This is a genomic window from Pseudomonas sp. AM4(2022), from assembly GCF_036346515.1.
GTDB classification, from domain to species: domain Bacteria; phylum Pseudomonadota; class Gammaproteobacteria; order Pseudomonadales; family Pseudomonadaceae; genus Aquipseudomonas; species Aquipseudomonas paracarnis.
This window is the reverse complement of the sequence record NZ_JAOTNW010000010.1, coordinates 1-113617: the sequence shown is the minus strand read 5'-3', so window position 1 is coordinate 113617 and position 113617 is coordinate 1. Positions and strand designations below refer to the sequence as shown.

The following is a 113617-nucleotide window of genomic DNA, read 5'->3' as shown; positions in this document are numbered from 1 at the left end:
GTCAGGTCGGCCGGTGAACACCCCAGGAATGCACAGGCGTTGGCGAAGCGTGCGCCGTCCATGTGCAGGTTCAGGCCCAATTCCTTGCAGGTGGCGCTGATGGCGCGGATCTCTTGCGGGGTGTACACGCTGCCGACTTCGGTGGCTTGGGTCAGGGTCACGACGCGGGGTTTGGGATAATGAATATCCTGGCGCTTGAGGGCGATTTCGCGGATCGACTCCGGGGTCAGCTTGCCGTTTTCGGTACGGGCAACCAGCAGTTTGGAGCCGTTGGAGAAAAACTCCGGCGCGCCGCATTCATCGGTTTCGACGTGGGCGGTTTCCGAGCAAATCACGCTATGGTAGCTCTGGCACAGCGAGGACAGCGCCAGGGAGTTGGCGGCTGTACCGTTGAAGGCGAAGAACACCTCGCAGTCGGTCTCGAACAGATTGCGGAAACCGTCGGCGGCGCGGTGGGTCCATTCATCATCGCCGTAGGCACGTTGATGGCCCTGGTTGGCTTGTTCCATGGCGGCCCAGGCTTCCGGGCAGATGCCGGAATAGTTGTCGCTGGCAAATTGTTGGCTCTTGTCGGTCATGGCCCGTTCCTGTGGTCGATGTTGGTGCGCACTTTACCCAAGATTGCCGGGCGCGCGCACGCACTGTAAATGCAAAGTCGTTGGGGAATTATGCACGGTACTCACACCTTGCCTGTCGGACCTGTCCGAGATGGCGCTTTGGATCTGCTCAAGTGGCTGGCGCTGCTGAGTATGGTGCTCGATCACCTGCGCTATGTGGGGCTGAGCCTGGATGAGCTATACGTGCCGGGGCGCCTGGCGTTTCCGTGGTTTTGCCTGGCGATTGCGGCTAATTTGCATCGCGTTCGCGACGCTCCAGTGAAGGGCCATTGGCGCTACCTGGGTTGGTTGCTGCTGTTCAGCGTGATCAGCGAAGTGCCGTATCGGATGTTCATCGAAGATGCCGATACCTTGAACGTGTTGCCGACCCTGGCGCTGGGGCTGCTGATTGCCCGAGGTTGGCAGCAAAAGGCGTTGGTTGATCGAGGCTTGGCGCTGATCGCCGTCACAATGGCGGCCGTGTTTTCACACCAGTTGATGTTCGGTTTCTTTGGTGTATTGCTGCCACTGGCGATATTGCTGGTGTTTCGCCGGCCCTGGTATTTCAGCGTGCTGCCGGGTTTGGTCTGCGTCGCCGCCAATCAGTGGCAGATTCTGCTCAATAGCGGCACGCTTGTGGCGCTGTTGGGGTTGGCTGCATGTCTGATTGCGCCGCTGGCAGGATTGGTCTTATTGCGACATGGCAAAAACGCCAAGCCACCCGCCATGCGGCGCTGGGCCTACGCCCTGTATCCCATGCATTTTCTTCTGTTGCTACTCGTTCGCAAGCTCATCGCCTAACCCACCTGTAGGAGCGAGCTTGCTCGCGAAAGACGTCAACGATAACGCGGGCTGCCTGATTGAACGCGGCGCCCTCAGGTTTTTCGCGAGCAAGCTCGCTCCTACAGTTTGTAGGCACCCAGTTAGCATTCGCTCAGCCCATGTCGTAAACGCACCTTTGCGTGGCGTGCGCAGGCATTTGGCCCGCACGCGCCAGCCCTACCATCGCATCAAAGGGCCCTGCGAGGGCCTCAACAATACGAAAGGCTGGGAGAGACGCGATGTTCAGCAAGAAAGACCAGATCCAGGGTTATGACGATGCACTGCTGGCGGCGATGAATGCCGAGGAGCAACGTCAGGAAGATCATATCGAGCTGATCGCGTCGGAGAACTACACCAGCAAGCGCGTGATGGAAGCCCAAGGCAGCGGCCTCACCAACAAATACGCCGAAGGCTACCCGGGCAAGCGCTACTACGGTGGCTGCGAGCATGTGGACAAGGTCGAAGCCCTGGCCATCGAACGCGCCAAGCAGCTGTTCGGCGCCGATTACGCCAACGTGCAACCGCACTCCGGTTCCTCGGCCAACAGCGCCGTGTACCTGGCGCTGATCAATGCCGGCGACACCATTCTGGGCATGAGCCTGGCCCACGGCGGTCACCTGACCCACGGCGCCAAAGTGTCGTCCTCGGGCAAGCTGTACAACGCGGTGCAATACGGCATCAACACCGACACCGGCCTGATCGACTACGACGAAGTCGAGCGCCTGGCGGTCGAGCACAAGCCGAAGATGGTTGTGGCGGGTTTCTCGGCCTACTCCAAGACCCTGGATTTCCCACGCTTCCGTCAGATTGCCGACAAGGTTGGCGCGCTGCTGTTCGTCGACATGGCCCACGTCGCCGGCCTGGTTGCCGCTGGCCTGTACCCGAACCCGCTGCCTTACGCTGATGTTGTCACTACCACCACCCACAAAACCCTGCGCGGTCCACGGGGCGGCCTGATCCTGGCCAAGGCCAACGAAGAAATCGAAAAGAAACTCAACGCTGCGGTATTCCCCGGCGCCCAGGGCGGCCCGCTGATGCACGTGATCGCCGGCAAGGCCGTGTGCTTCAAGGAAGCGCTGGAGCCCGGCTTCAAGGCTTACCAGCAGCAAGTGATTGATAACGCCCAGGCCATGGCCGAAGTGTTCATCAAGCGTGGCTACGATGTGGTCTCCGGCGGCACCGACAACCACCTGTTCCTGGTCAGCCTGATCCGCCAGGGCCTCACCGGCAAAGAGGCGGACGCCGCCCTGGGTCGCGCCCACATCACCGTCAACAAGAACGCGGTGCCGAATGACCCGCAGTCGCCGTTCGTAACCTCGGGCCTGCGCATCGGTACCCCGGCGGTGACCACCCGTGGCTTCAAAGTGCCGCAGTGCGTCGAGCTGGCCGGCTGGATCTGCGACATCCTCGACAACCTCGGCGACGCCGATGTCGAGGCCAACGTGGCCAAGCACGTGTCTGCCCTGTGCGCTGATTTCCCGGTTTATCGCTGAGCGCGGTTTTGGAGTAATGACTATGCAACGCTACTCAGGCTTCGGCCTCTTCAAGCACTCCCTCAGCCATCACGAAAACTGGCAGAAGATGTGGCGCACGCCGACCCCCAAAAAGGTCTACGACGTGGTCATTGTCGGCGGCGGCGGGCATGGTCTGGCGACCGCCTACTACCTGGCCAAGGAACACGGCATCACCAACGTGGCGGTGGTCGAGAAAGGCTGGCTGGGCGGCGGTAACACCGCGCGCAACACCACCATCGTGCGTTCCAACTACCTGTGGGACGAGTCGGCTCACCTGTACGAACATGCAATGAAACTCTGGGAAGGTTTGTCCCAGGACCTGAACTACAACGTGATGTTCTCCCAGCGTGGCGTGTACAACCTGTGCCACACCCTGCAGGACATCCGTGATTCCGAGCGCCGCGTGAGCGCCAACCGCCTCAACGGCGTGGACGGCGAATTGCTTAACGCCCAACAGGTAGCTGACGAGATTCCATACCTGGACTGCTCGAAAAACACCCGCTACCCGGTGCTGGGCGCCACCGTGCAACGTCGCGGCGGCGTGGCCCGTCACGATGCCGTGGCCTGGGGCTTTGCCCGTGCTGCCGATGCCTTGGGCGTGGACCTGATCCAGCAGACCGAAGTGATCGGGTTCCGCAAGGAAAATGGCGTGTGCATCGGTGTGGAAACCAACAAAGGCTTTATCGGCGCCAAGCGCGTCGGTGTGGTGACTGCCGGTAACTCCGGGCACATGGCTTCGCTTGCGGGCTTCCGCCTGCCGATCGAATCCCACCCGCTGCAAGCCCTGGTGTCGGAGCCGATCAAGCCGATTATCGACAGCGTGATCATGTCCAACGCCGTGCACGGTTACATCAGCCAGTCCGACAAGGGCGACCTGGTGATCGGCGCCGGTATCGACGGCTACAACGGCTACGGCCAGCGCGGCTCGTACCCGGTGATTGAGCACACCATCCAGGCCATCGTCGAGATGTTCCCGGTGCTGTCGCGGGTGCGCATGAACCGCCAGTGGGGCGGCATCGTCGACACCACGCCGGATGCCTGCCCGATCATCTCCAAGACGCCGGTACCGAACATGTTCTTCAACTGCGGTTGGGGTACGGGCGGCTTCAAGGCCACCCCAGGCTCAGGCAACGTGTTTGCCGCCAGCCTGGCCAAGGGTGAAATGCACCCACTGGCCGCACCTTTTTCCATCGACCGTTTCCACAACGGTGCGCTGATCGACGAACACGGCGCTGCGGCCGTCGCCCACTAACAGGAGAAATTCCCTATGTTGCATATCTTCTGTCCTCACTGTGGCGAACTGCGCTCCGAAGAGGAATTCCACGCGTCCGGCCAAGCGCACATCCCGCGCCCGCTGGACCCGAATGCCTGCACCGACGAGCAGTGGGGCGACTACATGTTCTTTCGCGATAACCCGCGCGGCCTGCACCACGAACTGTGGATCCACGCCGCCGGTTGCCGCCAGTATTTCAACGCCACCCGCGACACTGTGACCTACGAAATTCTTGAAACCTACAAGATCGGTGAGAAGCCTCAGTTCACCGCCAAGGCCTCTGGAGAGAAGGTATGAGCCAGATCAATCGCCTGTCCAACGGTGGCCGCATCGACCGTAATAAAGTCCTGACGTTTACGTTCAACGGTCAGAGCTACAAAGGCTTTGAAGGCGACACCCTGGCCGCAGCCCTGCTGGCCAACGGCGTCGACATCATTGGTCGCAGCTTCAAGTACTCGCGCCCTCGGGGCATCTTTGCCGCGGGCGCCGAAGAGCCGAACGCGGTGCTGCAGATCGGCGCCACCGAAGCCACACAAATCCCCAACGTGCGCGCCACCCAACAGGCGCTGTACCAAGGCTTGGTTGCTACCAGCACCAACGGCTGGCCGAGCGTGAACAACGACATGATGGGGATTCTCGGCAAGGTCGGCGGCAAGTTGATGCCGCCGGGTTTCTACTACAAAACCTTCATGTACCCGCAATCGTTCTGGATGACCTACGAGAAGTACATCCGCAAGGCGGCGGGCCTTGGCCGTTCCCCTACCGAGAACGACCCGGACACCTACGATAACTTCAACCGTCATTGCGACGTGTTGGTCGTGGGCGCAGGTCCTGCCGGCCTCGCCGCGGCATTGGCCGCTGCGCGCAGCGGTGCCCGTGTGATCATCGCCGACGAGCAGGAAGAGTTCGGTGGGTCGCTGCTCGATTCCCGTGAAAGCCTCGATGGCAAGCCGGCCACTGAATGGGTTGCCAGCGTCATTACCGAATTGAAAGCTCTGCCGGACGTGGTGCTGCTGCCCCGCGCCACCGTCAACGGTTACCACGACCATAACTTCCTGACCATTCACGAGCGTCTCACCGACCATCTCGGTGACCGGGCGCCGATTGGCGTGGTGCGTCAGCGTATCCACCGTGTACGTGCCAAGCGCGTGGTGCTGGCCACCGGTGCGTGCGAGCGTCCGCTGGTGTACGGCAACAACGATGTGCCGGGCAATATGCTCGCGGGTGCGGTGTCTACCTATGTGCGTCGTTACGGGGTGGCACCGGGTAAGAAGCTGCTGCTGTCGACCAACAACGATCATGCTTACCGCGTTGCGCTGGATTGGTTCGATGCGGGCCTCACCGTCGTCGCGGTGGCTGATGCGCGTCACAACCCACGCGGTGCACTGGTTGAAGAAGCCCGCGCCAAAGGTATTCGCATCCTCACCGGCAGCGCCGTGATCGAAGCCCGTGGCAGTAAGCACGTGACCGGCGCCCGCGTGGCAGCCATCGATGTCAAGGCGCATAAAGTGACCAGCCCCGGCGAGTGGCTGGACTGCGACCTGGTCGCCAGCTCCGGCGGTTACAGCCCGGTGGTGCATTTGGCCTCGCACCTGGGCGGCAAGCCGACCTGGCGTGAAGATATCCTCGGCTTCGTACCGGGCGAAGCGCCGCAAAAACGCGTGTGCGTGGGTGGCATCAACGGTGTCTACGGCCTTGGCGATTCCCTCGCCGATGGCTTTGAAGGCGGCGTGCGTGCGGCCAGCGAAGCCGGTTTTGCCCCGGTTGAGGGCACGCTGCCAAAAGCCTTGAGCCGTCTTGAAGAACCAACCCTGGCGCTGTTCCAGGTGCCCCACGAAAAAGCCACCGCACGGGCGCCAAAGCAATTTGTCGACCTGCAAAACGACGTGACCGCCGCCGCCATCGAACTGGCCACTCGCGAAGGTTTCGAGTCGGTGGAACACGTCAAGCGCTACACCGCGTTGGGCTTCGGCACCGACCAAGGCAAGCTGGGTAACGTCAACGGCCTGGCCATCGCGGCCCGTTCGTTGAACGTGACTATCCCGCAGATGGGCACCACCATGTTCCGTCCCAACTACACGCCGGTCACCTTCGGTGCGGTCGCGGGCCGTCACTGTGGGCATATCTTCGAGCCGGTACGCTATACCGCGCTGCAAGCCTGGCACGTGAAGAACGGCGCCGAGTTTGAAGACGTCGGCCAGTGGAAACGCCCTTGGTATTTCCCGCGCAACGGTGAAGACCTGCATGCCGCGGTCAAACGCGAATGCCTGGCCGTGCGTGACAGCGTCGGCCTGCTGGACGCGTCCACCCTCGGCAAGATCGACATTCAGGGCCCGGATGCGCGCGAGTTCCTCAACCGCATCTACACCAACGCCTGGACCAAGCTCGACGTGGGCAAGGCGCGCTACGGCCTGATGTGCAAGGAAGACGGCATGGTCTTCGACGACGGCGTGACGGCCTGTCTGGCCGACAACCACTTCCTGATGACCACCACCACTGGCGGCGCCGCCCGCGTGCTGCAGTGGCTGGAAATCTACCAGCAGACCGAATGGCCGGACCTCAAGGTGTACTTCACCTCGGTTACCGACCATTGGGCGACCATGACCCTGTCGGGCCCCAACAGCCGCAAGCTGCTCAGTGAAGTCACCGACATCGACCTGGACAAGGACGGCTTCCCGTTCATGACCTGGAAGGAAGGCCTGGTGGGCGGTGTTCCGGCGCGGGTGTTCCGTATCTCGTTTACCGGTGAGCTGTCATATGAAGTCAACGTGCAGGCCGACTACGCCATGGGCGTACTGGAAAAGATCGTCGAGGCCGGCAAAAAGTACAACCTGACCCCGTACGGCACCGAGACCATGCACGTCCTGCGCGCCGAGAAGGGCTTCATCATCGTCGGGCAAGACACCGACGGCTCGATGACCCCGGACGACCTGAACATGGGCTGGTGCGTTGGCCGTACCAAACCGTTCTCGTGGATCGGCTGGCGCGGGATGAACCGTGAAGACTGCGTGCGTGAAGAGCGCAAGCAGTTGGTCGGGCTCAAGCCGATCGATCCGAATGTGTGGCTGCCGGAAGGCGCGCAGTTGGTGTTCGATCCGAAGCAGACGATCCCGATGAAGATGGTGGGTCACGTTACCTCAAGTTATGCGCATAACTCCCTGGGCTATTCGTTTGCCATGGGTGTAGTGAAGGGCGGCTTGAAGCGCATCGGTGAGCGGGTGTTCTCGCCCCAAGCGGATGGCAGCGTGATCGAGGCAGAGATTGTTTCATCGGTGTTCTTTGACCCTAAAGGCGATCGGCAGAACATCTGATCGACCGAGTCGCGGCCATCGCAGGCAAGCCAGCTCCCACATTTGAAGGCATTCGCACTTCAAAAAGGTGGGAGGGGGCTTGCTCCCGATGAGGCCAGAACAGTCACCACAGAATTCAGACAGGTGCTTTATGACAGCTGCCAATGTTTACCAACAACGCCCCACCACCGGCGCCAAGGCCGAGTCGTCGCTGCACCATGCCGACCTCGCCAGCCTGGTCGGCAAGGGCCGCAAGAATGCCGGCGTGACCGTGCGTGAAAAGAAACTCCTCGGCCACCTGACTATCCGTGGCGATGGCCACGACGCCGCGTTCGCGGCTGGCGTACACAAGGCCGTCGGCATTGAACTGCCCGGCCCGCTAAGCGTGGTCTTCAAAGATGAAACCAGCCTTCAGTGGCTCGGCCCGGATGAGTGGCTGTTGATCGTGCCGAGCGGTGAAGAATTTGCCGCCGAACAAAATCTGCGCGCTGCCCTGGGCGACCTGCATATCCAGATCGTCAACGTCAGCGGCGGCCAGCAGATTCTTGAACTGAGCGGCCCGAATGTGCGCGATGTGCTGATGAAGTCCACCAGCTACGACGTACACCCCAACAACTTCCCGGTGGGCAAGGCCGTGGGCACGGTGTTCGCCAAGTCGCAACTGGTGATCCGTCATACCAGCGACGACACCTGGGAATTGCTGATCCGTCGCAGCTTCTCGGATTACTGGTGGTTGTGGTTGCAGGATGCCTCGGCTGAATTCGGCCTGAGCGTTGTCGCATGATGATCATTCCCACGCTCCGCGTGGGAATGCACACCGGGACGCTCCGCGTCCCAAAAGCGGACGCAGAGCGTCCATGGCGGCATTCCCACGCAAAGCGTGGGAACGATCAGCCTGAGGAGTGACCCATGAGCCGCGCACCCGATACATGGATTTTGACCGCCGACTGCCCCAGCGTGCTCGGCACGGTGGACGCGGTCACCCGCTACCTGTTCGAGCAGGGCTGCTACGTCACCGAGCACCACTCGTTTGATGATCGTCTCTCGGGCCGGTTTTTCATTCGTGTGGAGTTTCGTCAACCTGACGGCTTTGACGAGCAGGCGTTCCGAGATGGCCTGGCGACCCGTGGTGAAGCCTTCGGCATGATCTTCGAGCTGACGGCGCCGAACTACCGGCCCAAAGTGGTGATCATGGTCTCCAAGGCCGATCACTGCCTCAACGACCTGCTGTACCGCCAGCGCATCGGCCAATTGTCGATGGATGTGGTCGCGGTGGTGTCCAACCACCCTGATCTGAAACCGTTGGCCGACTGGCACCAGATTCCCTACTACCATTTCCCCCTGGACCCCAACGACAAACCGTCCCAGGAGCGTCAGGTGTGGCAGGTGATTGAAGACACCGGCGCCGAATTGGTGATCCTTGCGCGCTATATGCAAGTGCTGTCACCAGAGCTGTGCCGCAAGCTGGACGGCAAGGCTATCAACATTCACCACTCGTTGCTGCCCGGCTTCAAGGGCGCCAAGCCGTATCACCAGGCGTACAACAAGGGCGTGAAACTGGTGGGGGCCACGGCGCATTACATCAACAACGATCTGGATGAAGGGCCGATCATCGCCCAAGGCGTGGAGGTGGTGGATCACAGCCATTATCCCGAGGACTTGATTGCCAAGGGGCGGGATATCGAAGGGCTGACACTGGCGCGGGCCGTGGGGTATCACATTGAGCGGCGGGTGTTCTTGAACGCCAATCGCACTGTCGTTCTTTAGATCGCTATCGCAGGCAAGCCAGCTCCCACACGCTTGAATGTGTGAACCCGATCCACTGTGGGAGCTGGCTTGCCAGCGATGAGGCCCTTACAAGCAACACAGAAACAGCATCTGTACCCGAGCACTTAACGCGCTGCCCATCCAAGCGGCAACGCAGTTCCATAAAAACAACAGCGAGGTGAAAGCATGTCTGGTAATCGTGGTGTCGTGTATCTCGGCAACGGCAAGGTCGAAGTACAGAAAATCGACTATCCCAAAATGCAGGACCCCCGTGGCAGGAAGATTGAGCACGGCGTCATCCTGCGCGTGGTCTCCACCAACATCTGCGGCTCCGACCAACACATGGTGCGCGGCCGCACCACGGCCCAGACCGGCCTGGTGCTGGGGCACGAAATCACCGGTGAAGTGATCGAGAAGGGCAGCGACGTCGAGAACCTGAAAATCGGTGACCTGGTATCCGTTCCTTTCAACGTGGCGTGCGGCCGCTGCCGTTCGTGTAAGGAACAACACACCGGCGTGTGCCTGACCGTCAACCCGGCGCGTGCCGGTGGTGCCTACGGCTACGTCGACATGGGCGACTGGACCGGTGGCCAGGCCGAGTACGTGCTGGTGCCGTACGCCGACTTCAACCTGCTCAAACTGCCGGATCGCGACAAGGCCATGGAGAAGATCCGTGACCTGACCTGCCTCTCCGACATCCTGCCCACCGGCTACCACGGCGCCGTCACTGCCGGCGTTGGCCCAGGCAGTACTGTCTACATCGCCGGTGCCGGCCCGGTCGGATTGGCAGCTGCCGCCTCTGCACGCTTGCTCGGCGCAGCGGTGGTGATCATCGGCGACGTCAACTCGATCCGCCTGGCCCACGCCAAGGCCCAAGGTTTTGAAATCGTCGACCTGTCTACCGACACCCCGCTGCACGAACAGATTGCCGCGTTGCTCGGCGAGCCGGAAGTGGACTGCGCCGTTGACTGCGTGGGCTTTGAAGCACGCGGCCACGGCCACGATGGCGTCAAGGCCGAAGCCCCGGCCACGGTGCTCAACTCGCTGATGGGCGTGGTGCGCGTGGCGGGTAAGATCGGTATCCCAGGTCTGTATGTGACCGAAGATCCAGGTGCGGTCGATGCCGCCGCGAAAATGGGCAGCCTGAGCATTCGCTTCGGCTTGGGTTGGGCCAAATCCCACAGCTTCCACACCGGGCAAACACCCGTGATGAAGTACAACCGCCAACTGATGCAGGCGATCATGTGGGACCGTATCAACATCGCCGAAATCGTCGGCGTGCAGGTGATCAGCCTGGATGATGCGCCACGCGGGTATGGCGAGTTCGATGCGGGTGTGCCGAAGAAGTTTGTGATTGATCCGCATAGTTTATTTAGTGCAGCTTGAGTTCAAGATAAAAGGGCGGCCAATGGCCGCCCTACTGTACTATTTGAAACTAAGACTTTCATGGTGAGGGAATGCTTGTTTAGCGTCTATGAACTCACCACGCACGGGCCATGTTTTGAGGTGTAGTGAGCATGGAGCGTTTATTTGAACGAGCAACTTATATGCGTGCAGTACTTATTGATCGTGCCGGCTGTATTAGTAGTGGTTTCGTTTTCCCAAGTGCCAGCATCCGGTGCAGGTAGCTGATCGACGCGTTTAACCAGTCGGATTCGAGCATCCTCTCCCGCGCCCACATAGTCACATCTGATATATGCGACAGTTGTGCCCGGTTTTTCTTTTTCATTGGGATCCTCCGATCCCGGAGTACTTGAAATTACCCGTTGCGCCAGTGTGACCCTGTCAAAATGTAGTCCTGCGTCCAGGTAAGACTTTTCTGCGTCGGGTGCGCCGGGCTGATTGGTGCCTTTCCAGTTATCAAAATGGTACGTGTAAGCTCCGTTTATCACGGACCCCTTGACTTGACTGAGATCTGGACAGCTTTCCGCCGACGCGTAAGTGGTTCCAAATATCGCGGCCAGCGATAAAAAACCTGTCAGACAGAAGAGACTAAAAGAAGGCTGTTTTTTGCGCGTTGAAGGTTTCATCCTTGTTTACTCCAGTGTTGAAAGAGACTCCATCATCAATATTTAATTTGATGTGCTCTACTGTCAACACTGACAGTTTTTTAGATTTAATTTTAATAATTGTTATAATTAGATTGAATAAGCAAACAAGATGTCTAACCGCGTGACCGGCGATTTACAGGTGATGTGGGAGCGGGCAAGCCCGCTTCCATAGTTTGAATCGAGTTTTGCAGCCGGGGTTCAGCGTGTGGCCAATGCGCCCTGGTACACAGTCGGACCTGTCGGCTGTTTGCTGACCGAACCACCCTTGGTCTCCGAACTCACCATCAACTCTACCGGCTTGCTGATGGTTTCCTGCTGGCGCGGATTCAGGCCAATGATCCCTTTGCCATCCTCCGGCAGCAGTCCAAGGGACACCGGTGCGCCGTCTTTGGGAATCGCCCAGAGTTCAAGGCTTTGGTCCGGTGCTGGCGCCGTGGCGGCAATCGGTTCTACTTCCAGGTAATCCTTGTGGGCCATGATTTGTGCGGCCGGCTGCTGGGTCGTGGTCACCAATGTCGCCGCGGATTTGACGCTGTCCTGGGTGTAGAGCGCGCCGCCGATACCGGCAACCACCACCACGCAGGCGCCGATGAACAGGCGAGGGCGGCTCCAGAAAGCAGGCTTGTGCTCAATCACTGGGGGTTGGATCGCAGTCATAAGTCTCTTCTCGACAAATTTTGTAGTCAGTTCATGGACCCGCTTATCCTCGATGGGTTCCTGAGGGGCTTTGGAACAACCGACGGGATACCCAGTCCAACGCCTGATTTACCCCTATATCCAGAGGTTGTTTCGATGAAGATTTCACGCGGTTTTGCCCTGTCCTGCCTGTTGACCGTGGCCGCCGGCCCGGTATTCGCCGCAGGTTTCAGCCTTGGCGATGCAGCCAACGCCATTTCCGGCATGCAGGGTGGCAACAACAAGGCCGCTGCCGCCGCGCCCACGTCGCAGACGGCCGACCTGCTGACGGCCTTGACCTCGCAACTGAACATCACCCCCGAGCAAGCGGTGGGCGGCACGGGCGCCATGCTGGGCCTGGCCAAGAACAAATTGAGCGGCAATGACTTCTCGCAGCTGAGTAACAGTGTGCCGGGCCTCGACAAGCTGTCGGGTAATAACGCATTGGGCAGCCTCGGTGCCTTGAGCGGGATGCTCGGCCAAACCGGCGGCAGCAAGACCAGCGGCCTGGACGGCCTGCTGGGCAACGTGAAAAGCACCAACGACCTGAACACCGCCTTCAGCGCCTTGGGCATGGACAGCGGCATGGTCGGCCAGTTTGCCCCGGTGATCCTGAAATACCTCGGCGGCGAGGGCGCCAGCAGCTCCGTACTGGGCAAATTGGCTCAGGCTTGGGGCACCGGCAGCTAAGGCTCCTCGCGCAGTTGCTCGATGCGCGCATCCTTTTCCATCCAGAGCTGGTTGACCCAGTTCTGGACGGTCTGGCGAAACGCCGGGTCGTTCTCGTAATCCCCTTGCCACAACGCCGGGTCCAGCTCGCGGGTACGGATATCCACGATCACCTTCGGCACCGCGCCGCTGATCAGATCCCAGAACCCCGGAATCTTTTGTTGCGGGTAGACCACGGTCACGTCGAGTACCGCGTCCAGCTGTTCACCCATTGCTGCCAGCACAAACGCCACACCGCCTGCCTTGGGCTTGAGTAGTCGAGTAAAGGGTGAACGCTGCTGCGCGCGCTTGGCCTCGCTGAAGCGCGTGCCTTCCAGGTAATTGACCACCGTCACCGGCTGGCGCTTGAACAGCTCGCAGGCCTCTTTGGTGATTTTCAGATCCTGTCCTGCCAGTTCCGGGTGCTTGGCCAGGAATGCCTTGGTGTAGCGCTTCATGAACGGGTAATCCAGCGCCCACCAGGCCAGGCCGAGGAAGGGCACCCAGATCAATTCTTTTTTCAGGAAGAATTTGAAGAACGGCGTGCGCCGGTTCAGCGCCTGGATCAGCGCTGGGATATCCACCCAGGATTGATGGTTGCTGATGACGAGGTAGGAGGTATCACTACGCAGGTCCTCACCGCCGCGAATATCCCATTGGGTTGGAATGCACAGCGAGAAAATCAGCTTGTCGATCTCGGCCCAGGTCTCGGCGATCCACATTACCGCCCAGGACGCATAGTCACGCGAGCGGCCTGGCGCCACCAGTTTGAGCAGGGCGAAGACCATCAAGGGGCCGATCAGGATCAGCGTGTTGAGCAACAGCAGCAGTGTAACCAAACAGCCGGTGAGCAGGCGGCGCATAAGCAACTCTTGGAATTTTGTGGGCGGGCCATCATAAGCAAGGTGAGTCTAGAGGCCAAATCGCAAAATGCCGTACGAATGTTTCACACTGTGCGCGATATGCTCGGTCATCCAACTAAGTGCCGTGTTTGCGGTCTAGACTCCGCCCACTTCTTTCGAGGAAATCCTGCCGTGAAATTACTCCTTGCTGCGTTCGCTCTGGTTGCCGTCCCTGTCATGGCGGCCGAGCCCACGCTCTACGGTCGCTACGAATACATCCAGTTGCCGGAGATCGGCCAGACCTTCAAGGCCAAGATGGACACCGGCGCACTGACCGCCTCGCTGTCGGCGCGCGACATCGAAACCTTTCAGCGCGGCGGCGATGACTGGGTGCGCTTCCGCCTCGGCGGTGAGGATGCGGGTAACAAGGTCTATGAGCACAAGGTGTCGCGCATCAGCAAGATCAAGAGCCGCGCCGATGAGGACGACGACAAGGACGACGCCAGCGTGGCCAAGCGCCCGGTAATCGATCTGGAGATGTGTCTGGGCGACGTCAAGCGCACCGTCGAGGTCAACCTCACCGACCGCAGCAGCTTCAACTACCCGCTGCTGATCGGCGCCAAGGCCCTGCGTGAATTTGGCGCTGCGGTAAACCCGGCACGTCGCTACACTGCCGACAAACCGGACTGCTGATTGAACCCATGCCGCACATCCTGATTGTCGAAGACGAAGCGGCGATAGCCGACACGCTGATTTTTGCCCTGCAAGGCGAGGGCTTCACCACCACCTGGCTGACCCTCGGCCAGGCGGCGCTGGACTATCAGCGCCAGACGCCGGCCGACCTGATCATCCTCGACATCGGCCTGCCGGACATCACCGGCTTTGAAACCTGCAAGCAAGTGCGCCGCTTCAGTGAAGTGCCGGTGATGTTCCTCAGCGCACGGGATGCGGAGATCGACCGGGTGGTGGGGCTGGAGATCGGCGCCGATGATTATGTGGTCAAGCCTTTCAGTCCGAGGGAAGTGGCGGCGCGGGTCAGGGCGATTCTCAAGCGGGTTGGCCCAGGTGTGGCGCCGACGCTGTTCCAGGTAGATCTGGAGCGCATGCAGATTCTCTATCGCGGCCAACCCTTGAGCCTCACGCGTCATGAGTTCCGCCTGCTGCAAAGTCTGCTGGAACAACCTGAGCGCGTGTTCAGTCGCGAACAACTGCTGGACGCGGTGGGCGTACCCGCCGATGCCGGTTATGAGCGCAATATCGACAGCCATATCAAGAGTGTGCGCAGCAAACTCAGGAGCGTGGCGGCGGATGCCGAGCCGATCCAGACCCATCGTGGCCTCGGCTATAGCTACAGCCCGAGCCACAGCTGATGCGCCTGGGGCTGCGGATTTTCCTGGTGTATGCGCTGTTTATCGGCCTGACCGGCTACTTTGTGCTCAACACCGTGATGAAGGAAATCCGCCCCGGCGTGCGCCAGTCCACCGAAGAAACATTGGTGGACACCGCCAACCTGTTGGCTGAAATCCTGCGTGCAGACGTTAAAAACGGCACCCTCGGCCAGAGTCATTGGCCAGCGCTGCTCAAGGCTTATGGCAACCGTCAGCCGGGTGCGGTGATCTGGGGCCTGCCGAAAAATCAGGTCAACCATCGCATTTACGTAACCGACGCCACGGGCAGGGTATTGCTCGATTCCAGCGGTGAAGCAGTCGGCCAGGACTATTCGAAATGGAACGACGTGTACCTGACTCTGCGTGGCGAATACGGTGCGCGCTCCACCCGCAGCGACGCGGACGATCCCAGCTCATCGGTGATGCATGTGGGGGCGCCGATTCGTGATAACGGCCAGATCATCGGCGTGGTCACGGTGGCCAAGCCCAACAGCTCCTTGCAACCCTACGTGGATCGCACTGAGCGGCGCCTGCTGTGGTACGGCGCCGGGCTGGTCACCCTGGGGCTGCTGCTGGGCGCGCTATTGTCGTGGTGGCTGACGGCGGCGCTCAGACGTCTTACCGCCTATGCCGAAGCCGTGAGCGAGGGCCGCCGCGCCGAGTTGCCGCATTATCGCGGCGGCGAGCTCAAACAGTTATCCACCGCCGTGGAACACATGCGCACGCAGCTGGAAGGCAAGGCGTACGTAGAGCGCTACGTGCATACGCTGACCCATGAATTGAAAAGCCCGTTGGCGGCGATTCGCGGGGCGGCGGAGTTGTTGCAGGGCGATATGAGCCACGAGCAGCAGCAGCGTTTCGTCGGTAATATCGACAGCGAAAGCGCGCGCCTGCAACAGTTGATCGAACGCCTGTTGAACCTGGCCCAGGTGGAGCAGCGCCAGGGTCTGGAAGAGCAGTCGAGCATTCCTTTGGCAGCCCTGGTTGAGGATGTGCTGAAGGCTCAATGTGCACGGGTCGAAGGCGCCGGCTTGCACGTCGAGCAGGCCATCGCCGCTGATGTGCGGGTGTTTGGCGAACCCTTCCTGCTGCGCCAGGCCCTGGGCAACCTGCTGGACAATGCTCTGGATTTCACCCCGCCCGGCGGCACGCTGAGGTTTAGCGCGCAGGTGCGACATAACGCAGTCCAGGTCAGTCTGTTCAACCAGGCGGAGGCGATTCCCGATTACGCCTTGCCGCGCCTGAGCGAGCGCTTCTACTCGCTGCCGCGCCCAGCCAGCGGGCGCAAAAGTACGGGCCTGGGGCTCAACTTTGTCGAAGAAGTGATGAAGCTGCACGGCGGTACCCTGCAGATCGGCAACGTACCGGGCGGCGTGCAAGCGGTGCTGCATCTCCACACAGTCTCCACATTGCCCACATAAATCCCTCATACCGGCTGGGCAGACTCTCCCCATCAAAACAGGGAGAGACCCATGAACCGCAACCTGCTTTTCAAATTGGGCGCGATTGCGCTGCTGATCCTGCTGTTGCTCATTCCGTTGCTGATGATCAACGGCATCATCAGCGACCGTCAGCAATTGCGCGACGGCGTGTTGATGGACATTGCCCGCAGTTCAAGCTTTGCCCAGCGCCTCACCGGGCCGGTGATGGTGGTGCCGTATCGTAAGACCGTGCGTGAGTGGAAGCTCAATGAAAAGCTCAACAAACGCTACGAAGAAACCCGTGAAGAACGCGGCCGTTTGTATTTCCTGCCGGACCGTTTTGAGCTCGACGGCAAGGTGCAGACCGAACTGCGCTCGCGGGGCATCTACCAGGCGCGGCTGTTCCATGCCGACAACCGTATCAGCGGGCGTTTCGAGTTGCCTGCGCAGTTGGGGATCACCGAAGACTTTGCCGATTACCGCTTTGAGCCGGCGTTTCTGGCGGTGGGCATCAGCGATATTCGCGGCATTGAAAACGCACTGAAGCTGGAACTGGGTGACCAGCGGCTGGAGTTCTCGCCAGGCTCCCAAGTCGACTGGCTGGGTGAGGGCGTGCATGTGACGTTGCCTGGGCAGGACAGCAAGAAACCCGCCGTGGTGGAGTTCGCCTTCGACCTGCGCCTGCAAGGCACCGAGCAACTGCAAGTGGTGCCCGTGGGCAAGACCAGCCAGGTGTCACTGGCGTCCAACTGGCCGCACCCGAGCTTTATCGGCAACTTCCTGCCGGCTCAACGTGAAGTCACCGACCTGGGTTTCAGCGCCAATTGGCAGACGACATTCTTCTCCACCAACCTCGAACAAGCCCTGCAGAACTGCCTGGACGGGCAAGGCTGTGAAAACTTCAGCAACCGCAGCTTTGGTGTGAACTTCATCGACCCGGTAGACCAGTACCTCAAGAGCGACCGGGCGATTAAGTACGCGCTGCTGTTTATCGCCCTGACCTTTGCCGGCTTCTTCCTCTTCGAGGTGCTCAAGAGTCTGGCGGTGCACCCGATCCAGTACGCCTTGGTGGGCGTGGCGCTGGCGTTTTTCTACCTGCTGTTGCTGTCGTTGTCCGAGCATCTGGGCTTTGCCCTGGCCTACCTGATATCCGCCAGCGCCTGTGTGGTGTTGATCGGCTTCTACGTATGCCATGTGCTGCGCAGCGTCGCCCACGGCCTGGGGTTTTCGGCCGGGCTGGCGGCGTTGTATGGCTTGCTGTACGGGTTGCTCAGTGCCGAGGATTACGCGCTGTTGATGGGCTCGCTGCTGCTGTTTGGCCTGTTGGGCACAGTGATGGTGCTGACACGCAAGCTGGATTGGTACGGGGTGGGTAAACGCAAGGTGGAGCAAGGGCAATGATCGGACTGCGCGAAGATCAGCGGATGAAAGCGAGGATGGTCAACTTCCTCAATCACACCGCCTCTCACTGTAGGAGCGAGCTTGCTCGCGAAGAACGCAAGGACACCGCTTTTAACCAGACGACCCCCGTTATCGTTGACGATTTTCGCGAGCAAGCTCGCTCCTACAGGGGGCTGGTCAACCCGGCGGCTGAGTCTGCTGCAGCGAAGGCCGCTGGCTGACCTCGGCGTACCAGGCGGCAAGCTTGGGAGTGTCCGAGCGCCATTGCATATCCGGGTGGCGAAAGTCGATATAGCCCAGTGCACAGGCCACGCTGATGGCGGCGATGTCGAAGTGGCTGGCCAATTCGGCAATGGCGTCCCGCTCCAGCTCGGCGAGGGCGCGGCGGATCTTGTTGCGCTGTTCATCCAGCCAGGGAGCCCAGTGTTTTTCTGGCGGGCGCATGGCGGTCTCGTAACGTACCAGCACGGCGGCATCCATGATGCCGTCAGCCATCGAGGCCAGGGTCAGGCGCCGCCAGCGGGCCGAGCCGTCGCGGGGAATCAGCGGGTTGCCAACATGCTGGTGGTCGAAGTAATCGAGAATCACCCGGCTGTCGTGCAATACCGAACCGTCGGCCAGGCGCAGGGCCGGGATCTTGCCCGTGGGGTTGCCTTGCAGCACCTCGGCGTCCGGGGTGATGGGGGTGGGCATGCAAGCGTGCAGGGCCACCCGGTCCTGTTGGCCGGTCTCGATCAGCAGCACGCGGACTTTGCGCACGAACGGTGACGCGGGGTTGTGGAACAAGGTCATGCTGGGCGCGGACATGGGCATTCCTCTGTAGGAGCGAGCTTGCTCGCGAATAACGCCAACGATAACGCAGCTCACCTGGTTTAACGCGGTGCTCTCAGGTTTTTCGCGAGCAAGCTCGCTCCTACAGTAGTTTGTAGACGGCAATGGCCGCGGGTATGCCCAACCCGACCCAACTCAACGAATCCCACCACCCATCCCCCAGCAACGCCGCAAACAACCCGGCAGCACTGAGCAGGCCAATCCCCAGCGGTATGGCAAAGACCTTCCAGAAATTCGACTGCCGCGGCTTCATACCCTGGCCGCCTTGCGCCGTACGATCCATAAGTAAATGCCGCTCACCAGCACGATGATGGTCAGCACATCCAGTACCGCCCACAGGATCTTCATTGGCATACCGCCGTAATCACCGAAATGCAGGGGTTGGGACATGCCCATGGCATCCATGTACCACGGCCGTTCGGCGATGGCGGTGACGGCCAGGGTACTGGCGTCGATCAGTACCGGTGTCAACAGGTGAGAGGTCAGGTGGGTGCTGCCCTTCATGAACACGGCGTAGTGATGTTCGCTGGAAAAACGCGTGCCGGGGAAGGCGATAAAGTCCGGCTCCATACCCGGAGCGGCCTTGGCGGCAATGCTCAACAGCTCGGTGGCGGGCGCGCGCTGGGTCAGCGGCGGGGCGTTCTTATAGGGTTCGATCATGGCGCTGAGGCTGTCCTCGCGCCACGCCGCGATGATCAGGTCGGCGCAGGCGCTGATCACGCCGGTCACACCCACCACCAGCGCCCAGGTCAGGGTGACCACGCCGATCAGGTTGTGCAGGTCGAGCCAGCGCAGGCGGGTGGACTTATCCTGGCGCACCGTGGCGAACTTCAAGCGACGCATGAACGGCAGGTACAACACCGTGCCCGAGATAATCGCCAGCACAAACAGAAGGCCCATGAACGCCAGCAACAACTTGCCCGGCAGCCCGGCAAACATATCCACATGCAGGCGCAGCAGGAACAGGGTGAACCCCCCATTGGCAGACGGCATTTCGACGGTTTCGCCAGTGCGGGCATCGAGCATGAAGGTGTGCGACGAGTTCGGCTCAGTGCCGGCTGTGGCCGCCATGATCGCGATCACGCCGTTGTTGTCGTCTTCGTCCCAGGCAAGGTACTGCATGGCCTCGCCGGGGCGATGGGCCTGGGCTTTCGCCACAAGCTGCTCGAGGTTGAGCCGGGGCGTATCGGCAGGCATCTGCGCCAGTTCGGGCTCATTGCCCAGCAGGTGGTCGATCTCGTGGTGAAACACCAACGGCAGGCCGGTGAGGGCGAGCAATAGCAGGAATACGGTGCAGATCAGGCTGGTCCAGGTGTGGATGAAGGACCAGCGGCGGATGGTTTTGCTTTTCATTGTCTAGCCTTCAGATGCACCAAAGCCGCCCTGTGGGGCGGCCTGGTGGTTAGCTCAGCTGATTACCACTGGTAGGTGGCGCTGGCGACTACGCTGCGTTGGTCGCCGAAGTAGCAATAGGAACCATCGCAGGTGGAAATGTAGTCTTTGTTGAACAGGTTGGTCGCGTTCACTTTCACCGACGCGCCCTTGAGACTGTTGTCCAGGCGACCGAGGTCGTAATGCACGGCGCCGTCGAACACGGTGTAGGCGTCGGCCTTGCCGGCCCAGGTATTGGCTTGGTCGCCATAGGTATTGCCGGTATAGCGTGCGCCGAAGCCGATACCGAAACCGTCGAGGGCGCCGGTGTGCCAGGTGTAGTCGGTCCACAAGGACGCTTGCTGATTAGGCATCAGTTGCAGGCGGTTGCCTTTGTACTGACCTTTTTGCACCTCAGACTTGGCCAGGGTGTAGGCCGCGATGACCTTGAGGTTTTCGGTCACATCAGACACGGCTTCCAGCTCCAGTCCCTTGACCTTTACTTCTCCGGTCTGGTCGGTCACGGAGGCGCCACCGGATTGGAAGCTGGTGACTTGCACGTTCTTCTGGGTCAGGTCGTAGACCGCCGCACTAAGCAGGGTGTTGGAGCCGGGTGGCTGGTATTTGATCCCCAACTCCCACTGCTTGCCTTCCGTCGGCTTGAACGACTGGAGGGGGTCGACGCTGGCGTTGCTCGCAGGCTGGAACGACTCGGCGTACGAGAGGTAGGGGACAAAGCCCGAGTCGAACACATAGCTCAGCGCCGCGTTGCCACTGAAATTCTTACTGCGGTCGGTATTGGTCGCGTCGTTCTTGTTGAAGTAAGTGGTGCCCTGGTGCACCCAGTCTTCACGACCACCAAGAGTCAGGCGCCAGTTGTCCAGGGCCATCTGGTCCTGCACGTAAAGGCCGGTTTGCACGGTTTTCTGGTTGTAATCGTAGAACGCGGTGGAGCGCGCCGGGCGCACGATCGGCTGGCCATAGACCGGGTTAAAGATGTTCGTGGTTCCACCGTCGCCGAAAATCGCCAGGTACGAGGTGTCGGTGCGTTGATGATCCAGACCCAGCAGCACGGTGTGGGAGATGTCACCAGTGGCGAAGTCAGCCTGGAAATTGTTGTCCACTGCGAACTGGCTGATGTCCTCGTCCACATTGGTTGAAGAGCGGCTGATGTCGCCATTGGCATCGGCGGGGGAGAAGGCAAACGAGCCTACCGTCAGTTGTTGGAACGCCAACTCGGATTTGGTGTAGCGCAGGTTCTGCTTGAATTGCCAGGTATCGTTGAAGCGGTGCTCGAACGCGTAGCCCAATGCGTAGTAGGTGCGGTCGTAGAAATCGTAGTCCGGGTCGCCGAGGTTCTTGTGGTGGGAAACCTTGCCTAGCGGTGATTTGATTTTGGTGCCCTGGATCGGCAGGAACTGGCTGGTGGTGCCGGTATCGTCACGGGTGAACTGTGACAGCAAGGTCAGCTTGGTGTCGGTGTCGATATTCCAGGTCAAGCTCGGTGCGATGTTGTACCGCTTGTTGTCGATGTGATCGACCTGGGTACCGGCATCGCGCACCACGCCGCCGACACTGTAGAGAAACTGGCCCTCATCATCGATCTTGCCAGTGCTTTCGAAATTGATCTGGCGGTAGTTGTCACTGCCGTATTGCATCTGGATGGCGTGGCTCGATTCAGCGCTGGGGCGGCGGCTGACCATATCCAGCAGGCCGCCCGGAGGCGTCTGGCCATAGACTGACGAGGCCGGCCCGCGTAGCAGGGCGAGGCGATCCAGGTTCCAGGTTTCGGCTTTTGGGTTAGCGTACACGCCGCGCGACAGTGGCAGGCCATCGAGGAATTGGGTGGGTTCAAAGCCGCGTACGCGCATCCAGTCGTAACGGGTGTCGCTGCCGTAGCTGGCGGACACGATGCCGGGCATGTATTTGACCGCATCGTCGAGGTTCTGCACATTACGGTCCTGCATCTGCTCGCGGGTGGCTACCGAGATCGAGCGTGGCGCCTCGACCAGCGCGGTATCGGTTTTGGTGCCGGCGGCGGTGCGCTTTGCTACATATCCCTCCACCGGCCCCCAAGCGCTTTCATAGCTGCCTTGGCCGGTGATGTTGGTGGTCGGCAAGGCGACGACGCCCTCCGGAACCGGCATCAGGGTGTAAGTGCCCGCACTGCTTTGTTCCAACTGCAACCCCGTCCCCCGCAAAGCTTCCCGCAACGCGCCCTGCGCATCGAACTGGCCTTTGACCGGCGCCGAGGTCTTGCCGGCGGCGAGTGCCGGGTTGAGGGTCAGCGCCAGGCTGGCCTGGCTGGCGATCTGGTTCAGGGTGGTGGCCAGGGGCGCAGCGGGCAGGTTATAGGCGCGCACACTGGAGGCTTGTTCGGCGGCGATCAGCGGTGTGCTGGCGAGCGGGGCGCTGAGGGCGATCGCCACGGCTAACAGGCTGGGGCGCAACAAGGTGTCTAGCGTGCGGGACATAAGGGCGGCTCCTGAATGGAAATATTTCTCAATTGCCTAGGTGCCGAGCGAGAATCGAAAAGTGATAGGGCCAGGTGAAAATATTTTACCGAGGTGTGCTTGAGGGCCTCATCGCAGGCAAGCCAGCTCCCACAGTTGATGGTGTTCGCAATTCAAAATGTGGGAGCTGGCTTGCCTGCGATAGCAATCGCCCAGGCGCTGCAGGACCTAAGGCTTGCCCTTGACGGTCACCCACCACGGCGTGTGCTGCTCGATCTGCACCGGCAAGGTCGGCAACAACGCATTCAATGCCAGGGTGATGTCGTGCAGCGGGAAACTGCCGGTGATGCGCAGGTCGGCCACATTCTTATCCACACCCAGGTAGCCGGTGCGATAGCGCGCCAACTCCTCTATCACATCTCCCAGCCGGGCGTTGTCGACCACCAGCATGCCGCGAGTCCAGGCATCGGTGGCCGGGGGGACGGCCAGCAGCGGTCCAAGGCTGTCGCTGCGCATCAGCACCTGCTGGCCCGCCTTGAACACCTGTTCCTGGTGCAACGCCTCGGGCTGGGCGGCCACGGCTGACTGCAACACGCTCAGGCGCGTAGCGTCGTCTTCGCGCTTGACGATAAACCGGGTGCCCAGCGCCCGCAGGCTGCCGTCGCGGGTTTGCACGTAGAAAGGGCGTGAATCGTCGTGGCCGGTTTCGACGAGAATTTCGCCTGCCTGCAACACGATCAAGCGGCGTTTCTCGTCGAAGCGCACATCAATGGCACTGTGGGTGTTGAGGTTGACTAGCGTGCCGTCCGCCAGCTTCAGCGTGCGCTGTTCACCGGTGGCGGTGCGCTGGTCGGCCAGCCAATAGTGGATAGGCACGTAACGCTCACCGGCAAACAGCGCCAGGCCGCACACCAGCACGATACTCGCCAGGCCCCGGCCCAGTTTGCGCACGCGCTGGGCAATGCCGTGGCGCGACTGCAGCAGCGCCGTCCGGGCCGGGCCCGAGGCCACGCTGAAACGCTGGTCGAGCATGCCCAACTGGCGCCAGGCGCGAGCGTGTTCTTCATCGCTGGCCAGCCATTTGCTGAACTCTTCCTGTGCCACCGCGCTGCCGTCGCCCGAGTCGAGGGACAGTTGCCAGGCAATCGCGGCATCCAGCACGCGCGACGACACCGGTTTGGAGCCGATGGCAGTCACGACGGCTCGCCATACAGCGCGATGTAGCACTGGCGAATGCCTTGGGCCAGGTATTGGCGCACGCGGGGTACGGACACGCCCAGGCGCTGGGCGATTTCGGCATGGCCCAGGCCGTCGAGGCGGTTATAGAGGAATGCGGCGCGGGCCTTGCTCGACAACTTGCCGAGCAGGCGGTCGATGGCCTTGAGGTCTTCGAGGATCAGTTGCTGGGCTTCCGGCGAAGGCTGTTCGTTTTCCGGGATCAGCATCAATTCGGTGAGGTAGGCCTGTTCCAGGGCCGCACGACGGAAATAGTCGAACAGCAAACCCTTGGCGATGGCCACCAGGAACGCCCGCGGTTCGCGGGGTTCGCGCAACTCATCACGGCCCAGCAGGCGCATGAAGGTGTCCTGGCTCAGGTCTTCGGCACGGCTCGGGCACGCCACGTTACGTCGCAGCCACGCCAACAGCCAGCCACGGTGGTCGCGATATAACGCACCAACAAGCTCACTGCGTGGGGTCTGGACCGACGACAAGGCATCACCGAATAAGGTTTAAACTAACGAGAATTATTCGCGATTGTGTCAGAGGCGTGGGGTGGGCGCAATTGGCGTCTGTCGGGTGATCGTTCCCACGCTCGGCGTGGGAATGCATCCCGCGATGCTCCGCGTCGGGCGCGAAGCGTTAAAGGGAAGGGGACTGTTTGCGCCGTTTCCATTGGGCCAAACGCTCTTGCAGTGCCTGGGGCGTGTCGATCTGTTGCTGCCGCGCACGGCTGAACAGGATCAGCATCAGCTCTGCCGTCGCTAACGCATCGGCGCTGGCATGGTGGCGTTCGCCGGCCTGTAGCCCGAAGTGGCTGAGCCAGTCATCCAGCCCGGCCTCACGGATATGCGCCTGGGGGCACAACAGCGGGGCCAAGTCTGCTACATCCAGGAACGGATGGGCCAGGCGATGCCCCAGGCTGTCCTTGAGCGCCCGGCACAGCATGTGTTGATCAAATGGCGCATGGAAGGCCAGCAGTGGACTGTCGCCCACGAACGCCATGAAATCCAACAACGCCTCGGCCGGGTCGCTGCCGGCGGCGATTGCACTGGGCCCCAGCCCGTGGATCAGCACACTGGGGCTGAGCTTGGTGTCGGTGCGCTGCAGGGTGCGTTCGAACAGTTGGGAGAAATCCACTGCACCGTCCTCGATGACCACGGCGCCGATGGACAGCACCTGGTCGCGATGAAGGTTCAGGCCGCTGGTCTCCAGGTCCACCACGACCCAGCGCTGGCTGCGCAATGGGCCGTTGCCCAGTTCGGCGGGCTTGGGTAACTGCTCCAGGCGCTGCTGTTGCGCAGTGCTGAGCCCAGGTTTTTTGGCGCGCAGCCAGCCAAACAAACTCATAGCTGATACCGCAAGCTCAGGCTGCTTTGCAGGCGTTGGGCCTGGCGCAGGGACTCACGCAGGATGCGCCGGTCCAGGTGGTTGAGGCTGTCGGGGTCGACGCGGTTGGAATAGGGCAGGTTCTCGCGGGTCTGCAATTGATGCTGCTGCATGCGGGTCTGCTGGATAAAGTGGTAGGCCTCTTCATAGGCGGCGCCATCCAAGGGTTCGATCACGGCCTTGTCCACCAACTGGCGCAGGCGTTCCAGGGTGTTATTGGCGTGGATGCCATGGGCCAGGGCCAACAGGCGCGCGCCGTCTACAAAGGGCGTAAGGCCCTGCACCTTGAGGTCGAGGGTGGCTTTTTCGCCATTTTTGCGGGTCAGCACGAACTCGCGGAAACGCCCCACTGGCGGGCGTCGCAGTAGTGCATTTTCGGCCAGCATCCGCTGGAACAAGCGGTTATCCGCCACCTGGTCGAGAATGCCCTGGCGCAGTTGCTCGCAACCGCGCTCGTCGCCCCACACCACCCGCAAGTCAAAATAGATGCTTGAGCCCAGCAGGTTTTCCGGCGTCGCCTCACGAATGAACGCGCCGAAGCGCCGCGCCCACTCCACGCGAGACAAGCACAGCTCGGGGTTGCCGGCCATGATATTGCCCTTGCACAGGCTGAAGCCGCACAGCGCCAGGCTTTGGTTGATGTGCTGCGCCAGGGGCAGCAAGCGCTCACGCATGTCGGCGGCTTCGACGGCGTCCTTGGCTTCGAACAGGATGCCGTTGTCCTGGTCGGTGTACAGCGTTTGTTCGCGGCGGCCTTCGCTGCCAAAACACAGCCAACTGAAGGGCACGCCGGGGTCGCCTTTTTCCGCGAGGGTCAGCTCGATCACCCGGCACACGGTGTGGTCGTTGAGCAGCGTAATGATGTGGGTGATCTGGGTGGATGAGGCGCCATGGGCGAGCATGCGCTCCACCAACTGGCCGATTTCACCGCGAATCGCCACCAGGTTTTCCACCCGGGGCGCGTTGCGGATGGTGCGGGCCAGGTGCACCAGGTCCACACGCTGCAGGGAGAACAAGTCACGCTCGGAGACCACGCCACACAGGCGTTGGTCTTGCACCAGGCACACGTGGGCGATATGCCGCTCGGTCATGGCGATGGCCGCATCGAAAGCGCTGTGCTCCGGGCTCAAGAAAAACGGCGCCTGGGTCATGTGCCCGGCAATGCTTTGGCTGAAATCGCTGGTGCCATCGGCCACCACCTGGCGCAGATCGCGCAGGGTGAAGATGCCCAGGGGCGCCTTGTGTTCGTTGACGATCACAATGCTGCCGACCTGCTGTTCGTGCATCAAGGTCACCGCTTCACGCAACGGCGTGTGCGGGCTGCAGGTGACCGGGTGGCGCATGGCCAATTCACCCAGGCGGGTATTCAAGGAGTATTGGGTGCCGAGGGTTTCCACGGCTTTTTGCTGCACCTGCTGGTTGACCTGGTCGAGCAAGCTGCTGACCCCGCGCAAGGCGAAATCACGAAACGGGCTGGACAGGGCGAACAGCTTGATAAAGGCCGGTTTGTTCAATTGCAGGCAAAAGGTGTCTTCAGCGGCTTTGTGTTCTGTACGGGTCGCGCGTTCACCCAGCAAGGCGGCGAGGGGGAAGCATTCGCCGGTGGCGATTTCAAAGGTGGTGTCCGCCGAGTCTGGCCGTTCACCCACGACCCGCCCCTGCTTGACGATATAAAAGTGCTCGACCGGGCCGCCCGACGGTTTGAGGATGCTGTCGCCGGGGCCGTAGAAACGCAGTTGGCACTGTTCCACCAGGAAGGCCAGGTGCGCCTGTTCCATCTGGTTGAACGGCGGGAAGCGTTGCAGGAATTGCAGGGTGCCGTGGATGTTCTGCAACACAGCGGTTTTACCCGCCTGTGCGAATGCATCAGCTTTACTCATAACAGTGACCGCAGTGTTTTTGTCGTTATCGTGCTGCATGGTCGACTCCTGCGCAGTGGGTGCCCATTGGACGTAAGTCTAGGTCGAGGAATACCGCGCAAAACTAGGGAAAAACCTTACATGACAATCGTCCAAAACCCGTAGAAAGCCCACTAGGCAAACTTTCCGACGAAGTGCACATTGTTCGCCCTTCCGCAGATGTCTGACGAGTGTGCTGGGAGATTGATGAGAACTGCTGAGAAACGTATGTCCGACCACGATATTTTGAGTGATGCCGAGCGCGAGGCGCTGAGCGCCGTGATGCTGGAGCCCGATTTACCCCCCCAACGCGTATTGATCGTGGACGACGACAAGGACGCGCGTGAACTGTTGGCGGAAATCCTTGGGCTCGACGGTATTCGCTGCATGACTGCCGAAAGTGGCGAGGCAGCGTGGGAGTTGTTGAAGACGAGCAGTTCCATCGGTTTGCTGATCACCGACCTGCGCATGGCGCCCAGCAATGGCCTGGAACTGATTCGCCAGGTGCGTGAGTCCACCCGTGCGGCGTTGCCGATCATCATCATGTCTGGGGATGCGGAGGCTCCCGATGTGATTGATGCGATGCACTTGAGCGTGGTGGATTTTTTGCTCAAGCCGATTGATAGCGTGAAGTTGGCGAAGTTGGTGAAGCGGGAGTTGGGGATGGTGTCCTGAGTGTGGGGTGACTGGCCTGGCCGCTTCGCGGGCAAGCCCGGCTCCCACATTTGAAATGCATTCCCCTGTGGGAGCTGGCTTGCATGCGATTCAGGCAACGCGGTCTAACTGACACACCTGATAAAAAAGCCCCGATCTTTCGATCAGGGCTTTTTGTGTCTGTAGGAGCGAGCTTGCTCGCGAAGAATGCACAGCCACCGCGTTTGTCCAGGGTGCCTGCGTTATCGTTGACGTTTTTCGCGAGCAAGCTCGCTCCTACCATTACAGGCCGTTTTTAGCCTTGAACTCCCGACGCCTGCGGTGCAACACCGGCTCGGTATAGCCATTAGGCTGTTTGGTCCCTTCAATCACCAACTCCACCGCTGCCTGGAACGCGATGTTGCTGTCGAAATCCGGAGCCAGTGGGCGGTACAACGCATCCCCGGCATTCTGGCGGTCTACCACCGGCGCCATGCGCTTGAGGCTTTCCATCACTTGGGCTTCGTTGACGATGCCGTGGCGCAGCCAGTTGGCGATGTGCTGGCTGGAAATACGCAGGGTGGCGCGGTCCTCCATCAGGCCGACATCGTTGATGTCCGGCACCTTGGAGCAGCCCACACCCTGGTCGATCCAGCGCACCACATAGCCGAGGATGCCCTGGGCGTTGTTGTCCAGCTCGTTGCGGATCTCTTCTTCGGACCAATCGGTGTTGCTAGCCAAAGGAATGGTGAGGATATCGTCCACCGAAGCGCGCTCGCGCTTGGCCAGTTCGGCCTGGCGGGCAAATACATCAACCTTGTGGTAGTGCAACGCATGCAGGGCCGCTGCGGTCGGCGACGGTACCCAGGCGGTGTTGGCACCGGCCAGTGGATGGGCGATTTTCTGCTCAAGCATCGCTGCCATCAGGTCGGGCATTGCCCACATGCCTTTACCGATTTGTGCACGACCTTGCAGGCCGGTGCTCAGGCCGATATCGACGTTCCAGTTCTCATAGGCACCGATCCATTTTTCCGCCTTCATGGCCGCCTTGCGCACCATCGCGCCGGCTTCCATGGAGGTGTGGATTTCATCGCCAGTGCGGTCGAGGAAACCGGTGTTGATAAACACCACGCGCTCGCTGGCTGCCTTGATGCAGGCCTTGAGGTTGACCGTGGTGCGGCGCTCCTCGTCCATGATCCCGACTTTGAGAGTGTTGCGCGCCAGGTTCAGCACCTCTTCGATGCGACCGAACAGTTCGTTGGTAAACGCAGCTTCTTCCGGGCCGTGCATCTTCGGTTTCACGATGTACACAGAACCGGTGCGGCTGTTCTTGCGGGTGTTGTTGCCGTTGAGACTGTGGATCGCCGCCAGGCTGGTGATCAGGCCGTCGAGGATGCCTTCGGGTACTTCGTTGCCGTCTTTATCGAGGATCGCATCGATGGTCATCAAGTGGCCAACGTTGCGCACGAACAACAGCGAACGGCCGTGCAGGGTCACGTCGCTGCCATCCACGCCGGTGTAGACACGGTCAGGGTTCATGGTGCGGGTGAAGGTCTTGCCGCCCTTGGCCACTTCTTCGGCCAGGTCGCCCTTCATCAGGCCGAGCCAGTTGCGGTAGATCACCACTTTGTCATCGGCGTCCACGGCAGCCACGGAGTCTTCGCAGTCCATGATGGTGGTCAGCGCAGCTTCCATCAGCACGTCTTTGACGCCGGCAGCGTCGGTTTGGCCGACTGGGGTGCTGGCGTCGATCTGGATTTCGAAGTGCAGGCCATTGTGCTTGAGCAGGATCGCAATCGGCTCGGCCGCAGGGCCCTGGAAACCGATCAACTGGGCATCGTCACGCAGGCCGCTGTTGCTGCCGCCTTTGAGGCTGACGATCAGCTTGCCATCGACGATTTTGTAGCCGGTGGAATCGACATGGCTGCCGGCGCTGAGCGGTGCGGCTTCGTCGAGGAAGGCGCGGGCGAAGGCAATCACCTTGTCACCACGCACTTTGTTATAGCCCTTGCCCTTCTCGGCGCCGTTGGCTTCGCTGATGGCGTCGGTGCCATAGAGCGCGTCGTACAGCGAGCCCCAGCGCGCATTCGAGGCATTCAGGGCGAAGCGGGCGTTCATCACCGGCACGACCAGCTGTGGGCCGGCCATGCGTGCGATCTCATCATCGACGTTTTGGGTCGAGGCCTGGAAGTCTGCGGCTTCTGGCAGCAGGTAGCCGATGTCTTGCAGGAAGGCTTTGTAGGCCACCGGGTCATGGGCCTGGCCTGCGTGGGTCTGGTGCCAGGTATCGATCCGCGCCTGGAAGTCGTCGCGTTTGGCGAGTAGGGCTTTGTTCTTCGGAGCCAGGTCATGGATGACCTTGTCGGCACCGGCCCAGAACTGGTCGGCAGTGATGCCGGTACCGGGAATGGCTTCGTTGTTCACGAAGTCGAACAGGACTTTGGCGACCTGCAGGCCACCGACTTGAACGTGTTCAGTCATTGCTTGCCTCACTCTGCGGAGCTTATGCGCTTTATCAGATTTTCATTATGTAGTGCACGGTTTGGCATACTACATGATGACTTGCGGTTGTGAAAATTAGACTAAATACGTCGTTTAGCGACCCACTTTGGTCGTACGGTCACAGCGGAGAACCGGATGTTCTCAAAAAACTATTGGATTGTTCCAGATAAATATAAAAATGGTACACGATTTGTCTGTGGGAGCTGGCTTGCCTGCGATGGTCGTTAACGATCACGCGAACCTTCTGGATAAACGCGGCATGTCTATAATCGAGGATCAGCCAACCGAGGGACTGCGCCATGGACCATCTTGTACTCACTATTATCGCCGCCGACAAACCCGGCCTGGTTGAACGCATCGCGCAGAACATTGCCAGTCACGGTGGTAACTGGCTGGAAAGCCGCATGGCGCACATGGCCGGGCAGTTTGCCGGGATCCTGCGGGTCAGTGTGCCGACCGAGCAGCGCCAGGCATTGGTGGGGGCGCTGGAGGATTTATCCACCCATGGCATTCGCGTGTTGGTGGGTGAGGGCAGCAGTGGCCAGGCATCGGCGTCCAAGCCGATCCTGATGACCCTGGTGGGCAATGATCGCTCGGGCATCGTGCGTGAGATCACGGCGCTGTTGAGCCAGCAGGGCGTCAACCTTGAACGCCTGAGCACCGATGTGCGCCCGGCGCCCATGAGTGGTGATCCGCTGTTCAACGCAGAGGCGTTGTTGCAAGTGCCGGCCACGCTGTCATTGGAGACCTTGCAGGAGGCTTTGGAAACCTTGGCCGATGACTTGATGGTAGAACTGCGTCAGGAGGAATAACGAGCCACAAGGTTATGCATCGAAATCTTGCATGGGCCTGTGGATAACCTGTAGAGACCCGACCCCAGGCCACGCCCGCCGGGCATTTGCGAAAGTTGAGCAAAAAACGAGCAGTTTCAAGGGCTTGTGCACAAATGGCGGGGATCAGGTTGTGGATAACCTTGGGGTGGAACGCTGCAAGCCACGAAGGCTGTGGCTTGCAGAGGTCTGTACGTTATTTGATCAGCGTTTGCGCACGGTCAGCCAGGCATCCAGGCTGTACACCACCAGCCCGGCCCAGATAAAGGCGAAGCCGATCAACGTGCTCGGCGCCAGGTGTTCACCGAACAACAGCACGGCTTCGAGCAACACCAGCGTCGGCGCCACATACTGCAAAAAGCCCAGGGCGGTGTAGGGCAAATGCCGTGCAGCGGCGTTGAAGCACACCAGGGGAATCAGCGTCACCGGGCCTGCGGCCACCAGCCACCAGGCCTCGGAGGTGCTCCAGAACGCCAGCTGCGCGCTGTGGGCGGTCGGGTTGAACAGCAACCAGGCGACGGCAATGGGGACCAGCATCCAAGTTTCCACCACCAGCCCAGGCAGCGCCTTGACCGGTGCCTGCTTGCGGATCAAACCGTAGAAGCCGAACGTCAGCGCCAGCGCCAGCGACACCCACGGCAGGCTACCGACTTGCCACACCTGCTGCGCCACACCCGCTGCAGCCAACCCGACAGCCACCCATTGCAAGCGACGCAGGCGCTCGCCGAGGATCAACATGCCCAGCAGCACATTCACCAGTGGGTTGATGTAATAACCCAGGCTTGCTTCAAGCATGCGCCCGGTGTTCACCGACCACACATAGGTCAGCCAGTTAGCGGCAATCAACGAACCGCTGAGGGCCAGGATCGCCAAGCGCTTGGGGTTGTCGCGCAGCTCGCGGAACCAGCCGGGGTGTTTCCACACCATCAGCAACAGCCCACCAAACAACGCCGACCACAACACGCGGTGCACGATGATCTCGGCGGCGGGCACGCTGGCGATGGCTTTGAAGTAGAGCGGGAACAGACCCCAGATGACATAGGCGCTCAGGCCCAGGATGTACCCCTTGCGGGGGTTGGCGGCTTGCATTGCAGAATCCTTGCTTAGGCAGCTAACAAAGCGCAATTGTAAGGATATTTGTCAGACAACGCTCGTTCCCTCGCTCTGCGTGGTAACGCCGCCTTGGACGCTCTGCGTCTGCTCTTAAATCGTGACGCGGAGCGTCACAGGATGCGCGCCCACGCAGAGCGTGGGGGCGAGCATGGACAGCCAGCTCCCACAGGAGGTAGGGCCAGGTCAGAAGAGTTTTAGCGGTTCTTCGTTGAGCGCCGACAGTTGCTCACGCAACGCCAGCACCTGGTCACCCCAATACCGTTCGCTGCCAAACCACGGAAAGCTATGGGGAAACGCCGGGTCGTCCCAGCGTCGTGCGAGCCAGGCACTGTAGTGCATCAGGCGCAGGGCGCGCAGTGGTTCGATCAGCGCCAGTTCGCGGGGGTCGAAGTCGTGAAATTCCTGGTAGCCATCCATCAGCTCCGAAAGCTGGCCGAGGCATTCCTGGCGGTCGCCAGCCAGCATCATCCACAGGTCTTGCACCGCCGGGCCCATGCGGCAGTCATCCAGGTCGACGATATGGAACATCTCGTCGCGGCACATCATGTTGCCGGGGTGGCAGTCACCGTGCATGCGGATGTTTTTGTGCGGCGTGGCCTTGTAAACCTCTTCCACACGCTTGAGCAGGTCGCGGGCCACGGACTCGTAGGCCGGCAACAGGCTTTTGGGAATGAAGTTGCCTTCAAGCAAGGTGGTGAGGGAGTCGTGACCGAAGTTCTTCACCCCCAAGGCTTCGCGGTGCTCGAATGGGCGAGTGGAGCCTACGGCGTGCAAGCGACCGAGCAGTTGCCCGAGCCGGTAAAGCTGATCGAGGTTGCCCGGCTCTGGCGCGCGGCCGCCACGGCGGGGAAACAGGGTGAAGCGGAAACCTGCGTGTTCGAACAGGCTCTCGCCGTTGTGGATCAACGGCGCAACCACCGGAACATCGCACTCGGCCAGTTCGAAGGTGAAGCGGTGTTCTTCCAGGATCGCCTCGTTGGTCCAGCGCTGGGGGCGATAGAACTTGGCGATCAGCGGTTCGGCGTCTTCGATGCCCACTTGGTACACGCGGTTTTCGTAGCTGTTGAGCGCCAGAACCCGCGCGTCGCTGAGGAAACCGATGCTTTCGACGGCGTCGAGCACCAGGTCTGGGGTGAGTGTTTCAAACGGGTGGGCCATGCGAACTCCTGCGCGCAGCAGGGCGCCGCGTCCGGCCGGGTATGGTAACGCTGTAGGAGCGAGCTTGCTCGCGAAAAACCAGAGAGCGGCGCGGAGCGTCAGGTTTCCCGCGTTATCGTTGACGATCTTCGCGGGCAAGCCCGCTCCTACAGGGATAGCGGTCTATCAGGCGCCTACGATCCCGCCATCATCCCGCCGAATCGCCATCACCGAGGAACGCGGCTTGCCATTGGGCAGGTGTTCCGGCCAGGTCGAGCCACCGGTTTCCCCTGGGTGCTGAATGCCCACGAACAACGTCTTCTGGTCCGGCGAAAAGCTGATCCCCGTCACTTCACATGCCACCGGCCCCACCATGAAACGACGGATTTCACCGGTGCTCGGGTCGGCACACAGCATCTGGTTGTTGCCCATGCCCGCAAAGTCGCCGGCGTTGCTGTAGTCGCCGTCGGTGAGGATCCACAGGCGCCCGGCTTTGTCGAAGCCCAGGCCGTCGGGGCTGTTGAACATGTTTTGCGGGTTGATGTTGGACGAGCCGCCCTTGGGGTTGCCGGCATGCACGCCGGGGTTGCCGGCCACCACGAACAGGTCCCAGGTGAAGTCCGTGGCACCGTGGTTATCGGCGTCGGCTTTCCAGCGCAGGATCTGGCCGTAGAGGTTTTTCTCCCGTGGGTTGGGCCCGCCCACCGGCTGGCCGTCTTCGCCGCGCTTGGCGTTGTTGGTCAGGGTGCAATAGACCTGGCCGTCGGTAGGGCTGACCACGATCCATTCCGGGCGGTCCATGCGTGTGGCTTTCACCACGCTGGCGGCCAGGCGCGCGTGAATCAGTACCTCGGCCTGGTTGGCGAAACCGCTGCTGGCGTCGATGCCGTTTTTGCCATGGGTGAGTTCAACCCACTGGCCTTTGCCCTTGGGATGGTCGGCATCACCGTCGCCTGCGTCGAAGATCGCCACGTACAAGGTACCGTGGTCCAGCAGGTCTTTGTTGGCCTTCGGGTTGTTGTGGTTGATCTGATCGCGGCTGACGAACTTGTAGATGAATTCACCGCGTTCATCGTCGCCCATGTACACCACGGCGCGGCCGTCACGGGTTTCGGCGAGGGCCGCGTTTTCGTGTTTGAAGCGCCCCAGGGCCGTGCGCTTGACCGGGGTGGATTGCGGATCGAACGGGTCGATTTCCACCACCCAACCATGGCGATTGAGTTCGTTGGGGTTCTTGGCCATATCAAAGCGCGGGTCGTGCGGGTGCCAGTTGATGTCCTTGCTGGCGGCCACCACGCCGTAGCGCTTCTGCCCTGCATCGAAGGTTTGCTGCGGGTTGCTGCTGCCGAAGCAGTCGGTGAAGTTTTCTTCGCAGGTCAGGTAGGTGCCCCACGGCGTCTTGCCGTTGGCGCAGTTCTGGAACGTGCCGAGGACTTTTTTGCCGCTCTTGTCGGCGGTGGTTTTCAGCCAGTCATGGCCGGCGGCAGGGCCACTCAAACGGATCGGCGAATTGCCGTGGATGCGCCGGTTATAGCGCGAGTCCTGGACGAACTGCCAAGTGTCACCCTTGCGGCGCACTTCGATCACCGACACGCCTTCGCTGGCCAGGGCCTTGCGCACGTCTTCGGCCGATTGTGGCGCGCCGCCGTGGGCGTAGAGGTAGCGATAGTTGGTGTATTCGTTGTTGATCGCCATCAGCGCGCGGTTGTCGTCACCGGGGAATGGAAACAGGCTCATGCCGTCGTTGTTGTCGCCGAACTGTTGTTCCTGGGCCTCGGCGGTGCCATGGCCGGACGGGTCGAAAGCCGGGGCGTTCTTGTGCAGGGGCTGGCCCCAACTGATCAACACCGAAGCGCTGTAGCCCGGTGGCAGGGTGATGGTGTCGCTGGTGGCGGCGGCGATGCTGGTGAACCCCAGCAGCGGGCTGGCGGAAGCGGCATTCACCGCCAGGGCGCTGCGGCTCAGCAGGTTACCGCCGAGGAACATCGCAGCGCCGCACAGGGCGCCTGCGCCGATAAAGCGACGGCGGGTCAGGCCCACCATCTGTTCAAGGTCGGTGGCTTGGTTTTCTTCCAATAGGCTCATCACAGGCTCCTTAAGGTTTTTGCAGACACCTTAAGCAGCGCTTGTGACCGAATTGTTGCAGCTTGAAGACGTGCGCCCGTTACACCGGGGTGCCGAGCAATACATGGCTGGGTGCAAACTGCACGCGGATCGGCTGGCCCTGCGCTGCGTCGATGGCCTTGAGTGCGACGGGCTGCGCCAGCGCGCACAACACTTGGCCGTTGGGCAGGGCGATACGCACCTCACTGGGGCCATCTTCGGCGGCGAGAATGGTCTCGATCACGCCGCTCAGGCAATTGTGTCCAAGTGTTTCAGCTTGCCCGTCCGCCAGTAATTCAAGCCATCCGGCCTTGATCAGGGCCACCACTTCCACGCCGGTCTGCAGTTCCAGGCGCAGGGTGCTGTCGTGGGTAATCTGGGCGTCGAGGTGCAGGCCGCCGGCCAATTGCAGGCGGATCATGTCGTTGTGGCCGTGGCTCTCTATGGCGCTGACCTGGCCGTGCAATTGGTTGCGCGCGCTGGTGCGCAGCATCAAACGGCCCAGCAGGTTGAAGTCGCTGGCCGCTTCGTCCGAGCCAAGGATCTCGGCCTGAAGCAGTTGCAGGCGCTGATAAAGACGCAGCACCCGTTCACCTTCTTGCGTCAGTTTGGCGCCGCCACCGCCCTTGCCACCGACGCTGCGTTGCACCAGCGGTTTCTGCGCCAGGTTGTTCAGCTCATCAATGGCGTCCCAGGCGGCCTTGTAACTCAACCCGGCACTCTTGGCCGCACGGGTGATGGAGCCCTGCTCGGCGATATGCCCCAGCAAGGCAATACGCTGGGGGCGGCGGATGATGTGTTGGCTGAGAGGGCTGGGCACAGACATGGCAGATACGCTTGGGTGAGATGCGCCGACGTTGCCGCGCTGGCGCAGGGGAGTCAAGTCAGCTGCCGGGCTTGGGCGTACGGGCCAGGCAATACACATCCACCTGGCGTGCGCCGGCATTTATCAACAAGCGCGCCAAGCCGTGGGCGGTGGCGCCGGTGGTGAGGACGTCGTCTACCAGCGCCACATGTTGCCCGGCAACCCGGATGCCGGGGGCCAGTGCGAAGGCGTTGAGCAGGTTGCGCTTGCGGGTCTTGGCATCGAGGTCTTGCTGCGCCACGGTTTCATGGGGGCGCAACAGCGCGTGTCCATCAATGGGAATGTCGAGGGCGTGACTGAGCCAGCGGGCCAGCATCAACGCTTGATTAAAGCCGCGTTCGCGCAGGCGTTTGCGCGCCATGGGCACCGGCAGCAGGCAGTCGGGGCGCTCCAGTTCGGCGTTATCGAAGCGATGCTGCAAGTGCTGCCCCAGCAGGCGCGCCAGCAAGTGCCCCAGCGGCCAACGCGCCTGATGCTTGAAGCGGCTGATCAGGGTGTCCACGGGAAAACGGTAGACCCATGGCGCCACCACCTGGTGAAACGCCGCGGGCTCTTTTTGGCACTGGCCGCAGAGCAGTCCGTCCATGGGTAGGGGCAGGGCGCAACGCTCGCATTGTTCCATCAGCCATGGCAATTCTGTTTCGCAGGCGTTGCACACGGCCTCGGCCGAGTCGGTGCACTCATCGCAAATCAAACAGGTCTGTATGTTTTTTAACCAGATGTAAACTTGGTGTTTGTGCTCAGGTTGACAGTGCATGAATCTTCCTTAAATATGCCGAGCATCCGTGTCGTGCCTGTGGGTATTGCCCTTCCCGCAGCGCTTGCCAAAGCATAATCAAGGAATCGCCCATGAGCGCCAGCACCTCTGCCACCCTGCGTCACGATTGGTCTTTGGCTGAAGTCAAAGCCCTGTTCGTGCAGCCCTTCAACGACCTGTTGTTCCAGGCGCAGACCGTGCACCGCGCGCATTTCGACGCCAACCGCGTGCAAGTGTCGACCCTGCTGTCGATCAAGACCGGCGCCTGCCCGGAAGATTGCAAATATTGTCCGCAGTCGGGCCACTACAACACTGGCCTGGAAAAAGAGAAGCTGATGGAAGTGCAGAAGGTCCTCGAAGAGGCCGCACGCGCCAAGGCCATCGGTTCGACGCGTTTCTGCATGGGCGCGGCATGGAAACATCCGTCGGCCAAAGACATGCCCTACGTGCTGGAAATGGTCAAAGGCGTGAAGGCCATGGGCCTGGAAACCTGCATGACCCTCGGTCGCCTCGACCAGGACCAGACCGAAGCCCTGGCTCAGGCCGGCCTTGACTACTACAACCACAACCTCGACACCTCGCCGGAGTTCTACGGCTCGATCATCACCACCCGCACTTACAGCGAGCGCCTGCAAACCCTGGCGTACGTGCGTGATTCGGGGATGAAGATCTGCTCGGGCGGTATCCTCGGCATGGGCGAATCCCTCGACGACCGCGCCAACTTGCTGATCCAGCTGGCCAACCTGCCGGAGCATCCGGAATCGGTGCCGATCAACATGCTGGTGAAGGTAGCGGGTACGCCGTTGGAAAACGCCGATGACATCGACCCCTTTGATTTCATCCGCATGCTGGCGGTGGCGCGCATCCTGATGCCGCAGTCCCACGTGCGCCTGTCGGCTGGCCGCGAAGCCATGAATGAGCAGATGCAGGCCCTGGCCTTTTTTGCCGGCGCCAACTCGATCTTCTACGGCGACAAGCTGCTGACCACCGCCAACCCCCAGGCTGACAAGGACATGCAACTGTTCGCACGCCTGGGCATCCTGCCCGAAGCCCGTGAAGAGCATGCCGATGAAGTGCACCAGGCGGCGATCGAGCAGGCGTTGGTGGAGCAAAAGAGCAGCGAGCAGTTCTACAACGCTGTGGTGTAACCACCTTTGGAATGCATTCCAGTGTGGGAGCTGGCTTGCCTGCGATGACGGCGGCACTTTCAGCATTGAAGTGTCAGAAGGACCGCTATCGCAGGCAAGCCAGCTCCCCCATTGGATTGAGTTGAACCTGTTAAATCGAGGCCAGCATGTCTTTCGATCTCGCCGCGCGCCTCGCTGCCCGCCGTGCCGACCATCTTTACCGCCAGCGCCCCTTGCTGCAGAGCCCCCAAGGCCCGCATGTGGTGGTGGACGGGCAACCGTTGTTGGCCTTCTGCAATAACGATTACCTGGGCCTTGCCAATCACCCGCAAGTGATCGAAGCCTGGCGCGCCGGTGCGTCCCGCTGGGGCGTGGGCGGCGGCGCTTCGCATTTGGTGGTGGGCCACGCCACACCGCACCATGAACTGGAAGAAGCCCTGGCTGACTTGACCGGTCGCCCGCGCGCCTTGCTGTTCACCACCGGCTACATGGCCAACCTCGGCGCGGTCACGGCGCTGGTGGGGCAGGGCGATACGGTACTGGAAGACCGGCTTAACCACGCGTCCTTGCTGGATGCCGGTTTGCTGTCCGGGGCGCGTTTCAACCGCTACCTGCATAACGACGCAGGCAGCCTGGCCAAGCGCCTGGAGAAAGCCACCGGCAATACCTTGGTGGTCACCGACGGTGTGTTCAGCATGGACGGCGACCTCGCCGACCTGCCCGCGCTGGCCCGTGAAACCAAGGCCAAAGGTGCTTGGCTGATGGTGGATGACGCCCATGGCTTCGGCCCGCTGGGCGCCAATGGCGGCGGTATCGTCGAGCATTTCGGCTTGAGCCAGGACGACGTGCCCGTGCTGGTTGGCACCTTGGGCAAAGCGTTCGGCACTGCGGGGGCTTTTGTGGCCGGCAGTGAAGACTTGATCGAAAGCCTGATCCAATTCGCCCGCCCGTATATCTACACCACCAGCCAACCACCGGCACTGGCCTGCGCCACCCTCAAAAGCCTGGAACTGCTGCGCAGCGAACATTGGCGACGCGAGCACCTCAACGCGTTGATCCGCCAGTTCCGTCATGGCGCGCAGCAGATAGGCCTGGGGTTGATGGACAGCTTTACGCCGATCCAACCGATCCTGATTGGCGACAGCGCCCGGGCACTGCGCCTGTCGCAGATGCTGCGTGAGCGTGGCCTGATGGTGACTGCCATTCGCCCACCGACGGTGCCCGCCGGCAGTGCCCGTCTGCGGGTGACATTGACGGCGGCCCACAGCGAGGCGCATCTGCAGCTATTGTTAGACGGCTTGCAAGCGTGTTTTCGTTTGTTAGACGCCTCGGAGCCCGGCCATGCGTAATCGACTGATCCTGTTGCCGGGCTGGGGCCTGGGTGTGTCACCGCTGGAACCGTTGGCCGCTGCGCTGCACGGCCTGAACGAGCATTTGCAGGTACAGATCGAACCCTTGCCGGTGCTGCAGGCCAGTGAACTCGGTGAATGGCTCGATGAGCTCGATGCGACGCTGCCGGACAATGCCTGGCTCGGGGGCTGGTCGCTGGGCGGCATGCTCGCGTCGGAGTTGGCGGCACGCCGTGGCGAGCGGTGCTGTGGCTTGCTGACCCTGGCGAGCAACCCGTGTTTCGTCGCCCATGACGGCTGGCCCCATGGGATGCCTGCTGAAACCTTCGATGCATTTCTGGCCGGCTGCCACGCCGATTCCCAGGTCACGCTCAAGCGCTTTGGCCTGTTGTGCGCCAAGGGTGCCGAAGACCCGCGCGGCTTGTCGCGGTTGTTGATCAGCGGGGCGCCGAATACCTCTCCCAGCGTCTTGATGCCCGGCCTGGAGCTGCTGGCCCAACTGGATACGCGGGCGGCCTTGCAGGCGTTTCGTGGGCCGCAGTTGCACCTGTTTGCCGGCCTGGATGGGCTGGTGCCTGCCGAAGCCGCCAGTGACCTGCTGGCCTTGCTCCCCGATGTAGAAATCGGCCTGATTGAACAGGCCGGTCACGCGTTTCTTCTGGAAGACCCTCACGGAGTAGCCGGGGCCATCCAGGCTTTTTTGCATGAGTGTGTTGATGACTGACCTATCCCACCCGCCCTTGCCTGGGGGCTTGCCGGACAAGCGTCAGGTTGCGGCCTCGTTCTCCCGTGCGGCGGCCAGTTACGACAGCGTGGCCGAGTTGCAGCGTGCGGTCGGGCATGAACTGCTCAGCCGCTTGCCGCACGGCATGACGGCACAGCGTTGGCTGGACATGGGCTGCGGCACGGGCTACTTCAGCCGCGTATTGGGCGAGCGTTTGCCCGGCAGCCAAGGTGTGGCGTTGGACATTGCCGACGGCATGCTCAACCACGCGCGTCCGCTGGGCGGCGCCGCGCACTTTATAGCCGGTGATGCCGAACGCTTGCCGCTGACAGCTGACAGCTTTGAGCTGCTCTTCTCCAGCCTCGCGGTACAGTGGTGTGCCCATTTTGATGCGGTGCTCAGCGAAGCCCGGCGTGTGCTGCGACCAGGTGGCGTGCTGGCCTTTGCCAGCCTGTGCGTAGGCACCCTGGATGAGTTGCGCGAGAGTTGGCGGGCGGCGGACGGCCTGGTCCACGTCAATCGCTTCCGCACCTTCGAGGCGTATCAGCAACTGTGTGCGGCCAGTGGCTTGCGCGTGATCAGCCTGGAGCGACAGCCCCACGTATTGCATTACCCGGATGTGCGCAGCCTGACCCATGAGCTCAAGGCATTGGGGGCCCACAACCTCAACCCAGGCCGCCCGGGAGGGTTGACGGGCCGTGCGCGGATTGTCGCGCTTGTAGAGGCCTACGAGCAGTTCCGCCAGGCCCAGGGCCTGCCCGCCACGTACCAGGTGGTGTATGCCGTACTGGAGAAACCGTTATGAGCGTCGCGTACTTCATCACCGGTACAGACACCGATGTTGGCAAAACCACCATCGCCGCTGGCCTGTTGCATGCCGCCAGGCTCTCCGGCAAAAGCACGGCCGCTGGAAAACCGGTGGCGTCGGGCTGCCAACTGACAGCCCAGGGCCTGCGCAATGCCGATGCCTTGGCGTTGCTGGCCGAGTGTTCCGTACCGCTCAGTTATGCCGAGGTCAACCCGGTGGCCTTCGAACCAGCTATCGCGCCGCATCTGGCAGCGCGCGAGGCGGGCGTCGGGCTCACGGTGCAATCGCTGCTCAAGCCGATGCAGCAGATCCTGGCACGGGGCGCGGACTTCACCTTGATCGAAGGGGCGGGCGGTTGGCGCGTGCCCTTGGCCGACCAGGCCAACCTGTCGGACCTGGCCATGGCGCTCAAACTGCCGGTGATCCTGGTGGTAGGCGTGCGCCTTGGGTGCATCAGCCACGCGTTGCTCACCGCCGAAGCCATTGCACGGGACGGCTTGCCGCTGGCGGGCTGGGTGGCAAATATCATCGACCCCAAGACCTCTCGTCTGGAAGAAAACCTCGCCACCCTGGCTGAGCGCCTGCCCGCGCCTTGCCTGGGGCGAGTGCCGAAACTCAAGCACGCCGGGGCTGCTGCGGTGGCCGAGTACTTGGAACTGGACCTGCTTGACTGATTTTGGCTATCGATAAGGCAATATGCCATTAGTGTTTTTGACGGGCCTTTTGCCAGGATGTCTGGTTCAATCGGGCTTCACGATTCTCTAAAGGCAGGCTTACGCCATGGAAATCTCTGGCAGCAGCGCGTTTTATTCGGGCCTGAGCAGCATTCAGACCGGGCAGAACCGTGTCGACCAGGCGGCCGGCAAGATTGCCAGCGCCGCGACCACCCAGCCATCGGCCGCGCAAAGCGACCGTCTGCAAGCCAATGACCGCGCCCAAGCGTCCAATTCGGCGAGCAACATGGTGGAAATGGCCCAGGGCAAGTTTCAAGTCGAGCTGGGGGCGAAAGTCGCCAAGGCTTCGGATGAAATGCTCGGTACGCTGATCGATACCTACGCTTAACTTCTCTATCGCACGCCCGCTCTTCTGTGGGAGCTGGCTTGCCTGCGACAGCATCAACGCGTACGACCTGATACACCGTGGCGTCTGCATCGCAGGCAAGCCAGCTCCCACAGTCGTTCTGCTCTGTACTTTTTCCTTCCTTGACTCATGAGGCATCCCGCCGCAGGCCTCGCTGTGCCTGACGCTGACCTGCGTCAAGACAAACGGCATCTGGCCGACGCTTGACAACCCTGGGTGGTAAACGTATGTTTCAAACACCTGTTTGACCGCCATAACAAATCCACGCGGTTGTTCATCCCAGTTACATCAGCAGAGGTTTATCGCTATGCCTGACTACAAGGCCCCCTTGCGTGATATTCGCTTCGTTCGTGACGAACTGCTCGGTTATGAAGCGCACTATCAGAGCCTGCCGGCTTGCCAGGACGCTACCCCGGACATGGTCGACGCCATCCTCGAAGAAGGCGCCAAGTTCTGTGAGCAAGTACTGGCACCGTTGAACCGCGTGGGCGACATTGAAGGGTGTACCTGGAGTGAGTCAGGCGTTAAAACCCCTGCGGGTTTCAAAGAAGCCTACAAACAATTCGTCGAAGGCGGCTGGCCAAGCCTGGCCCACGACGTGGAGCACGGTGGCCAAGGCCTGCCGGAATCCCTGGGCCTGGCCGTGAGCGAAATGGTCGGCGAAGCCAACTGGTCGTGGGGCATGTACCCTGGCCTGTCCCATGGCGCGATGAATACCATTTCCGAGCACGGCACCCCTGAGCAGCAAGACGCTTACCTGACCAAGCTGGTGTCGGGCGAATGGACCGGCACCATGTGCCTGACCGAGCCACACTGCGGCACCGATCTGGGCATGCTGCGCACCAAGGCCGAGCCTCAGGCCGACGGTTCCTACAAAGTCTCTGGTACGAAGATCTTCATCTCGGCCGGCGAACACGACATGGCCGACAACATCGTCCACATCGTACTGGCCCGCCTGCCGGACGCACCGGCTGGCACCAAAGGCATCTCGCTGTTTATCGTGCCCAAGTTCCTGCCCAATGCCGATGGCTCGGTGGGCGAGCGCAACGCCGTCACCTGTGGTTCCCTGGAACACAAGATGGGCATCCACGGCAACGCCACCTGCGTGATGAACTTCGACGCGGCCACCGGTTTCCTGATCGGCCCGGCGAACAAAGGCCTGAACTGCATGTTCACCTTTATGAACACCGCTCGTCTGGGCACCGCGCTGCAAGGCCTGGCTCACGCCGAGATCGGCTTCCAGGGCGGCTTGAAATATGCGCGTGATCGCCTGCAAATGCGCTCCCTGACCGGCCCGAAAGCACCGGACAAAGCTGCTGACCCGATCATCGTGCACCCTGACGTACGCCGCATGCTGCTGACCATGAAAGCCTTCGCCGAAGGTAACCGTGCGATGGTGTACTTCACCGCCAAGCAAGTGGACATCGTCAAGTACGGCACCGACGACGAAGCCAAGAAACAGGCGGATGCCCTGCTGGCCTTCATGACCCCGATCGCCAAGGCGTTCATGACCGAAGTCGGTTTTGAATCGGCCAACCACGGTGTGCAGATCTACGGTGGCCACGGCTTTATCGCTGAGTGGGGCATGGAGCAGAACGTGCGCGACAGCCGCATTTCGATGCTGTACGAAGGCACCACCGGTATCCAGGCGCTGGACTTGCTCGGCCGTAAAGTGCTGATGACCCAAGGCGAAGCGCTCAAGGGTTTCACCAAGATAGTGCACAAGTTCTGCCAGGCCAACGAAGGCAACGACGCGGTCAAAGAGTTCGTGGCACCGCTGGCGGCGCTGAATAAAGAGTGGGGCGAGTTGACCATGAAGGTCGGCATGGCCGCGATGAAAGACCGTGAAGAAGTCGGCGCCGCTTCGGTGGACTACCTGATGTACTCCGGCTACGCGTGCCTGGCTTACTTCTGGGCCGACATGGCACGCCTGGCCGCCGAGAAACTGGCCGCCGGCACCAGCGAAGAGGCGTTCTACACCGCCAAGTTGCAGACTGCGCGCTTCTACTTCCAGCGCATCCTGCCGCGTACCCGCACCCACGTGGCAACCATGCTGTCGGGCGCCAACAACCTGATGGACATGAAAGAAGAAGACTTCGGCCTGGCTTACTAAGCCTTACCGGGCTCTTCTAAAAGCCGCCGCCTCCTTCGGGACGCGGCGGTTTTTTTGCACTTGTGTAGGAGCAAGCTTGCTCGCGAAGGTCGTTAACGATAACGCGGGCGGTCTGGTTAAACGCGTTGCCGGTGACATTTTCGCGAGCAAGCTCGCTCCTACAGGGTGCGCGTCTAAAAAACCGCAGCAATGCGCTCAGGGATTGCGATGAGCTGCCGTTACAGTGATGGCAATGTGATACATGCTCGGTCGGTTGTGCTTAACTGATCGCTTAGAGGCACAGTGCCATTATTTGTTAGCGGGTCGGAGCTTTACCCTTGTCACGCGTGTCCGCTGTACGTTTCAGCCATTTTCTCCCTTCGCTGCTGCTGTTGCTGGCCGGGCTCTCGGCTGCGTACGTCAAGGACCTCAGCGTCTTCTTCACCTCGCTGTTCAACGTGCTGCCCACTCTGGTGCTGCTGCTAGGTGGCGCTTACTGCGCGGTGTATCGACGCCAGCGTGAACTGTTCCTGATGGTCACGGTGTACGTCGCCTATTTCCTGCTGGATACCCAGACCGACTTCTACCGCGACAATGGTCGCGTGCGTGAAGACGCTGCGGTGGTGTTTCACCTGTGCTGCCTGCTGTTGCCATTGCTGTTCAGCATTTATGCGCTGTGGCAGGAAAAAACCCATCTGTTCCGTGACTTCGTCGCCCGCTGCGCGGTGCTGCTGGCGGTGGGCAGTGTGGCGCTGGCCCTGGAACAAAGCTTCCCCCAGGCCTTGTTGGGCTGGCTGGCGGAGATTCGCTGGCCGATGCTGCATGGCGCCTGGATGAGCCTGATCCAACTCTCGTACCCAATGTTCCTGATCGGCTTTCTCACCCTGGCTGCCCAATACTGGTACCAGCCGCGCCCGCTGCACGCCGCACAACTGGTGGGGTTGCTGGGCATGTTCTGGATGTTGCCGCAGACCTTCATCCTGCCGTTCACCCTCAACATCATGTGCAGCCAGGTGATGCTGATGATCGCTGCGGGGGTGGCGCACGAGGCGTATCAAATGGCGTTTCGTGATGAACTCACCGGCTTGCCGGGGCGCCGTGCCCTCAACGAGCGCATGCAGCGGCTAGGTCGCAACTATGTGCTGGCGATGAGCGACGTCGATCACTTCAAGCGTTTCAATGACACCCACGGCCACGACGTGGGCGACCAGGTGCTGCGCCTGGTGGCGAGCAAGTTGTCCAAGGTCAACGGCGGCGGGCGGGCCTACCGTTACGGCGGTGAAGAATTTGCCGTGGTGTTTGCCGGCAAGACCCTGGATGAGTGCATGCCGCACCTGGAGGAGATCCGCGAGATCATCGCCAGCTACGACATCAAGTTGCGCAACCCGGACCGCCCCCAGGACGATCATCAAGGCCGCCAGCGCCGTGCGGGCAGCGGCGCGTCCAGTGTGTCGGTGACGGTAAGCATCGGCGTGGCCGAGCGCCAGGCCGAGCAACGCAGCCCCGACGAGGTGCTCAAATCCGCCGATCAGGCGCTGTACGCCGCCAAGGGGGCGGGGCGTAATTGTGTGGTCGCAGCCGGGCAAACCCGCCGTGGCGCGGTGCGCATGGAGAGCGCTGCCGGTTGAGTAATGGCGCTGTATTCAGCAGCGCTACAGTGATTGTCCACGGCCATGGCCGGCAGTAGGTTAACCCTATCTGCTGCCGGAGACATTGCCATGCCTGAGTACAAAGCTCCCCTGCGCGACATGCGCTTTCTGATCGACACCGTATTCGATTTCCACGGCCACTACGCGGCCCTGGGCGCCACGGATGCCAGCCCGGACATGGTCAGTGCGATCCTCGAAGAAGGCGCCAGGTTCTGCGAAAACGTACTCGCGCCGCTCAATCGCAGCGGCGATGAAGAGGGCTGCCATTTCGAGAATGGCGTGGTGACCACGCCCAAAGGCTTCAAGCAAGCCTTTGCCCAGTATGTGGAAGGCGGCTGGCACGGCGTGGCGGCAGACCCGGCCTACGGTGGCCAGGGCCTGCCCCATTCCCTGGGCCTGGTACTGAGCGAGATGATCGGCTCCAGCAACACCTCCTGGGGCATGTACCCGGGCCTGACCCACGGGGCGATGTCAGCCATCCACGCCCACGGTACCGACGAACAGAAAGCCACTTACCTGAGCAAACTCACCGCCGGCGAATGGACCGGCACCATGTGCCTGACCGAAGCCCACTGCGGCACCGACCTGGGCTTGATCAAGACCCGCGCCTTACCGCAGGCAGACGGCAGTTATGCGGTCACCGGCAGCAAGATCTTCATCTCGGCCGGCGAGCACGATATGAGCGCCAATATCATCCATCTGGTGCTGGCCAAGCTGCCGGATGCGCCAGCGGGCACCAAGGGCATCTCATTGTTTATCGTGCCAAAGTTCCATGCCGACTCCGGCGAGCGCAATGCGGTGCACTGCGGCTCCATCGAACACAAGATGGGCATCAAGGCCTCGGCCACCTGCGTGCTGAACTTCGATGGCGCCAAAGGCTATTTGATTGGCGAGGCGAACAAGGGCCTCAACTGCATGTTCACCATGATGAACCACGCACGCCTGGGCACCGGCATGCAGGGCCTGTGCAACGGCGAGGCGAGCTTCCAGGGCGCGATCAGGTACGCCAACGACCGCCTGCAAATGCGTTCGCTCACCGGCGCCAAGGCTCCGGAAAAAGCCGCCGACCCGATCATCGTGCACGCTGATGTACGCCGCATGCTGCTGACCATGAAAGCCTTCAACGAGGGCAACCGCGCCTTGACCTATTTCACCGCGCAGTTGCTCGACACCGCGCACCTGGGCAGCGACGCCGGCCAACGCCAGGAAGCCGAAGATCTGCTGGCCTTCCTCACGCCGATCTGCAAAGCCTTTATGACTGAGACCGGGCTGGAGGTGACCAACCACGGCATGCAGGTATTCGGTGGCCATGGCTATATTCGTGAGTGGGGCATGGAGCAACTGGCCCGTGACGCACGGATTGCGCCGATCTATGAAGGCACCAACGGTATCCAGGCCCTGGACCTGCTCGGGCGCAAGGTGCTGGGCAGCCAGGGCAAGTTGCTGCGTGGGTTTACCAAGATTGTGCATAAGTTCTGCGCGGCCAATGCCGAGCATGCGCAACTCAAGGCCCAGGTGGCGCAACTCAATGAACTGAACCAGCAATGGGGCGAACTGACCCTGAAGGTCGGCACGGCGGCGATGAAAAACCCTGACGAAGTGGGCGCGGCGGCCATGGATTACCTGATGTACAGCGGTTACATCATCCTTGCCTACCTGTGGCTGCGCATGGCGATCGCGGCGCACGCGCAGGATGACGAAGGGTTTGCCCAGGCAAAGCTTGCGACCTGCGACTTTTACTTCAAGCGCCTGTTGCCGCGTACGGCCATGCACCGTGCTGCGGTGGAGGCGGGGAGCGAATGCCTGATGAGTCTCCCAGCCGAGGCTTTCTCCCTGTAGGAGCGAGCTTGTTCGCGAAGAACTTCAACGATTACGCGCATGTCTGGTTTAGCGGGGTGTTCTTGGGTTTTTCGCGAGCAAGCTCGCTCCTACAAAAAGGCTCCTTGAGTGACTTGTAAATACTTAATGGTCACGAACGGACCCTATGTGTCTTAAAAGTTGTTCGGGTACACTCGGGGTCTGTAAAACCGATCCTATCGAATTACTTTTCACGTTCTCACGAGGTTTGCCATGGCTGATTACAAAGCGCCGTTGCGTGATATGCGCTTCGTCCTCAACGAAGTATTTGAGGTCGCTAACACTTGGGCCCAGTTACCGGCATTGGCAGACAGCGTTGACGCCGAAACCGTCGAGGCGATCCTGGAAGAGGCCGGCAAGGTTACCGCCAAATCCATCGCCCCACTCAGCCGCGGCGGCGATGAGCAAGGTTGCCACTGGGCCGACGGCGCAGTCACTACTCCCGACGGTTTTCCCCAGGCTTACAGCACCTACGCCGAAGGCGGCTGGGTGGGTGTGGGCGGCGACCCGACCTATGGCGGCATGGGCATGCCCAAGGCCGTGTCGGCGCAGGTTGAAGAGATGATCAACTCGTCGAGCCTGGCTTTCGGCCTGTACCCGATGTTGACCTCCGGCGCCTGTGTATCGATCAACACCCACGCCAGTGAGGAACTCAAGGCCACCTACCTGCCGAAGATGTATTCCGGTGAGTGGGCCGGTTCCATGTGCCTGACGGAAGCCCATGCCGGTACCGACCTGGGGATGATCCGCACCAAGGCCGAGCCTCAGGCGGACGGCTCCTACAAGGTCAGCGGCACCAAGATCTTCATCACCGGTGGCGAGCACGACCTGACCGATAACATCATCCATCTGGTACTGGCCAAACTGCCCGATGCACCGGCCGGGCCCAAGGGCATCTCGCTGTTCCTGGTACCAAAGTTCCTGGTGAATACTGATGGTAGCCTGGGCGCGCGGAACCCGGTGAACTGCGGCTCCATTGAACACAAGATGGGTATTCAGGCATCTGCCACCTGTGTGATGAACTTCGACGAAGCCGTGGGCTACCTGGTCGGTGAGCCCAACCGTGGCTTGGCGGCGATGTTCACCATGATGAACTATGAGCGCCTGGGCGTCGGTATCCAGGGCTTGGCTTCTGGCGAGCGGTCCTATCAGAACGCGATTGAATATGCCCGCGACCGCCTGCAGAGCCGCTCCCCGCTGGGGGCTCAGGCCAAGGACAAGCCGGCAGACCCGATCATCGTGCATCCGGATGTCCGTCGCATGTTGCTGACCATGAAGGCGGCGAACGAAGGCGGCCGGGCGTTCTCCACCTACGTGGCGACGCAGTTGGACATCGCCAAGTTCAGCAACGATGCGCAGGCGCGCGAGCGTGCCGATAACCTGGTGGCGTTGCTGACGCCAGTTGCCAAGGCGTTCCTCACCGACCTGGGCCTGGAAACCACCGTACTCGGCCAGCAGGTGTTTGGTGGCCATGGTTACATCCGCGAGTGGGGCCAGGAGCAACTGGTGCGTGACGTGCGCATCACTCAGATCTACGAAGGCACCAACGGCATTCAGGCCCTGGATCTGATGGGTCGCAAGATCGTCGGCAGCGGCGGTGCGTTCTATACCTTGTTCGCCGATGAGATCCGCCAGTTCATCGCCGCATCGGGCCCCGAGTTGGCTGAATTCACCAAGCCGCTAAGTGCGGCAGTGGATAACCTGGATGAGTTGACGGCCTGGGTGCTGGACCGCGCCAAGAGCAATGCCAATGAAATCGGCGCGGCCTCGGTGGAATACCTGCATGCGTTCGGCTACATGGCCTATGCCTATATGTGGGCGCGCATGGCCAAGGCGGCGTTGGGCAAGGAAGGCGAAGAGGATTTCTACGCCAGCAAACTGGGGACTGCGCGTTTCTACTTTGCCCGTCTGTTGCCGCGTATCCACTCGTTGAGTGCATCGGTAAAAGCCGGTAGCGAATCACTGTTCCTGATGGATGAAGCCCTGTTTTAAGGGTGAGGAGGGCGTGTAAGCATTCTCTTACATGACGTGCTGCTAATCGTCCTCTATCGCCACATTGGATCCACGGCTAATCTACTTCACATGGACGTCGCGCAGGAAGCGCAAAGCAACAACACGGACACGTAGGATTCTGCCAGGACGGCGGAGTGAAATGGATGTCAGGGAAACAGTCTGCAAAGCCCCGCTTCGGCGGGGTTTTCTTTTGCCCGCGAAAAAGTCAGGCGGTTGCCGACGGGGCATTCATCACGTCTTCCAGCAGGGTGCGCAGCAACGCCACCGTCGCCTGCTGGCGTTGCACATCGCGGCATACCAACCCTACTTTCAGCGGTACCCTGGGCTCGCTCAAGGGTTTCCACAGCAGCGCCTTGCTGTTGTGTTCGTCCTGGGAGCGCCCAGGCAGTACTGTCGCCAAGCGGGTGTGAGGCAGGCTGTCGAGAATGCCCACCATTGTATTGAGCTCCGCCTGCACTTGCGGACGCCGCCCGAGGTTGGACAATTGGCCTTGCCAGATCTGGCGAACCTGAAACTCTTCCCCCAACAGCAACATCGGTAACTCGGCGGCTTGTTTGAGCGAGACTTTCTTGAACTCGCGCAACGGATGGTCTTCGGGAATCACCACTTTCAACTCGTCTTCGTATAGCAGCACGCCATGCAGGCCCGGTTGACGGGGTGGCAGGTAGCTGATGCCAATATCGAGTGAGCCATTGAGCAACCGCCGTTCAATCTCAAGCCCAGTCAGCTCGTAGATCTGCACCACCAGATGGGGCTGGGCCTTGCGCACGCGCTCAAGCATCTGCGGTACCAGGCTGGTGTGCACGGTTTGCAGCACGCCGATGGCCAGGGTACGCATGGCCTGGCCCTTGAAGTTGCGCAGCGCCTCGACGGCTTGCTGCATGCCATCAATCAGCGGCAACGCATGGTTGTATAGGGTGTGGGCCGCCAGGGTCGGCAACAGGCGCTTTCTGCTGCGTTCGAACAGGCTGACGTCGAGGTTCTGTTCCAGTTGACGAATCTGTTGCGACAGCGCTGGCTGGGAGATCGACAGACGCTCCGCGGCACGGCCTACGTGGCCTTCCTCATACACCGCGACGAAATAACGCAGTTGCTTGAAATCCATAAGGTTTGCTTATCGAAAAAGCTGGAAAATCGAAATGGCCGCTGGCCCCCGAGGCGCCTAGTCTAGCGCCTATTCGCAGGGCTTACAGGGCCGGATCGGACAATGAACAGTGTTTTTGTTGATGGCGTTTACATAGGCAACGCAAAAAATCTGAAGGCCTCATTGGAAGGCGGCATCGACCAAGGTCAGGTTGCCAGCGGAGGTGAAGTGTGAACTTGTTCCGTCGCTTCGCGCCGAGTCTGGATGACCTAGTTGTGCATGCCCCGCGTGCAGAGGTTTCCAGCCAGTGCCTGATGCCCACTGTGGCGCGCCCGCCCCAAGTATTTGTGCAGGGGCAGGGCTCCTGGCTTTCGGACGCTGACGACCGCGCCTATCTGGATTTCAGTCAAGGCGGCGGCGCCAACAGCCTGGGCCACAGTCCCCAGGCCGTGCGCGACGCCATTGCCAAACAGATGCACACCGTGATCAACCCTGGCCTGGGTTTGCACAACCGCGCGCAACTAGACCTCGTCGATCGTCTGTGCCACCACACCTGCAGCGACCAGGCCTACTTGCTCAACAGCGGTGCCGAAGCCTGTGAAGCGGCCATCAAGTTGGCACGCAAGTGGGGCCAGCTGCATCGTGGCGGCGCTTACCACATCATCACGGTAAGCAATGGCTGCCATGGCCGGAGCCTTGGGGCGATGTCGGCGTCGGCTGTGGCCTGCGAAAACCGTTTTGAACCGCAGTTGCCAGGTTTCAGCCAGGTGCCGTTTAACGATCTGCCTGCCCTGCACGCAGCGGTCGATGCGCAGACCGTCGCCATCATGCTGGAGCCGATACAAAGCGGCGGCGGTGTCATCCCCGCGACAGAACATTACCTCAAGGGCGTCGAACGCCTGTGCCGCGAACTGGGGATTCTGCTGATCTTCGACGAAGTGCAAACCGGTATCGGCCGCTGCGGCAGCCTGCTCGCCGAACAGCAGTACGGCGTGCGCGCCGACATCATCGCCCTGGGCAAAGGCCTGGGCGGCGGTGTGCCCCTGGCGGCGCTGCTGGCGCGTGGTACTGCGTGTTGCTTCGAAGCGGGTGAGCTGGACGGTACACATCATGGCAATGCACTGATGGCATCTGCGGGTATCGCAGTACTCGATACCCTATTGGCGAACGGCTTTCTCGAGCACCTACGCGAATCCGGCTTGTACCTGGCAGAAGGCCTTGCCCGCCTGGCCTACCGTTACGACCATGGGCCCTTGCGCGGCAACGGGCTGCTTTGGGGCCTGACACTGTCGGACGATTGCGCCGCTGCAGTGGTCAAGGCCGCGCTGCACGAAGGCTTGATCCTCACTGCCGCGCAACCTGACTGCCTGCGCTTTACGCCTGCGCTGAACATCAGCAAAACCCATATCGACGAAATGCTGCTGCGGCTCGCCCGCGCCTTTTCTCGGGTGCGTACCGCTCAGGTGCAATGCCGTAAGGGCATCGCTGTTTGATCCCAGTTTCCTGAACCGTCTCGCGGCATACGCGGCGCCTCCAGCCTGATTCTTTTGGCTGGGGGCGTTTTTTTGTGTGGGTAATTTCTGGTGTGAAAGCGTTGATTGAGTCTCTCTGGAAACAGTGGTTTTTTAGCGGGCGTCGGCAAGGACTGCCGACGGGGTACGACGTGCTCGACTTTCAATCTATACCACTGGGTGGTATGTTTTCCGGAAGGGATCTCCATGAAGCTCAGGTTGTTCAAAACACGGCGATTTGCCGAGGCGGCCACAAAAGCCTGGATCTGCGATTCGGAGTTGAGGGAGGCGTTTGGCGAAATGCTGAGGGGGCAGGCAGATAATCTGGGAGGTGGTGTCTGGAAAAAGCGCCTCAACCAAAATCGACATCGTTCCATCGTATTGGCCAAAGGCAGACACTATTGGGTCTATCAGTTGCTATTCGCGAAGAATGATCAAAGCAACATTACTCAAAGCGAACTTGTTTGGTTTCGATCGCTGGCCAAAACTTATGAAGGGTTAAACGAGGCACAGATTCAGCAAATGCTGGATCTCAAGGAGTTTGTGGAGATACATCATGACCAAGAAGTATAAAAGCGAGGCGTTTGAGTCCATTCACGAGTCAGCCAAAGCGCTTCATGCTGTCGGCGCCATCAGCAAAACCACTCTGCGAGAATATGATGAGGCATGTTTATCCATGCCAGACCAAATCCCTGCCGAACAGATCAAGCGACTACGTGAAAGCAGCCATGTCAGCCAACCTGTGTTCGCCCGCTACCTGAACACCAGCGCGTCCACTGTCAAAAAATGGGAGTCTGGAGAGAAACGGCCTAGCGGCATGGCGCTCAAGTTATTGAGCATCGTGCAAAAGCATGGCCTGCAGATTCTGGCCTGAGATGGCCCAATGCCAGAATCCACTGAACCCTCACGAACCGCCAAGGTCGATTAGCTACACGGCTCGCACGAGCCGATTTTCTGGAGCTGACCCATGGACATCATTCGTATCATTATCGCCATTCTGCTGCCGCCATTGGGTGTGTTCCTGCAAGTAGGCTTCGGCGGTGCATTCTGGCTGAATATCCTGCTGACCCTGTGCGGTTACTTCCCTGGCATCATCCACGCGGTGTACATCATCGCCAAGCGTTGAGGCCCTCAGCCTTTTGCAATGAGCCTTGAGTTGCGCTCATTGCGAAAGGCCATTTGCTCGATGGTCTGGGTGGCATGTTCGGCCTCTTCCCGCGCCTGAAGGATGATGCCGTGCTGCTCGGATTTGCTGCATACCGGGTCGGCGTTGCTGGCGTCACCGGTGAGCATGAAGGCCTGGCAACGGCAGCCGCCGAAGTCCTTTTCTTTTTCGTCGCATGAACGGCATGGCTCAGGCATCCAGTCGTAGCCACGAAAGCGATTGAAGCCAAATGAGTCGTACCAGATGTGCTGCATGCTGTGGTCGCGCACATTGGGAAACTGCACTGGCATCTGCCTCGCGCCGTGACAGGGCAGGGCGGTGCCGTCGGGTGTGACTGTCAGGAAGATGCTGCCCCAGCCGTTCATGCAGGCTTTGGGGCGCTCCTCGTAGTAATCCGGTGTCACGAAGATCAGCTTGCAGGGGTGGCCTTCGGCTTCCAGTTTGGCGCGGTATTCATTGGTGATGCGTTCGGCGCGCACCAACTGCTCGCGGGTGGGCAGCAAACCCACGCGATTAAGCTGTGCCCAGCCGTAGAACTGGCAGGTGGCGAGTTCGACGAAATCCGCTTCCAGCGCAATGCACAGTTCGATGATGCGGTCGATCTTGTCGATATTGTGCCGATGGGTGACGAAGTTCAGCACCATCGGGTAGCCGTGGGCTTTCACCGCTCGGGCCATTTCCAGTTTTTGCGCGAAGGCTTTTTTCGAGCCGGCCAGCAGGTTGTTCACCTGCTCGTCACTGGCCTGGAAGCTGATCTGGATATGGTCCAGGCCGGCCTTCTTGAAGTCGCTGATTTTTTGTTCGGTGAGGCCGATGCCTGAGGTGATCAGGTTGGTGTAGAAGCCCAGCTTGCGAGCCTCGCCGATCAGTTCGGCCAGGTCCTGGCGCACCAGCGGCTCACCGCCGGAAAATCCCAACTGCGCAGCACCCATTTCACGGGCTTCGCGAAATACCTTGATCCATTGTTCGGTGCTCAGCTCCTTGCCCTGCTCGGCGAAATCCAGCGGGTTGGAGCAATACGGGCACTGCAGCGGGCAGCGATAGGTCAGCTCGGCTAGCAGCCACAGCGGCAGGCCGATGGCTGGCTTTTCAGGCAAGGGTGATCCAGTGCTCAGCACGGGCGACCTCCATGAATTGCTCGATGTCTTCACCCAGCTCTGGCACACCGGGGAACTGCTTATCCAGCTCGGCAATGATTGCCGCAACGTCGCGCTCGCCGTCGATCAAGCCACCGATCAATGCGGCGCTATCGTTGAGCTTGATCATGCCTTCGGGGTAGAGCAACACATGGCCTTTCTGTGCAGGCTCGTACTGGTAGCGATAGCCCTGGCGCCAGGTCGGTTTTTTGCTGCGATCAAAGCTCATAGGGTGATCCCTTTATGCCATACCCGCTGTTCGGTCACGCTGTGATAGGGCGGGCGTTTGAGTTCGTAAGCCATGCTCATGGCGTCCAGCATGCTCCACAGGATGTCCAGTTTGAACTGGAGAATTTCCAGCATGCGCTCCTGCCCCTCGCGGGTGGTGTAGTGCTGCAGGGTGATCGCCAAGCCGTGTTCCACATCGCGACGGGCCTGGCCCAGGCGTGTGCGGAAGTACTCGTAACCGGCCGGGTCGATCCACGGGTAATGCTGGGGCCAACTGTCGAGGCGCGACTGGTGGATTTGCGGCGCGAACAGCTCTGTCAGCGAGCTGCTGGCGGCTTCTTGCCAGCTGGCGCGGCGGGCGAAGTTGACATAGGCGTCCACGGCGAAGCGTACGCCGGGCAGCACCAACTCTTGGGAGCGCAGTTGGTCGGGGTCCAGGCCCACAGCCTGGCCCAGGCGCAGCCAGGCTTCGATACCGCCGTCTTCACCGGGCGCGCCGTCGTGGTCGAGCAGGCGCTGGATCCATTCGCGACGGATTTCACGGTCTGGGCAGTTAGCCAGGATCGCCGCGTCTTTCAGAGGGATATTCACCTGATAGTAGAAGCGATTGGCGACCCAGCCCTGGATCTGCTCACGGCTGGCGCGGCCTTCGTACATCGCCACATGGTAGGGGTGATGGATATGGTAGAAGGCGCCCTTGGCGCGCAGGGCCGCTTCGAACTCAGCCTTGCTCAACGGTGTGTCGGTCATTTCGATCGCTCCTACAATTCAATGCTCATGCCGTCGTAAGCCACTTCGACATTGCGTCGCACCAGCTCCGCTCGCTCGGGGGAGTCTTCATCGAGGATCGGGTTGGTGTTGTTGATGTGGATAAGCACTTTGCGCTGTTTGGGCAATTGATCGAGCACTTCAAGCATGCCGCCGGGGCCGTTCTGTGCCAGGTGGCCCATCTCACGCCCGGTGCGGGTGCCGACGCCACGGCGCTGCATTTCATCGTCGTCCCACATCGTGCCGTCGACCAGCAGGCAGTCACTGCCGGCCATGATGTCCAGCAGCTGTGCGTCGACCTTGCCCAGCCCCGGGGCATAGAACAATTTGCCGCCGGTGCGCAGGTCTTCGACGATCAGACCGATGTTGTCACCGGGGTGCGGGTCGAAGCGGTGTGGCGAATAGGGCGGTGCGGCGCTGCGCAATGGCAGCGGGGTAAAGCGCAGGTTGGGGCAGGCCGGGATGGTGAAGCTGGCGTCCAACTCGATGCGGTTCCAGGCCAGGCCACCGTTCCAGTGGGTCAGCATGGTGAACAACGGGAAACCGGTGCTCAGGTCTTCGTGGACCATGTCGGTGCACCACACCTGGTGCGGGCAGCCTTCGCGCAGGCTCAGCAGGCCGGTGGTGTGGTCGATCTGGCTGTCCATCAGGATGATTGCGCTGATGCCGGTATCGCGCAGGGCGCGGCCCGGTTGCATGGGCGCAAAGCCCTGGAGTTGCGCGCGGATATCCGGCGAGGCATTGCAGAGCACCCAATTCACGCCATCGTCGGAGATCGCGATGGACGACTGGGTACGCGCCTGGGCCCGCAGGCTGCCATCGCGAAAGCCTGCGCAATTCACGCAGTTGCAGTTCCACTGCGGGAAGCCACCGCCGGCGGCGGAACCTAGAATCTGGACAAACATGATCGCTCCATCAAGCACAGCTCAAAACAAAAACGCCCCGGGCGAACCGAGGCGTTGTATCACTCAGCCAATCAACGGCTGGCGAAGTACATGGTGACTTCGAAACCAATACGCAGATCAGTGTAAGCAGGTTTGGACCAGGTCATATTCTTACTCCTATCAAGGGATGGGACGTTCACTACCAAGTAATACATATAGTCCACCTCCTGTTGGAGATGTTCAGATATTGCTGCGCAATGTTACGCAATTTTATTCAAGTTAGCGCTGTCTCGGTGGAGAAAGCCTGTTGCAGGGTTGGCAATGATCACGGCGATGGTTGCCAGTCGTCGTTGATACGCGGCCCGTTGGCCACGCATTGCCAGCCGCCTGCGGCGTCAGTGAGTTGTTGCGCGGCGCGCTGCACATCCTCGCGTGTGCACGCTTGGATCAACTGTTGAAGCTGATCCAGATAACCCGACGAATGACCTGCCAGGTGCGCATGCCAGAGCAAGTCGGCAGCTTCGTTGATAGGCAGCGTCTGGGCCGCGAACTGCTGTGCGAGGGCCTGGTTACCCACGTCGGGGCTGCGCTCGATCAACGACGGCAGTTGCCCCAGGAAGGTCTGCAACTGTTGGACGATGCCGTCTAGGGAAGTGCTGGGCGATTGCACCCCAAACAGCAGGCCGGTTTGGCCGTTGATCTGTCGGATGCCGCTGAACACGGCGTAGCCGATTTGCAGTTCGACTCTCAAACGCTGGTAGAACGGCCCCTGGAGCACGTGCCCGAGCAACCGCCAGTTGGCTTCATCGGCGAGGGATTGAGTCGGCGTTGGGCAAAATAACAGTAGCGCTGCTTCGCTGGATTCGGTGCTGACTTCTTGCCAGCGCTTGTGTCCGTCAAGGGCCTGGGGTGTGAAAGGCGTAGTTGCCGGTTGCCCAGGCAGCCGGGCCGCTGCGGCTTTGATCGCGGTTTCACAGGCGGGGGGCAGGCCCGTGCCCAGCCCCTGCCAGCGCGCGGTAGCCCATGATGCTGTCGTCTCCTGAGGCTCGGGCTGAACACTCGCACAGCAAGCAGGCAACGCCTTGAGCAGTTCCCGGATGGCGATCATCGGCACGGGAGCGGGCGCAGGCAAAGGTTCATTCGAGTCACTCAAACACAGCGCCAGTGCTTCGAGCACCGCCGGCATGGGCTCGTGAAGGCCGTGCATTCTCACCTGCCAGTCAGTGGCGATCGCTTCGCAAGACAACTCGACGCCCGCCTGGCGTGCCTGTTCGCGCAACGGCCGCAACAGGCCTTCCAGCCCGGTGGGTACGGCCGAGTCAAACCGCCAGTGCAGGTATAGCGCGCCTTCGCCAGTGTCATCCGCCAACGCCTGGCTGAAGGTCAATGTCGACCGCTCCCGCCGGCCCCGTGTGCGATCCTGAGCAAAGGTACGCAAGCCACGATGGGCGCTGGTTTGGCCGCGAATCAGGCCGGCGCGTTCTTCCTTGGCGGGCGCACGAAGCAAAGGGTTGTTGGGCGGCAGTTGCCAAGGGTGCCGGGAGGCGGGCAGGTGCAGTGAATCGAGCATGGTCTTGAGGGCTGCTGCGCCTTGTTCCGACAGGTCTTGGGCATCGTTGCGCGCCAACGCTAGGGCGCCTTGGACCTGTTGTTGGCGAGCATTGAGCAAGGCGAACTCTTCGCGTAACGCTGTCCAGTCGCTGTGTGCGAAGAAACTCAGCCAGTCGTGCAGCAGCTCTTCGATCGGCGTGGCCGGTTCGCGCTCGCTGCCGAGAGTGAAGTGGATATCCAGCACGGCTTGATCCGCGAATTGGTACAGCACGGACGCCTGCAGCGCGGTGGCCAGTCGTCGTGCTTGCAGTTCGGCGAGCAACCCGCCGGGGGCCGAGGCGTTGAGCCAGGTGCAGAGAAACGCCAGCGCTTCCCGTGGCGCGTCACAGGTAATGACTTGATGCAGGTGGCGATCGGCGGTGTGTTGATAGCAGCGTGCCGAGCCTTGCATCAAGGCCGGTGGAGCGGCCTGCGGGTGCAATGGCCCGGGCGTCAGTTGGTCACTGAACTGCTGGGCCAAGGCCTGAAGGTCGCTCAGCGATTGTGGGCCGGCGAGGCTCAAGGTCATCTGCCCGCTTTGATAAAAGTCTGCGTGGAACCCACGCAAGGCGTGCTGAAAGTCGTCGCTTTCCACCGGCAGGCTGTCGCGGTTGCCGGCATGAAAACCTCGCAGGGGATGATCTGCCGCCAAGCCTTGCAGCAGCGCCACTTGCTGTTGGGCCTTGGCATCCTGGGACCAGGCGATGAACTCCGCGTCCAGCACTTCGCGTTCACGTTGTTGATCGTCGAGGGCCAGGCGTGGGTGAGCCAGCATATCCGCCAAACGCGCCAGCCCGTCTGCAAAAACCGGCCCCGGCAGTTCAAAGAAGAACTCGGTGGTGCGCTCACGGGTGCTGGCGTTGACCTGCCCACCGTGGCGCTGCACGTAGGCCATCAGCCCTTCGCCTGCTGGAAAACGCTCGGTACCGAGAAACAACAAGTGCTCAAGAAAATGCGCCAGCCCAGGCGAAGCCAATGGCACGTCATGGCTGCCGGCAGCCACCTGTAAAACGGCGGCGCAGCGCTTCAAGCGCGGCGCATGGCGCAGGCAAACCCGCAGGCCATTGGCGAGGGTCAGGTGAACGGGATGAGGGTGAACCGGCGCAGGCATGGGCACTTCCGAGGCGTGGGAAGTGCCTATGCTAGCAAACCCAATGGGTCAGGGCTTGTGCAGTGCGCCGTAGAGTTCGGCGCGACGGTCTTGCAGGTAGTGGTTGGCGGCGCGGGCGTCGACAATAGATTGGCGATCCAGGGTGCCGACGATCAAGGCTTCATCCAGGCCGGCCTGGGCAATTCGTTGGCCGTCCGGCGCGGCAATGCTGCTTTGCCCGCAGTAGTGAATCTCGCCTTCGTGCCCGCAATAGTTGGCATAGGCCACGAAGCATTGGTTTTCAAAGGCTCGCGCCCGCACGGTGACGTCGGCAACGAAGTCGAACGGCACCATATTGGCGGTGGGCACCAGGATCAGTTCGGCACCGGCCAGGGCCAGGCGCCGAGTGTTTTCCGGAAACTCCAGGTCGTAGCAAATCAGCATGCCCACCTTCCAACCGTTCAATTCCACCACCGGGAAATCATCGGGGCCGGCGCTGAACATCGAGTGGTCAAGATCGCCAAACAAGTGAGTCTTGCGGTAGTTGCACAGGCGGTTGCCCTGAGCATCGATCAACTGCACCGCGTTGTAGACCTGGCCGTCTTCGGCCCGTTCCGGGTAGCCATACAGGATCGCCAGCCCAGCACTTTGCGCCAGTTGGGCAATCGCCTGCGCCGATGGCCCATCCTGTGCCTCGGCCAGTGCGCCAACGGCTTCGGCGCCAATGTTATAGCCGCTGAGGAACATCTCTGGCAGCACCAGCACATCGGCGCCGTGTGCCTCATGGGCCAACTGGTGCAGGCGCTGCAGGTTAGCGGCCACATCCAGCGGCAGCGGCGGGCATTGGTACAGGGCGACACGCATGCTCAACTCCTTATTCTGCGAGGGCGATTGGCCCTATTTCATCGAACACGTCGCCTGGGCCTGGGTTCTCCGGGTGGGTGCTGCCACCGAAGTGGTTCATGATGCCCCATACCGCGTTGAGCGAGGTTTGTACGGCGCCTTCGACCCATGCAGGCGTCCACGATACATCATCACCCGCGATGAAGATCCCGCGTTGTTCGGCAGGCATATCCTTTTGCATGAAGTGCGCATACATCCGCTGGTTATAGCGATAGTGACCGGGCAAAGCGCCTTTGAAGGCCCCGAGGAAATGTGGATCGGCCTCCCAGGACACGGTGATCGGGTCGCCGATGATGCGCGCCTTGATGTCAACGTTGGGGTAGATCTTCTTCAGCGCATCGAGGGCCAGTTTCACCCGCTTGTCGATAGGCTGGGGCAGCATTTTCAGCGCGTCGCTCATCCATGAGTAGGACAAGCAGATCACCCCCGGCTTGTCGTCGCCATTATCGAACAGGTACGTGCCCCGGGTCAGGCGGTCGGTGAGGGTCATGCTCATTAGGTCGCGCCCGGTTTGCGGGTCTTTGTCTTTCCAGAATGGGCGGTCAACCATCACGAAGGTTTTCGATGACTGCATGTAGCGAGTGCGATCCAGGGCCATCCACATTTTTTGTGAGAACAGGGTTTCGTCGCATTCGATCTGTGTGGTCAGCAGCCAACTTTGGCAGGTGGTCAGCACCGCCGCGTATTCGCGGGTGTCACCATAGTTGTCGGTAACGGCAAAGCGGCCATCGGCGGCGTGGGCAATGCGCTTCACGCCTGCTCGTGGTGCGCCTCTATGCAGCGAGCTCAGGCTGGTGCCGGCCGGCCAGTGTGCGCAGCGCTCCGGCACGTGGCGCCAGATGCCCATGGGCACTTGTGCCACGCCACCGACGATCAGGTGTTGATGATCATCGCAGTTAGTCATCACCACGCGGAAGATTTCCAGCATGGAGTTGGGGAAGTCAGAGTCCCAGCCGCCGGTACCGAAACCGACCTGGCCAAACACTTCGCGGTGGTGAAACGACAATTTGGCGAAGGCTTTGGAGGTGGCGACGAAGTCGTAGAAGGTGCGGTCATCCCACAGCGGCACGAGCTTGTTCCATAGCTCCTTGAGCCGCGGCACGTCACGGTCGCGGATTGCCTGCTGGATATCGCCGAACTGCGAACCGGCCTCCAGGGCGTCGGCCCAGGCATCGGCCACTTCCTGGAACAGAGCAGGCAAGTCGGCGAGTTTTTGCGCGTAGTGGGTCTGGCCTTCCAGATCGATCACGGTGCTGCCGGACGCCGGCGTCAGCGGGTTGGGAAAGGGCTTGGTTTCCAGTCCCAGTTTGTCCACGTAATGGTAGAACGCCGTGGACGACACCGGGAACCGCATACCGCCCAGCTCGGCGATGATGCCTTCGGCGCCTTCAAAGGCTTGGGAGCGCAAGCGACCACCCATCTTCGAGGCTTCATACACAACGGGCTTGAGCCCGAGTTTCATCAGCTCGTACGCCGCAACCAGGCCCGCGATCCCGGCACCCACAATTGCCACTTCGGCGCCGTGATTAGCAGCAGGAATACTGCCCAGCCCGGCAGGGTGTTCGATCCAGTCATCAAAGGCAAACGGGAAGTCCGGGCCGAAGATGGTGATGGGTTTCTTACCGTCGCCCGGGTGGCGATTGGGCTTGCTGAGGGTGCTGGACGGAATGCTCATGGCTGACCTTACTGACGGCTCGGCGGGAGGAGGGCCCGTTGAGTATAGGAAAAGATGGCAGCCAGTTTAGGGAGCGTTGCGCTCGTTAATAAGACGCAATGTGTCGTCGTATTGCGCTAGTTTTAGTCAATATGACGAAGATGGTGATCAGATTGGTTGTCCGCGATCCAATTTGTTACTGAGGATGATCGAGGTGGTGGTTTTCTCCACACCGTCGACACTGCCGATCTGGTCCAGTAATTGGTCCAGTTGCTCCGGCGAATCGGTACGCAGCCAAGCCACATAATCGAACTCCCCACTCACCGCGCACAGCTGCTGCACCTGGGCCATGGCGCTTAGCCTGCGCAACACCTCTTTGCCCGAACGGGGTTGCACGGTAATGCCCACGTAAGCCTGCAACCCACCATCCGCAACGCGCTGGCCCAGGCGCACGCCGTAACCGGTGATGACCTGGGTTTTCTCCAGGCGTGCCAGACGCGACGTGACGGTGGTACGCGCGATGCCCAACTGCCGGGCGAGCATGGCCACGCTTTCACGGGCATTGAGCTGCAGGGCGGCGATCAGTTGGCGGTCGATTTCGTCTAGGGCGGGCAAGGGGAGAGCTCCAGTGCGGGCGGGCAGTGAGCAGGCATGTTACAGGCTTGGCCCTGCGGAAAAAATCACTCGGCCAGATACGCAAAAGCCGCGCAATGCGCGGCTTTCTTGTGTGGTGGGCCCAGTAGGACTCGAACCTACGACCAAGGGATTATGAGTCCCCTGCTCTAACCAACTGAGCTATAGGCCCTCAGTAGGTCGCGGATTATAACGATGGTTTGTTCACTGTGCCATCCGAAAAATCCTCATGCCGTGTACGAAGGAAGCTGGCGGCAAAAAGCTCCGGCGGCAGAGGCAGGCTGACGATGTAGCCCTGCATCTGTTCACACCCCTCGCTTGCGAGGAATGCTTGTTGTGCCGGGGTCTCCACGCCTTCGGCGATGATGGTGAATTGCATGCTGTGGCCGAGGGCGATGATGGCGCGCACGATGGCTGCATCGTGAGGGTCGTCGGGCAAGCCGCGGACGAAGGATTGGTCGATCTTGAGGAAGTCCAGGGGCAGGCGCTTGAGGTAGCTGAGGGACGAGTAGCCGGTGCCGAAATCATCGATCGCCAGCTGGACGCCCAGGCGCTTGAGTTGGTGCAACACCGCGAGTGCTTCTTCTGCTTGGCTCATGATGAAGTTTTCGGTGATTTCCAGTTGCAGGCAGCCGGGTTCGAGGCGGTAATCGCGCAGCAGTTGTTCGATGCGTGACAGCAGGTTGGGGTGACGCAGTTGGGCGCCTGCGAGGTTGACCGACAGGGGGCCGAAATCCTCGAAAGCCGCTTGCCAGGCGTGCAGCTGCCGGCACGCCTGTTCCAGTACCCAGTCGCCGATTTGCAGGATCATGCCGTTCTCTTCGGCCAAGGCGATAAAGTGCTCGGGCGGGACCTCGCCCAGCGTCGGGTGGTGCCAGCGGATCAAGGCTTCGGCGCCGATCAGTTGTTGGGTGACGAGGTTGCGCTTGGGTTGGTAATACAAGCTCAATTCTTCACGTTCGATGGCGCGGCGCAGTTCGTGCTCCAGCGCTACGCGTTCATTGGCTTGGGCAGTCAGGTCGCGGGTATAGCGCTCGACCCGGTTACGCCCCTTGGCTTTGGAGCGATACATCGCGGCGTCGGCATTTTTGACCAGGGTGGCGACGTCAGTACCGTCTTGCGGATATAGGCTGGTGCCGATACTGGCGCTGATAAAGAACTCATGCTCGCCGGCCTGGAATGGCGGGGTAAAACAGTCGAGCAGTTTGTTCGCCAAGTGCTGGGCGTCGCTCGCCTGTTGCAAGCCGGGCAGGAGGATGATGAATTCGTCGCCGCCCAAGCGAGCAACGGTGTCCACGTCCCGCAACTGCTCCTTGAGGCGTACGGCGATGTCTTTGAGCAGCAGGTCGCCGACCGGGTGGCCGAGGCTGTCGTTGATGTGTTTGAAGCGATCGAGGTCGAGAAACAACACCGCGCCCTGTTTACCACTTTCCTGCTGGCCGTTGAGTGCGGCCTGCAGCCGGTTTTCAAACAAGGTGCGGTTGGGCAGGCCAGTCAATGGGTCGTGGTGGGCCTGATAATCCAGGCGTGCCTGGGCCAGCTTGAGGCTGGAGATGTCGGCGAACACGGCGACGAAGTGAGTGACCAAGTGCTCGCGGTTACGCACGGCGCTGATGGTCAGCCAGCTCGGATACACCTCGCCGTTCTTGCGGCGGTTGGAGATCTCTCCTTGCCAGTGACCGTGGGCCGTCAGCTGGTGCCACATCGCCGCATAGAACGCGCTGTCATGCAGGCCGGAGGCAAGCAGGCGCGGGGTATGGCCAAGGGCTTCAACCTCGCTGTAACCGGTTATCTCAGTGAAGGCGCGGTTGACGGCGCTGATGTTCTGCCGTGTGTCGGTGATCAAGACACCCTCGGCGGTGCTTTCGAACACCGTGGCGGCCTGCTGCAGTTTTTCCTGCATCAACTGGCGTTCGGTGATGTCCCGGGCGATGGTCAGCATGCATTCTTCGTCGCCAATCGGCAGTGGGCGGCTGGACACTTCGCAGAGGCGAAGCTGGCCGTCGGCACGACGGATATGACAGATGAAATCGCGGACAAAGCCGTCGCGCTGCATCAACTCCAGCATGTGTTTGCGTTCGTTGAGGTCGACCCAGATGCCTAGGTCCAAGGTTGATTGGTCAAGTGAGGAGGCGCTGGTGAAGCCGGTCAGGTGGCTGAAACCTTCGTTCACTTCAATCAGCAGGCCATCCCTTTGGCGACTCAGTAGTAAACCGTCGGGGGAAGCATGGAATGCCTTGGCGAATTTCTCTTCGGAGGTTTGCAGCTGCTGTTGGGTTTCCTTGAGCTCGGTGATATCGCGCACCACCACCACCAGGGCTTCAGTGGTATCGAGTTGGAACGGCTCAGCTGAGATCAGCCCGGTAAATGCCTGACCATTGCTGCGCAGAAAGGACATTTCCAGGTTACGGATACTGGTGGTCTGTACCCGCTGCAGCAAATCCGGGCCGACGCCCTGAATGCCCCATATATTCAGATCCGAGGCGGTTTTGCCCACGACCTCATCAGAGCTCAGGCCAATCTGGTCCTCGAATGCCTTGTTGACCTCCAGCAAACAACCATCAGACAACCGAGCAATCACCAGGATGTCCGGACACTGCTGAAACACCGAGGCAAATTTCTGCTCGGACAGTTGCAGGGCTTCTTCGGTGCGCTTGGCTTCGCTGATGTCGATCATCAGGCCACGCAGCACCGGCTCGTGGCCGTGTTCGATCAGGCTGACAATGTCACGTACCCACAGGCAGCGGCCATCAGCGGTGATGACCCGGTAATCAATACTGTGATCACGGTTAGCGCGAGTTTCCCGATAGCAATAGGCCTCGGCGCGGGTCAGGTCGGCGGGGTGGATGATGTTGCGCCAGAAGCCTGGAATCAGCCAATGTGCGCGGGGATAGCCGAGTAGCTCTTCGGCATGGGGCGACACGTAGCTGTAGGTGAAATCGCTGATGCTTGCTTCCCAGGCGATGGCGGACAAGCTCTCCACCAAGCCGCGATAGTGGTACTCGCTGCTTCGCAGTTCTTGCTCAAGGGCGACCCGGCGGGAAATTTCCGAGCTGAGCCGGCGATTGATCCGAATGACGATTGCCAGCACCGTACTCAATAGCAGCACCGCTGGCAGGCCGTACGTGAGCAGGTCAGCCCAGAAGGTGCGGTGATCGGTGAAGCTGCCGACCCAGTGCTGCTGGATCGCATCCGTCTCGGCTGAGCTGAGGTCGGCGAGGACTTTGTCCAGGATGCCCACCAGGATTTTCTCATCCCGCGGCACGCCCATCGCCAGTTGGTAGCGATAGGGTGTTTCGCCGCTGACGTACAGGCCGTCGAGCTTGAGTTGGCGCAGGCTCCAGACGCTGGAGGCGAGGTCGCCGACCACGGCATCCACTTCATCGGTGGCCAGGGCTTGCAGCGTCGAACTGACGTTGGGCATCGCCACAAGATTAAGGTCCGGATGGTGGGTACGCAGCAGTTCATGGGGCGCGTAGTTTTCCACCACGGCAATTTTCAGCCCGTACAAATCCTTGAGACTGCGTGGTTTCGCGCCGCCTTCATGGGCCAGGATGACGATGGGAAAGTCGAGATAGGGGCGTGTGAAGGCCAGGAAGTTCTGGCGTTCGGGGGTGGACATGATGCCAGGTAGCAGGTCGAGTTGGTTATTGCGGGCTTGTTCAAGCACCGCGGTCCAGTTAACCGGTTCGATCAGTTTGATTCGCACACCCAGGCGGTCCTGGAGCAGGCGTACGTAATCGGCTGCCAAGCCCTGATATCGGCCATTTTCATCGCGATATTCAAAAGGTGGCCAAGACGCATCCACGCCTAGGCGCAGCTCCTGATGGTCCGCCAACCAGCTACGCTCATCATCCGTAAGAGTCAACGCGCCAGCCGTTGCGGTCCAGGTCAGCAGCGACAGCAGTATCACGGTCGGCAATCTGGGCATAACGGTCTCGTTATGGCACGGGGAATGTCTCGAGTGTAGACGGGCATTGCGAGGGCGGGTGGTGCGGGGCAGTTAATCTGTGCAAAGGAATCGGTAGAAAGCAAAACCCCCGGCCTGGGCCGGGGGTTCTGGTATCACTCGTCGAGGAAGGAGCGCAGATGCTCGCTTCGCGTCGGGTGGCGCAACTTGCGCAGCGCCTTGGCTTCGATCTGACGGATCCGCTCACGGGTCACGTCAAACTGCTTACCGACTTCCTCAAGGGTGTGGTCGGTATTCATGTCGATGCCGAAACGCATGCGCAGTACCTTGGCTTCACGAGCAGTGAGGCCGGACAGTACGTCGCGAGTCGCTTCTTTCAAGCTCTCAACAGTGGCGACATCGATTGGCGACTGCATGGTCGAGTCTTCGATGAAATCACCCAGATGGGAGTCTTCGTCATCACCAATCGGCGTTTCCATGGAGATCGGCTCTTTAGCGATCTTCAATACCTTGCGGATTTTATCCTCAGGCATTTCCATGCGTTCGCCCAGCTCTTCCGGGGTCGGTTCGCGACCCATTTCCTGCAACATCTGCCGGGAAATGCGGTTGAGCTTGTTGATGGTCTCGATCATGTGCACCGGAATACGGATGGTGCGGGCCTGGTCGGCGATCGAGCGAGTGATCGCCTGACGGATCCACCAGGTGGCATAAGTCGAGAACTTGTAGCCGCGACGGTATTCGAACTTGTCCACCGCCTTCATCAAGCCGATGTTGCCTTCCTGGATCAGATCAAGGAATTGCAGGCCACGGTTGGTGTACTTCTTGGCGATGGAGATCACCAGACGCAAGTTCGCTTCAACCATCTCTTTCTTCGCGCGGCGGGCCTTGGCCTCACCGATCGACATGCGACGGTTGATGTCTTTGATTTCTGCAATCGTCAGGCCGGTTTCGGTCTCAAGCGCGGTCAGCTTCTGCTGGCAACGGATGATATCGGGCTGCAGGCGGCCGATGGCTTCGGCGTATTTCGCCTTGCCCTTGGCCAGTGCGTCGCTCCAGCTTTCGTCAACTTCGTTGCCCGGGAACTGGCGCAGGAAATCGGTACGCGGCATGCGCGCATCACGCACACAGAGCTGCATGATCGCACGCTCTTGGGCACGCAGACGTTCAAGAGCACTGCGAACACGCTCAACCAGGCCTTCGAATTGCTTAGGCACCAGCTTGATCGGCATGAACAGCTCAGCCAGGGCCACCAGCTCGGCAATCGCCTGCTTGTTGCCGCGACCATGCTTCTTCAGGGCCTTGCGGGTGATTTCCATTTGATCGGAAACCGCACCGAAGCGCTGGGCAGCGATGACCGGGTCTGGACCGCTTTCGGCTTCTTCTTCGTCGTCGCTGCTTTCAGCTTCGTCGTCGTCGGAGTCGTCGTCCGCTTTTGCGGCTTTCGCATCAACAGGCGGCGGTACTTCGGCGGCAGGCGGCGCAATGCCGTCGTCCGGGTCGATATAACCGCTCAGGACGTCGGACAGGCGGCCACCTTCGGTGGTGACGCGAGTGTACTCGGAGAGAATGTGGTCAACCGTGCCAGGGAAGTGCGCAATGGCGCCCATCACTTCACGGATGCCCTCTTCGATACGCTTGGCGATTTCGATTTCGCCTTCGCGTGTCAGCAGCTCGACGGTACCCATTTCGCGCATATACATGCGCACAGGGTCTGTCGTGCGGCCGATATCGGTCTCTACTGCAGCCAGCGCGGCAGCAGCTTCCTCAGCGGCGGCCTCGTCGGTATCAGCGTCGGCCAGCATAAGGGAATCCTTATCTGGCGCGACTTCGAATACGTTGATCCCCATGTCGTTAATCATGCGGATGATGTCTTCCACCTGCTCAGGATCTGAAATATCCTCAGGCAGGTGGTCGTTGACCTCCGCGTAAGTCAGGTAACCCTGCTCACGACCGAGAAGTATCAACTCTTTGATACGAGACTGCTGTTGCGCTTTTCCGGACATAACACCCTATCCACTGAAGGTCTTGGCGGGCAAAAAACAAGCCGAGGATTATACCCGAGCTATGACCTCACACGCCAGCTGAGGTCGGGTTTGATGCGTAAACATTCTGTTTTAAGAGGTCGCGCATCTGTTTTGCTATCTGAATTTGCTCTTCAGCCGATAATCCCGGCTGCCTCGCTCTCTTGATAAGTTCGTCGAGGGTCTGAGTGTGTTGACCCGCGGATAACCTATTAATGGTGTCTAAAAACTGTTGTTCAAGGTTGTCGCCGTCAATTAGCCACTCCTTTTCCGCCAGTGCCCGCAATAAACGGCCCTGTTCCGTGCCGTGCCAGCGAGCCATCAACTGAATTGAGTTTAGCTTAGGGTTTTTCTGCACGGCTTCGATCAGTGCAATAAGCACCTGAGCATAGGTATTGCTTTCGTTGGCAAAGTGGTCGGCACTTTCAACCTTGCCGGCCAATTGCGGGTGGTGAATCAGTGTGCGCAGTGCAATCAATGTGGGGGCTTCCACCGCTACGGGCGTGCGTGGCGCGTAGGCTTCATCGCGATCACCGCGTTTGCCGTTTTTGCTCCACGGCTTTTTATCCCACTTCTTGCCGCCTGCGCCGGGCTTTTTCGGCGTCCATTCCTGCTGGGGCGCGAAGGCTTCCTGAGGCTGGTGGAAATCGGCGTAGTCCGGCATGGCGTCGTAATCCATGCCGGGGTCGTAGGCTGGCGGCGCCTCTTGCGGGGCGCTGTGCACCAGCTGGCTTACGGCTTCACCGCTCAAGCCGGTGATCTCCAGCAGGCGCTGGCGCATCAGCGTGCGCAAGTTGGCGCCCGGAACTTTGTCGATCAGCGGCGCCGCGAGGGTGGCCATATGGGCCTTGCCCTCGAGGGAGCGCGGGTCGGCTTCTTCGGTCAGTTGCTGGAAAAAATAATCCGCCAGCGGCTGCGCATGTTGATTGATGCGTGCGCGGAACGCGTCGGTACCTTCCGAGCGCACCAGGGTGTCCGGGTCTTCGCCTTCGGGCAGGAACAGGAAGCGTGCGCGGCGCCCATCCTGCAGGCTCGACAGCGTGGCTTCGAGCGCGCGCCAGGCGGCGTTGCGGCCGGCCTGGTCGCCGTCAAAGCAAAACAGCACGCTGGGCACGACGCGGAACAGGCGCTTCAAATGTTCTTCGCTGGTGGCGGTGCCGAGGGTCGCGACCGCGTTGCGCAAGCCTTGTTGGGCCAGGGCGATCACGTCCATATAGCCTTCAACCACGATGATCTCGTCGAGGTTGCGGTTGTTCTTGCGTGCTTCGAACAGGCCGTAGAGTTCCTGGCCCTTGTGGAACACCGGGGTCTCCGGAGAGTTCAGGTACTTGGGCTTGTCGTCCCCGAGTACACGGCCGCCGAAGGCGATGATGCGGCCACGGCTGTCGCGGATCGGGAACATCACGCGGTCGCGGAAGCGGTCATAGCGCTTTCCAGTCTCGGCGTTTTCCACCAACAGGCCGGCATCGATCATGGCCTTTTGCTGGAGGGTGTCGCTGCTCAGGTGTTTATACAGATTGTCCCAGCCCGGCGGGGCGAAGCCGAGTCCGAAGTCCCGAGCAATTTCGCCGGTGAGGCCGCGCCCTTTAAGGTAATCGACAGCGGCCTTGCGCTGCGGATGGCTCTTGAGTGCCTGGCGGTAAAAATCGGCAGCGGCGGTCAGCAGCGGATACAGCGGCGAATCGGTGGGTTGCCGGGGTTTGTGCGGCCGGCCACTTTCTTCGCGGGGCACTTCCATGCCCGCGGCTTTGGCCAAGTCCTCGACAGCCTGGGGGAAGTCCAGGTTGTCGTGGTCCATCAAGAAGCCCAGGGCATTCCCGCCCGCGCCGCAACCGAAACAGTAATAGAACTGCTTGTCGGGGCTGACACTGAAGGATGGGGTTTTTTCTTTATGGAAAGGGCAGCAGGCGGTGTAGTTTTTGCCGGCTTTTTTCAGCTGTACGCGTGAGCTGACAACATCGACGATGTCGGTGCGGTTCAGAAGGTCGTCAATAAAGCTCTGGGGAATCAGCCCGGCCATGGCGTTCTCGTCATCACTGCGTGTAAATGAGGGCCCGTGATGTGTTCAAGCGCACGTATGGAATGCTCGATCATCATCGTCTGCGTGGGTCATCAGGGAGTGTATCTGCCGAATATTTACTGAGGATAGTTTCTGATCAGTCTTCGGCATGGAAATGTTGCCCGGGCGTCCGGTCTTGGCCAATGGCGGCCTCGGAAACGCATCGTTGGGCACAGCCGATACAGTTGATCGTCTGTTTGAAGAATAGGTGTGCTCGTCAGTAGCCTTGTTAGGCTCGTCAGAAGAGACGTGCACCGCTGACAAAAGAGCCAGCCCTGACGTGTGAAGCAGTGTCTCGGTCGCGTGTGCGGCGTCGACGGTGAAGCATCAAGCGATATCCGCAAATGCCAACAGCCCGGCTGAGGGCCGGGCTTGGCAGAAGCTTGCTACGAACGTCTGTGTATTAGTACAGACGAACGGCGCGGCGCTGTTCGCGCTGAACTTTCTTAGCGTGACGCTTAACAGCGGCTGCTGCTTTGCGCTTACGCTCAGAAGTTGGCTTCTCATAAAATTCGCGGCTACGAACTTCAGCCAGAACACCGGCTTTTTCGCAGGAGCGCTTGAAACGACGCAGAGCTACGTCGAAGGGTTCGTTCTCTTTTACTTTGACGGCTGGCATCCAGAGCTACCTTCTTTCATTACCGGGAATCAACGTTCTCGTCGCAAAAAATTCGCGGCTGAGGTCGTCGGTTTTTAAGGGTTGCGGATGTTAACCCCTCATTGCCCGGAATGCAAAGCCTCTGATCGAAAACCGCTAGTCGGGAGGGGGAGTGGCGACTATTATGCGCGCCTTCGAATTCAGCCTCTACAAGGCGCAAACCCATGCTAGTACTGGGACTTGAAACCTCCTGCGACGAAACCGGAGTCGCACTATACGACAGTGAACGCGGGCTTTTGGCCGATGCACTGTTTAGTCAGATCGACCTGCATCGCGCCTATGGCGGCGTGGTGCCGGAGCTTGCCAGCCGCGATCACGTCAAGCGCATGCTGCCGTTGATCCGCCAGGTGCTGGATGAGGCCGGCTGTGTGGCAACCGAGATCGATGCCATCGCTTACACCGCCGGCCCCGGATTGGTCGGAGCCCTGCTGGTTGGGGCCTCTTGCGCCCAGGCGTTGGCCTTTGCCTGGGGTATTCCTGCCCTTGGCGTGCACCATATGGAAGGCCACTTATTGGCGCCCATGCTGGAAAAAACACCGCCAGAGTTCCCGTTCGTCGCTTTGTTGGTTTCGGGCGGGCATACGCAGCTGGTTCAGGTGGATGGGATCGGCCAATACACACTCTTGGGCGAGTCGCTGGACGATGCCGCGGGTGAAGCGTTCGACAAAACCGCGAAGATGATGGGACTTAATTATCCGGGTGGTCCGGAAATCGCCCGCCTTGCCGAGAACGGCGTTGCCGGTCGCTACACGTTCCCGCGGCCGATGTGTGATCGTCCTGGCTTGATGTTCAGTTTCAGCGGCTTGAAAACCTCTGCCTTGAACACCTGGCAGCAGAGCGTCAGCGCCGGGGACGACGGCCAGCAAGCCCGTTGCGACATCGCGCTGGCGTTCCAGCAGGCTGTGGTGGAGACTTTGACCATCAAGTGCAAGCGCGCCCTGAAACAGGCGGGCATGAAGCGGCTGGTGATCGCAGGCGGCGTCAGCGCCAACAAGGCGTTGCGCAGTTCCCTGGAAAAAATGCTCGGCGATATGAATGGCAATGTGTTCTACGCACGCCCTGAGTTCTGCACTGACAACGGCGCAATGATCGCCTATGCCGGTTGCCAGCGCTTGCAGGCCGGGCAGCACGAAAGTCTGGCGATCAGCGTGCAGGCGCGCTGGCCGATGGAGCAATTGCCGCCGTTGTAAGGTTCAAGGGCGCCGGATCCAGGCGGAGAATTTAAAAATGCCGTTCGCGCCCGGCAAACAGGTCGCGTAGATTGCCGCGGTGGCGCCAGACGATCAGCAGTGTCAGCACGCTCATCGGCAGCAGCGCTTGCGGTTCCTGCCAGGCCAGCAGCGGCAGGGTCAGCGGCGTGGCAATCAGCGCGGCCAGCGAGCTGGTGCGGGTCAGGTAGAACGTCAGCAGCCAGGCGAGCATGGCCAGTAACGCCGCAGGGGGGTAAATGCCCAGTAGCAGGCCGGCCGCCGTGGCGACGCCCTTGCCGCCGCGAAAACGGAAGTACAACGGGAACAGGTGGCCCAGGACGGCACATAGGCCCACCCAGGCTTGCTGTTGCAAGCTAAGGCCGACGAGGCTGGCGATCAGCACGGGCAGCAGGCCCTTGCACACGTCGCCCAGCAAGGTCAGGACGGCGAGTTTCTTGCCGGCCAGGCGCAACATATTGGTGGCGCCGGCATTGCCTGAGCCACTCATTCGCGGATCGGGATTTCCCGTCAAGCGGCTGAGCAAAATGGCGAAGGACAGCGAGCCGAGCAGGTAGGCGAAAATCGCCAGTGACCAAAACATGCTAACTATTCCGGGCGAGGACGCCCTGATTCTAACGGGGCATCGCGCCCTTGTCGTGCTGCGGAGAAAAGTGCTTGGACAGAGTGTTTATCGAAGGCCTGGAAGTCGACACCGTGATCGGGGCTTACGACTGGGAGCGCGGAATCCGGCAATGCCTGCGCCTGGACCTGAGCTTCGCCTGGGATAATCGCCCAGCTGCGGCCGGTGATGACCTGACCCTGGCACTGGATTACGCCAGGGTGTCTGCGCGTATCCAGGCCTTTGCCGAGCAGTCTCAGTACCAACTGGTGGAAACCTTTGCCGAGCGTCTGGCCGAAGTGCTGATGAGTGAATTCCAGATTCCCTGGCTGCACCTCAAGTTGACCAAGCCCGGCGCGGTACCGGCTGCCAAGGGCGTGGGCGTGGAGATCGAGCGCGGATGTCGTTGACTCAGGTTTACCTCGGGCTTGGCAGCAATATCGACCGCGAGGCTCGCCTATGCGCCGGCTTGGATGCGTTGGCGGGTTTCTTGACGGATATGCGCTGTTCGGCGGTGTTCGAAAGCCAGCCGGTGGGGATCAAAAGTGGACCGTTTTTCAATCTGGTGGTGTCGGCTTATACCGACCTGCCGTTGGTGGAGTTGGATCGCCGCTTGAAATCCATCGAGGCTGACAATGGTCGCTACGCGCCCGACCGCAAAGGCCTGCCGTTGGATATCGATGTGTTGTTGTATGGCGATTGGGTGGGCAATTTCGATGGATTGATCTTGCCGCGGGCCGAAATTCTGAAAAACGCCTTTGTGTTGTGGCCGCTGTCGATGATGGCGCCGGACCGTATGCACCCTGAGGCGGGCAAGACAATGGCCGAATTATGGCGAGACGCGCAGATTGATCAGGTATTGGCACCTGTGGCGTTCGAGTGGCAGGGGCAGCCAATCACGCCACACGCTCTTTTGTAGGAGCCGAGCTTGTTGTGGCGAGGGAGCTTGCTCCCGCTGGGCTGCGCAGCAGCCCCACTATCTTGGGAGCGCTTCGCACTGGAGCGCCAGCCCGGTCCCGCGGGAGCAAGCTCCCTCGCCACAACGGCCATCGCCTAGGGTGAGGGATTTTCCTTGTAGGCTTTAAGCGCCTTGAGCCGTTCGCGCTTGAGCGCCTCGCCCAGTTCGGGGCCTTTGAAACCCTTTTCTAGCAGCGGCGCGACCGGCACTTCGCGTGCAGCCTTTGCTGCTGCGCGCAAATAATCGGCCTGTGGATAACTGCGTTGCTCAAAACCCTCGCGGCCACGAGCGTCCATTTCGCAGGCCACCACGAACTCTTCAAAGCGTTGCGGCCGACGGTACACGTCGAAGCTTTGCAGCAACTCCAGCAATGTCGAGGCCTTGAGCTCAAGCGCTCGATGCCCGTGAGTATGATATTGCCCCACCAGCAAGGCCAACTCCTGGCAATCCCTCGGCGCCTTGAAAAGCTCGTTCACCGCTTTGATCAGCTTCAGGCCGCGTTGCTCGTGAGCAATATGCTGCGGTAACTTATCCACAGGCGTCAGGCCTTTGCCCAGGTCGTGCAACAGGCAGGCCCAGCGCACGCTCAGCGGTTGCTTGTGCAGGGCAGCTTGCTCCAGCACGCTCAAGGTGTGCACGCCGGTGTCTATTTCCGGGTGGTGAGCTGCGGGCTGCGGCACACCGAACAGCGCGTCCACTTCCGGCATCAAGGTTTTCAGTGCGTCGCAGTCACGCAGTACTTGAATAAATACCTGGGGTTGATCTTCCATCAGCGCCCGTGAGATTTCCTTCCAGCTGCGCTCGGGGGTAAGCGCCTCCAACTCGCCGGACTCACTGAGTTGGCGCATTAACTCCAGGGTCTCAGGGGCGACTGTGAAGCCGAGAGGCGCATAGCGCGCGGCGAAACGCGCAACGCGCAGCACGCGGAGGGGATCTTCGGCGAATGCGGGAGAAACGTGCCGTAAAATACGCGCTTCAAGGTCGCGTTGACCCTGATAAGGATCGGTCAGGTTACCCTCGTCGTCCTCTGCCATGGCGTTGATGGTCAGGTCTCGCCGGATCAGGTCTTCTTCCAGCGTAACGTCGGGGCTCGCATGGAATATAAAGCCGCCGTAACCCCGGCCATTCTTGCGTTCGGTGCGAGCGAGGGCGTATTCGTCGCCGTTTTTCGGGTCGAGAAATACCGGGAAATCGGCGCCCACCGGTTTATAACCTTTGGCGAGCATCTCTTCGGCCGTCGCGCCAACGACGACGCGGTCTATATCGGTGACCTCGATGCCCAGAAGGCGATCACGCACGGCGCCGCCGACTTTGTAGATTTTCATGAAAAAGCCTCCATTAGTGGCACAGGATAACGCCTGAGCCTGGCCAATGGAGGCTTTGCTGTTTCAGAGATGAACGACGGCCATGTCCAGGCGGCCGTAGTCGTTGTCGTTATGATCGCTGCGCGGTGGCACATGATGGGTTTTCATCACTTGGTCGCCCTGCAGGGTTTCCAGATGAATATCAAAGCCCCAGAGCCGATGCAGGTGCTTGAGCACTTCCTCAGTGGATTCGCCCAAGGGTTTGCGGTCATGCTGCTGGTGACGCAGGGTCAGCGAACGGTCGCCACGCACGTCGATGCTGTAGATCTGCACGTTAGGCTCGCGGTTACCGAGGTTGTATTGCGCGGCCAGGGTTTCGCGAATGATGCGGTAGCCGGGTTCGTCGTGGATGGCAGGTACTACCAGGTCGTCCTTGAGGTCGTCGTCCAGGATGCTGAACAGCTTGAGGTCGCGGATCACCTGGGGCGACAGGTACTGCAGGATAAAACTCTCATCCTTGAAGCTGCTCATGGCGAACTTGATGGTCGATAGCCAGTCGCTGCCGGCGATTTCCGGAAACCAGCGGCGGTCTTCCTCTGTGGGGTGCTCGCACATGCGGCGGATATCGCGGTACATGGCAAAACCCAGTGCATAGGGGTTGATGCCGTTGTAGTACGGGCTGTCGAAGCCTGGCTGGAAGACCACGCTGGTATGGGACGTGAGGAACTCCATCATAAAGCCGTCAGTGACCAGGCCCTCGTCGTACAGGTCGTTCATCAGGGTGTAATGCCAGAAGGTTGCCCAGCCCTCGTTCATCACCTGGGTTTGGCGCTGTGGATAAAAATATTGCGCGATCTTGCGTACGATACGCACGATTTCACGCTGCCAGGGCTCCAGCAGCGGTGCGTGTTTTTCCAGGAAATACAGGATGTTTTCCTGCGGTTCGGCGGGGAAGCGTGCATTGTCCTTGTCGCTGTTCTTGTCGGCGCGCTTGGGGATGGTGCGCCACAGGTCATTGATCTGTTTCTGCAGGTGCTCCTCGCGTTCCTTCTGGCGCAGGCGTTCCTCTTCGGCGGAAATCGGATAGGGGCGCTTATAGCGGTCAACGCCGTAATTCATCAGCGCATGGCAGGAGTCCAACAGGTCCTCCACCGCATCGATACCGTGGCGCTCCTCGCACTGCATGATGTATTGCTTGGCGAACACCAGGTAATCGATGATCGAACTGGCATCTGTCCAGGTGCGAAACAGGTAGTTGCCCTTGAAGAAACTGTTATGCCCATAGCAGGCATGGGCCACTACCAGCGCCTGCATACAGATGGTGTTTTCTTCCATCAGGTATGCGATGCACGGGTCGGAGTTGATCACGATCTCGTAGGCCAGGCCCATCTGGCCGCGTGTGTAGGACTTCTCGGTACTGAGGAAGTGTTTCCCGTAGGACCAATGGTGATAGCCCAGGGGCATGCCCACGGAGGCATAGGCATCCATCATCTGTTCAGCGGTGATGACTTCTATCTGGTTGGGATAGGTGTCCAGGGCATAACCCGCCGCGATACGGCTGATTTCCCGGTCATAGGCCTGGATCAGTTCGAAGGTCCACTCGGAGCCGGTGGAAATGGGTTGGCGCTTGTTCTCTTTTTTGGCGGTCATGTCACTAACCTGCGCTGGAAGAGTTCACGGAAGACCGGGTAGATATCGCCGGCCGAGACCAGTTGCTGCTGGGCGAACGTGTCGGCAAAGGCTTCGCCGATGCGCTCGTATTCGAACCACAGGGCCTGGTGCTCACGGGGGGTGATTTCGACGTAAGTGTAGTACTGCACGAACGGCATGATCTGGTTGATCAAAATGTCCCGGCAGATCGGCGAGTCGTCGTTCCAGTTGTCGCCGTCAGAGGCTTGGGCGGCATAGATGTTCCACTCGTTGGCGGGGTAGCGCTCGGCCATGATTTCCTGCATCAGCTTCAGTGCGCTGGAAACGATGGTGCCGCCGGTTTCCCGCGAGTAGAAAAACTCCTCTTCGTCCACTTCCCGCGCGCTGGTGTGATGGCGGATGAACACTACGTCAATCTTGTCGTAGTTCCGTTTCAGAAACAGGTACAGCAGGATAAAGAAGCGTTTGGCGATGTCCTTGGTGGCCTGGGTCATGGAGCCGGAAACGTCCATCAGGCAGAACATCACCGCCTTGGAGCTGGGGTTGGGTTGCTTGACCAGCAGGTTGTATTTCAAGTCAAAGGTATCGAGGAACGGCACGCGGTGGATGCGCGCGCTGAGTTTTTCGATTTCCGCCTCGATTTCCTGGATATCGCCGAAGTTGTCCGGTTCTTCGCGCTTCAAGCGTGCCAACTCTTCCTTGGCCTGCTTGAGTTTGGCGCGGCTGCTGCCGGACAGGGCGATACGCCGTGCATGGGCTGAACGCAGGGTGCGGATGATGTTGATGCGCGAGGGGTTGCCCTCGTTGCTGATCCCTGCGCGTACGGTCTTGAAGGTGTCGGTGCCGGTCAGATTGCGCTTGACAAGGTTGGGCAGTTCCAGGTCTTCGAACATGAATTCGAGGAATTCTTCCTGGGTGATCTGGAATACGAATTCATCCATGCCTTCGCCAGAGTTGCCGGCTTTGCCCGGGCCTTTGCCACCGCCACCGCCTTGTGGGCGTTGGATATGTTCGCCGGTGGTGAATTCCTTGTTACCGGGGTGCACCACGGTCTGTTTGCCGCCGCGGCCATGGTGAAGCACCGGTTCGTCGATGTCCCGTCCGGGAATGCTGATTTGTTCGCCATGCTCCATGTCGGTGATGGAACGGCGGCTAACGGCCTCTTCTACCGCTTTTTTGATGTGGTCACGGTAACGCCGCAGGAAACGCTGGCGGTTCACCGTGCTCTTGTTCTTGCCATTGAGGCGTCGGTCGATCACATAGCTCATGGGGAGCCCTCCGGGCAGCTTCACGTTACAAGCTTCAAGCCGCGAGCTGGAAGCTTAGAGACAAGCGGTCAACTGCCAGGCCGGATGCCTGGCAGTGCGCGCTTGCCGCTGCCTTACTGCGATTTGCGAACCCGCAGGTACCACTCGGAGAGCAGTCGTACCTGTTTGTCGGTGTAGCCTCGCTCGACCATGCGTGTGACGAAGTCGTTGTGTTTTTGCTGATCCTCCTTGCTGGCCTTGGCGTTGAAGCTGATGACGGGCAGCAGGTCCTCGGTGTTGGAGAACATTTTCTTCTCGATGACCACCCGCAGCTTCTCGTAGCTGAGCCAAGTGGGGTTCTTGCCATTGTTGTTGGCACGGGCGCGCAGTACGAAGTTGACGATTTCGTTGCGGAAATCCTTCGGATTACTGATGCCGGCGGGCTTCTCGATTTTTTCCAGTTCTTCGTTGAGGGCCACGCGGTTGAGGATTTCGCCGGTTTCCGGGTCGCGGTATTCCTGATCCTGGATCCAGAAATCGGCGTACAGGACGTAGCGGTCGAAGATGTTCTGGCCGTATTCGCTGTAGGACTCAAGGTACGCGGTCTGGATTTCTTTGCCGATGAACTCGATGTAGCGCGGCGCCAGGTATTCCTTGAGGAAACGCAGGTAGCGCTCACGGGTTTCGGCCTGGAACTGCTCCTGTTCAATCTGCTGTTCCAGCACGTAGAGCAAGTGCACCGGGTTGGCGGCAATCTCGTGGGGGTCGAAGTTGAAGACCTTGGACAGGATCTTGAACGCAAAGCGCGTCGACAGGCCGTTCATGCCTTCGTCTACACCCGCGGTGTCACGGTATTCCTGGATCGACTTGGCCTTGGGATCGGTGTCCTTGAGATTTTCGCCGTCGTAGACGCGCATCTTCGAATAGATATTGGAGTTTTCCGGCTCCTTGAGGCGCGACAGTACGGTGAACTGGGCAAGCATTTTCAGGGTGTCGGGGGCGCAATGGGCCTTGGCCAGGGAGCTGTTGAACAGCAGTTTGTCGTAGATCTTGATTTCGTCGCTGACCCGCAGGCAATACGGCACTTTGACGATATAGATACGGTCGATGAAGGCTTCGTTGTTCTTGTTGTTGCGGAAGGTATGCCATTCCGATTCGTTGGAGTGGGCCAGCAGGATCCCGGTAAACGGAATCGCCCCCAGGCCTTCGGTGCTGTTGTAGTTACCTTCCTGGGTAGCGGTGAGCAGTGGGTGCAGCACCTTGATCGGTGCCTTGAACATCTCCACGAATTCCATCAGGCCCTGGTTGGCCCGGCACAATGCGCCCGAATAGCTGTAGGCATCGGCGTCGTTCTGCGGGAATTCTTCCAGTTTGCGGATATCGACTTTGCCCACCAGTGCCGAAATGTCCTGGTTGTTTTCATCGCCGGGTTCGGTCTTGGCCACGCCGATCTGGTTGAGGATCGACGGGTAGAGTTTCACCACACGGAACTGGCTGATATCACCGCCGAACTCGGCCAGGCGCTTGGTGGCCCATGGCGACATAATGGTGTTGAGGTAGCGCCGTGGGATACCGAAGTCTTCCTCGAGGATCGCGCCATCTTCCGTGGCGTTGAACAGGCCCAGGGGCGACTCGAAGACGGGCGAGCCCTTGATCGCATAGAAGGGCACCTTCTCGATCAATTGCTTGAGTTTTTCCGCCAGGGACGACTTGCCGCCGCCGACCGGGCCGAGCAGATAGAGGATCTGCTTCTTCTCTTCCAGGCCTTGGGCGGCATGGCGGAAGTAGGAAACGATCTGGTCGATGCATTCTTCCATCCCATGGAAGTCTTCAAAGGCCGGATAGCGGCGGATCACCTTGTTGGAAAATATCCGCGACAGGCGCGAATTATTGGCGGTTTCCACCAGTTCTGGCTCGCCAATCGCCAGTAGCAGGCGTTCGGCGGCAGAGGCGTAAGTGCTGCGGTCCTGCTTGCACAGCTCGAGATACTCCTGAAGCGTGAGCTCTTCCTGCTGTGTGGACGCGAAGCGTTGTTGGAAGTGGCTAAAGATACTCATGACGTCGTCACCTCGCTCGATACGTGGAGCCGACGCCGGATCAATCAGTCGATGCTGGCAGTCATTGGCGCACGCCAATGGCTGTTTTCCCCCCAGAACACCCTGAAACGCTACCGATGACCCGTACGCCGGTGTACCGGCTCTCCCCTGATTCGGATGGCCTGCGCTTAAGGATAGTTCGGAATCCGGGAGGTCAAGGCGCGATGCGCAATTAGTTTGGCTGCGCCGTTCGTCAGAAACGGCGCAAGCCCAAGCGTCACGCGGGGTAGCGGGGTGTGAAAAAAATTATTGCGAATCGCCTGAAGAAATTTCCGCAGGATAGGTCGTACGCCACAGCTCAAACCCGCCGTCCAGGCTATAGACGTCAGAGAAACCCTGGCTGATCAGATACGCGGCTGCGCTCTGGCTGGAATTGCCGTGGTAGCAGGCGACGATCAGTGGCGCATCGAGGTCGGCGGCGCGTATGAAGTCGGCGATGTTGACGTTGTCCAGGTGCTTTGCGCCGCTGATGTGGGCGGCGGCGTAGGTAGGCTGGTCGCGGATGTCGACGACTACAGCACCTTGCTCGCGCAGGGCCTGGGCTTGTTCGGGGGGGATACGTTTGAATTCGGTCATGGCGGGCTCCTATGGCTTGGTGGCGGCCGGCGGGGTAATGGAAAGAGGGGATTGGCACTGGCAGTCGAGGCGCTCGCCCGTGTCGATGTTCATCAGGGTCATGGCGCCGCCCCACACGCAACCGGTGTCGAGGGCGAACACGCCGGGTTCATCGCACTTGCCTTCCAGCGCAGCCCAGTGGCCAAAGATGATCTTTGTGTCACGGGTCTTGCGTTCCTTGTGGGCGAACCAGGGCTTGTAGCCGGGGAGGGCGGTGTCGGCGCCTTCCTTGCTCTTGAGGTCCAGTTTGCCTTCGGCCGTGCAGAAGCGCATCCGCGTGAAGTAGTTGGTGATGACTCGCAGGCGGGCCACGCCCGTGAGGTCGTTGTCCCACTTCACCGGATCGTTGCCGTACATGCCGTCGAGGTAAGCGGTGTACAGGTTGTCATCGGCCAATGCACTTTCAACTTCGGCGGCGCACTTGAGGGCTTTTTTCAGTGTCCACTGCGGCGGGATACCGGCATGCACCAAGGCCATGTTGCGGTCCTCGTCATAGTGCATGAGTTTTTGCCGGCGCAGCCAGTCGAGCAGTTGAGCGCGGTCCGGGGCTTCGAGGATTTCCCGCAGGGTGTCGCCTTTTTTGAGGCGCTCGATATTGTTGCCGGCCGCAAGCAAGTGCAAATCATGGTTGCCCAGCACGCATACCAGCGAATCACGCAGGCTATGGAGGTAGCGCAGGGTTTCCAGGGACTGCGGGCCGCGGTTGACCAGATCGCCCACCAACCACAAGCGATCATTTGCCGGCTCGAAGGCTACGCGCTCCAGCAGGCGCTTGAGAGGGTCCAGGCAGCCTTGCAGATCGCCGACCGCGTACGTCGCCATCAGTGCAGGGCTCCTGGCACGGCCAGGCGGAAGGGCTTGATGATTGCATCGAACAGTTGGCCGTCGGTGGCCTTCATTTGATACGAGCCTTGCATGGTGCCGACCTTGGAAGTCATCACCGTGCCGCTGCTATAAGTGTGGCTGGCGCCTATGTCGATCAACGGCTGCTGGCCGACAACGCCTGCCCCGCGCACTTCCTCGACCTGGCCGTCGCCATCGGTGATGACCCAGTGGCGCGACAGCAGCTTGGCCGGCACCAGCCCGTTGTTCTTCACCGTGATGGTGTAGGCAAAGGCGAAGCGGTTATGTTCGGGTTGCGATTGGTCCGCCAGGAAGCGGGTGACGACGCTGACGTCTATCTGATAGCGAGGATCGGACATGCAAGAGGCCTTAAAAGCGAAGGACAGCAGATGCGGGTCAGTCTAGGCCAAGAGGTGGGCACTAGGCCAGACATGCTGTCTGGGCTCTTGAACTTGATGAAACGACTCTATCAACGTAACGCGGTTAAACCTGTGGGAGCGGGCTTGCTCGCGAATACGGTGGATCAGTTATAGATCAGTTGACTGACGCACCGCATTCGCGAGCAAGCCCGCTCCCACATTGGAGGGTGTTGAGCCTTACTCCTCGGTCGCTGCGGGCTGGATGGCAAGCTGGTCAGCCAGGCGCACGAACGCGGCCAGGTCCAGTTGCTCGGGGCGCAGGCTTCCATCAACGCCGGCAGCTTCGATCTCGGCATTGCTCAGCAGGGCCTTGAGGGTGTTACGCAAGGTCTTGCGGCGCTGGTTGAACGCTTCACGCACAACGCGTTCCAGCAGTTTGTGGTCCTTGGCCGGGTGGGGCAGTACGGCATGTGGCACCAGGCGCACGATGGCTGAATCAACCTTCGGCGGCGGGTTGAACGCGCCCGGGCCGACGTTGAACAGGTGCTCCACGCGGCAGTGATACTGGACCATGATCGACAAACGGCCCCAATCACCACCGCCAGGGCCTGCGGCCAAGCGTTCCACCACTTCCTTTTGCAGCATGAAGTGCATGTCGCGGATGATCCCGGCGTTGTTCAGCAGGTGGAAAATCAGCGGCGTGGAAATGTTGTATGGCAGGTTACCCACCACTCGCAGGGTGTTGGGCGCAGCGTTAAGGCTGTTGAAGTCGAACTTCAGCGCATCGCCCTGGTGCAGGTTGAAATTGGGCTTGTCGGCGAACTGCTGGTTGAGGATCGGGATCAGGTCCTTGTCCAGTTCCACCACGTCCAGTTGCCCGCCGCTGGCCAGCAGGCCCTGGGTCAGCGCGCCCTGGCCCGGGCCGATTTCCAGCAGGCGGTCTTCTGGCTTGGCATGGATGGAACGCAGGATGCGGTCGATCACGCCAGCGTCGTGCAGGAAGTTTTGCCCGAAGCGCTTGCGCGCCCGGTGTTGGTAATGCTCAGTCATATACGGGTCTCGGCCATCTGATAGGCGGTTTCCAGGGCTACGTGCAGGCTGCCGGTATCGATCTTGCCGCTGCCTGCGAGGTCCAGGGCAGTGCCATGGTCGACAGAGGTGCGGATGATCGGCAGGCCCAGTGTCACGTTGACTGCGGCGCCGAAGCCTTTGTACTTCAGCACGGGCAGCCCCTGGTCGTGGTACATCGCCAGCACTGCGTCGCAGTGCTCCAGATATTTGGGGGTAAACAGGGTGTCTGCAGGCAATGGGCCACGTAGGTCCATGCCTTCTTGGCGCAGGCGCTTTAATGTCGGTTCAATGATGTCGATTTCTTCATGACCCAAGTGGCCGCCTTCACCGGCGTGGGGGTTAAGCCCACAAACCAGGATACGCGGTTGGGCAATGCCGAATTTGTGTTGCAGGTCGCTGTGCAGGATGCGCGTGACACGCTCCACACGCTCGGCAGTGATGGCATCGGCGATTTCACGCAACGGCAAATGGGTGGTCACCAGCGCCACACGCAGGCCGCGGGTGGCGAGCATCATCACCACTTGAGCGGTATGGGTCAGTTCCGCGAGGAATTCGGTATGGCCGGAAAAGGCGATGCCGGATTCGTTGATCACGCCCTTGTGCACCGGTGCGGTGATCATGCCGGCAAAGTCGCCGTCGATGCAGCCTTGGCCTGCACGGGTCAACGTCTCCAGCACAAATGCCGCGTTGGCCGTGTTCAACTGCCCGGTAACCACCTTGGCCTGCAGCGGGGTGTCCCACACATACAGGCTACCGGCGGGGGCCGGCAGGTCGGGCCAGTTGCCTGGCGCCACGTCCAGCAGGTTGACGGCCACACCCAGTTGCGCGGCCCGCTCAAGGAGCAGGTCGCGGCTGGTAATGGCAATCAGAGGGTGTGGCTGGGGTTGCGAGGCAAGCAGCAGGCACAGGTCTGGACCAATGCCGGCCGGCTCGCCGGGTGTCACCGCGAAACGCTGGGGTTTCACTGGGTTGCCTGGTCGGTGCCTGTTTGCTCGGCGCCTGGCAGCTTGTTCTCTACGTAGGCTTCGTCGCGGATCTGACGCAGCCAGGTTTGCAGCTCTTCGTCGTATTTGCGGTTACGCAGTACGCTCAGGGCTTGCTGCTCGCGGGCCTGGGTGGTGTTGTCCGTGGCGCGACGGCCAAGGACTTCCAGGACATGCCAGCCGTACTGAGTCTTGAAGGGCTTGGACAATACGCCTTGTGGTGTCTCGGCCATAACTTGCTGGAACTCAGGCACCAGGGCTTTCGGGTCGATCCAGTTCAGATCGCCGCCGTTAAGGGCAGAGCCTGGGTCTTCCGAGAAGCTTTTAGCCAGGGTGGCGAAGTCTTCACCGCTTTCAATGCGGTCGTAGATCTTCTGGGCCAGTTCCTTGGTTTGTGCCTCGGTGCGGATTTCGCTCGGTTTGACCAGGATGTGACGAACGTGTACCTCGTCTTTCAACGAAGTTTCGCCGCCGCGACGTTCCAGCAGCTTCAGGATGATGAAGCCACCCGGGGTGCGGGCTGGCTGGGTGATGCCGCCGACTTCCATGGCGCTCAATTCGCGATCAAACGGAGGTGGCAATTGAGCGGCTTTACGCCAGCCCATGTCGCCGCCTTCGAGGGCGTTGTCGCTGCCGGACTGAGAAATAGCCATCTGGGCAAAGTCCGCACCCGCTTTCAGGCGCTCGTAGATCGCCTGGGTTTTAGCGGCGGCGGCATTGAGCTGCTCAGAGTTGGCTCCGTCCGGGGTAGGAATCAGGATATTAGCCAGGTGCAACTCTTCGGAAAGCTGCATCTTGCCCAGGTCCGAAGCCAGGAAGTTCTTCACTTCCTGCTCGGACACCTGAACCCGCTCGGCCACACGGCGCTGGCGCACACGGCTGATGATCATTTCGCGCTTGATCTGGTCACGGGCGTCCTCATAGGACAGACCATCGTGAGCCAGGGCGGCGCGGAACTGATCAATGCTCATATTGTTGCGCTGAGCGATGGTGCCGACGGCCTGGTTCAGTTCTTCGTCCGAAATACGGATGCCGGAACGGTCGCCAATCTGCAGTTGCAGGTTTTCGACGATCAGACGCTCCAGTACCTGGGGTTCCAGAACGCTGGTCGGCGGCACGCCACCGCCACGCTTGGCGATGGTTTGCTGAACTTCCTTGACCCGTTGGTCCAGCTGGCTCTGCATGATCACGTCGTTGTCGACGATGGCCGCTACTTTATCCAGCTGTTGAACCGCGGCGTGTGCCGAAACAGTACCCAGGAACAGCGCGCCCAGCACTAGCGGGCGCAAACACTCAGAAAGCTTTGTCTTCACGTTCACGATAACCTTCAATGCCTTTGTCGAGGAAGCTCTCTACCTTGGCGCCGGTCAGGCCGCCGAGTCCTTTAAGGACGATCTGGAAGAAGAGCCCGTGGTCACCCTTTTCGTTCTGAGGGGCGATCTGCGTGTATTCGTCGTTGGAAACCCAGTAACGGTTGATGACGCGCAGTTTCCAGCAGCAGTTGTCGTACTCGAAACCACCAAAGGCTTCCAGGGTACGGTTGCGGGCATAGTCATACTGCCAGCGGGTGATCAGGTTCCACTGGGGAATGATCGGCCACATCATCGAGAAGTCGTGTTGTTGGATTTTGTAGTAATCCTTCACGAAATCTTTGTCACCTTCCTGGCCAAAGTCGCCGCCAAACTGCCATTTGCCGGTCAGCTGGTTGTAGACAACTTGGTCGTTGCGATAGCGGTAGCCCAGGTTGACGACCTTGTTTGGGTTGTCTTCCGGCTGGTAGTGGAACATTGCGCTGCCGGAGCGAGGACTATGGGTCTCGGTATCCCAGTTGTAGTCGGCTGTGGCGCGCCAGTCGCGGTTGAAGCGGAACTCGTACTCCAGTGCAACAGGAGATACGTTCGAGTGCGCATCATCACGTGTCTTGGCATCTACGCCTGGCAATTGAACTTCGCGATCCTTGAAGTACATCGCTTGACCAATCGATGCACGCTGACGTTCGAAGCCATTTTCTTCGATCCAACGGCTGGTAAGCCCAAAGGACAGCTTGTTCTCGTCACCGATACGGTCAGAACCACTGAAGCGGTTATCCCGGAACAGCGAGGAGTAGCTGAAAGAGTTTTCGCTGGTGTCGAAGACTGGGATCTCGGTTTGATCTCTATTCGGTACGTAGAGGTAGAACGCACGAGGTTCGAGGGTCTGGTTGTAGTCTTTGCCGAACCAATTGGTTTTACGGTCGAAGTACAGGCCGCTGTCGATGCTGGCGATAGGTACAGAGCGATCTTGCGAGCTGTCAAAGGTCTGGCCGACAGGTAATTGCGACTTGCCTTTACCATCAAGATCCAAATCATATTTGGTATAGACGTACTTCAACTTCGGCGTGATAAAGCCGTAGCTCCAGTTCATCGGGTAAGAGACAGCTGGAGCAACGTTCAGACGGGTACCGTTTGCACGGGTCAAACCTGTTACGTTGTCATCCAGACGCTTTTCACCGAGAAGGCCTGTTACAGGATCGAACGGGCCGCCATCTTTGTCGAGCACTCTGCCGCTACGCAGGTCACGATCAAACCTGACTGCTTCGGTCTCATAAGAGAAGTTCAGCCCCGCCGGTTGAAACGGGAGCGTACCGTTAAAGGTAATCTGCGGTAGTCGATCATATGGAGTGATCTGGGAAATCGTCGCCAACTGGTACGACTGTAAGTTCACGGCAGCCTGGTAGCTGTCGCCACGGTAGCTCACGGTACCCTGTTGGTTCAGGAAGTCCTGGCTCTGAACGCCTTCCTGGTAGGACTTCAAATCCTGGAAATAGAACGGATCACTGATCTTGGTGTAATCAACCAAGGTCGTCAGACGCGAATCTAACCCACCCTTATGCTGCCAATTGAGCATATAGCGGGTTTTTTCGTAATCGGTCTGTTTCTTCCGCTCGTCATTGTCGTCGTTGAGATACGCCCCACCAAATTGCCCTTCACTCGACTTGGTCAGATAGCGGAACTCGCCCTCCATCAACATGCCGCGCTTGGTCATGTACTGCGGGTACAACGTGGCATCGTAGTTCGGCGCCAGGTTGAAGTAGTACGGTGTTACCAGCGTAAAGCCAGTTTCCCCACCGGTGCTGAAGCTCGGCGGCAGGAAGCCGGATTGACGACGGTCGTCGATCGGGAAGTAGATATACGGGGTGTACAGGATCGGGATGTTCTTGACCCGCAACGTCGCGTTGGTCGCCGTACCGAAACCGGTGGCCGGGTTCAACGTGATGTTGTTGCCCTTGAGCTGCCAGGCGTTGCTGTCCGGCTCGCAGGTGGTGTACGTACCGTCCTTGAGACGGATAATCGCGTTCTCGGCACGCTTGGCGTAGAGGGCGTTACCGCGAATGCGCGACTTGTGCATCACGTATTCGGCGTTGTCGATCTGGGCGGCGCCGGTGTCGAGCTGAACCTGGGCATGGTCGCCCACGATCAGCGCGCCGTTGTCGCGCAGTCGCACTTTGCCGTTCAGCTCGCCACGGTTCTCGGCCTGGTACAGGCTGGCTTCGTCCGCTTCCAGCTGCATGCTGCCCTGGCGCATGACCACGTCACCAGCCAGGGTCGCGACCTGCTGCTCCTGCTCGTAACGAGAGGCCTTGGCGCCGATGAAGGTCGGTGCATCGCTCTTGTTCGTCTTGTCGTTCATGCCAGGACGAGTCGGCTCGATGTACGCGCCGCCGCAGTAAGGGCCGGTTTCGGCCAACTGTGCTGCGGTCAGCTTGTCGCGAGGTACCCAGTCCAGGTGGCTGTAGTCGGCACTGCGCGAACGCAGGCCACGGCCTTTGGCTTCGGTGACCAGCATGGTCTTGGGTTCGGCGTCGACGCTGCCGCCAGCTTTGCCTTGCGGCGTGCTGTTGGCCGAGCTGACGGCAGCACCGTCATGCACCGGGCGCGGTGGCAATGGGGCGGCGGCCGTCTTCGGCGCGCAATCCCAGGCACCCGAAGCAGAGACTGAGCAGTCATACTGTTCCGCGGCGACCACGAATGAGGTGGCGAAAGGTTGCAAGGCCAGCAGACTGCCGGTTACCAGCAACGGAAATTTTCTACGAAACGCGGGGGATTTCAATGCCATCTTATTAGTCCGGGCTTCCTGCGTGCCATCTGCCCGCGGTTTGGGCCGCACGCCTCTCGATGGTCTGAAAAAGATGCGTGATAATAAAGCATGCCCCGCTTGACGGCTAGCGCCGTCGGAGACCCTTGTAATGCCCGAGCAAGATCTACGTTTACAACAGCTGGAAGTCTGGCTGGATGAGCAGTTGCCGATTCTTTTCAACGCTCAGGACTGGGGCCCCGTGCCCCCGGCCACATTGACCGCGGCCAGCAGCGACGCGAGTTTCAGGCGTTACTTCCGATGGGAGGGCGGTGCCCATACGTTCGTCGTCATGGACGCGCCACCCCCCCAGGAAAACTGCAAACCTTTCGTCGATATCGCGCATTTGCTCGCGAAATCGGGAATAAATGTGCCAAAAATTTATGCAGAAGATCTGCCTCGTGGCTTTCTTTTGCTCAATGACCTGGGCAGAAAAACCTATCTGGACGTGATTGACGGTGAAAATGCCGATCAATTATTTGCCGATGCCATCGACGCGCTGCTGGCTTTCCAGCAATTGCCGATGGATGCACCACTGCCCAGCTATGACGTGGCCTTATTGCGTCGCGAGCTCGAACTGTTCCCGGAATGGTACGTGCGTCGTCACCTGGGCATCGACCTCGACCCTGAGCAACAAGCCCTCTGGCAACGTGCCAGCCAGCAGTTGATCGACAGCGCCCTGGCCCAGCCCAAGGTGCTGGTGCACCGCGACTACATGCCGCGCAACCTGATGATCAGTGAGCCGAGCCCTGGCGTGCTGGATTTCCAGGACGCGGTCTACGGCCCGGTGACCTATGACATAACCTGCCTGTTCAAGGACGCCTTCCTCAGTTGGCCCCAGGCCCGCGTGCGTGAATGGCAGCGCGGCTATTGGCAGCGCGCCGGGCAGCTGGGGATTCCCGTACAGGACGACTTTGAAGAGTTCCTGCGTGCCAGCGACCTGATGGGCGTGCAGCGTCACCTCAAGGTTATCGGCATTTTTTCGCGTATCTGCCACCGCGACGGCAAGCCACGCTACCTGGCCGACGTGCCGCGTTTCTTTGCTTATATAGAAGCGGTGCTGGCCGACCGGCCTGAGTTGAGCGATCTGGGCGAATTGCTCGCCAGCCTGCGCCAGCCCGCCGAGGCCATCGTATGAAGGCGATGATCCTGGCGGCGGGGAAGGGCGAGCGCATGCGTCCGCTCACCCTGCACACGCCCAAGCCGCTGGTACAGGCGGGCGGCAAACGATTGATCGAATACCATCTTGAAGCGCTGGCAAAGGCCGGGTTTACCGAGATCGTGATCAACCACGCCTGGCTCGGCGAGCAGATCGAAAGCTACCTGGGCGATGGCGCCCAGTTCGGCTTGCGTATCCGCTATTCGGCCGAAGGCGAGCCGCTGGAAACCGGTGGTGGGATTTTCCAGGCGCTGCCATTGCTGGGGGATGAGCCCTTTGTGGTGGTCAATGGTGATATCTGGACCGATTATGACTTCAGCCAATTGCGGCAGCCGCTCCAGGGCTTGGCCCACTTGGTGATGGTCGATAATCCGGCGCATCACCCCTCCGGCGGTGACTTCTATCTAGATCAGGGGCGGCTTCATGATGCCGCGCCCGGTGCCGATAACCTGACCTTCAGTGGCATTTCAGTGCTCGACCCTAAATTGTTCGCGGGTTGCAGCGCCGGTGCCTTCAAGTTGGCCCCGCTGTTGCGCGAGGCCATGGCCAAAGGTTTGGTAACGGGGGAGCATATGGCAGGACGCTGGGTGGATGTGGGGACGCTGGAGCGACTGGCGCAGGTCGAAACCTTGCTGACAGCGGGGCAGTAGGATGTTGTGGCCAGGGACGCTGATCGGCGCCGGGGTTGGCTTTGCCATTGCCAGTATTCCGGGGGCTTTGTTGGGGGCATTGCTGGGGCAGGCGCTGGACCGCCGTTTGCAACTGCACAGCTGGGCGCAGTTACGTGAACGCTTGGGTGGGCGCCCGGCCTTGCGCAACGACGAACTATTGTTTGTGCTGCTGGGACGCCTGGCCAAGAGTAATGGCCGGGTTGTCGATGGGCATATCCAGCAAGCGCGCCAGGAAATGCGCGCACTGGATATGAGTGAGCCGGCCCAGCGCCGCGCGATCAGCGCCTTCAACCGGGGTAAATCCGGCAGCGACCGGGTACGCAGTTACCTGCGGGTGCTCAAGACGCAGCCCCATGCGGCGGAAGGCGTACTGCGCGCCTGTTGGCGCATGGCGTGGGCGGACGGTCGGGCGGATGCTGCCGAGCGCGACCTGATCGACCAGTGGGGCAGGTGGCTGGGCTGGACGCCGCAGCAGCTGCAGGCATTGGCGACCGATTACGCGCCGGAGCGCAAGCCCGTGGCCAATCGTGGCGGTGCCTATCAGGAGGCGTTGCGTATCCTGGGGGTGACGGCAACCACTGAGCCTTCGGTGATCAAGCGCGCCTACCGCCGACTGCTCAGCCGTCACCATCCGGACAAGATCGCCGGCACGGGTGCCAGCCCCGCGCAAGTGCGGGAGGCGACCGAACGAACCCGTGAGTTGCATAACGCCTATGCGCTGATTCGCGAGCGGCGCGATTTTCGTTGAGACTATCGCCACTCAACTCCATCTGGGAGGGGCAAGCCCTAATTGTAGGCGCGAGCTTGCTCGCGAAAAACTCCCAGGCGCCGCGTTTATTCAGGAAGCACGCATTATCGTTGACGTTTTTCGCGAGCGAGCTCGCTCCTACAGAAAGCGATGTTGCCCCCGATAGCGGAGTGTCAGTCAGCGCTGCCCTGCGGGCTCAACCACCCGCGGACCCTGCGGTACAACTGCTCCTGCTGCGCCGCGCTATTGCCGGGCAACGCTGTGAGCGATACCTGCTTATAGCCGTCATTCTTCGAGCGCTTGGCCGCCTGGAGTCGCTCCAGGGCGTTTTTGCGATCCTGAGCGCCCTCTTGATAGAACACATCCGCCGTGGGCACCTTCAAGTCCGGCGCCAGTTGCTGCAGGTCCGGTTGGCGAGCTACGGGCGTCTTGCCGGCCACCATCACCAGCCTCTGCACCTGGGAGGGTTGTTTCTCACTCAGGTAGCGTGCCGCCCACCAGGCCCCGGTGCCATGGCCGAGCAACACCACGCTGCGGGCGCTTTGGGTCTGGGCGAAGGCGACGGCGGCGTCGATGCGGTCGAAGATGCGCTTGGCGTCGGTCTTGTCCTGTTCATCCGCCCCCGGCACCACCGCCGGGTCCGTGCCTTCGGCCTCGGCACTGGCGGCCTGTTCGACCGGCTTGGCAGCGGTGCTGCCTTCCTTGCTGCTGGTATCGACCGCCGCTTTAGGCGGCTCGATGAGCCGTGGCGGCAGGGTGTCCACACTGACGTCAGGCAACGATAGGCTGAGGGTGGCCCAGGCGGCGTCCGGTAACTTGCGCCGCAGAGGCGCGATGGCCTGCGGCCAGTCCGCGTTCTCCCCAGCACTTGGTATGAGGATCACCACACCTTCGGCTTCGGCGCTGTTGGCAGGTTTCCACAGCGCCAGGAACGAATCGCTACCGGCCTGCAATTGCTGTTGTTCCTGCTGCGGCACCTGCCGTTCGAGCGCGCTGGCTTCTTGCTGGCTACGCTCGGGCAAGGGCTGGCGTTCAGCCGTTTTTTCGACGGCAGGCGAGGGTGCATCCTCGGCCTGAACAGGCAAGACGCTGGTAAACAGGAGTGACAGGCACAGTGCTGGCAGTGCCGAACGGTGAATAAAAAGCATCGTTGATTCCCGGCCAGAAGTGATTCCAGCAGCCTAATGGGTTGGTCGGTATTTGTCAGGGGGATGAGGCGCGGTTCTCGTTACCAACAGGCTATCGGCGGTTTGTTAGCTGCCTTGATGGGCGCGGCGCGACCATTCAACCAATGAATGGCAGACAACACGCCAGGGGCGGCTATTCTTGTGCCAGCCCATCATTCATAAGAGGCCGCGCACATGAGTACTTCCTCATTCAAGATTGCCCACAAACTGCTGACCGGCGCAGGTGCCATCGAACAACTGGCTGCCGAACTCACGCGCCTGGATGTGGATAACCCGCTGATCGTCACCGACGCCGCGCTGGTCCAGTCGGGCACCGTGGCGCTGGCCCTGGAGCATCTGGGGGATCGAGCCTACGAAATCTTCGACCGCGTGCTGCCCGATCCGGAAATTGCCATCGTCGAGGACTGCATGCGTGCGTACCGCGAAGGCGGGCATGACGGCCTGATCGGTGTGGGCGGCGGCAGTGCCATCGACATCGCCAAGAGCGTGGCGGCCTACGCCGGTTATCACGGCGCGCTGGCGGACCTGTTCGGCGTCGATCAGGTGCCGCGCAAAGGCCCGCCGTTGATCGCCATCCCCACCACGGCCGGCACCGGCTCGGAGGTGACCAACGTGGCGATCCTGTCCGACAAGGCCGCACAGCTGAAAAAAGGCATTGTCAGTGATTACTTGCTGCCGGACGTTGCGCTGATCAGCCCGCAAATGACCTTGACCTGCCCACGGGGTGTCACGGCCGCCAGTGGTGTGGACGCCTTGGTGCACGCCATCGAGTCCTACCTGTCGCTGAATGCCTCGCCGATTACCGACGCCCTGGCTATCGGTGCGATCAAATTGATTGCCAGCGCGTTGCCCAAGGCTTATGCCAACCCGGCGAACCTGCAGGCCCGTGACGACATGGCCACCGCCAGCCTGATGGCCGGCATGGCCTTTGGCAACGCGGGCGTCGGAGCCGTGCATGCGCTGGCGTACCCGTTGGGTGGTCGCTTCAACATCGCCCATGGCGTAAGCAACGCGCTGTTGTTGCCGTATGTGATGCACTGGAACAAGTTGGCCTGCGTCGAGCGCATGCAGGACATTGCCCAGGCCATGGGCGTCAATATCGCCGGGCTGAGTGTGAATGACGCTGCCGACCAGGCTGTAGCGGCGATGACGCGGCTGTGTGCGGCGGTGGAGATCCCCTCGGGCCTGCGCAGTTTCGGCGTGCCCGAGGACGCCATCCCGGCCATGGCCAGCGAAGCCGCAGGCATTGAGCGCTTAATGCGTAACAACCCGCGCAAGCTCAGCGCCGCCGATATCGAAAAAATCTACCGGGCAGCTTACTAACCGTTGAGATAGGTCACGGTGCGCGCAGCAAAGCATGAGGTATACAATGCGCGCCATCGTGATTTAGCTCAAAAAAGGTGCGTCATGCAGCCCTTCGTCATTGCTCCATCGATTCTCTCTGCCGACTTCGCCCGCCTGGGTGAGGAAGTGGACAAGGTGTTGGCCGCCGGTGCCGACTTCGTGCACTTCGATGTCATGGACAACCACTACGTGCCCAACCTGACCATCGGCCCGATGGTGTGCGCCGCGCTGCGCAAGTACGGCATCACCGCACCGATTGATGCGCACCTGATGGTCAGCCCGGTGGACCGTATCGTCGGTGACTTCATCGAGGCGGGTGCGACTTACATCACCTTCCACCCGGAAGCTACGTTGCACGTTGACCGCACCTTGCAACTGATCCGCGAAGGCGGCTGCAAGGCGGGTTTGGTATTCAACCCGGCTACTCCGCTGAGCGTGCTTGAGTACGTGATGGACAAGGTCGATATGGTCTTGCTGATGAGCGTCAACCCAGGCTTCGGCGGGCAGAAGTTCATCCCTGGCACCTTGAACAAGCTGCGTGAGGCCCGTGCACTGATCGATGCGTCGGGGCGTGACATTCGCCTGGAGATCGACGGCGGGGTCAACGTCAACAATATTCGTGAGATCGCCGCAGCGGGTGCCGATACCTTCGTGGCCGGCTCGGCGATTTTCAACTCCCCGGACTACCAGGCCGTCATCGACAAGATGCGTGCCGAACTGGCGCTGGCGCGTCCATGAGCGGTTTTGAGCAGTTGTTCCCCGGCAAATTGCCACGGCTGGTGATGTTCGATCTGGACGGTACCTTGATCGACTCGGTGCCTGACCTGGCGGCCGCGGTGGACCAGATGCTGCTCAAGCTGGGGCGCAAGCCGGCAGGCATCGAGTCGGTGCGCGAGTGGGTCGGCAATGGCGCGCCGATGTTGGTGCGCCGGGCCCTGGCCAACGACATCGATGCCACGGGCGTGGATGAGGTAGAGGCAGAACATGCCTTGGAGCTGTTCAATGCCGCTTATGAAAGCAGCCATGAACTGACCGTGGTTTACCCCGGCGTGCGCGACACCCTCAAGTGGTTGAGCAAGCAGGGCGTGGAAATGGCGCTGATCACCAACAAGCCGGAGCGCTTCGTTGCGCCGTTGTTGGACCAGATGAAAATCGGTCGCTATTTCCGCTGGATTATCGGCGGCGATACCTTGCCGCAGAAAAAACCCGACCCAGCGGCACTGTTCTTCGTGATGAAGATGGCCAATATCCCGGCGTCTCAGTCGCTGTTTGTCGGCGATTCGCGCAGTGATGTGCTGGCTGCCAAAGCGGCGGGCGTGCAGTGCGTGGCCTTGAGTTATGGTTACAACCACGGCCGGCCGATTGCGGAGGAGTCCCCCGCACTGGTCATTGATGACCTGCGACTGCTAATCCCCGGTTGCTTGGGCGCGGGCGCTGAGATAACGTTGCCCGACATCGATTCGTCCCCTTCTGGAAACTTCATCGTGGTGGTCACTCGCAAACTCTGGATGAAAGTCATCAAGGCCCTGGCCCGCTGGCGTTGGCGCGCCTGACTGATCCTGGCCGCGTTTGCGGCACGTTTGCCTACCTGACTGTTTGACCCTCACACCACGAGGCACCTCATGACCCGCGAAGAATTCCTGCGTTTGGCCGCTGCCGGCTACAACCGTATCCCCATGGCTTGCGAAACCCTGGCCGACTTCGATACGCCGCTGTCGATCTACCTGAAGCTGGCCGATGAGCCCAACTCTTACCTGCTCGAGTCGGTACAAGGCGGCGAGAAGTGGGGCCGTTACTCGATCATTGGCCTGCCATGCCGCACGGTGCTGCGGGTGCACGACCATCATGTGAGCATCACCCATGACGGCGTGGAGATCGAAAGCCATGACGTAGAAGACCCGCTGGCCTTTGTCGAAACCTTCAAGGCGCGCTACAACGTGCCGACCATTGCTGGCCTGCCGCGCTTCAACGGTGGCCTGGTGGGGTATTTTGGCTACGACTGCGTGCGCTATGTGGAAAAGCGCCTGGGCAAATGCCCGAACCCAGACCCGTTGGGGGTGCCGGATATTTTGCTAATGGTGTCCGACGCAGTGGTAGTGTTCGACAACCTCGCCGGTAAGATGCATGCGATTGTCCTCGCCGACCCTGCCCAGGGTGATGCATTCGAACAAGGCCAGGCCAACCTGGAAGCGCTGCTGGAAAAACTCCGCCAGCCGATCACCCCGCGTCGCGGCCTGGACCTCAGCCGCCCACCGGCAGCCGACCCGGTGTTCCGCTCAAGCTTTACCCAGGATGACTACGAGCGCGCCGTCGATACCATCAAGGAATACATCCTCGCCGGTGACTGCATGCAAGTGGTGCCGTCGCAACGCATGTCCATCGACTTCAAGGCAGCGCCGATTGACCTGTACCGCGCACTGCGTTGCTTCAACCCGACGCCGTATATGTACTTCTTCAACTTTGGCGACTTCCACGTCGTGGGCAGTTCGCCGGAAGTGCTGGTGCGGGTTGAAGACAACCTGATCACCGTGCGCCCGATTGCCGGCACGCGCCCCCGTGGCGCGACCGAAGAAGCCGACGTGGCGCTGGAAGAAGACCTGCTCAGCGACGAAAAGGAAATCGCCGAACACCTGATGCTGATCGACCTGGGGCGCAACGACACCGGGCGTGTTTCGGAAATCGGCTCGGTGAAACTGACTGAGAAGATGGTCATCGAGCGGTATTCCAATGTGATGCATATCGTATCCAACGTCACCGGCGAACTGAAAACCGGGCTGACGGCGATGGACGCACTGCGAGCGATTTTGCCGGCGGGCACATTGTCGGGGGCGCCGAAGATCCGTGCGATGGAAATCATCGACGAACTGGAGCCGGTCAAGCGCGGTGTCTATGGCGGCGCCGTCGGGTATTTCGCCTGGAACGGCAATATGGACACCGCCATTGCGATCCGCACGGCGGTGATCAAGGACGGCGAACTGCATGTGCAGGCCGGCGGCGGGATTGTGGCGGACTCGGTGCCGGCCCTTGAGTGGGAAGAAACCCTGAACAAGCGTCGGGCGATGTTCCGTGCCGTGGCATTGGCAGAGCAAACTCCACAAGACTAAAGCTGGAATAAAAAATGTGGGAGCGGGCTTGCCCCAATGCCAGTCAGTTAAGGCTTTTGTAGGAGCGAGCTTGCTCGCGAAAAACTCATAGGCGCCGCGTTCATTCAGGAAGCACGCGTTATCGTTGTGGTTTTTCGCGAGCAAGCTCGCTCCTACAGAGGGCGATGTACGCTTAACTGACTGGCATTAGGGCTTGTCCGCGATGGCGGTGTGTCACTCGAGATATTCAGTGACTGATCCACCGCCATCGCAGGCAAGCCAGCTCCCACATTTGTTTTGCGCAGTATTTAGAAATCCAGACTGACCCCGACATTGACGCCCTGCTGGGTCAAGTTGTCATCCTTCCTGAGGTTATACGCCGCCCGCAACGCCAGGTCCTGAGTCAGCTTGTGGCTGACACCCAGGCTCAAGCGGTCAGAGTTACTGCGAGGCGTATACCCGTCCAGCTTGAAGTCGATCCCCTGCACGCTGTTGAGCGAAATGTTCACCTTCTGTGTGTCATTTTCAAACTCATGCTCGTGGGCCACTTCGCCAAAAACTTGAGTTTGCGGCGTGATGCGATAGCTGCCCTGCAGGCCGACGCCCAGGCGCTTGGAGTCGCGTTGTTGATCATCAAAGGTCAGGGCGGTGGAGCGGCTGCTTTTTTCCGAGTAGCCATTGACTTCAACCCGCGCGTAATCGGCGCTGATGAATGGCGACAGGTGCCAGTCGCTGCCTGGCGCAGCGATGTCATACCCCACGCGGCCGCTCAGGGCCCAGAGCCAGCCATCGGTGTCACCTTTCTCCGAGCCTTCGCTGATGCCCAGGGCGAACTTGCGCTTGAGGCTGTCGAAGTCCAGCTTGCCGCCGGTCAATGCGGCATCGGCCCACCAGTGGTTCTGCTGATATTGAGCGAATGCCGTACCCATATAGCTGTTGAGCTTGTAGTCCGAATCATTGGCACCGGCTTCGAGTGTCTGCCGATACAGGCCGGCGGCAACACCCACGCGCCAGTTCTCATCGAGCCGGTAGCTGCCACCGATATTCAGGTTGTAGCCGCTGCCGTCGCCACTGGCCGAGCTGCTCTGATCATCGAAATCCAGGCGTTGGCCGCCGCCGGCCACTATGGCGCGCCATTGGCCGACGGCTTGCCAACTGCCGTTGTCTGCTTGCCATTGGTTGCGCAACTCGTCTTGATGCGCCCGCAATGTGCCTTGGGCCATTTCCGGCAGCAAGGTCAGTTCCCACGGCGCGGCGAGTAGCGAATAGGCGTAGTCGGCAATCAAGCGTTGCCCGGCCACGGTAGGGTGGACCGAGTCGTTGTAGATCAGCTTGGTTGGGTCCGGGTTGGTGCCGCCGATGCCATAGGTTGGGTTGGCGGTGCAACTGTTACCGCTGAAGCAGGTGCCCGTCAGGTTCTGGCCGGTGGCGAGGCCGAAGCGGGCTGGATCGGCGAAGGCCTCGTTCAACAACAGCGGGATGTTCAGCGGGATAACCTGAGCATCGACTTGCGACAGGCGCTGCACCAGGGACTGATTGAAAATATTACTCAGGGCCGAAGTCGCCGCCTGTTGTGGGGTGCCGTTGATGGCCGGCGTCAGGCCCAGGTCGGGTAGCATCCATACCATGATGTAACGCGCGCCGGCTTGTTGCAGGGCCTGGGCGCTGTCCGCCAGCCTGCCACCGGCGGCGACCGCTTGAGCGGGGCTGAGTACCCGGCCTTGCAGGAAGTCATTGCCACCACCGGAAAGGAAGTAAAGCGCGTTCGGGTCGGCTCTCCCACCATTAGCCGGCAGATAGCCCTGCCGACTGCGTAATAAAGTGCCGGCCCCAGGGTTGCCTGGGGGAATCGCAGCATTGGAGACTGAGGTAATGGAGTCGAGGATATTGTCGGTACGGTAGCCACCCACTGCCCAGTTGTTTCCGTCTGGCAAACCCTGGGCTGCGCGAACCGGTGAGGTGGAGGCATTCAGGTCGTTGGGAGCGACGCCCAGTTTCGCGCCCAGCAGGGTCGATGAGACCAGGCCGTACTCACCCTGGAAGGTCGGCCCGGTACGGTTGGTAAAGCGCAATGTGGCGCCGGCCGAACCGTCGGGGAACTGGCCTGCATCCGCCAGGCTGTCGCCGAAAACCACCATGGTTGAATAAGGTGACGGGGCTGCGAACGCCTGGGCGCAGGCCAATGACAGGAGGCAGCCGGCAAGGGGCGCGAAAAACGCTGGTCTGAGCATGCAAGATTCCATTGGGTTGTTTTTATGTCGGAAGTGAAACACTAGCAAAATTTCTGGCATTTTCTGTAGGGAAGTCCGGAATCTGCCTACGTTGCATCCCCGTATTTGCGGCTCCATATTGCACCGCTGGCGAGCCTACGTTACTGTGCCTGAACGTATGAATGAGACCCTCCCCGTGTTGATCATCAGCAAACTCTTGATGCGAGTAGTCAAGGCACACGCCCGTTGGCGTTGGCGCGCCTGACATTTTTCTCTGCCGGCCTGGCCGGACCTGTACCGATTTGCCTTCTTCACCCGTTGTCTGACGCCCCTTGCCAACTCACCCTGGCAACCGGAACGTGCGTCTGGCAGCGGGTCACACGCTTGGAAGGCGGTCATTTGAAATCAGTGAATTCAAGAGGTTTGAACCCACATGTTGCTGATGATTGATAACTACGACTCCTTTACCTACAACGTTGTGCAGTACCTGGGCGAGCTGGGTGCCGAGGTCAAGGTGGTGCGCAACGATGAGCTCAGCGTTGCCGAAATCGCCGCGTTGAACCCCGAGCGCATTGTCGTCTCACCTGGCCCGTGCACGCCCACCGAGGCGGGCATCTCTCTGGAAGCTATCCAGTACTTCGCCGGCAAGCTGCCGATCCTGGGCGTCTGCCTGGGGCACCAGTCGATCGGCCAGGCGTTTGGCGGTGATGTGGTGCGCGCGCGCGAGGTTATGCACGGCAAGACCAGTCCGGTATTTCATCGCAACCTGGGTGTGTTCCATGGCCTGAACCTGCCGGTGACCGTGACCCGTTACCACTCACTGGTGGTCAAGCGTGAAACCTTGCCCGAATGCCTGGAGCTGACCGCCTGGACCCAATTGGAAGACGGCTCGGTCGACGAGATCATGGGCCTGCGCCACAAGACACTGAACATCGAAGGGGTGCAATTTCACCCTGAATCAATCCTGACCGAGCAGGGCTACGAGCTGTTCGCCAACTTTCTCAAGCAGAGCGGCGGCACGCGCTAAGGACTTTTCATGGATATCAAGACTGCCCTGAGCCGTATCGTCGGCCATCTGGACCTGAGCACCGCAGAAATGAGCGATGTGATGCGCGAGATCATGACCGGTCAATGCACCGATGCTCAGATCGGCGCTTTTATGATGGCGATGCGCATGAAGAGCGAAAGCATCGACGAAATCGTCGGTGCGGTGTCGGTGATGCGTGAGCTGGCGGACAAGGTCGAACTCAAGACCCTCGACGGCGTCGTCGATGTAGTGGGTACCGGCGGTGACGGTGCGAATATTTTCAACGTGTCGACTGCCTCATCCTTTGTAGTGGCCGCCGCTGGCTGCACCGTCGCCAAGCACGGTAACCGTGCAGTGTCTGGCAAGAGCGGCAGTGCCGACTTGCTGGAAGCGGCCGGTATTTACCTGAACCTCACGCCGGTGCAAGTAGCGCGCTGCATTGACAGCGTTGGCATTGGCTTCATGTTTGCCCAGTCCCATCACGGCGCGATGAAGCACGCTGCCGGCCCGCGCAAGGACCTTGGCCTGCGTACCCTGTTCAACATGCTCGGCCCGCTTACGAATCCGGCCGGTGTGAAGCACCAAGTGGTGGGTGTGTTCAGCCAGGCGCTGTGCCGGCCGTTGGCCGAAGTCTTGCAGCGCTTGGGCAGCAAGCATGTGCTGGTGGTGCATTCCAAGGATGGCCTCGACGAATTCAGCCTGGCGGCGCCAACCTTCGTGGCGGAGCTCAAGAACGACGAGGTCACCGAATATTGGGTCGAGCCCGAAGACCTGGGTATGAAAAGCCAGAGCTTGCACGGCCTGGCGGTGGAAAGCCCGGCGGCTTCGCTGGAGCTGATTCGTGACGCCTTGGGGCGTCGCAAGACCGAAAACGGTCAGAAAGCTGCGGAAATGATTGTGCTCAATGCTGGCGCAGCCCTTTACGCCGCCGACCACGCCTATAGTCTCAAGGAAGGTGTCGCCTTGGCCCACGATGCGCTGCACACCGGCCTGGCTCGTGAGAAGCTCGAAGAGCTGGGAGCATTCACCGCCGTATTCAAGATGGAGAATGAAGGATGAGTGTGCCAACCGTTCTGGAAAAGATCCTGGCCCGTAAGGCTGAAGAAGTGGCTGAGCGCCGCGCCCGCGTGAGCCTGGCCGAGTTGGAAGCGCAGGCGAAAGCCGCCGATGCACCACGTGGCTTTGCCAATGCCTTGATCGCCCAGGCCAAGCTCAAGCAGCCGGCCGTGATCGCCGAGGTCAAGAAAGCCTCGCCGAGCAAGGGGGTGATTCGCGAACACTTCGTACCCGCTGAGATCGCCGTCAGTTATGAGAGGGGAGGGGCGACCTGCCTGTCCGTGCTGACCGATATTGACTACTTCCAGGGTTCCGACCTGTTCCTGCAACAGGCGCGCGCTGCGTGCAAGCTGCCGGTGATCCGCAAGGATTTCATGGTCGACCCGTACCAAATCGTCGAAGCCCGTGCCTTGGGTGCCGACTGCGTGTTGCTGATTGTCTCCGCATTGGATGACGTGAAGATGGCCGAGCTGGCGGCCGTGGCCAAAAGCGTCGGTCTGGACGTGCTGGTAGAAGTGCACGACGGCGACGAACTGGAGCGCGCGTTGAAGACCCTCGACACACCGCTGCTGGGCGTCAACAACCGTAACCTGCATACCTTCGACGTCAGCCTGGAAACCACCCTCGACCTGCTGCCGCGTATTCCGCGCGATCGTCTGGTGATTACCGAGAGTGGCATCGTCAACCGCGCCGATGTGGAGTTGATGGAAATCAGCGGCGTGTACTCGTTCCTGGTAGGCGAGACCTTTATGCGCGCCGAGAACCCGGGGGCGGAGTTGCAGCGTTTGTTCTTCCCGGAGCGCGGTACGACGATCAGCGGTTCGACGTTGGATTGATTTGAAATACGCTCGAAACTGTGGGAGCTGGCTTGCCTGCGATAGCGGCGGGTCAGCCAATCTCTGTGTAGCTGACACACCGCTATCGCAGGCAAGCCAGCTCCCACATTAGGTTTTGTGTTTATTCAGGTAGGTAGGTGTTCGATGCTCCAGCCCGTGATCATGACTGTCGAAGCAGGCCTTGCCGCCGAGCAAGCCCTATTGGCCGCCGTTTGCGCGGGGGAGCAGGCATTCGGGCTGCTGTTCTGGCAGCCCAGCGACCAAGCGCTCGTCATGCCGCGCCGTTTGAGCCGGCTGCCGGCATTCGAGGCGGCGAGCCAAGTCTCGGCCGATGCGGGTTGGCCGGTATTGCTGCGTGAAACCGGCGGTGAGCCGGTGCCGCAGTCCGGCGCCACGGTCAATATCGCCCTGGTCTATGCCCCGCCGCGCAGTGAAGGCGACCAGGGGCGGATCGAAACCGGTTATCAGCGCTTGTGCCAGCCGATCTGTGATCTGTTGATCGAGTTGGGTGGCGATGCGTCCGTCGGCGAAATTGACGGTGCCTTTTGCGACGGTCGTTACAACGTCAACCTCAATGGCCGCAAAATGGTGGGCACTGCCCAGCGTTGGCGACAAAGCGGTGGCCGCCCCGTCGGGTTGGTGCATGGGGCGATGTTGCTGGAGAACGATCGTGAGGAATTGATTGCGGCGGTCAACCGCTTCAATCAAGCCTGCGGCTTGGAGCAGCGGGTTCGCGCCGACAGCCATATCGCACTGCACGAAGCGTTTACGGCGCCGGATGCTATCAGTCGGCTCGACACGCTGTACCGGCAGATGCTGGCTGGCTTCCTGCCGCTCTAGCGGGTACCGAACACCACCATTGTCTTGCCTTTGACGTGCACCAGGTTGCGTTCTTCCAAGTCCTTGAGCACGCGGCCGACCATTTCCCGTGAACACCCGACAATACGTCCGATCTCTTGGCGCGTGACTTTGATCTGCATGCCGTCGGGATGGGTCATGGCATCGGGTTGCTTGCATAGCTCCAGCAGGCAGCGAGCGACGCGGCCGGTGACATCAAAGAACGCCAGGTCGCCGACTTTGCGGGTGGTGTCGCGCAGGCGCTGGGCGATCTGCCCGCTCAGGGCGTACAAGATATCCGGATCATGCTGGGCCAGTTCGCGAAATTTCGTATAGCTGATCTCGGCCACTTCGCACTCAACTTTGGTCCGTACCCAAGCGCTGCGTTCCTGCTCTTTGCCTGCTTGTTCAAACAAACCCAGCTCCCCGAAGAAGTCTCCGGCGTTGAGGTAGGCAATGATCATCTCACGGCCATCTTCATCCTCGATCAGGATGGTGACCGAGCCCTTGATGATGAAGAATAGGGTTTCTGAACGCTCGCCGGCGCAGATGATGTTGTGCTTGGCCGGATGACGTCGGCGCTGGCAATGCAGCAACAGTTTGTCGAGGTTCTTGATCTTGGGTGTGGGAGTAAGAGCAACCATGGTTGTATCCCGAAAAGACTGCGCGGTGTAGTTGGCGTTGTTTTTATCCAGCGGCATCTCATTGATATACGCTGTACAAGTCATGGCAATGCGCCATTCATTTGGCGCCAGCTTACCAGACACTTTCTGCCGCGATTAGCCAATTTACCGGGCAAACGCTGTCATTTATCGAATTTATGCAGGGCGCTGTTGTTTCAAGGCCCTGTGCTAAGCTGGCGACCCTTTTTTAGCAGTGGAGTCTGGGCGATGAAGGCACGCATCCAATGGGCGGGCGAAGCCATGTTCCTCGGTGAGTCGGGCAGCGGCCATGTGGTGGTCATGGACGGTCCGCCGGAAGCCGGCGGTCGGAACCTGGGTGTACGCCCGATGGAAATGTTGCTGCTGGGTGTGGGCGGTTGCAGCAATTTTGACGTGGTCAGCATCTTGAAGAAGTCCCGCCAGGCCGTGGAAAGCTGCGAAGCCTTCCTGGAAGCTGAACGCGCCACTGAAGACCCCAAGGTTTTTACCAAGATCCATATGCATTTCGTGGTCAAGGGCCGGGCGCTGAAAGAAGCCCAGGTCAAGCGTGCCATCGAGCTGTCGGCGGAGAAGTACTGCTCAGCCTCAATCATGCTGGGGGCCGCGGGCGTGGTCATTACCCACGACTACGAAATCATCGAGTTGGGTTGATTGCAGCAGGCAAAAGAAAGGGCGCTTCGGGCGCCCTTTTTTTTGGTTCAGATTCGATAGGTGCTTTTGGTCATGACCTTGGCCAACAGGCTCATGCCGAACCGTACCGGGGCTGGAAAGCGGAAGCCGCCCGCGTCCAGCGCGCTCTCTGCGTGGTGCTCTTCATCGATGCGCATCTGCTCAAGAATAGCCCGTGACTTTTCGTCTTCGGCCGGCAGTTGCTCCAGGTGTTCATCCAGGTGCTTGCACACCTGATGTTCTGTCGCGGCCACAAACCCCAGGCTGACTTTGTCGCTGATCAGCCCGGCAGCAGCGCCGATACCAAACGACAAACCATAAAACAGTGGGTTGAGTACGCTGGGATGGCTGCCCAACTGGCGGATGCGTTGTTCGCACCAGGCCAGGTGGTCGATCTCTTCCTCGGCCGCATGCTCCATTGCCGTGCGTACCTGCGGCAACTTGGCGGTCAGCGCCTGGCCCTGGTACAGCGCCTGGGCACAGACTTCACCGGTATGGTTGATGCGCATCAGGCCAGCGACGTGACGGGTGTCGGTCTCGCTCAGCAGTACATCCGGCTGCACAATGGCGGGCGATGGGCGGTAGGGCTGGCCGCTGAACGGCAGCAGGGTGCGCATGGCCATGTCGGCTTGCAGCAACAGACGGTCAATCGGCGAGTAGTGACGTTGGGTAGTCATGCTGACCTCCGGGAAGAATCTCGGCGGCCAGTTTACCGCAAGAGAGCGTGCAGCGTTTGTGCTGAGTCAATTTGCCCTTGTGCACTCAGCCCGGTGGCCAGTTCATCTGGCGCTGACCCAGCACGTGCATATGAATGTGGTAAACGGTTTGCCCGCCGTCTTCATTGCAGTTCATCACCACGCGAAAGCCTTTTTCGCAGCCTTGTTCCACGGCCAGGCGCTGGGCGGTGAACAGGATATGGCCGGCCAGCGCCTTATCGTCCTCGGTCAAGTCGTTGAGGGTACGAATGGGCTTTTTCGGGATAACCAGGAAATGCACTGGCGCCTGCGGGGCGATATCGTGAAAAGCCAGGACTTGGTCATCTTCATAGATGATCTTCGCCGGTATTTCTCTGTTGATGATCTTGGTGAACAGAGTATCCACAGCCGTTTCTCCATCGTGAAAGTTAGGTGAGTGTACCCAGGCCGTCAGCGTGGGCAATAGGCCTTGTTGATGGCGCCGGCAATTTTGCGGGTCAGCCAGCGGGGGCTCAGGCGTGGGCTGAACGTCAGCCAACGATTGCGGCGCCCGGGAATGATGATGGCCTTGTTATTTTCCAGCGCCCGCACGGTGTAAAGCGCGACTTCTTCCGGGCTCATCAGTTGCTGGCTGCGGTCGAGTTTCGCCGTATCCATCTGTGCGGTGCCGAAGAATGCGGTGCGCGTAGGCCCGGGGCACAACACTGAAACCTTGATGCCGCAGGTCTTTAATTCTTCGCGCAACCCTTCGGAGAAGTGCAGCACGTAGGCTTTGCTGGCGTAGTAGCTGCTCATCCACGGCCCAGGCTGGAAGGCAGCGACCGAAGCCACATTAAGGATTTGCCCGCCGCCATGCAGGGCCATGGCATTGCCCAGTGCGTGGCACATGCGGGTCAAGGCCAGGATGTTGACTTCGATGAGGTCCTGCTCGGTCATCCAGTCCTGGGCCAGGAACGGCCCGCTGGTGCCGATGCCGGCGCAGTTGACCAGCAGGTCGATCTGTCGCTCACCCTCTTCGAGCTCCAGCAAAAAGCCGGACAAACGCAGCGGCTCGCCCAAATCACAGGCACGAAACAGCACCTCGACGCCGAAGCGTTGGGTCAACTCCAATGCAATGCTTTCCAACTGATCACGCTGGCGGGCCACCAGAATCAAGCTGCGGCCGCGCCGTGCCAAGGCTTCGGCCAATGCCAGGCCGATGCCACTGGAGGCGCCGGTGATCAGAGCGTAACGGGTCATGCCTTTCTCCATCGCAACGCCACCGGCCTATGACAGTGCGTCACAGGCGGCGGGCGTTTCTTCACTGTTCTGGAGAGTCTACAGGTTCGGCTGCATCGTCAGCACTTTGCGCTGCGGCTTCGTCAACGATAGCGCTTTGATCGGCGTCTGCATCGGAGGTGATGGAGCTGCTTTCGTAGCTGCTGTCCATGTTGGCTTCAAGCTGGTCCAGGTAGCCGTTCATGCCCAGGGTGACGACGATGATGAGCATCAAGGGAATGAACGCCAGCCACAGCGAGGCCAGGATTTTCACCGCAGTGGAGTTGCGTGGTGGTGGCGCGCCGTATTGGTTGGCGCCCGTATTGCCTGGCAATACCAGCAACAGCAGCGGGAAAACACTGTTAACCAGCGGAACCAGGTTCAGCAGGTACAACCAGCCAGACCAGCCCAGGTCATGCAGGCGCTGCACGCCGATTTGCACGCTCACCACTACCAGTGCCACAAACAGCGCGAAACCCAGCAGTGAGCCAATAATGATGGCGATGGTTGGCGAGGCTGTCGCCACCGCGAAGCCCACCGTACTGATGATGCCCGCCGCCACCAGCATCGCGACGGTCAGTGCCAACGTCCAGGCCAGGTAGCGCAGGCGCCCGATGCGCCCGTGGATGGTGAAGACCTTGAGGGTTGCGAACTCCGGCAGGTCGTCCCCAACGGCAGCGCGTGGCGGTGCATAAGGTGACGCAGCGGCGCGGTCAGAGGTTGACGAGTCCGTCTCGTGGGTTTCTGCAAGGTTGAATGCCACGGGTTGTTCGGCCTCGATGCGAGCGTCGACCCCGGCGTTGTGCAGTGCCGTCAGGTAAGTTTGCGCGTCGGGGTGGGACAGGTCGCGCTTGAGCGCGACGGGGCGGCCGGTGAAGAGCTTTTCGATCGCTTCAACATCGCTTTTGAATAACTCGGCGAGGTTCAGCTTGGCGGTGGTGCTTTCGACACCTGGGCGCAAGGCTCCGTCAAACACAATCTTGAAACGGCTGTCGCTCATGCGGGCATCCTTGTCACTTAATCAGGGAGAGTATGCAGGCCTGTCCAGTTGGCAGGCCCGGCAGTGGGTCAGCGTGGCCAGCGCAGTTGCGCGGCGTGCTCGCGTGCTTTGCGGTATTCGGCGTCCAGGCGCGCTATGAGCTCATCCACAGTGGGTACATCATTGATCTCACCGACGCCTTGGCCAGCAGACCATACAGTTTTCCACGCTTTGGCCTCATCGCTCAATGGCTTGAGCTTGGAACCGAAGTTGACTTCACCTTTGCCCTGAAGCGCAGCGAGGTCAAAACCGGCATTTTCCAGGCTCTGGCGCATGAAGCTTGCAGGTACGCCGGAGACTGCAGGAGTGTGCACGATGTCGGCAGCGCGCGATGTGAGCAGCATCTCCTTATAGGCATCCGGTGCCTGGCTTTCGGCGGTGCCGATAAAGCGCGTGCCGAAATATGCCAGGTCTGCCCCCAGCATCTGGGCGGCAAGAATTTCGTGCCCATGGTTAAGGCAGCCCGCCAGCAGCAGGGTTTTGTCGAAGAACTGGCGAATTTCGGCAACCAGTGAAAAGGGGCTCCAGGTGCCAGCGTGGCCACCCGCGCCAGCGGCTACGGCAATCAGGCCGTCGACGCCGGCTTCAGCGGCTTTTTCCGCATGGCGGCGGGTAGTAACGTCATGAAATACCAGGCCGCCGTAGCTATGAACCGCGTCCACCAGTTCCTTTACCGCACCGAGGCTGGTGATGACGATGGGCACCTTGTGCTCGACACAGATCGCCAGGTCGGCCTCCAGCCGTGGGTTGCTGTTGTGCACGATCAGGTTCACGGCATAGGGCGCAGGGTTGTCCAGCAGCGCCAAGCCCGCTTCGATTTCTTCCAACCAGGCCTTGAAGCCACTGCTTTCGCGTTGGTTGAGCGCCGGGAAACTCCCAACTACCCCGTTGCGACAGCAGGCCAGGACCAGTTGCGGATTGGAGATCAGAAACATCGGCGCGGCCACCACGGGCAGGCGCAGACGTTGTTCCAGAAGAGCGGGCAGCGACATTGGAGGTTCCCCGAGTAATTGACGTTAGAACGGTTTGACCACGACCAAAATTACGATAGCCAGCAATATCAGAACCGGGACTTCATTGAACCAGCGATAAAAAACATGGCTGCGGGTGTTTTCGCCACGGGCGAAGCGCTTTACCTGTGCGCCGCACATGTGATGGTAGCCAATCAGCAGGACGACCAGGGTCAGCTTGGCGTGGATCCAGGCGCCCGACTGGAAAATGCCGGGGTTGAGGGCCAGCATCCAGATGCCGAAGACCAGTGTGGCAACCATCGACGGGCCCATGATGCCCCGGTACAACTTGCGCTCCATGATGCTGAAGCGCTCCTTGCTGACGGTGTCTTCGCTTTGGGCGTGGTAGACGAACAGGCGCGGCAGGTAGAACAGCCCGGCAAACCAGCAAACGATGCTGACGATATGGAAGGCTTTGACCCATAGATAGAGCATTTTAGTTATTCCCAGGTTCACGGTAGCGAAGATAGTAGTGGCTCATGCGCCCGTACGTCACGTTGACGGTTGTCGCAGGACGATACGGCCCCTATTATCGACGGCTTTCCAGTGGGTTCGTTGAGGGCAGGTTTATGGTCAAGGTCGGTATCGTCGGCGGCACGGGTTACACCGGTGTCGAATTGCTGCGTCTGTTGGCTCAGCATCCGCAAGCGGAGGTGGTGGTCATCACTTCCCGATCCGAAGCCGGGCTGGCCGTGGCCGATATGTACCCGAACCTGCGAGGCCACTATGATGGCCTGGCGTTCAGTGTGCCGGACACCAAGACCCTGGCTGCCTGCGACGTGGTGTTCTTCGCCACGCCTCACGGTGTGGCTCATGCGTTGGCAGGCGAGCTGCTGGCGGCAGGTACCAAAGTTATCGACTTGTCGGCAGACTTCCGCCTGCAGGACGCCGATGAGTGGGCCAAATGGTACGGCCAACCCCATGGTGCGCCGCAACTGTTGGAAGAGGCGGTTTACGGCCTGCCGGAAGTCAATCGCGAGCAGATCAAGCAAGCACGCCTGATTGCGGTGCCGGGGTGCTATCCGACGGCGACGCAATTGGGCTTCCTGCCATTGCTGGAAGCTGGCTTGGCGGATGCGTCGCGCCTGATCGCCGACTGCAAGTCGGGCGTCAGTGGTGCGGGCCGTGGTGCAGCGGTAGGTTCCCTTTACTCCGAAACGTCGGAAAGCATGAAAGCCTATGCGGTAAAAGGTCATAGGCACTTGCCGGAAATCCGCCAGGGCTTGCGTCGCGCTGCCGGCCAGGATGTGGGGCTGACCTTCGTGCCGCACCTGACGCCGATGATCCGCGGGATTCACTCCACGCTGTATGCGACCGTCACCGATCGCTCGGTAGACCTGCAGGCGCTGTTTGAAAAGCGTTATGCCAATGAGCCGTTTGTCGATGTGATGCCGGCCGGCAGCCATCCGGAAACGCGTAGCGTGCGTGGCGCCAATGTGTGCCGTATTGCGGTGCATCGGCCGCAGGATGGCGACCTGGTGGTGGTGTTGTCGGTGATCGACAATCTGGTCAAGGGCGCGTCGGGCCAGGCGGTGCAGAACATGAACATCCTGTTCGGCCTGGATGAGAAGTTGGGCCTGTCCCATGCGGGGATGTTGCCTTAAGGCGGGCTTACCGTTGCGCAAAGGCCCGTTGATCGGGCCTTTTGCATTTTTAATGGTCGCTGGGCAGATTGATATACCGTAACAATAGTTGACCGCTTTTCTAGGAGAAGCGGATAATACCGGCCATTACGCATATGGCGGCGCTACGCCGGGAGATTATCAGCATGAGCGTTGAATCCTTCACCCCCACGGCTTTGCAATTCACCCACGGTGCTGCGCACAAGGTGAAGAGCCTGGTCGATGAAGAGGGTAATGATCGCTTGAAGCTGCGCGTATTCGTTACGGGCGGCGGTTGTTCAGGGTTTCAGTACGGTTTTACCTTCGATGAAGATGTGGCCGATGACGACACTATCGTTGAACGCGAAGGTGTGAGCCTGGTCGTGGATCCGATGAGCTTCCAATACCTGGCGGGTGCCGAGGTGGATTATCAGGAAGGTCTGGAAGGCTCGCGTTTCGTGATCAAGAACCCTAATGCCACCACGACGTGTGGTTGCGGGTCTTCGTTCTCGATCTGATCGGTAGCAGATACAAGAACGCCGCTTGGCTCATACGGGCCAAGCGGCGTTTTGCTGTCTGGGAGTCAGGCGGGGTAGATTGCGCCAAGCACTCGAAGCCCACGTGCGCCAGTGACGCTGGGGCGATTGGCGGCAATGCCTTCAAGGCAGCAATGGGCCAGCCAGGCGAAGGCCATTGCTTCTACCCAGTCAGGATCTACGCCGTAGGCCGTTGTAGTGCTGACATGGGTGGAAGGCAGCAATGTTGTGAGCCGGCTCATCAGTGCCGCGTTATGGGCGCCGCCGCCGCAGATCAGCAAGGTTGTCGTGTCAGTCTGGGCGTTTTGCAGGGACTCGACGATGGTCAGGGCCGTCAGCTCCAGCAGGGTGGCCTGCACGTCTTGAGGCTCGAAGGCGGGCAAACGGCCAAGGTTCTGCTGCAGCCAGGCCAGGTTGAACACTTCGCGGCCCGTGCTTTTCGGGCCTTTGGTCATGAAGAATGGATCGCTGAGCAACGTATTGAGCAGTTGGGGCTGGACCTTGCCCCTGGCCGCCCATTGCCCGTCCCGATCGAAGTGTTCGCCGCGCTGCAGGTGAATCCAGGCATCGAGGAGGACGTTCCCCGGGCCGCAGTCGAAACCGGCGACAGGTTTGCCCGTCTCGATCAGGCTGAGGTTGCTGAACCCGCCGACATTCAATACCGCGCGATTGCCCGTCTGTTCGCTGAACAAGGCTTCATGAAAGGCCGGAACCAAAGGAGCGCCTTGGCCGCCGGCAGCGACATCGCGGCTGCGGAAGTCGCTGACGACGGTGATGCCTGTCAGCTCGGTGAGAAGGGCAGGGTTGCCGATCTGAACGGTAAAGCCCCGGGCGGGTTCATGGCGAATCGTCTGACCATGGCTGCCAATCGCCCGAATGTCCTTAGGCTTGAGGTTCTGTTGATCCAGCAAGGCGTGGATGCCTTGTGCAGCGAGCGTTACCCATTGTTGCTGGGCGATTGCCGAGCGGGCGATTTCATCCGGGCCGCTGGCGCATAGGCTCAGCAGTTCTGTGCGCAAGGCGTCGGGCATTGGGATATAGCGAGTGGCGATCAGATTGATCGCCGCGCCTTGTTCGATAAGGGCTATATCCAGGCCGTCGAGGCTGGTCCCGGACATCACACCGATATAGAGCGGCATACCTTAACGCTTCGCCGAAGCCAGCAAGGTGGAGCGCTCTTGATCCATCCGCGCCATCAGCGGCTGGCTCTGTTGCATGAAGCGCGCACGTTCGGCCTTGGCAATAGGGTCAGCCATTGGCAGCTTCTGGCCCAATGGGTCGACGTGTACGCCGTTGACCTGGAACTCATAGTGCAAGTGCGGGCCGGTGGAGAGGCCGGTGGTACCGATGTAACCGATCACTTGGCCCTGTTTCACGTTGCCGCCAGTCTTGACGCCCTTGGCAAAGCCTTGCATGTGGCCGTACAGCGTGCGGTAAGTGTTGCCGTGCTGGATGATCACCGTATTGCCGTAACCACCACGACGCCCCGCCAACAAGACCTTGCCGTCGCCAGCCGCTTTGATTGGCGTGCCACGCGGCGCGGCATAGTCGACACCCTTGTGCGCACGAATTTTGTTCAGAATTGGATGCTTGCGGCCCATGGAGAAACGCGAGCTAATACGGGCAAAGTCAACGGGAGTACGGATGAAGGCCTTGCGCATGCTGTTGCCATCAGCTGTGTAGTAGCTGCTGTTGCCCTGTTTGTTGGTGTAGCGCACGGCGGTGTAGGTTTTGCCACGGTTGGTGAAGCGTGCCGACAGAATGTTGCCAGTGCCGACCACTTTTCCGTTGGCTACTTTCTGCTCGTAGATCACGTCGAATTCGTCGCCTTGACGGATGTCCTGAGCGAAGTCGATGTCGTAGCCAAATACGCTGGCCATGTCCATGGTCATGCTATGCGAGAGGCCCGCACGCGCGGCCGATTGCGACAGGGAGCTGTTGATCACGCCGTGTACGTAGGCGGAACGCATGACGGGTTTGGTGGTGATTCGGTTGAATGCGAAGCCTTTGGCGCCTTTGCTCAGGCTGATACTTTCCAGGTCACTGATGCTGGTATGCAGGTTGTTCAACTGGCCGTCTGGCGTCAGCTCAAATTCAAGCTTCTGGCCACGTTTGAGCTGAGTGAATTGCTTGGCTTGCTTATCGCTGGCGAGCACTTCATTTACAGCGGCGGCAGGCAACCCAACCTTTTCGAACAGGGTAGATAGTGTATCGCCTTTGCCCACGATGACTTCGCGATGCTGGGGATTCTTGGCTGCGGCTGCTGCAGGTGCTTCCTGGGCGGCTTGCTGGGTGTCTTCGGGAGTGCTTTCGATCTGTGCGAAAGGTGACTCAGCTGCATTGTTTGTGGCTTGTTGAGCGTCGGAAGCGTCTTGATCTTGTGTCAGTTGTTCAACTGGGCTTTCCAGATCAAGGCTCAGGGATGTTCGTTTGGCTTCAACGTCACTGGAAGGGAATACCAGCAGTGCCAGGCTGAGAAGGGCGGCGATACCACTTGCGGCGAGCAGGTGGGTCTTCGGGTAAAGCGGCGGCGCTTTAGACGGTTCAGTGGTCATAAGTAATTTTGACTTTGAAAATGAAATGGAAAAGATGAATGACATGATGAAGATGAAATAACTGTATAAAATATAACCAAATCATCTGTGGCGCAAGCTCGCGAACGCTGGGCTTGCTGAACGGTGTCCGTGCGCAGGGCAAAACTTGTAATTAGTCCCTGATCTTGTATGGTTGGTTCCCTTTTGAATCTGAGCCTTGCGGGTCTGTTATGAAGTCGGTTGAAGAGCAGCTAGCGCTGATAAAACGTGGTGCGGAAGAACTGTTGGTCGAGGCCGAGCTGATCGAAAAGCTCAAGCGTGGCCAACCCCTGCGTATCAAGGCTGGCTTTGATCCGACCGCGCCGGATCTGCACCTGGGGCATACCGTGCTTATTAATAAGCTGCGTCAGTTCCAGGAGCTGGGCCATCAAGTCATCTTCCTTATAGGTGACTTCACCGGGATGATCGGTGATCCAAGCGGCAAGAGCGCTACGCGCCCGCCGCTGACTCGCGAACAGGTGCTCGATAATGCCGAGACCTATAAGACCCAGGTATTCAAGATTCTTGACCCAGCCAAGACCGAGGTGGCGTTCAACTCCACCTGGATGGACAAAATGGGGCCGGCAGATTTCATTCGCCTGACTTCTCAGTACACCGTGGCGCGCATGCTCGAGCGCGATGACTTTGACAAGCGCTACTCGACCAATCAGCCAATCGCCATCCATGAGTTCCTTTACCCGCTGGTTCAAGGGTATGACTCGGTGGCGCTGCGTGCGGATGTCGAGCTGGGTGGCACCGATCAGAAGTTCAACCTGCTGATGGGGCGTGAATTGCAGCGCGCCTATGGTCAGGAGGCTCAGTGCATTCTGACCATGCCATTGCTGGAAGGCTTGGATGGCGTCAAGAAGATGTCCAAGTCCCTGGGTAACTATGTTGGTATCCAGGAAGCGCCGGGTGTGATGTACGGCAAGCTGGTGTCTATTCCGGATGCGCTGATGTGGCGCTACTTCGAGCTGTTGAGCTTCCGCTCGATGGACGAGATCAATGCGCTGCGTGCGGATGTCGAGGCGGGCGCTAATCCTCGCGATGTGAAGATTAAGCTGGCTGAAGAAATCGTTGCGCGTTTCCATGGTGAGGAGGCTGCGGCCAGCGCTCACCGTGCGGCAGGTAATCGCATGAAAGATGGCGAGCTGCCTGACGATCTGCCCGAGATTGAGCTGACTGCTGCCGAGGCGATGCCGATTGCTGCTGTGCTTAATAAAGCTGGTCTGGTGAAGAATTCAGCGGTCGCGCGTGATCTTTTGGGGTCGGGCGGTGTGCGTATAGATGGTGAGGTGGTTGATCGCACCTTTATATACGAGCTGGGCGCCACTCACGTTTGCCAGGCGGGCAAGAAGGCGTTTGCGCGCATTACGCTCAAATCCGAATAAGTCTGAAATAGGTGTTGACGGCGAATTATATCTGTCTATAATTCGCCCCACTTCCGGCGCAGTCGAAACGGAAAACTCCTTGGTAAACAATGAGTTAAGAAGTTTCTGGCAGCAAGTTGCTTCAGTTCATCGAAGCC

At 60.3% G+C, this 113617-nt stretch carries 102 protein-coding genes and 1 tRNA gene (1 of these 103 cut by a window edge); 47 read left to right on the top strand and 56 right to left on the bottom strand.

The annotated features are described in order from the left end of the window. Window positions 1–578 carry the 5' portion of a threonine aldolase family protein gene (locus ODQ19_RS15730; RefSeq protein WP_073525870.1) on the bottom strand. 463 nt of this gene lie to the left of the window's left edge, so only the first 578 of its 1041 coding nucleotides appear in the window; it begins with the start codon at window positions 576–578; its stop codon lies beyond the left edge, outside the window. A gap of 90 nt (window positions 579–668) precedes the next feature. Here ODQ19_RS15730 and ODQ19_RS15725 point away from each other — a divergent pair, with 90 nt between their 5' ends. The 8 genes from ODQ19_RS15725 to fdhA all read left to right on the top strand — a co-directional run bounded on the left by ODQ19_RS15725 (window position 669) and on the right by fdhA (window position 10648). Further along, entirely contained in the window at window positions 669–1397 is a 729-nt protein-coding gene (locus tag ODQ19_RS15725; protein WP_330210573.1) for a TraX family protein, read from the top strand. Window positions 1398–1657: 260 nt separating this feature from the next. After that, window positions 1658–2911, top strand: coding sequence for a serine hydroxymethyltransferase (glyA, locus tag ODQ19_RS15715; protein ID WP_330210572.1), 1254 nt, complete (start codon window positions 1658–1660; stop codon window positions 2909–2911). 22 nt (window positions 2912–2933) lie between these two features. Beyond that, entirely contained in the window at window positions 2934–4184 is a 1251-nt protein-coding gene (locus ODQ19_RS15710; protein WP_003176546.1) for a sarcosine oxidase subunit beta, read from the top strand. A 15-nt stretch (window positions 4185–4199) separates the two neighbouring features. Next, window positions 4200–4502 (top strand): sarcosine oxidase subunit delta, encoded by a 303-nt coding sequence (locus tag ODQ19_RS15705; protein ID WP_003194855.1) that lies wholly within the window; start codon window positions 4200–4202, stop codon window positions 4500–4502. Continuing rightward, window positions 4499–7516, top strand: coding sequence for a sarcosine oxidase subunit alpha (locus ODQ19_RS15700; RefSeq protein ID WP_116667929.1), 3018 nt, complete (start codon window positions 4499–4501; stop codon window positions 7514–7516). Before ODQ19_RS15705 ends, ODQ19_RS15700 begins: the two co-directional genes overlap by 4 nt. A gap of 130 nt (window positions 7517–7646) precedes the next feature. Next, a complete protein-coding gene (locus tag ODQ19_RS15695) occupies window positions 7647–8279 on the top strand; it encodes a sarcosine oxidase subunit gamma (protein ID WP_330210571.1) in 633 nt (210 codons plus the stop codon). Window positions 8280–8404: 125 nt separating this feature from the next. Continuing rightward, a complete protein-coding gene (gene purU / locus ODQ19_RS15690; RefSeq protein ID WP_060766722.1) occupies window positions 8405–9262 on the top strand; it encodes a formyltetrahydrofolate deformylase in 858 nt (285 codons plus the stop codon). A 186-nt stretch (window positions 9263–9448) separates the two neighbouring features. Continuing rightward, window positions 9449–10648 (top strand): formaldehyde dehydrogenase, glutathione-independent, encoded by a 1200-nt coding sequence (gene fdhA, locus ODQ19_RS15685; protein WP_116667930.1) that lies wholly within the window; start codon window positions 9449–9451, stop codon window positions 10646–10648. A 140-nt stretch (window positions 10649–10788) separates the two neighbouring features. Here fdhA and ODQ19_RS15680 read toward each other — a convergent pair whose 3' ends face one another. Together ODQ19_RS15680 and ODQ19_RS15675 are read right to left on the bottom strand one after the other, a co-directional pair. Beyond that, window positions 10789–11292, bottom strand: coding sequence for a hypothetical protein (locus ODQ19_RS15680; RefSeq protein WP_330210570.1), 504 nt, complete (start codon window positions 11290–11292; stop codon window positions 10789–10791). 219 nt (window positions 11293–11511) lie between these two features. Beyond that, window positions 11512–11970: an anti-sigma factor domain-containing protein gene (locus ODQ19_RS15675; RefSeq protein ID WP_116667931.1), complete on the bottom strand. Its 459-nt coding sequence runs from the start codon at window positions 11968–11970 to the stop codon at window positions 11512–11514. 135 nt (window positions 11971–12105) lie between these two features. Here ODQ19_RS15675 and ODQ19_RS15670 point away from each other — a divergent pair, with 135 nt between their 5' ends. Further along, window positions 12106–12678: a DUF2780 domain-containing protein gene (locus tag ODQ19_RS15670; RefSeq protein WP_003194844.1), complete on the top strand. Its 573-nt coding sequence runs from the start codon at window positions 12106–12108 to the stop codon at window positions 12676–12678. On the opposite strand, the gene ODQ19_RS15665 is transcribed toward ODQ19_RS15670, so the two are convergent. Further along, window positions 12675–13559 (bottom strand): acyltransferase, encoded by an 885-nt coding sequence (locus tag ODQ19_RS15665; protein WP_330210569.1) that lies wholly within the window; start codon window positions 13557–13559, stop codon window positions 12675–12677. The two genes, ODQ19_RS15670 and ODQ19_RS15665, sit on opposite strands and share 4 nt — an antisense overlap. A 171-nt stretch (window positions 13560–13730) precedes the next feature. On the opposite strand from ODQ19_RS15665, the gene rloA2 reads away from it, so the two are divergent. From rloA2 to creD, 4 genes are read left to right on the top strand one after another with little or no spacing between them, the layout of a single operon-like run. Next, entirely contained in the window at window positions 13731–14231 is a 501-nt protein-coding gene (rloA2, locus tag ODQ19_RS15660; protein ID WP_330210568.1) for a retropepsin-like aspartic peptidase RloA2, read from the top strand. Window positions 14232–14239: 8 nt separating this feature from the next. Beyond that, on the top strand, window positions 14240–14908 hold the full coding sequence (creB, locus tag ODQ19_RS15655) for a two-component system response regulator CreB (protein ID WP_330210567.1): 669 nt from the start codon (window positions 14240–14242) through the stop codon (window positions 14906–14908). Continuing rightward, window positions 14908–16347, top strand: coding sequence for a two-component system sensor histidine kinase CreC (gene creC / locus ODQ19_RS15650; RefSeq protein WP_330210566.1), 1440 nt, complete (start codon window positions 14908–14910; stop codon window positions 16345–16347). The genes creB and creC overlap by 1 nt, the downstream gene beginning before the upstream one ends. Before the next feature lie 51 nt (window positions 16348–16398). Further along, window positions 16399–17748, top strand: coding sequence for a cell envelope integrity protein CreD (gene creD / locus ODQ19_RS15645; protein WP_330210565.1), 1350 nt, complete (start codon window positions 16399–16401; stop codon window positions 17746–17748). A gap of 177 nt (window positions 17749–17925) precedes the next feature. Here creD and ODQ19_RS15640 read toward each other — a convergent pair whose 3' ends face one another. The 8 genes from ODQ19_RS15640 to ODQ19_RS15605 form a co-directional block, all read right to left on the bottom strand. Next, window positions 17926–18555, bottom strand: coding sequence for a glutathione S-transferase family protein (locus ODQ19_RS15640; protein WP_330210564.1), 630 nt, complete (start codon window positions 18553–18555; stop codon window positions 17926–17928). Between the two features lie 106 nt (window positions 18556–18661). Beyond that, a complete protein-coding gene (locus ODQ19_RS15635) occupies window positions 18662–18832 on the bottom strand; it encodes a hypothetical protein (protein ID WP_165861662.1) in 171 nt (56 codons plus the stop codon). Further along, the gene (locus tag ODQ19_RS15630) at window positions 18829–19932 is read right to left on the bottom strand and encodes a PepSY-associated TM helix domain-containing protein (protein ID WP_330210563.1); all 1104 of its coding nucleotides are present in this window, start codon (window positions 19930–19932) and stop codon (window positions 18829–18831) included. The genes ODQ19_RS15635 and ODQ19_RS15630 overlap by 4 nt, the downstream gene beginning before the upstream one ends. Window positions 19933–19994: 62 nt before the next feature. Then, on the bottom strand, window positions 19995–22424 hold the full coding sequence (locus ODQ19_RS15625; protein ID WP_330210562.1) for a TonB-dependent siderophore receptor: 2430 nt from the start codon (window positions 22422–22424) through the stop codon (window positions 19995–19997). Window positions 22425–22631: 207 nt separating this feature from the next. Continuing rightward, a complete protein-coding gene (locus tag ODQ19_RS15620; protein WP_330210561.1) occupies window positions 22632–23600 on the bottom strand; it encodes a FecR family protein in 969 nt (322 codons plus the stop codon). Next, a complete protein-coding gene (locus ODQ19_RS15615) occupies window positions 23597–24115 on the bottom strand; it encodes an RNA polymerase sigma factor (protein ID WP_330210560.1) in 519 nt (172 codons plus the stop codon). The genes ODQ19_RS15620 and ODQ19_RS15615 overlap by 4 nt, the downstream gene beginning before the upstream one ends. A gap of 148 nt (window positions 24116–24263) precedes the next feature. Further along, the gene (locus ODQ19_RS15610) at window positions 24264–24971 is read right to left on the bottom strand and encodes a 3'-5' exonuclease (RefSeq protein WP_330210559.1); all 708 of its coding nucleotides are present in this window, start codon (window positions 24969–24971) and stop codon (window positions 24264–24266) included. Beyond that, complete coding sequence (locus ODQ19_RS15605; RefSeq protein ID WP_330210631.1) at window positions 24968–26890, bottom strand: putative nucleotidyltransferase substrate binding domain-containing protein; 1923 nt, start codon at window positions 26888–26890, stop codon at window positions 24968–24970. Before ODQ19_RS15605 ends, ODQ19_RS15610 begins: the two co-directional genes overlap by 4 nt. Before the next feature lie 246 nt (window positions 26891–27136). Here ODQ19_RS15605 and ODQ19_RS15600 point away from each other — a divergent pair, with 246 nt between their 5' ends. After that, window positions 27137–27583, top strand: a complete 447-nt coding sequence (locus ODQ19_RS15600; RefSeq protein ID WP_330210558.1) for a response regulator — start codon at window positions 27137–27139, stop codon at window positions 27581–27583. 261 nt (window positions 27584–27844) lie between these two features. Here ODQ19_RS15600 and ODQ19_RS15590 read toward each other — a convergent pair whose 3' ends face one another. Then, window positions 27845–30022 (bottom strand): malate synthase G, encoded by a 2178-nt coding sequence (locus tag ODQ19_RS15590; RefSeq protein ID WP_116667944.1) that lies wholly within the window; start codon window positions 30020–30022, stop codon window positions 27845–27847. Window positions 30023–30342: 320 nt separating this feature from the next. Between ODQ19_RS15590 and ODQ19_RS15585 the strand changes: the two genes are divergently transcribed. Continuing rightward, window positions 30343–30855 (top strand): glycine cleavage system protein R, encoded by a 513-nt coding sequence (locus ODQ19_RS15585; protein WP_116667945.1) that lies wholly within the window; start codon window positions 30343–30345, stop codon window positions 30853–30855. Window positions 30856–31077: 222 nt separating this feature from the next. Here the strand turns inward: ODQ19_RS15585 and rarD are convergent, their stop codons facing one another. The 5 genes from rarD to ODQ19_RS15555 all read right to left on the bottom strand — a co-directional run bounded on the left by rarD (window position 31078) and on the right by ODQ19_RS15555 (window position 36848). Next, on the bottom strand, window positions 31078–31962 hold the full coding sequence (gene rarD / locus ODQ19_RS15580; protein WP_330210557.1) for an EamA family transporter RarD: 885 nt from the start codon (window positions 31960–31962) through the stop codon (window positions 31078–31080). 207 nt (window positions 31963–32169) lie between these two features. Further along, window positions 32170–33144: a serine/threonine protein kinase gene (locus ODQ19_RS15575; RefSeq protein ID WP_034128855.1), complete on the bottom strand. Its 975-nt coding sequence runs from the start codon at window positions 33142–33144 to the stop codon at window positions 32170–32172. 165 nt (window positions 33145–33309) lie between these two features. After that, window positions 33310–35208: a PhoX family protein gene (locus ODQ19_RS15565; protein ID WP_330210556.1), complete on the bottom strand. Its 1899-nt coding sequence runs from the start codon at window positions 35206–35208 to the stop codon at window positions 33310–33312. Between the two features lie 79 nt (window positions 35209–35287). Beyond that, window positions 35288–36052 carry a TOBE domain-containing protein gene (locus ODQ19_RS15560; RefSeq protein ID WP_330210555.1) on the bottom strand — a complete coding sequence of 255 codons (765 nt, stop codon included), beginning with the start codon at window positions 36050–36052 and terminating at the stop codon, window positions 35288–35290. A 58-nt stretch (window positions 36053–36110) separates the two neighbouring features. Next, a complete protein-coding gene (locus ODQ19_RS15555) occupies window positions 36111–36848 on the bottom strand; it encodes a ComF family protein (protein WP_330210554.1) in 738 nt (245 codons plus the stop codon). A 92-nt stretch (window positions 36849–36940) separates the two neighbouring features. Between ODQ19_RS15555 and bioB the strand changes: the two genes are divergently transcribed. From bioB to ODQ19_RS15505, 10 genes are all read left to right on the top strand, one after another. Beyond that, the gene (bioB, locus tag ODQ19_RS15550) at window positions 36941–37996 is read left to right on the top strand and encodes a biotin synthase BioB (protein ID WP_014720209.1); all 1056 of its coding nucleotides are present in this window, start codon (window positions 36941–36943) and stop codon (window positions 37994–37996) included. 146 nt (window positions 37997–38142) lie between these two features. Then, window positions 38143–39324, top strand: coding sequence for an 8-amino-7-oxononanoate synthase (gene bioF, locus ODQ19_RS15545; RefSeq protein ID WP_330210553.1), 1182 nt, complete (start codon window positions 38143–38145; stop codon window positions 39322–39324). Further along, window positions 39317–40048: an alpha/beta fold hydrolase gene (locus tag ODQ19_RS15540; RefSeq protein WP_330210552.1), complete on the top strand. Its 732-nt coding sequence runs from the start codon at window positions 39317–39319 to the stop codon at window positions 40046–40048. Before bioF ends, ODQ19_RS15540 begins: the two co-directional genes overlap by 8 nt. After that, entirely contained in the window at window positions 40041–40853 is an 813-nt protein-coding gene (bioC, locus tag ODQ19_RS15535; protein ID WP_330210551.1) for a malonyl-ACP O-methyltransferase BioC, read from the top strand. The genes ODQ19_RS15540 and bioC overlap by 8 nt, the downstream gene beginning before the upstream one ends. After that, window positions 40850–41530: a dethiobiotin synthase gene (bioD, locus tag ODQ19_RS15530; protein WP_330210550.1), complete on the top strand. Its 681-nt coding sequence runs from the start codon at window positions 40850–40852 to the stop codon at window positions 41528–41530. Before bioC ends, bioD begins: the two co-directional genes overlap by 4 nt. 106 nt (window positions 41531–41636) lie before the next feature. Then, window positions 41637–41918, top strand: coding sequence for a hypothetical protein (locus ODQ19_RS15525; protein ID WP_034128847.1), 282 nt, complete (start codon window positions 41637–41639; stop codon window positions 41916–41918). Window positions 41919–42243: 325 nt separating this feature from the next. Further along, a complete protein-coding gene (locus tag ODQ19_RS15520; RefSeq protein WP_014720204.1) occupies window positions 42244–44049 on the top strand; it encodes a phenylacyl-CoA dehydrogenase in 1806 nt (601 codons plus the stop codon). Between the two features lie 317 nt (window positions 44050–44366). After that, the gene (locus tag ODQ19_RS15515; protein ID WP_116667952.1) at window positions 44367–45656 is read left to right on the top strand and encodes a GGDEF domain-containing protein; all 1290 of its coding nucleotides are present in this window, start codon (window positions 44367–44369) and stop codon (window positions 45654–45656) included. A 90-nt stretch (window positions 45657–45746) separates the two neighbouring features. After that, window positions 45747–47516: an acyl-CoA dehydrogenase C-terminal domain-containing protein gene (locus ODQ19_RS15510; RefSeq protein ID WP_330210549.1), complete on the top strand. Its 1770-nt coding sequence runs from the start codon at window positions 45747–45749 to the stop codon at window positions 47514–47516. Window positions 47517–47747: 231 nt separating this feature from the next. Next, window positions 47748–49526 (top strand): acyl-CoA dehydrogenase C-terminal domain-containing protein, encoded by a 1779-nt coding sequence (locus tag ODQ19_RS15505; protein ID WP_330210548.1) that lies wholly within the window; start codon window positions 47748–47750, stop codon window positions 49524–49526. A gap of 226 nt (window positions 49527–49752) precedes the next feature. Here the strand turns inward: ODQ19_RS15505 and ODQ19_RS15500 are convergent, their stop codons facing one another. Next, on the bottom strand, window positions 49753–50652 hold the full coding sequence (locus tag ODQ19_RS15500) for a LysR family transcriptional regulator (RefSeq protein WP_330210547.1): 900 nt from the start codon (window positions 50650–50652) through the stop codon (window positions 49753–49755). Between the two features lie 209 nt (window positions 50653–50861). On the opposite strand from ODQ19_RS15500, the gene ODQ19_RS15495 reads away from it, so the two are divergent. The 4 genes from ODQ19_RS15495 (at window position 50862) to ODQ19_RS15480 (ending at window position 53268) form a co-directional block, all read left to right on the top strand. Then, a complete protein-coding gene (locus ODQ19_RS15495; protein WP_330210546.1) occupies window positions 50862–52124 on the top strand; it encodes an aspartate aminotransferase family protein in 1263 nt (420 codons plus the stop codon). A 225-nt stretch (window positions 52125–52349) separates the two neighbouring features. Beyond that, on the top strand, window positions 52350–52715 hold the full coding sequence (locus ODQ19_RS15490) for a type II toxin-antitoxin system RelE/ParE family toxin (RefSeq protein WP_330210545.1): 366 nt from the start codon (window positions 52350–52352) through the stop codon (window positions 52713–52715). Continuing rightward, window positions 52699–53016: a helix-turn-helix domain-containing protein gene (locus ODQ19_RS15485; protein ID WP_330210544.1), complete on the top strand. Its 318-nt coding sequence runs from the start codon at window positions 52699–52701 to the stop codon at window positions 53014–53016. Before ODQ19_RS15490 ends, ODQ19_RS15485 begins: the two co-directional genes overlap by 17 nt. Before the next feature lie 93 nt (window positions 53017–53109). Beyond that, entirely contained in the window at window positions 53110–53268 is a 159-nt protein-coding gene (locus ODQ19_RS15480) for a YqaE/Pmp3 family membrane protein (RefSeq protein WP_003194776.1), read from the top strand. 5 nt (window positions 53269–53273) lie between these two features. Here the strand turns inward: ODQ19_RS15480 and pqqE are convergent, their stop codons facing one another. The 14 genes from pqqE to rpsU all read right to left on the bottom strand — a co-directional run bounded on the left by pqqE (window position 53274) and on the right by rpsU (window position 70802). Continuing rightward, the gene (gene pqqE, locus ODQ19_RS15475) at window positions 53274–54404 is read right to left on the bottom strand and encodes a pyrroloquinoline quinone biosynthesis protein PqqE (RefSeq protein ID WP_442962753.1); all 1131 of its coding nucleotides are present in this window, start codon (window positions 54402–54404) and stop codon (window positions 53274–53276) included. Next, on the bottom strand, window positions 54397–54672 hold the full coding sequence (gene pqqD / locus ODQ19_RS15470) for a pyrroloquinoline quinone biosynthesis peptide chaperone PqqD (RefSeq protein WP_046069808.1): 276 nt from the start codon (window positions 54670–54672) through the stop codon (window positions 54397–54399). Before pqqD ends, pqqE begins: the two co-directional genes overlap by 8 nt. Then, on the bottom strand, window positions 54669–55421 hold the full coding sequence (pqqC, locus tag ODQ19_RS15465; RefSeq protein WP_003194770.1) for a pyrroloquinoline-quinone synthase PqqC: 753 nt from the start codon (window positions 55419–55421) through the stop codon (window positions 54669–54671). Before pqqC ends, pqqD begins: the two co-directional genes overlap by 4 nt. Window positions 55422–55432: 11 nt before the next feature. Then, window positions 55433–56344: a pyrroloquinoline quinone biosynthesis protein PqqB gene (pqqB, locus tag ODQ19_RS15460; RefSeq protein ID WP_330210542.1), complete on the bottom strand. Its 912-nt coding sequence runs from the start codon at window positions 56342–56344 to the stop codon at window positions 55433–55435. Between the two features lie 71 nt (window positions 56345–56415). After that, window positions 56416–56490: a pyrroloquinoline quinone precursor peptide PqqA gene (gene pqqA, locus ODQ19_RS15455; RefSeq protein ID WP_003194766.1), complete on the bottom strand. Its 75-nt coding sequence runs from the start codon at window positions 56488–56490 to the stop codon at window positions 56416–56418. A 158-nt stretch (window positions 56491–56648) separates the two neighbouring features. Then, window positions 56649–59024, bottom strand: a complete 2376-nt coding sequence (gene pqqF, locus ODQ19_RS15450) for a pyrroloquinoline quinone biosynthesis protein PqqF (RefSeq protein ID WP_330210541.1) — start codon at window positions 59022–59024, stop codon at window positions 56649–56651. A 48-nt stretch (window positions 59025–59072) separates the two neighbouring features. Next, window positions 59073–59867: a carbon-nitrogen hydrolase family protein gene (locus tag ODQ19_RS15445; RefSeq protein WP_116667960.1), complete on the bottom strand. Its 795-nt coding sequence runs from the start codon at window positions 59865–59867 to the stop codon at window positions 59073–59075. A gap of 10 nt (window positions 59868–59877) precedes the next feature. Next, window positions 59878–61581 (bottom strand): flavin monoamine oxidase family protein, encoded by a 1704-nt coding sequence (locus ODQ19_RS15440; RefSeq protein ID WP_116667961.1) that lies wholly within the window; start codon window positions 61579–61581, stop codon window positions 59878–59880. Between the two features lie 147 nt (window positions 61582–61728). Beyond that, window positions 61729–62175, bottom strand: a complete 447-nt coding sequence (locus ODQ19_RS15435) for an Lrp/AsnC family transcriptional regulator (RefSeq protein WP_003194755.1) — start codon at window positions 62173–62175, stop codon at window positions 61729–61731. Between the two features lie 113 nt (window positions 62176–62288). After that, a tRNA-Ile gene (locus tag ODQ19_RS15430) sits at window positions 62289–62365 on the bottom strand. A gap of 15 nt (window positions 62366–62380) precedes the next feature. Next, window positions 62381–66124 carry an EAL domain-containing protein gene (locus ODQ19_RS15425; protein WP_330210540.1) on the bottom strand — a complete coding sequence of 1248 codons (3744 nt, stop codon included), beginning with the start codon at window positions 66122–66124 and terminating at the stop codon, window positions 62381–62383. A 134-nt stretch (window positions 66125–66258) separates the two neighbouring features. After that, window positions 66259–68106, bottom strand: a complete 1848-nt coding sequence (gene rpoD / locus ODQ19_RS15420; protein WP_034128833.1) for an RNA polymerase sigma factor RpoD — start codon at window positions 68104–68106, stop codon at window positions 66259–66261. A gap of 67 nt (window positions 68107–68173) precedes the next feature. After that, window positions 68174–70144 (bottom strand): DNA primase, encoded by a 1971-nt coding sequence (gene dnaG, locus ODQ19_RS15415; RefSeq protein WP_014720188.1) that lies wholly within the window; start codon window positions 70142–70144, stop codon window positions 68174–68176. A 442-nt stretch (window positions 70145–70586) separates the two neighbouring features. Continuing rightward, window positions 70587–70802 carry a 30S ribosomal protein S21 gene (rpsU, locus tag ODQ19_RS15410; RefSeq protein ID WP_002551877.1) on the bottom strand — a complete coding sequence of 72 codons (216 nt, stop codon included), beginning with the start codon at window positions 70800–70802 and terminating at the stop codon, window positions 70587–70589. Window positions 70803–71005: 203 nt separating this feature from the next. Between rpsU and tsaD the strand changes: the two genes are divergently transcribed. Further along, entirely contained in the window at window positions 71006–72031 is a 1026-nt protein-coding gene (gene tsaD / locus ODQ19_RS15405) for a tRNA (adenosine(37)-N6)-threonylcarbamoyltransferase complex transferase subunit TsaD (protein ID WP_003194748.1), read from the top strand. A 31-nt stretch (window positions 72032–72062) separates the two neighbouring features. Here the strand turns inward: tsaD and plsY are convergent, their stop codons facing one another. Next, entirely contained in the window at window positions 72063–72632 is a 570-nt protein-coding gene (gene plsY / locus ODQ19_RS15400) for a glycerol-3-phosphate 1-O-acyltransferase PlsY (RefSeq protein ID WP_116667964.1), read from the bottom strand. Window positions 72633–72706: 74 nt separating this feature from the next. On the opposite strand from plsY, the gene folB reads away from it, so the two are divergent. Continuing rightward, the gene (folB, locus tag ODQ19_RS15395; RefSeq protein WP_032895029.1) at window positions 72707–73060 is read left to right on the top strand and encodes a dihydroneopterin aldolase; all 354 of its coding nucleotides are present in this window, start codon (window positions 72707–72709) and stop codon (window positions 73058–73060) included. After that, window positions 73051–73569: a 2-amino-4-hydroxy-6-hydroxymethyldihydropteridine diphosphokinase gene (folK, locus tag ODQ19_RS15390; protein WP_330210539.1), complete on the top strand. Its 519-nt coding sequence runs from the start codon at window positions 73051–73053 to the stop codon at window positions 73567–73569. The genes folB and folK overlap by 10 nt, the downstream gene beginning before the upstream one ends. Window positions 73570–73703: 134 nt before the next feature. Here folK and ODQ19_RS15385 read toward each other — a convergent pair whose 3' ends face one another. The 11 genes from ODQ19_RS15385 to ODQ19_RS15335 all read right to left on the bottom strand — a co-directional run bounded on the left by ODQ19_RS15385 (window position 73704) and on the right by ODQ19_RS15335 (window position 87871). Further along, window positions 73704–74933 carry a multifunctional CCA addition/repair protein gene (locus ODQ19_RS15385; RefSeq protein ID WP_330210538.1) on the bottom strand — a complete coding sequence of 410 codons (1230 nt, stop codon included), beginning with the start codon at window positions 74931–74933 and terminating at the stop codon, window positions 73704–73706. A gap of 63 nt (window positions 74934–74996) precedes the next feature. Then, on the bottom strand, window positions 74997–76562 hold the full coding sequence (locus ODQ19_RS15380) for a SpoVR family protein (protein ID WP_003194736.1): 1566 nt from the start codon (window positions 76560–76562) through the stop codon (window positions 74997–74999). Further along, window positions 76559–77830 carry a YeaH/YhbH family protein gene (locus tag ODQ19_RS15375; protein ID WP_003194735.1) on the bottom strand — a complete coding sequence of 424 codons (1272 nt, stop codon included), beginning with the start codon at window positions 77828–77830 and terminating at the stop codon, window positions 76559–76561. The genes ODQ19_RS15380 and ODQ19_RS15375 overlap by 4 nt, the downstream gene beginning before the upstream one ends. A 113-nt stretch (window positions 77831–77943) precedes the next feature. Further along, entirely contained in the window at window positions 77944–79866 is a 1923-nt protein-coding gene (locus ODQ19_RS15370; protein ID WP_003194732.1) for a PrkA family serine protein kinase, read from the bottom strand. 285 nt (window positions 79867–80151) lie between these two features. Next, window positions 80152–80481: a thiosulfate sulfurtransferase GlpE gene (gene glpE, locus ODQ19_RS15365; protein WP_197880483.1), complete on the bottom strand. Its 330-nt coding sequence runs from the start codon at window positions 80479–80481 to the stop codon at window positions 80152–80154. Window positions 80482–80490: 9 nt separating this feature from the next. After that, window positions 80491–81342: a symmetrical bis(5'-nucleosyl)-tetraphosphatase gene (locus tag ODQ19_RS15360; protein ID WP_330210537.1), complete on the bottom strand. Its 852-nt coding sequence runs from the start codon at window positions 81340–81342 to the stop codon at window positions 80491–80493. Then, a complete protein-coding gene (gene apaG / locus ODQ19_RS15355; RefSeq protein ID WP_099585670.1) occupies window positions 81342–81722 on the bottom strand; it encodes a Co2+/Mg2+ efflux protein ApaG in 381 nt (126 codons plus the stop codon). Before apaG ends, ODQ19_RS15360 begins: the two co-directional genes overlap by 1 nt. A gap of 237 nt (window positions 81723–81959) precedes the next feature. Further along, window positions 81960–82772 (bottom strand): 16S rRNA (adenine(1518)-N(6)/adenine(1519)-N(6))-dimethyltransferase RsmA, encoded by an 813-nt coding sequence (gene rsmA / locus ODQ19_RS15350; protein ID WP_330210536.1) that lies wholly within the window; start codon window positions 82770–82772, stop codon window positions 81960–81962. Continuing rightward, window positions 82769–83758, bottom strand: coding sequence for a 4-hydroxythreonine-4-phosphate dehydrogenase PdxA (pdxA, locus tag ODQ19_RS15345; RefSeq protein ID WP_330210535.1), 990 nt, complete (start codon window positions 83756–83758; stop codon window positions 82769–82771). Before pdxA ends, rsmA begins: the two co-directional genes overlap by 4 nt. Beyond that, entirely contained in the window at window positions 83755–85089 is a 1335-nt protein-coding gene (locus ODQ19_RS15340; protein WP_330210630.1) for a peptidylprolyl isomerase, read from the bottom strand. Before ODQ19_RS15340 ends, pdxA begins: the two co-directional genes overlap by 4 nt. Further along, the gene (locus ODQ19_RS15335) at window positions 85070–87871 is read right to left on the bottom strand and encodes an LPS-assembly protein LptD (RefSeq protein ID WP_330210534.1); all 2802 of its coding nucleotides are present in this window, start codon (window positions 87869–87871) and stop codon (window positions 85070–85072) included. Before ODQ19_RS15335 ends, ODQ19_RS15340 begins: the two co-directional genes overlap by 20 nt. A gap of 130 nt (window positions 87872–88001) precedes the next feature. Here ODQ19_RS15335 and ODQ19_RS15330 point away from each other — a divergent pair, with 130 nt between their 5' ends. From ODQ19_RS15330 to ODQ19_RS15320, 3 genes are read left to right on the top strand one after another with little or no spacing between them, the layout of a single operon-like run. After that, on the top strand, window positions 88002–89027 hold the full coding sequence (locus ODQ19_RS15330) for an aminoglycoside phosphotransferase family protein (protein ID WP_116667972.1): 1026 nt from the start codon (window positions 88002–88004) through the stop codon (window positions 89025–89027). Next, window positions 89024–89698 carry an N-acetylmuramate alpha-1-phosphate uridylyltransferase MurU gene (murU, locus tag ODQ19_RS15325; RefSeq protein ID WP_330210533.1) on the top strand — a complete coding sequence of 225 codons (675 nt, stop codon included), beginning with the start codon at window positions 89024–89026 and terminating at the stop codon, window positions 89696–89698. Before ODQ19_RS15330 ends, murU begins: the two co-directional genes overlap by 4 nt. Window position 89699: 1 nt before the next feature. Continuing rightward, window positions 89700–90467 (top strand): TerB family tellurite resistance protein, encoded by a 768-nt coding sequence (locus tag ODQ19_RS15320; protein WP_330210532.1) that lies wholly within the window; start codon window positions 89700–89702, stop codon window positions 90465–90467. Between the two features lie 173 nt (window positions 90468–90640). Here the strand turns inward: ODQ19_RS15320 and ODQ19_RS15315 are convergent, their stop codons facing one another. Then, on the bottom strand, window positions 90641–91615 hold the full coding sequence (locus ODQ19_RS15315; protein ID WP_330210531.1) for an alpha/beta hydrolase family protein: 975 nt from the start codon (window positions 91613–91615) through the stop codon (window positions 90641–90643). Window positions 91616–91828: 213 nt separating this feature from the next. Between ODQ19_RS15315 and ODQ19_RS15310 the strand changes: the two genes are divergently transcribed. The 4 genes from ODQ19_RS15310 (at window position 91829) to trpE (ending at window position 96102) form a co-directional block, all read left to right on the top strand. Further along, window positions 91829–92977: an iron-containing alcohol dehydrogenase gene (locus ODQ19_RS15310; protein ID WP_003194705.1), complete on the top strand. Its 1149-nt coding sequence runs from the start codon at window positions 91829–91831 to the stop codon at window positions 92975–92977. Window positions 92978–93061: 84 nt separating this feature from the next. Continuing rightward, window positions 93062–93736 (top strand): ribulose-phosphate 3-epimerase, encoded by a 675-nt coding sequence (gene rpe, locus ODQ19_RS15305; protein ID WP_330210530.1) that lies wholly within the window; start codon window positions 93062–93064, stop codon window positions 93734–93736. Then, entirely contained in the window at window positions 93733–94551 is an 819-nt protein-coding gene (locus ODQ19_RS15300) for a phosphoglycolate phosphatase (protein WP_330210529.1), read from the top strand. Before rpe ends, ODQ19_RS15300 begins: the two co-directional genes overlap by 4 nt. Before the next feature lie 69 nt (window positions 94552–94620). After that, entirely contained in the window at window positions 94621–96102 is a 1482-nt protein-coding gene (gene trpE, locus ODQ19_RS15295; protein ID WP_116667979.1) for an anthranilate synthase component I, read from the top strand. A gap of 287 nt (window positions 96103–96389) precedes the next feature. On the opposite strand, the gene estP is transcribed toward trpE, so the two are convergent. Next, window positions 96390–98312 (bottom strand): esterase EstP, encoded by a 1923-nt coding sequence (gene estP, locus ODQ19_RS15290; RefSeq protein ID WP_116667980.1) that lies wholly within the window; start codon window positions 98310–98312, stop codon window positions 96390–96392. A gap of 412 nt (window positions 98313–98724) precedes the next feature. On the opposite strand from estP, the gene ODQ19_RS15285 reads away from it, so the two are divergent. The 4 genes from ODQ19_RS15285 (at window position 98725) to ODQ19_RS15270 (ending at window position 102050) form a co-directional block, all read left to right on the top strand. Continuing rightward, complete coding sequence (locus tag ODQ19_RS15285; RefSeq protein ID WP_330210528.1) at window positions 98725–99318, top strand: aminodeoxychorismate/anthranilate synthase component II; 594 nt, start codon at window positions 98725–98727, stop codon at window positions 99316–99318. A 9-nt stretch (window positions 99319–99327) separates the two neighbouring features. Continuing rightward, window positions 99328–100377 carry an anthranilate phosphoribosyltransferase gene (trpD, locus tag ODQ19_RS15280; RefSeq protein ID WP_003194694.1) on the top strand — a complete coding sequence of 350 codons (1050 nt, stop codon included), beginning with the start codon at window positions 99328–99330 and terminating at the stop codon, window positions 100375–100377. Then, entirely contained in the window at window positions 100374–101210 is an 837-nt protein-coding gene (trpC, locus tag ODQ19_RS15275; protein ID WP_116667981.1) for an indole-3-glycerol phosphate synthase TrpC, read from the top strand. The genes trpD and trpC overlap by 4 nt, the downstream gene beginning before the upstream one ends. Window positions 101211–101354: 144 nt before the next feature. After that, a complete protein-coding gene (locus tag ODQ19_RS15270; RefSeq protein ID WP_330210527.1) occupies window positions 101355–102050 on the top strand; it encodes a lipoate--protein ligase family protein in 696 nt (231 codons plus the stop codon). Here the strand turns inward: ODQ19_RS15270 and crp are convergent. Continuing rightward, window positions 102047–102691 (bottom strand): cAMP-activated global transcriptional regulator CRP, encoded by a 645-nt coding sequence (gene crp, locus ODQ19_RS15265; protein ID WP_116667995.1) that lies wholly within the window; start codon window positions 102689–102691, stop codon window positions 102047–102049. The two genes, ODQ19_RS15270 and crp, sit on opposite strands and share 4 nt — an antisense overlap. 246 nt (window positions 102692–102937) lie before the next feature. Between crp and ODQ19_RS15260 the strand changes: the two genes are divergently transcribed. Beyond that, window positions 102938–103360, top strand: coding sequence for an OsmC family protein (locus ODQ19_RS15260; protein ID WP_003194686.1), 423 nt, complete (start codon window positions 102938–102940; stop codon window positions 103358–103360). A gap of 47 nt (window positions 103361–103407) precedes the next feature. On the opposite strand, the gene coq7 is transcribed toward ODQ19_RS15260, so the two are convergent. From coq7 to hemJ, 6 genes are all read right to left on the bottom strand, one after another. Beyond that, window positions 103408–104055 carry a 2-polyprenyl-3-methyl-6-methoxy-1,4-benzoquinone monooxygenase gene (coq7, locus tag ODQ19_RS15255; protein WP_330210526.1) on the bottom strand — a complete coding sequence of 216 codons (648 nt, stop codon included), beginning with the start codon at window positions 104053–104055 and terminating at the stop codon, window positions 103408–103410. Between the two features lie 85 nt (window positions 104056–104140). Next, a complete protein-coding gene (locus ODQ19_RS15250; protein WP_003194682.1) occupies window positions 104141–104479 on the bottom strand; it encodes a histidine triad nucleotide-binding protein in 339 nt (112 codons plus the stop codon). Between the two features lie 44 nt (window positions 104480–104523). Continuing rightward, a complete protein-coding gene (locus tag ODQ19_RS15245; RefSeq protein ID WP_116667984.1) occupies window positions 104524–105312 on the bottom strand; it encodes an SDR family NAD(P)-dependent oxidoreductase in 789 nt (262 codons plus the stop codon). 61 nt (window positions 105313–105373) lie between these two features. Beyond that, the gene (locus tag ODQ19_RS15240; RefSeq protein ID WP_116667985.1) at window positions 105374–106330 is read right to left on the bottom strand and encodes a DUF805 domain-containing protein; all 957 of its coding nucleotides are present in this window, start codon (window positions 106328–106330) and stop codon (window positions 105374–105376) included. A gap of 68 nt (window positions 106331–106398) precedes the next feature. Continuing rightward, the gene (locus ODQ19_RS15235) at window positions 106399–107361 is read right to left on the bottom strand and encodes an NAD(P)H-dependent flavin oxidoreductase (protein ID WP_330210525.1); all 963 of its coding nucleotides are present in this window, start codon (window positions 107359–107361) and stop codon (window positions 106399–106401) included. Window positions 107362–107385: 24 nt separating this feature from the next. After that, window positions 107386–107814 (bottom strand): protoporphyrinogen oxidase HemJ, encoded by a 429-nt coding sequence (gene hemJ, locus ODQ19_RS15230; RefSeq protein WP_330210524.1) that lies wholly within the window; start codon window positions 107812–107814, stop codon window positions 107386–107388. Window positions 107815–107948: 134 nt separating this feature from the next. Between hemJ and argC the strand changes: the two genes are divergently transcribed. Further along, window positions 107949–108983, top strand: coding sequence for an N-acetyl-gamma-glutamyl-phosphate reductase (gene argC, locus ODQ19_RS15225; RefSeq protein WP_060764004.1), 1035 nt, complete (start codon window positions 107949–107951; stop codon window positions 108981–108983). 164 nt (window positions 108984–109147) lie between these two features. Beyond that, window positions 109148–109498 (top strand): iron-sulfur cluster insertion protein ErpA, encoded by a 351-nt coding sequence (gene erpA / locus ODQ19_RS15220; protein ID WP_003176443.1) that lies wholly within the window; start codon window positions 109148–109150, stop codon window positions 109496–109498. Window positions 109499–109563: 65 nt separating this feature from the next. Here the strand turns inward: erpA and ODQ19_RS15215 are convergent, their stop codons facing one another. After that, window positions 109564–110655, bottom strand: a complete 1092-nt coding sequence (locus ODQ19_RS15215; protein ID WP_330210523.1) for an anhydro-N-acetylmuramic acid kinase — start codon at window positions 110653–110655, stop codon at window positions 109564–109566. 3 nt (window positions 110656–110658) lie between these two features. Beyond that, on the bottom strand, window positions 110659–112071 hold the full coding sequence (locus ODQ19_RS15210; protein WP_330210522.1) for a peptidoglycan DD-metalloendopeptidase family protein: 1413 nt from the start codon (window positions 112069–112071) through the stop codon (window positions 110659–110661). A 209-nt stretch (window positions 112072–112280) separates the two neighbouring features. Here ODQ19_RS15210 and tyrS point away from each other — a divergent pair, with 209 nt between their 5' ends. Then, window positions 112281–113480, top strand: a complete 1200-nt coding sequence (gene tyrS / locus ODQ19_RS15205) for a tyrosine--tRNA ligase (protein ID WP_005791998.1) — start codon at window positions 112281–112283, stop codon at window positions 113478–113480. Window positions 113481–113617: the final 137 nt, after the last annotated feature.

What these genes read in the sequence shown, in the direction of transcription:
- ODQ19_RS15725 (WP_330210573.1), top strand. Translation starts at nt 669, where the DNA reads ATGCACGGTACTCACACCTTGCCTGTCGGACCTGTCCGAGATGGCGCT.
- glyA (WP_330210572.1), top strand. Translation starts at nt 1,658, where the DNA reads ATGTTCAGCAAGAAAGACCAGATCCAGGGTTATGACGATGCACTGCTG.
- ODQ19_RS15710 (WP_003176546.1), top strand. Translation starts at nt 2,934, where the DNA reads ATGCAACGCTACTCAGGCTTCGGCCTCTTCAAGCACTCCCTCAGCCAT.
- ODQ19_RS15705 (WP_003194855.1), top strand. Translation starts at nt 4,200, where the DNA reads ATGTTGCATATCTTCTGTCCTCACTGTGGCGAACTGCGCTCCGAAGAG.
- ODQ19_RS15700 (WP_116667929.1), top strand. Translation starts at nt 4,499, where the DNA reads ATGAGCCAGATCAATCGCCTGTCCAACGGTGGCCGCATCGACCGTAAT.
- ODQ19_RS15695 (WP_330210571.1), top strand. Translation starts at nt 7,647, where the DNA reads ATGACAGCTGCCAATGTTTACCAACAACGCCCCACCACCGGCGCCAAG.
- purU (WP_060766722.1), top strand. Translation starts at nt 8,405, where the DNA reads ATGAGCCGCGCACCCGATACATGGATTTTGACCGCCGACTGCCCCAGC.
- fdhA (WP_116667930.1), top strand. Translation starts at nt 9,449, where the DNA reads ATGTCTGGTAATCGTGGTGTCGTGTATCTCGGCAACGGCAAGGTCGAA.
- ODQ19_RS15680 (WP_330210570.1), bottom strand. Translation starts at nt 11,292, where the DNA reads ATGAAACCTTCAACGCGCAAAAAACAGCCTTCTTTTAGTCTCTTCTGT.
- ODQ19_RS15675 (WP_116667931.1), bottom strand. Translation starts at nt 11,970, where the DNA reads ATGACTGCGATCCAACCCCCAGTGATTGAGCACAAGCCTGCTTTCTGG.
- ODQ19_RS15670 (WP_003194844.1), top strand. Translation starts at nt 12,106, where the DNA reads ATGAAGATTTCACGCGGTTTTGCCCTGTCCTGCCTGTTGACCGTGGCC.
- ODQ19_RS15665 (WP_330210569.1), bottom strand. Translation starts at nt 13,559, where the DNA reads ATGCGCCGCCTGCTCACCGGCTGTTTGGTTACACTGCTGCTGTTGCTC.
- creB (WP_330210567.1), top strand. Translation starts at nt 14,240, where the DNA reads ATGCCGCACATCCTGATTGTCGAAGACGAAGCGGCGATAGCCGACACG.
- creC (WP_330210566.1), top strand. Translation starts at nt 14,908, where the DNA reads ATGCGCCTGGGGCTGCGGATTTTCCTGGTGTATGCGCTGTTTATCGGC.
- creD (WP_330210565.1), top strand. Translation starts at nt 16,399, where the DNA reads ATGAACCGCAACCTGCTTTTCAAATTGGGCGCGATTGCGCTGCTGATC.
- ODQ19_RS15640 (WP_330210564.1), bottom strand. Translation starts at nt 18,555, where the DNA reads ATGTCCGCGCCCAGCATGACCTTGTTCCACAACCCCGCGTCACCGTTC.
- ODQ19_RS15635 (WP_165861662.1), bottom strand. Translation starts at nt 18,832, where the DNA reads ATGAAGCCGCGGCAGTCGAATTTCTGGAAGGTCTTTGCCATACCGCTG.
- ODQ19_RS15630 (WP_330210563.1), bottom strand. Translation starts at nt 19,932, where the DNA reads ATGAAAAGCAAAACCATCCGCCGCTGGTCCTTCATCCACACCTGGACC.
- ODQ19_RS15625 (WP_330210562.1), bottom strand. Translation starts at nt 22,424, where the DNA reads ATGTCCCGCACGCTAGACACCTTGTTGCGCCCCAGCCTGTTAGCCGTG.
- ODQ19_RS15610 (WP_330210559.1), bottom strand. Translation starts at nt 24,971, where the DNA reads ATGAGTTTGTTTGGCTGGCTGCGCGCCAAAAAACCTGGGCTCAGCACT.
- ODQ19_RS15605 (WP_330210631.1), bottom strand. Translation starts at nt 26,890, where the DNA reads ATGAGTAAAGCTGATGCATTCGCACAGGCGGGTAAAACCGCTGTGTTG.
- ODQ19_RS15600 (WP_330210558.1), top strand. Translation starts at nt 27,137, where the DNA reads ATGTCCGACCACGATATTTTGAGTGATGCCGAGCGCGAGGCGCTGAGC.
- ODQ19_RS15590 (WP_116667944.1), bottom strand. Translation starts at nt 30,022, where the DNA reads ATGACTGAACACGTTCAAGTCGGTGGCCTGCAGGTCGCCAAAGTCCTG.
- ODQ19_RS15585 (WP_116667945.1), top strand. Translation starts at nt 30,343, where the DNA reads ATGGACCATCTTGTACTCACTATTATCGCCGCCGACAAACCCGGCCTG.
- rarD (WP_330210557.1), bottom strand. Translation starts at nt 31,962, where the DNA reads ATGCAAGCCGCCAACCCCCGCAAGGGGTACATCCTGGGCCTGAGCGCC.
- ODQ19_RS15575 (WP_034128855.1), bottom strand. Translation starts at nt 33,144, where the DNA reads ATGGCCCACCCGTTTGAAACACTCACCCCAGACCTGGTGCTCGACGCC.
- ODQ19_RS15565 (WP_330210556.1), bottom strand. Translation starts at nt 35,208, where the DNA reads ATGAGCCTATTGGAAGAAAACCAAGCCACCGACCTTGAACAGATGGTG.
- ODQ19_RS15560 (WP_330210555.1), bottom strand. Translation starts at nt 36,052, where the DNA reads ATGTCTGTGCCCAGCCCTCTCAGCCAACACATCATCCGCCGCCCCCAG.
- ODQ19_RS15555 (WP_330210554.1), bottom strand. Translation starts at nt 36,848, where the DNA reads ATGCACTGTCAACCTGAGCACAAACACCAAGTTTACATCTGGTTAAAA.
- bioB (WP_014720209.1), top strand. Translation starts at nt 36,941, where the DNA reads ATGAGCGCCAGCACCTCTGCCACCCTGCGTCACGATTGGTCTTTGGCT.
- bioF (WP_330210553.1), top strand. Translation starts at nt 38,143, where the DNA reads ATGTCTTTCGATCTCGCCGCGCGCCTCGCTGCCCGCCGTGCCGACCAT.
- ODQ19_RS15540 (WP_330210552.1), top strand. Translation starts at nt 39,317, where the DNA reads ATGCGTAATCGACTGATCCTGTTGCCGGGCTGGGGCCTGGGTGTGTCA.
- bioC (WP_330210551.1), top strand. Translation starts at nt 40,041, where the DNA reads ATGACTGACCTATCCCACCCGCCCTTGCCTGGGGGCTTGCCGGACAAG.
- bioD (WP_330210550.1), top strand. Translation starts at nt 40,850, where the DNA reads ATGAGCGTCGCGTACTTCATCACCGGTACAGACACCGATGTTGGCAAA.
- ODQ19_RS15525 (WP_034128847.1), top strand. Translation starts at nt 41,637, where the DNA reads ATGGAAATCTCTGGCAGCAGCGCGTTTTATTCGGGCCTGAGCAGCATT.
- ODQ19_RS15520 (WP_014720204.1), top strand. Translation starts at nt 42,244, where the DNA reads ATGCCTGACTACAAGGCCCCCTTGCGTGATATTCGCTTCGTTCGTGAC.
- ODQ19_RS15510 (WP_330210549.1), top strand. Translation starts at nt 45,747, where the DNA reads ATGCCTGAGTACAAAGCTCCCCTGCGCGACATGCGCTTTCTGATCGAC.
- ODQ19_RS15505 (WP_330210548.1), top strand. Translation starts at nt 47,748, where the DNA reads ATGGCTGATTACAAAGCGCCGTTGCGTGATATGCGCTTCGTCCTCAAC.
- ODQ19_RS15500 (WP_330210547.1), bottom strand. Translation starts at nt 50,652, where the DNA reads ATGGATTTCAAGCAACTGCGTTATTTCGTCGCGGTGTATGAGGAAGGC.
- ODQ19_RS15490 (WP_330210545.1), top strand. Translation starts at nt 52,350, where the DNA reads ATGAAGCTCAGGTTGTTCAAAACACGGCGATTTGCCGAGGCGGCCACA.
- ODQ19_RS15485 (WP_330210544.1), top strand. Translation starts at nt 52,699, where the DNA reads ATGACCAAGAAGTATAAAAGCGAGGCGTTTGAGTCCATTCACGAGTCA.
- ODQ19_RS15480 (WP_003194776.1), top strand. Translation starts at nt 53,110, where the DNA reads ATGGACATCATTCGTATCATTATCGCCATTCTGCTGCCGCCATTGGGT.
- pqqD (WP_046069808.1), bottom strand. Translation starts at nt 54,672, where the DNA reads ATGAGCTTTGATCGCAGCAAAAAACCGACCTGGCGCCAGGGCTATCGC.
- pqqC (WP_003194770.1), bottom strand. Translation starts at nt 55,421, where the DNA reads ATGACCGACACACCGTTGAGCAAGGCTGAGTTCGAAGCGGCCCTGCGC.
- pqqB (WP_330210542.1), bottom strand. Translation starts at nt 56,344, where the DNA reads ATGTTTGTCCAGATTCTAGGTTCCGCCGCCGGCGGTGGCTTCCCGCAG.
- pqqF (WP_330210541.1), bottom strand. Translation starts at nt 59,024, where the DNA reads ATGCCTGCGCCGGTTCACCCTCATCCCGTTCACCTGACCCTCGCCAAT.
- ODQ19_RS15445 (WP_116667960.1), bottom strand. Translation starts at nt 59,867, where the DNA reads ATGCGTGTCGCCCTGTACCAATGCCCGCCGCTGCCGCTGGATGTGGCC.
- ODQ19_RS15440 (WP_116667961.1), bottom strand. Translation starts at nt 61,581, where the DNA reads ATGAGCATTCCGTCCAGCACCCTCAGCAAGCCCAATCGCCACCCGGGC.
- ODQ19_RS15425 (WP_330210540.1), bottom strand. Translation starts at nt 66,124, where the DNA reads ATGCCCAGATTGCCGACCGTGATACTGCTGTCGCTGCTGACCTGGACC.
- rpoD (WP_034128833.1), bottom strand. Translation starts at nt 68,106, where the DNA reads ATGTCCGGAAAAGCGCAACAGCAGTCTCGTATCAAAGAGTTGATACTT.
- dnaG (WP_014720188.1), bottom strand. Translation starts at nt 70,144, where the DNA reads ATGGCCGGGCTGATTCCCCAGAGCTTTATTGACGACCTTCTGAACCGC.
- rpsU (WP_002551877.1), bottom strand. Translation starts at nt 70,802, where the DNA reads ATGCCAGCCGTCAAAGTAAAAGAGAACGAACCCTTCGACGTAGCTCTG.
- tsaD (WP_003194748.1), top strand. Translation starts at nt 71,006, where the DNA reads ATGCTAGTACTGGGACTTGAAACCTCCTGCGACGAAACCGGAGTCGCA.
- plsY (WP_116667964.1), bottom strand. Translation starts at nt 72,632, where the DNA reads ATGTTTTGGTCACTGGCGATTTTCGCCTACCTGCTCGGCTCGCTGTCC.
- folK (WP_330210539.1), top strand. Translation starts at nt 73,051, where the DNA reads ATGTCGTTGACTCAGGTTTACCTCGGGCTTGGCAGCAATATCGACCGC.
- ODQ19_RS15385 (WP_330210538.1), bottom strand. Translation starts at nt 74,933, where the DNA reads ATGAAAATCTACAAAGTCGGCGGCGCCGTGCGTGATCGCCTTCTGGGC.
- ODQ19_RS15380 (WP_003194736.1), bottom strand. Translation starts at nt 76,562, where the DNA reads ATGACCGCCAAAAAAGAGAACAAGCGCCAACCCATTTCCACCGGCTCC.
- ODQ19_RS15375 (WP_003194735.1), bottom strand. Translation starts at nt 77,830, where the DNA reads ATGAGCTATGTGATCGACCGACGCCTCAATGGCAAGAACAAGAGCACG.
- ODQ19_RS15370 (WP_003194732.1), bottom strand. Translation starts at nt 79,866, where the DNA reads ATGAGTATCTTTAGCCACTTCCAACAACGCTTCGCGTCCACACAGCAG.
- glpE (WP_197880483.1), bottom strand. Translation starts at nt 80,481, where the DNA reads ATGACCGAATTCAAACGTATCCCCCCCGAACAAGCCCAGGCCCTGCGC.
- ODQ19_RS15360 (WP_330210537.1), bottom strand. Translation starts at nt 81,342, where the DNA reads ATGGCGACGTACGCGGTCGGCGATCTGCAAGGCTGCCTGGACCCTCTC.
- apaG (WP_099585670.1), bottom strand. Translation starts at nt 81,722, where the DNA reads ATGTCCGATCCTCGCTATCAGATAGACGTCAGCGTCGTCACCCGCTTC.
- rsmA (WP_330210536.1), bottom strand. Translation starts at nt 82,772, where the DNA reads ATGACTGAGCATTACCAACACCGGGCGCGCAAGCGCTTCGGGCAAAAC.
- ODQ19_RS15335 (WP_330210534.1), bottom strand. Translation starts at nt 87,871, where the DNA reads ATGGCATTGAAATCCCCCGCGTTTCGTAGAAAATTTCCGTTGCTGGTA.
- ODQ19_RS15330 (WP_116667972.1), top strand. Translation starts at nt 88,002, where the DNA reads ATGCCCGAGCAAGATCTACGTTTACAACAGCTGGAAGTCTGGCTGGAT.
- murU (WP_330210533.1), top strand. Translation starts at nt 89,024, where the DNA reads ATGAAGGCGATGATCCTGGCGGCGGGGAAGGGCGAGCGCATGCGTCCG.
- ODQ19_RS15320 (WP_330210532.1), top strand. Translation starts at nt 89,700, where the DNA reads ATGTTGTGGCCAGGGACGCTGATCGGCGCCGGGGTTGGCTTTGCCATT.
- ODQ19_RS15315 (WP_330210531.1), bottom strand. Translation starts at nt 91,615, where the DNA reads ATGCTTTTTATTCACCGTTCGGCACTGCCAGCACTGTGCCTGTCACTC.
- ODQ19_RS15310 (WP_003194705.1), top strand. Translation starts at nt 91,829, where the DNA reads ATGAGTACTTCCTCATTCAAGATTGCCCACAAACTGCTGACCGGCGCA.
- rpe (WP_330210530.1), top strand. Translation starts at nt 93,062, where the DNA reads ATGCAGCCCTTCGTCATTGCTCCATCGATTCTCTCTGCCGACTTCGCC.
- ODQ19_RS15300 (WP_330210529.1), top strand. Translation starts at nt 93,733, where the DNA reads ATGAGCGGTTTTGAGCAGTTGTTCCCCGGCAAATTGCCACGGCTGGTG.
- trpE (WP_116667979.1), top strand. Translation starts at nt 94,621, where the DNA reads ATGACCCGCGAAGAATTCCTGCGTTTGGCCGCTGCCGGCTACAACCGT.
- estP (WP_116667980.1), bottom strand. Translation starts at nt 98,312, where the DNA reads ATGCTCAGACCAGCGTTTTTCGCGCCCCTTGCCGGCTGCCTCCTGTCA.
- ODQ19_RS15285 (WP_330210528.1), top strand. Translation starts at nt 98,725, where the DNA reads ATGTTGCTGATGATTGATAACTACGACTCCTTTACCTACAACGTTGTG.
- trpD (WP_003194694.1), top strand. Translation starts at nt 99,328, where the DNA reads ATGGATATCAAGACTGCCCTGAGCCGTATCGTCGGCCATCTGGACCTG.
- trpC (WP_116667981.1), top strand. Translation starts at nt 100,374, where the DNA reads ATGAGTGTGCCAACCGTTCTGGAAAAGATCCTGGCCCGTAAGGCTGAA.
- ODQ19_RS15270 (WP_330210527.1), top strand. Translation starts at nt 101,355, where the DNA reads ATGCTCCAGCCCGTGATCATGACTGTCGAAGCAGGCCTTGCCGCCGAG.
- crp (WP_116667995.1), bottom strand. Translation starts at nt 102,691, where the DNA reads ATGGTTGCTCTTACTCCCACACCCAAGATCAAGAACCTCGACAAACTG.
- ODQ19_RS15260 (WP_003194686.1), top strand. Translation starts at nt 102,938, where the DNA reads ATGAAGGCACGCATCCAATGGGCGGGCGAAGCCATGTTCCTCGGTGAG.
- coq7 (WP_330210526.1), bottom strand. Translation starts at nt 104,055, where the DNA reads ATGACTACCCAACGTCACTACTCGCCGATTGACCGTCTGTTGCTGCAA.
- ODQ19_RS15245 (WP_116667984.1), bottom strand. Translation starts at nt 105,312, where the DNA reads ATGACCCGTTACGCTCTGATCACCGGCGCCTCCAGTGGCATCGGCCTG.
- ODQ19_RS15240 (WP_116667985.1), bottom strand. Translation starts at nt 106,330, where the DNA reads ATGAGCGACAGCCGTTTCAAGATTGTGTTTGACGGAGCCTTGCGCCCA.
- ODQ19_RS15235 (WP_330210525.1), bottom strand. Translation starts at nt 107,361, where the DNA reads ATGTCGCTGCCCGCTCTTCTGGAACAACGTCTGCGCCTGCCCGTGGTG.
- hemJ (WP_330210524.1), bottom strand. Translation starts at nt 107,814, where the DNA reads ATGCTCTATCTATGGGTCAAAGCCTTCCATATCGTCAGCATCGTTTGC.
- argC (WP_060764004.1), top strand. Translation starts at nt 107,949, where the DNA reads ATGGTCAAGGTCGGTATCGTCGGCGGCACGGGTTACACCGGTGTCGAA.
- erpA (WP_003176443.1), top strand. Translation starts at nt 109,148, where the DNA reads ATGAGCGTTGAATCCTTCACCCCCACGGCTTTGCAATTCACCCACGGT.
- ODQ19_RS15215 (WP_330210523.1), bottom strand. Translation starts at nt 110,655, where the DNA reads ATGCCGCTCTATATCGGTGTGATGTCCGGGACCAGCCTCGACGGCCTG.
- ODQ19_RS15210 (WP_330210522.1), bottom strand. Translation starts at nt 112,071, where the DNA reads ATGACCACTGAACCGTCTAAAGCGCCGCCGCTTTACCCGAAGACCCAC.
- tyrS (WP_005791998.1), top strand. Translation starts at nt 112,281, where the DNA reads ATGAAGTCGGTTGAAGAGCAGCTAGCGCTGATAAAACGTGGTGCGGAA.